The 115,343-nt window shown below is 62.6% G+C and carries 110 protein-coding genes, 2 tRNA genes and 1 pseudogene (2 of these 113 only partly in view); 42 read left to right on the top strand and 71 right to left on the bottom strand.

Annotated features, from left to right (window positions below; genetic code table 11):
* A protein-coding gene (locus tag E3T38_RS06795) for an ATP-binding protein (RefSeq protein ID WP_198417313.1) crosses the window boundary here: on the top strand, positions 1–10 show its end. 563 nt of this gene lie to the left of the window's left edge; only the last 10 of its 573 coding nucleotides appear in the window; the start codon falls outside the window, past its left edge; it ends in the stop codon at positions 8–10.
* Positions 11–84: 74 nt separating this feature from the next.
* Here the strand turns inward: E3T38_RS06795 and E3T38_RS06790 are convergent, their stop codons facing one another.
* From E3T38_RS06790 to E3T38_RS06745, 10 genes are all read right to left on the bottom strand, one after another.
* Entirely contained in the window at positions 85–870 is a 786-nt protein-coding gene (locus E3T38_RS06790; protein WP_255452734.1) for a glycosyltransferase, read from the bottom strand.
* Positions 871–1,079: 209 nt separating this feature from the next.
* A complete protein-coding gene (locus E3T38_RS06785; RefSeq protein WP_166805456.1) occupies positions 1,080–2,315 on the bottom strand; it encodes a hypothetical protein in 1,236 nt (411 codons plus the stop codon).
* A 64-nt stretch (positions 2,316–2,379) separates the two neighbouring features.
* Positions 2,380–4,365 (bottom strand): NAD-dependent epimerase/dehydratase family protein, encoded by a 1,986-nt coding sequence (locus E3T38_RS17435; protein WP_134547312.1) that lies wholly within the window; start codon positions 4,363–4,365, stop codon positions 2,380–2,382.
* On the bottom strand, positions 4,362–6,137 hold the full coding sequence (locus E3T38_RS06775) for a nucleoside-diphosphate sugar epimerase/dehydratase (RefSeq protein ID WP_241984339.1): 1,776 nt from the start codon (positions 6,135–6,137) through the stop codon (positions 4,362–4,364). The genes E3T38_RS17435 and E3T38_RS06775 overlap by 4 nt, the downstream gene beginning before the upstream one ends.
* 190 nt (positions 6,138–6,327) lie before the next feature.
* Positions 6,328–7,311 (bottom strand): hypothetical protein, encoded by a 984-nt coding sequence (locus E3T38_RS06770; RefSeq protein WP_134547310.1) that lies wholly within the window; start codon positions 7,309–7,311, stop codon positions 6,328–6,330.
* A 14-nt stretch (positions 7,312–7,325) separates the two neighbouring features.
* On the bottom strand, positions 7,326–7,928 hold the full coding sequence (locus E3T38_RS06765) for a low molecular weight phosphatase family protein (RefSeq protein ID WP_134547308.1): 603 nt from the start codon (positions 7,926–7,928) through the stop codon (positions 7,326–7,328).
* Positions 7,925–9,361 carry a polysaccharide biosynthesis tyrosine autokinase gene (locus E3T38_RS06760; protein WP_134547306.1) on the bottom strand — a complete coding sequence of 479 codons (1,437 nt, stop codon included), beginning with the start codon at positions 9,359–9,361 and terminating at the stop codon, positions 7,925–7,927. Before E3T38_RS06760 ends, E3T38_RS06765 begins: the two co-directional genes overlap by 4 nt.
* Before the next feature lie 130 nt (positions 9,362–9,491).
* Positions 9,492–11,342, bottom strand: coding sequence for a DUF4012 domain-containing protein (locus tag E3T38_RS06755; protein ID WP_166805454.1), 1,851 nt, complete (start codon positions 11,340–11,342; stop codon positions 9,492–9,494).
* Between the two features lie 50 nt (positions 11,343–11,392).
* Positions 11,393–12,361: a glycosyltransferase family 2 protein gene (locus E3T38_RS06750; RefSeq protein WP_370448999.1), complete on the bottom strand. Its 969-nt coding sequence runs from the start codon at positions 12,359–12,361 to the stop codon at positions 11,393–11,395.
* Positions 12,362–12,366: 5 nt separating this feature from the next.
* Positions 12,367–13,500 carry a glycosyltransferase family 2 protein gene (locus E3T38_RS06745; protein ID WP_255452733.1) on the bottom strand — a complete coding sequence of 378 codons (1,134 nt, stop codon included), beginning with the start codon at positions 13,498–13,500 and terminating at the stop codon, positions 12,367–12,369.
* A gap of 97 nt (positions 13,501–13,597) precedes the next feature.
* Here E3T38_RS06745 and E3T38_RS06740 point away from each other — a divergent pair, with 97 nt between their 5' ends.
* Genes E3T38_RS06740 through E3T38_RS06730 form a run of 3 tightly spaced genes read left to right on the top strand, consistent with a single transcriptional unit; the run spans position 13,598 to position 16,708 of the window.
* Positions 13,598–14,470, top strand: coding sequence for a glycosyltransferase family 2 protein (locus E3T38_RS06740; protein ID WP_134547298.1), 873 nt, complete (start codon positions 13,598–13,600; stop codon positions 14,468–14,470).
* Positions 14,467–15,609: a hypothetical protein gene (locus E3T38_RS06735; RefSeq protein ID WP_134547296.1), complete on the top strand. Its 1,143-nt coding sequence runs from the start codon at positions 14,467–14,469 to the stop codon at positions 15,607–15,609. The genes E3T38_RS06740 and E3T38_RS06735 overlap by 4 nt, the downstream gene beginning before the upstream one ends.
* Before the next feature lie 4 nt (positions 15,610–15,613).
* On the top strand, positions 15,614–16,708 hold the full coding sequence (locus E3T38_RS06730) for a glycosyltransferase family 1 protein (protein WP_134547294.1): 1,095 nt from the start codon (positions 15,614–15,616) through the stop codon (positions 16,706–16,708).
* Here E3T38_RS06730 and E3T38_RS06725 read toward each other — a convergent pair.
* The 11 genes from E3T38_RS06725 to E3T38_RS06675 all read right to left on the bottom strand — a co-directional run bounded on the left by E3T38_RS06725 (position 16,684) and on the right by E3T38_RS06675 (position 28,478).
* Positions 16,684–17,844: a glycosyltransferase family 4 protein gene (locus tag E3T38_RS06725; protein ID WP_134547292.1), complete on the bottom strand. Its 1,161-nt coding sequence runs from the start codon at positions 17,842–17,844 to the stop codon at positions 16,684–16,686. The genes E3T38_RS06730 and E3T38_RS06725 overlap by 25 nt on opposite strands.
* A complete protein-coding gene (locus tag E3T38_RS06720; RefSeq protein WP_134547290.1) occupies positions 17,837–19,468 on the bottom strand; it encodes a DUF2142 domain-containing protein in 1,632 nt (543 codons plus the stop codon). Before E3T38_RS06720 ends, E3T38_RS06725 begins: the two co-directional genes overlap by 8 nt.
* A 118-nt stretch (positions 19,469–19,586) precedes the next feature.
* Positions 19,587–20,558: a UDP-glucose 4-epimerase GalE gene (gene galE, locus E3T38_RS06715; protein ID WP_134547288.1), complete on the bottom strand. Its 972-nt coding sequence runs from the start codon at positions 20,556–20,558 to the stop codon at positions 19,587–19,589.
* Positions 20,555–20,911 carry a DUF2304 domain-containing protein gene (locus tag E3T38_RS17430; protein WP_134547286.1) on the bottom strand — a complete coding sequence of 119 codons (357 nt, stop codon included), beginning with the start codon at positions 20,909–20,911 and terminating at the stop codon, positions 20,555–20,557. Before E3T38_RS17430 ends, galE begins: the two co-directional genes overlap by 4 nt.
* Positions 20,912–20,918: 7 nt before the next feature.
* Positions 20,919–21,614: a glycosyltransferase family 2 protein gene (locus E3T38_RS06705; protein ID WP_134547284.1), complete on the bottom strand. Its 696-nt coding sequence runs from the start codon at positions 21,612–21,614 to the stop codon at positions 20,919–20,921.
* Entirely contained in the window at positions 21,611–22,474 is an 864-nt protein-coding gene (locus tag E3T38_RS06700; RefSeq protein ID WP_134547282.1) for a glycosyltransferase family 2 protein, read from the bottom strand. The genes E3T38_RS06705 and E3T38_RS06700 overlap by 4 nt, the downstream gene beginning before the upstream one ends.
* On the bottom strand, positions 22,410–23,441 hold the full coding sequence (gene gmd / locus E3T38_RS06695; protein ID WP_134547280.1) for a GDP-mannose 4,6-dehydratase: 1,032 nt from the start codon (positions 23,439–23,441) through the stop codon (positions 22,410–22,412). The genes E3T38_RS06700 and gmd overlap by 65 nt, the downstream gene beginning before the upstream one ends.
* An 88-nt stretch (positions 23,442–23,529) precedes the next feature.
* Positions 23,530–24,417: a hypothetical protein gene (locus E3T38_RS06690; RefSeq protein WP_166805453.1), complete on the bottom strand. Its 888-nt coding sequence runs from the start codon at positions 24,415–24,417 to the stop codon at positions 23,530–23,532.
* Positions 24,418–24,805: 388 nt separating this feature from the next.
* The gene (locus tag E3T38_RS06685; protein WP_134547277.1) at positions 24,806–25,981 is read right to left on the bottom strand and encodes a DegT/DnrJ/EryC1/StrS aminotransferase family protein; all 1,176 of its coding nucleotides are present in this window, start codon (positions 25,979–25,981) and stop codon (positions 24,806–24,808) included.
* 48 nt (positions 25,982–26,029) lie between these two features.
* Positions 26,030–26,971 (bottom strand): NAD-dependent epimerase/dehydratase family protein, encoded by a 942-nt coding sequence (locus E3T38_RS06680; RefSeq protein WP_134547275.1) that lies wholly within the window; start codon positions 26,969–26,971, stop codon positions 26,030–26,032.
* Positions 26,972–27,119: 148 nt separating this feature from the next.
* Complete coding sequence (locus E3T38_RS06675; RefSeq protein ID WP_134547273.1) at positions 27,120–28,478, bottom strand: hypothetical protein; 1,359 nt, start codon at positions 28,476–28,478, stop codon at positions 27,120–27,122.
* Between the two features lie 144 nt (positions 28,479–28,622).
* Between E3T38_RS06675 and E3T38_RS06670 the strand changes: the two genes are divergently transcribed.
* The gene (locus E3T38_RS06670) at positions 28,623–28,829 is read left to right on the top strand and encodes a hypothetical protein (RefSeq protein WP_134547271.1); all 207 of its coding nucleotides are present in this window, start codon (positions 28,623–28,625) and stop codon (positions 28,827–28,829) included.
* A gap of 78 nt (positions 28,830–28,907) precedes the next feature.
* On the opposite strand, the gene E3T38_RS06665 is transcribed toward E3T38_RS06670, so the two are convergent.
* On the bottom strand, positions 28,908–31,034 hold the full coding sequence (locus E3T38_RS06665) for an acyltransferase family protein (protein ID WP_134547269.1): 2,127 nt from the start codon (positions 31,032–31,034) through the stop codon (positions 28,908–28,910).
* 134 nt (positions 31,035–31,168) lie between these two features.
* Entirely contained in the window at positions 31,169–33,457 is a 2,289-nt protein-coding gene (locus tag E3T38_RS06660; protein WP_134547267.1) for a hypothetical protein, read from the bottom strand.
* 302 nt (positions 33,458–33,759) lie between these two features.
* Between E3T38_RS06660 and E3T38_RS06655 the strand changes: the two genes are divergently transcribed.
* Positions 33,760–34,701 (top strand): ABC transporter permease, encoded by a 942-nt coding sequence (locus E3T38_RS06655; protein WP_241984337.1) that lies wholly within the window; start codon positions 33,760–33,762, stop codon positions 34,699–34,701.
* Positions 34,702–34,703: 2 nt separating this feature from the next.
* Complete coding sequence (locus tag E3T38_RS06650; RefSeq protein ID WP_134547265.1) at positions 34,704–35,921, top strand: ABC transporter ATP-binding protein; 1,218 nt, start codon at positions 34,704–34,706, stop codon at positions 35,919–35,921.
* Here the strand turns inward: E3T38_RS06650 and E3T38_RS06645 are convergent.
* Entirely contained in the window at positions 35,918–36,898 is a 981-nt protein-coding gene (locus E3T38_RS06645) for an NAD-dependent epimerase/dehydratase family protein (protein WP_255452732.1), read from the bottom strand. The genes E3T38_RS06650 and E3T38_RS06645 overlap by 4 nt on opposite strands.
* Positions 36,852–37,787: a glycosyltransferase domain-containing protein gene (locus E3T38_RS06640; RefSeq protein WP_166805452.1), complete on the bottom strand. Its 936-nt coding sequence runs from the start codon at positions 37,785–37,787 to the stop codon at positions 36,852–36,854. Before E3T38_RS06640 ends, E3T38_RS06645 begins: the two co-directional genes overlap by 47 nt.
* A 328-nt stretch (positions 37,788–38,115) precedes the next feature.
* Between E3T38_RS06640 and E3T38_RS06635 the strand changes: the two genes are divergently transcribed.
* Positions 38,116–38,871 carry a hypothetical protein gene (locus tag E3T38_RS06635; RefSeq protein WP_134547261.1) on the top strand — a complete coding sequence of 252 codons (756 nt, stop codon included), beginning with the start codon at positions 38,116–38,118 and terminating at the stop codon, positions 38,869–38,871.
* A gap of 6 nt (positions 38,872–38,877) precedes the next feature.
* Here the strand turns inward: E3T38_RS06635 and E3T38_RS06630 are convergent, their stop codons facing one another.
* The 3 genes from E3T38_RS06630 to E3T38_RS06620 are packed head-to-tail and all read right to left on the bottom strand — an operon-like array spanning position 38,878 to position 41,894.
* On the bottom strand, positions 38,878–39,879 hold the full coding sequence (locus E3T38_RS06630; RefSeq protein ID WP_241984335.1) for a glycosyltransferase family 2 protein: 1,002 nt from the start codon (positions 39,877–39,879) through the stop codon (positions 38,878–38,880).
* The gene (locus tag E3T38_RS06625; protein WP_134547259.1) at positions 39,848–40,777 is read right to left on the bottom strand and encodes an NAD-dependent epimerase/dehydratase family protein; all 930 of its coding nucleotides are present in this window, start codon (positions 40,775–40,777) and stop codon (positions 39,848–39,850) included. Before E3T38_RS06625 ends, E3T38_RS06630 begins: the two co-directional genes overlap by 32 nt.
* Entirely contained in the window at positions 40,770–41,894 is a 1,125-nt protein-coding gene (locus E3T38_RS06620) for a glycosyltransferase (protein WP_134547257.1), read from the bottom strand. Before E3T38_RS06620 ends, E3T38_RS06625 begins: the two co-directional genes overlap by 8 nt.
* Positions 41,895–42,143: 249 nt before the next feature.
* Between E3T38_RS06620 and E3T38_RS06615 the strand changes: the two genes are divergently transcribed.
* A complete protein-coding gene (locus tag E3T38_RS06615) occupies positions 42,144–43,004 on the top strand; it encodes a glycosyltransferase family 2 protein (protein WP_134547255.1) in 861 nt (286 codons plus the stop codon).
* Here E3T38_RS06615 and E3T38_RS06610 read toward each other — a convergent pair.
* From E3T38_RS06610 to E3T38_RS06600, 3 genes are read right to left on the bottom strand one after another with little or no spacing between them, the layout of a single operon-like run.
* Positions 43,001–44,506: a glycosyltransferase gene (locus E3T38_RS06610; RefSeq protein ID WP_166805451.1), complete on the bottom strand. Its 1,506-nt coding sequence runs from the start codon at positions 44,504–44,506 to the stop codon at positions 43,001–43,003. The two genes, E3T38_RS06615 and E3T38_RS06610, sit on opposite strands and share 4 nt — an antisense overlap.
* 47 nt (positions 44,507–44,553) lie before the next feature.
* Complete coding sequence (locus tag E3T38_RS06605) at positions 44,554–44,808, bottom strand: hypothetical protein (RefSeq protein WP_134547251.1); 255 nt, start codon at positions 44,806–44,808, stop codon at positions 44,554–44,556.
* A 40-nt stretch (positions 44,809–44,848) separates the two neighbouring features.
* Entirely contained in the window at positions 44,849–45,196 is a 348-nt protein-coding gene (locus E3T38_RS06600) for a hypothetical protein (protein WP_134547249.1), read from the bottom strand.
* A gap of 40 nt (positions 45,197–45,236) precedes the next feature.
* On the opposite strand from E3T38_RS06600, the gene E3T38_RS06595 reads away from it, so the two are divergent.
* The 3 genes from E3T38_RS06595 to E3T38_RS06590 all read left to right on the top strand — a co-directional run bounded on the left by E3T38_RS06595 (position 45,237) and on the right by E3T38_RS06590 (position 46,277).
* Positions 45,237–45,698 (top strand): hypothetical protein, encoded by a 462-nt coding sequence (locus E3T38_RS06595; protein WP_134547247.1) that lies wholly within the window; start codon positions 45,237–45,239, stop codon positions 45,696–45,698.
* Between the two features lie 3 nt (positions 45,699–45,701).
* Positions 45,702–45,863 (top strand): hypothetical protein, encoded by a 162-nt coding sequence (locus tag E3T38_RS16665; protein ID WP_166805450.1) that lies wholly within the window; start codon positions 45,702–45,704, stop codon positions 45,861–45,863.
* A 105-nt stretch (positions 45,864–45,968) separates the two neighbouring features.
* Positions 45,969–46,277 (top strand): hypothetical protein, encoded by a 309-nt coding sequence (locus tag E3T38_RS06590; protein WP_134547245.1) that lies wholly within the window; start codon positions 45,969–45,971, stop codon positions 46,275–46,277.
* Positions 46,278–46,304: 27 nt separating this feature from the next.
* Here E3T38_RS06590 and rfbA read toward each other — a convergent pair whose 3' ends face one another.
* Both rfbA and E3T38_RS06580 read right to left on the bottom strand, forming a co-directional pair.
* Positions 46,305–47,174, bottom strand: coding sequence for a glucose-1-phosphate thymidylyltransferase RfbA (gene rfbA / locus E3T38_RS06585; RefSeq protein ID WP_134547243.1), 870 nt, complete (start codon positions 47,172–47,174; stop codon positions 46,305–46,307).
* 4 nt (positions 47,175–47,178) lie between these two features.
* Positions 47,179–47,787, bottom strand: coding sequence for a dTDP-4-dehydrorhamnose 3,5-epimerase family protein (locus E3T38_RS06580; protein WP_134547241.1), 609 nt, complete (start codon positions 47,785–47,787; stop codon positions 47,179–47,181).
* Between the two features lie 72 nt (positions 47,788–47,859).
* Here E3T38_RS06580 and rfbB point away from each other — a divergent pair, with 72 nt between their 5' ends.
* The 4 genes from rfbB to E3T38_RS06560 are packed head-to-tail and all read left to right on the top strand — an operon-like array spanning position 47,860 to position 51,252.
* A complete protein-coding gene (rfbB, locus tag E3T38_RS06575) occupies positions 47,860–48,846 on the top strand; it encodes a dTDP-glucose 4,6-dehydratase (protein ID WP_134547239.1) in 987 nt (328 codons plus the stop codon).
* A 1-nt stretch (position 48,847) separates the two neighbouring features.
* Positions 48,848–49,702, top strand: a complete 855-nt coding sequence (gene rfbD / locus E3T38_RS06570; protein ID WP_134547237.1) for a dTDP-4-dehydrorhamnose reductase — start codon at positions 48,848–48,850, stop codon at positions 49,700–49,702.
* Entirely contained in the window at positions 49,699–50,841 is a 1,143-nt protein-coding gene (locus E3T38_RS06565) for a glycosyltransferase family 1 protein (protein ID WP_134547235.1), read from the top strand. Before rfbD ends, E3T38_RS06565 begins: the two co-directional genes overlap by 4 nt.
* Before the next feature lie 6 nt (positions 50,842–50,847).
* Positions 50,848–51,252 (top strand): GtrA family protein, encoded by a 405-nt coding sequence (locus E3T38_RS06560; RefSeq protein ID WP_241984334.1) that lies wholly within the window; start codon positions 50,848–50,850, stop codon positions 51,250–51,252.
* Positions 51,253–51,296: 44 nt separating this feature from the next.
* On the opposite strand, the gene E3T38_RS06555 is transcribed toward E3T38_RS06560, so the two are convergent.
* The 3 genes from E3T38_RS06555 to E3T38_RS06545 form a co-directional block, all read right to left on the bottom strand.
* Positions 51,297–52,679 carry an LCP family protein gene (locus tag E3T38_RS06555; protein ID WP_241984333.1) on the bottom strand — a complete coding sequence of 461 codons (1,383 nt, stop codon included), beginning with the start codon at positions 52,677–52,679 and terminating at the stop codon, positions 51,297–51,299.
* Entirely contained in the window at positions 52,676–53,143 is a 468-nt protein-coding gene (purE, locus tag E3T38_RS06550; protein WP_104196585.1) for a 5-(carboxyamino)imidazole ribonucleotide mutase, read from the bottom strand. Before purE ends, E3T38_RS06555 begins: the two co-directional genes overlap by 4 nt.
* Before the next feature lie 83 nt (positions 53,144–53,226).
* Positions 53,227–54,363 (bottom strand): 5-(carboxyamino)imidazole ribonucleotide synthase, encoded by a 1,137-nt coding sequence (locus E3T38_RS06545; RefSeq protein WP_104196521.1) that lies wholly within the window; start codon positions 54,361–54,363, stop codon positions 53,227–53,229.
* Between the two features lie 129 nt (positions 54,364–54,492).
* Here E3T38_RS06545 and E3T38_RS06540 point away from each other — a divergent pair, with 129 nt between their 5' ends.
* The gene (locus E3T38_RS06540) at positions 54,493–55,023 is read left to right on the top strand and encodes a GtrA family protein (RefSeq protein WP_134547231.1); all 531 of its coding nucleotides are present in this window, start codon (positions 54,493–54,495) and stop codon (positions 55,021–55,023) included.
* Here the strand turns inward: E3T38_RS06540 and E3T38_RS06535 are convergent.
* Entirely contained in the window at positions 55,000–55,578 is a 579-nt protein-coding gene (locus E3T38_RS06535; protein WP_134547229.1) for a PH domain-containing protein, read from the bottom strand. The two genes, E3T38_RS06540 and E3T38_RS06535, sit on opposite strands and share 24 nt — an antisense overlap.
* Before the next feature lie 8 nt (positions 55,579–55,586).
* A complete protein-coding gene (locus tag E3T38_RS06530) occupies positions 55,587–56,411 on the bottom strand; it encodes a biotin--[acetyl-CoA-carboxylase] ligase (RefSeq protein ID WP_134547227.1) in 825 nt (274 codons plus the stop codon).
* A gap of 222 nt (positions 56,412–56,633) precedes the next feature.
* On the opposite strand from E3T38_RS06530, the gene E3T38_RS06525 reads away from it, so the two are divergent.
* Both E3T38_RS06525 and E3T38_RS06520 read left to right on the top strand, forming a co-directional pair.
* Positions 56,634–58,238, top strand: a complete 1,605-nt coding sequence (locus tag E3T38_RS06525; protein WP_134547225.1) for an acyl-CoA carboxylase subunit beta — start codon at positions 56,634–56,636, stop codon at positions 58,236–58,238.
* The gene (locus tag E3T38_RS06520) at positions 58,235–58,504 is read left to right on the top strand and encodes an acyl-CoA carboxylase epsilon subunit (RefSeq protein ID WP_134547224.1); all 270 of its coding nucleotides are present in this window, start codon (positions 58,235–58,237) and stop codon (positions 58,502–58,504) included. The genes E3T38_RS06525 and E3T38_RS06520 overlap by 4 nt, the downstream gene beginning before the upstream one ends.
* Positions 58,505–58,755: 251 nt before the next feature.
* Here the strand turns inward: E3T38_RS06520 and E3T38_RS06515 are convergent, their stop codons facing one another.
* Genes E3T38_RS06515 through E3T38_RS06500 form a run of 4 tightly spaced genes read right to left on the bottom strand, consistent with a single transcriptional unit; the run spans position 58,756 to position 63,239 of the window.
* Positions 58,756–59,793 carry a hypothetical protein gene (locus tag E3T38_RS06515; RefSeq protein WP_241984332.1) on the bottom strand — a complete coding sequence of 346 codons (1,038 nt, stop codon included), beginning with the start codon at positions 59,791–59,793 and terminating at the stop codon, positions 58,756–58,758.
* Positions 59,794–59,804: 11 nt separating this feature from the next.
* Complete coding sequence (locus tag E3T38_RS06510; protein ID WP_134547220.1) at positions 59,805–61,184, bottom strand: sensor histidine kinase; 1,380 nt, start codon at positions 61,182–61,184, stop codon at positions 59,805–59,807.
* Positions 61,177–61,884, bottom strand: a complete 708-nt coding sequence (locus tag E3T38_RS06505) for a response regulator transcription factor (protein ID WP_134547218.1) — start codon at positions 61,882–61,884, stop codon at positions 61,177–61,179. Before E3T38_RS06505 ends, E3T38_RS06510 begins: the two co-directional genes overlap by 8 nt.
* Before the next feature lie 38 nt (positions 61,885–61,922).
* The gene (locus E3T38_RS06500; protein ID WP_134547216.1) at positions 61,923–63,239 is read right to left on the bottom strand and encodes a class I SAM-dependent RNA methyltransferase; all 1,317 of its coding nucleotides are present in this window, start codon (positions 63,237–63,239) and stop codon (positions 61,923–61,925) included.
* An 82-nt stretch (positions 63,240–63,321) separates the two neighbouring features.
* Between E3T38_RS06500 and E3T38_RS06495 the strand changes: the two genes are divergently transcribed.
* Together E3T38_RS06495 and E3T38_RS06490 are read left to right on the top strand one after the other, a co-directional pair.
* On the top strand, positions 63,322–63,972 hold the full coding sequence (locus E3T38_RS06495; RefSeq protein ID WP_134547214.1) for a nucleoside triphosphate pyrophosphatase: 651 nt from the start codon (positions 63,322–63,324) through the stop codon (positions 63,970–63,972).
* An 85-nt stretch (positions 63,973–64,057) separates the two neighbouring features.
* On the top strand, positions 64,058–65,830 hold the full coding sequence (locus E3T38_RS06490) for a biotin carboxylase N-terminal domain-containing protein (RefSeq protein WP_134547212.1): 1,773 nt from the start codon (positions 64,058–64,060) through the stop codon (positions 65,828–65,830).
* A 134-nt stretch (positions 65,831–65,964) separates the two neighbouring features.
* On the opposite strand, the gene E3T38_RS06485 is transcribed toward E3T38_RS06490, so the two are convergent.
* Complete coding sequence (locus E3T38_RS06485) at positions 65,965–67,401, bottom strand: NAD(P)H-quinone dehydrogenase (RefSeq protein WP_134547210.1); 1,437 nt, start codon at positions 67,399–67,401, stop codon at positions 65,965–65,967.
* A gap of 180 nt (positions 67,402–67,581) precedes the next feature.
* On the opposite strand from E3T38_RS06485, the gene E3T38_RS06480 reads away from it, so the two are divergent.
* Both E3T38_RS06480 and E3T38_RS06475 read left to right on the top strand, forming a co-directional pair.
* Entirely contained in the window at positions 67,582–68,415 is an 834-nt protein-coding gene (locus E3T38_RS06480) for a purine-nucleoside phosphorylase (protein WP_104196511.1), read from the top strand.
* A gap of 356 nt (positions 68,416–68,771) precedes the next feature.
* A complete protein-coding gene (locus tag E3T38_RS06475; protein WP_134547357.1) occupies positions 68,772–70,502 on the top strand; it encodes a phospho-sugar mutase in 1,731 nt (576 codons plus the stop codon).
* Positions 70,503–70,662: 160 nt separating this feature from the next.
* On the opposite strand, the gene E3T38_RS06470 is transcribed toward E3T38_RS06475, so the two are convergent.
* The 3 genes from E3T38_RS06470 to E3T38_RS06460 are packed head-to-tail and all read right to left on the bottom strand — an operon-like array spanning position 70,663 to position 72,561.
* On the bottom strand, positions 70,663–70,938 hold the full coding sequence (locus E3T38_RS06470) for a PTS sugar transporter subunit IIB (protein WP_104196510.1): 276 nt from the start codon (positions 70,936–70,938) through the stop codon (positions 70,663–70,665).
* Complete coding sequence (locus E3T38_RS06465) at positions 70,935–71,384, bottom strand: PTS sugar transporter subunit IIA (protein ID WP_134547208.1); 450 nt, start codon at positions 71,382–71,384, stop codon at positions 70,935–70,937. The genes E3T38_RS06470 and E3T38_RS06465 overlap by 4 nt, the downstream gene beginning before the upstream one ends.
* 58 nt (positions 71,385–71,442) lie before the next feature.
* Entirely contained in the window at positions 71,443–72,561 is a 1,119-nt protein-coding gene (locus tag E3T38_RS06460; protein WP_134547206.1) for an adenosine deaminase, read from the bottom strand.
* 240 nt (positions 72,562–72,801) lie between these two features.
* Here E3T38_RS06460 and E3T38_RS17295 point away from each other — a divergent pair, with 240 nt between their 5' ends.
* Positions 72,802–72,930, top strand: coding sequence for a hypothetical protein (locus E3T38_RS17295; RefSeq protein WP_255452730.1), 129 nt, complete (start codon positions 72,802–72,804; stop codon positions 72,928–72,930).
* 96 nt (positions 72,931–73,026) lie between these two features.
* Positions 73,027–73,980: an SDR family oxidoreductase gene (locus E3T38_RS06455; protein ID WP_134547205.1), complete on the top strand. Its 954-nt coding sequence runs from the start codon at positions 73,027–73,029 to the stop codon at positions 73,978–73,980.
* Here the strand turns inward: E3T38_RS06455 and E3T38_RS06450 are convergent.
* Together E3T38_RS06450 and E3T38_RS06445 are read right to left on the bottom strand one after the other, a co-directional pair.
* Complete coding sequence (locus tag E3T38_RS06450; RefSeq protein ID WP_241984331.1) at positions 73,952–74,800, bottom strand: alpha/beta fold hydrolase; 849 nt, start codon at positions 74,798–74,800, stop codon at positions 73,952–73,954. The genes E3T38_RS06455 and E3T38_RS06450 overlap by 29 nt on opposite strands.
* A 24-nt stretch (positions 74,801–74,824) precedes the next feature.
* Complete coding sequence (locus tag E3T38_RS06445; protein ID WP_241984330.1) at positions 74,825–75,100, bottom strand: hypothetical protein; 276 nt, start codon at positions 75,098–75,100, stop codon at positions 74,825–74,827.
* Positions 75,101–75,190: 90 nt separating this feature from the next.
* On the opposite strand from E3T38_RS06445, the gene E3T38_RS06440 reads away from it, so the two are divergent.
* From E3T38_RS06440 to E3T38_RS06430, 3 genes are read left to right on the top strand one after another with little or no spacing between them, the layout of a single operon-like run.
* Positions 75,191–76,054, top strand: a complete 864-nt coding sequence (locus E3T38_RS06440; RefSeq protein ID WP_134547201.1) for a DUF4349 domain-containing protein — start codon at positions 75,191–75,193, stop codon at positions 76,052–76,054.
* 37 nt (positions 76,055–76,091) lie between these two features.
* A complete protein-coding gene (locus tag E3T38_RS06435; protein WP_174775218.1) occupies positions 76,092–77,306 on the top strand; it encodes an acyl-CoA dehydrogenase family protein in 1,215 nt (404 codons plus the stop codon).
* Entirely contained in the window at positions 77,303–78,649 is a 1,347-nt protein-coding gene (locus tag E3T38_RS06430; RefSeq protein WP_134547199.1) for a threonine/serine exporter ThrE family protein, read from the top strand. Before E3T38_RS06435 ends, E3T38_RS06430 begins: the two co-directional genes overlap by 4 nt.
* 46 nt (positions 78,650–78,695) lie before the next feature.
* Here the strand turns inward: E3T38_RS06430 and E3T38_RS06425 are convergent, their stop codons facing one another.
* Positions 78,696–78,941 carry a hypothetical protein gene (locus E3T38_RS06425; RefSeq protein WP_134547197.1) on the bottom strand — a complete coding sequence of 82 codons (246 nt, stop codon included), beginning with the start codon at positions 78,939–78,941 and terminating at the stop codon, positions 78,696–78,698.
* 190 nt (positions 78,942–79,131) lie between these two features.
* On the opposite strand from E3T38_RS06425, the gene E3T38_RS17290 reads away from it, so the two are divergent.
* From E3T38_RS17290 to E3T38_RS06405, 5 genes are all read left to right on the top strand, one after another.
* Positions 79,132–79,254, top strand: a complete 123-nt coding sequence (locus E3T38_RS17290) for a hypothetical protein (protein WP_255408738.1) — start codon at positions 79,132–79,134, stop codon at positions 79,252–79,254.
* Between the two features lie 85 nt (positions 79,255–79,339).
* On the top strand, positions 79,340–80,209 hold the full coding sequence (locus E3T38_RS06420; RefSeq protein WP_134547196.1) for a metal-dependent hydrolase: 870 nt from the start codon (positions 79,340–79,342) through the stop codon (positions 80,207–80,209).
* 135 nt (positions 80,210–80,344) lie between these two features.
* Complete coding sequence (locus tag E3T38_RS06415; RefSeq protein WP_134547194.1) at positions 80,345–81,568, top strand: acyl-CoA dehydrogenase family protein; 1,224 nt, start codon at positions 80,345–80,347, stop codon at positions 81,566–81,568.
* A gap of 475 nt (positions 81,569–82,043) precedes the next feature.
* The gene (locus E3T38_RS06410) at positions 82,044–83,264 is read left to right on the top strand and encodes an NRAMP family divalent metal transporter (protein WP_241984329.1); all 1,221 of its coding nucleotides are present in this window, start codon (positions 82,044–82,046) and stop codon (positions 83,262–83,264) included.
* On the top strand, positions 83,255–84,052 hold the full coding sequence (locus E3T38_RS06405) for a putative hydro-lyase (protein ID WP_134547192.1): 798 nt from the start codon (positions 83,255–83,257) through the stop codon (positions 84,050–84,052). The genes E3T38_RS06410 and E3T38_RS06405 overlap by 10 nt, the downstream gene beginning before the upstream one ends.
* A 7-nt stretch (positions 84,053–84,059) precedes the next feature.
* On the opposite strand, the gene E3T38_RS06400 is transcribed toward E3T38_RS06405, so the two are convergent.
* From E3T38_RS06400 to E3T38_RS17285, 6 genes and pseudogenes are all read right to left on the bottom strand, one after another.
* Entirely contained in the window at positions 84,060–84,740 is a 681-nt protein-coding gene (locus E3T38_RS06400; RefSeq protein ID WP_134547190.1) for a GntR family transcriptional regulator, read from the bottom strand.
* A gap of 30 nt (positions 84,741–84,770) precedes the next feature.
* Entirely contained in the window at positions 84,771–86,501 is a 1,731-nt protein-coding gene (locus tag E3T38_RS06395; RefSeq protein ID WP_134547188.1) for a biotin carboxylase N-terminal domain-containing protein, read from the bottom strand.
* A gap of 3 nt (positions 86,502–86,504) precedes the next feature.
* Positions 86,505–88,070: a 5-oxoprolinase/urea amidolyase family protein gene (locus E3T38_RS06390; protein WP_134547186.1), complete on the bottom strand. Its 1,566-nt coding sequence runs from the start codon at positions 88,068–88,070 to the stop codon at positions 86,505–86,507.
* 3 nt (positions 88,071–88,073) lie between these two features.
* A complete protein-coding gene (locus E3T38_RS06385; RefSeq protein ID WP_134547184.1) occupies positions 88,074–88,832 on the bottom strand; it encodes a LamB/YcsF family protein in 759 nt (252 codons plus the stop codon).
* 5 nt (positions 88,833–88,837) lie between these two features.
* Complete coding sequence (locus E3T38_RS06380) at positions 88,838–89,908, bottom strand: DUF2891 family protein (protein ID WP_134547182.1); 1,071 nt, start codon at positions 89,906–89,908, stop codon at positions 88,838–88,840.
* A 53-nt stretch (positions 89,909–89,961) separates the two neighbouring features.
* A pseudogene (locus E3T38_RS17285) lies at positions 89,962–90,144 on the bottom strand (5-oxoproline transporter, DUF979 family subunit); the annotation flags it as partial.
* Positions 90,145–90,409: 265 nt separating this feature from the next.
* Here E3T38_RS17285 and E3T38_RS16660 point away from each other — a divergent pair.
* Together E3T38_RS16660 and E3T38_RS06365 are read left to right on the top strand one after the other, a co-directional pair.
* On the top strand, positions 90,410–90,892 hold the full coding sequence (locus tag E3T38_RS16660) for a hypothetical protein (RefSeq protein WP_166805449.1): 483 nt from the start codon (positions 90,410–90,412) through the stop codon (positions 90,890–90,892).
* Between the two features lie 130 nt (positions 90,893–91,022).
* Positions 91,023–91,589 carry a hypothetical protein gene (locus tag E3T38_RS06365; RefSeq protein WP_134547180.1) on the top strand — a complete coding sequence of 189 codons (567 nt, stop codon included), beginning with the start codon at positions 91,023–91,025 and terminating at the stop codon, positions 91,587–91,589.
* 29 nt (positions 91,590–91,618) lie between these two features.
* On the opposite strand, the gene E3T38_RS06360 is transcribed toward E3T38_RS06365, so the two are convergent.
* Both E3T38_RS06360 and E3T38_RS06355 read right to left on the bottom strand, forming a co-directional pair.
* Positions 91,619–92,275 carry a response regulator transcription factor gene (locus tag E3T38_RS06360; protein ID WP_134547179.1) on the bottom strand — a complete coding sequence of 219 codons (657 nt, stop codon included), beginning with the start codon at positions 92,273–92,275 and terminating at the stop codon, positions 91,619–91,621.
* Entirely contained in the window at positions 92,272–93,735 is a 1,464-nt protein-coding gene (locus E3T38_RS06355; protein ID WP_134547178.1) for a cell wall metabolism sensor histidine kinase WalK, read from the bottom strand. Before E3T38_RS06355 ends, E3T38_RS06360 begins: the two co-directional genes overlap by 4 nt.
* Positions 93,736–93,901: 166 nt before the next feature.
* On the opposite strand from E3T38_RS06355, the gene E3T38_RS06350 reads away from it, so the two are divergent.
* Positions 93,902–94,882 carry a serine protease gene (locus tag E3T38_RS06350; RefSeq protein WP_241984328.1) on the top strand — a complete coding sequence of 327 codons (981 nt, stop codon included), beginning with the start codon at positions 93,902–93,904 and terminating at the stop codon, positions 94,880–94,882.
* The gene (locus tag E3T38_RS06345) at positions 94,863–95,078 is read left to right on the top strand and encodes a hypothetical protein (protein WP_134547177.1); all 216 of its coding nucleotides are present in this window, start codon (positions 94,863–94,865) and stop codon (positions 95,076–95,078) included. The genes E3T38_RS06350 and E3T38_RS06345 overlap by 20 nt, the downstream gene beginning before the upstream one ends.
* Before the next feature lie 56 nt (positions 95,079–95,134).
* Here the strand turns inward: E3T38_RS06345 and E3T38_RS06340 are convergent, their stop codons facing one another.
* On the bottom strand, positions 95,135–95,782 hold the full coding sequence (locus E3T38_RS06340; RefSeq protein ID WP_134547176.1) for a CoA transferase subunit B: 648 nt from the start codon (positions 95,780–95,782) through the stop codon (positions 95,135–95,137).
* A 14-nt stretch (positions 95,783–95,796) separates the two neighbouring features.
* Positions 95,797–96,513 carry a CoA transferase subunit A gene (locus tag E3T38_RS06335; RefSeq protein WP_134547175.1) on the bottom strand — a complete coding sequence of 239 codons (717 nt, stop codon included), beginning with the start codon at positions 96,511–96,513 and terminating at the stop codon, positions 95,797–95,799.
* Between the two features lie 150 nt (positions 96,514–96,663).
* Here E3T38_RS06335 and E3T38_RS06330 point away from each other — a divergent pair, with 150 nt between their 5' ends.
* Positions 96,664–97,521, top strand: a complete 858-nt coding sequence (locus E3T38_RS06330; RefSeq protein ID WP_241984327.1) for an IclR family transcriptional regulator — start codon at positions 96,664–96,666, stop codon at positions 97,519–97,521.
* Positions 97,522–97,578: 57 nt separating this feature from the next.
* Here the strand turns inward: E3T38_RS06330 and E3T38_RS06325 are convergent.
* From E3T38_RS06325 to galU, 4 genes are all read right to left on the bottom strand, one after another.
* A tRNA-Ala gene (locus tag E3T38_RS06325) sits at positions 97,579–97,654 on the bottom strand.
* A 65-nt stretch (positions 97,655–97,719) separates the two neighbouring features.
* Positions 97,720–98,661: a hypothetical protein gene (locus E3T38_RS06320; RefSeq protein WP_134547174.1), complete on the bottom strand. Its 942-nt coding sequence runs from the start codon at positions 98,659–98,661 to the stop codon at positions 97,720–97,722.
* Positions 98,662–98,766: 105 nt separating this feature from the next.
* Positions 98,767–99,426 (bottom strand): GNAT family N-acetyltransferase, encoded by a 660-nt coding sequence (locus E3T38_RS06315; protein WP_134547173.1) that lies wholly within the window; start codon positions 99,424–99,426, stop codon positions 98,767–98,769.
* A gap of 50 nt (positions 99,427–99,476) precedes the next feature.
* Positions 99,477–100,370, bottom strand: coding sequence for a UTP--glucose-1-phosphate uridylyltransferase GalU (galU, locus tag E3T38_RS06310; RefSeq protein WP_134547171.1), 894 nt, complete (start codon positions 100,368–100,370; stop codon positions 99,477–99,479).
* Between the two features lie 34 nt (positions 100,371–100,404).
* Between galU and E3T38_RS06305 the strand changes: the two genes are divergently transcribed.
* From E3T38_RS06305 to mscL, 3 genes are all read left to right on the top strand, one after another.
* Positions 100,405–100,983, top strand: coding sequence for a 5-formyltetrahydrofolate cyclo-ligase (locus E3T38_RS06305; RefSeq protein WP_104199891.1), 579 nt, complete (start codon positions 100,405–100,407; stop codon positions 100,981–100,983).
* A gap of 106 nt (positions 100,984–101,089) precedes the next feature.
* Positions 101,090–101,452 (top strand): FmdB family zinc ribbon protein, encoded by a 363-nt coding sequence (locus E3T38_RS06300; protein WP_134547169.1) that lies wholly within the window; start codon positions 101,090–101,092, stop codon positions 101,450–101,452.
* 4 nt (positions 101,453–101,456) lie between these two features.
* Positions 101,457–101,933: a large conductance mechanosensitive channel protein MscL gene (gene mscL / locus E3T38_RS06295; protein WP_370448997.1), complete on the top strand. Its 477-nt coding sequence runs from the start codon at positions 101,457–101,459 to the stop codon at positions 101,931–101,933.
* Between the two features lie 218 nt (positions 101,934–102,151).
* Here the strand turns inward: mscL and E3T38_RS06290 are convergent, their stop codons facing one another.
* Together E3T38_RS06290 and E3T38_RS06285 are read right to left on the bottom strand one after the other, a co-directional pair.
* Complete coding sequence (locus E3T38_RS06290; RefSeq protein ID WP_241984326.1) at positions 102,152–105,928, bottom strand: AAA family ATPase; 3,777 nt, start codon at positions 105,926–105,928, stop codon at positions 102,152–102,154.
* A gap of 79 nt (positions 105,929–106,007) precedes the next feature.
* Positions 106,008–107,024, bottom strand: a complete 1,017-nt coding sequence (locus tag E3T38_RS06285) for a magnesium and cobalt transport protein CorA (RefSeq protein ID WP_134547167.1) — start codon at positions 107,022–107,024, stop codon at positions 106,008–106,010.
* A gap of 62 nt (positions 107,025–107,086) precedes the next feature.
* Here E3T38_RS06285 and E3T38_RS06280 point away from each other — a divergent pair, with 62 nt between their 5' ends.
* Complete coding sequence (locus E3T38_RS06280; protein ID WP_134547165.1) at positions 107,087–107,692, top strand: 4'-phosphopantetheinyl transferase superfamily protein; 606 nt, start codon at positions 107,087–107,089, stop codon at positions 107,690–107,692.
* Here E3T38_RS06280 and E3T38_RS06275 read toward each other — a convergent pair.
* The 6 genes from E3T38_RS06275 to E3T38_RS06250 form a co-directional block, all read right to left on the bottom strand.
* A complete protein-coding gene (locus tag E3T38_RS06275; protein WP_134547163.1) occupies positions 107,689–109,017 on the bottom strand; it encodes a M1 family metallopeptidase in 1,329 nt (442 codons plus the stop codon). The two genes, E3T38_RS06280 and E3T38_RS06275, sit on opposite strands and share 4 nt — an antisense overlap.
* An 18-nt stretch (positions 109,018–109,035) precedes the next feature.
* The gene (locus E3T38_RS06270; RefSeq protein ID WP_134547161.1) at positions 109,036–112,995 is read right to left on the bottom strand and encodes a Pls/PosA family non-ribosomal peptide synthetase; all 3,960 of its coding nucleotides are present in this window, start codon (positions 112,993–112,995) and stop codon (positions 109,036–109,038) included.
* 274 nt (positions 112,996–113,269) lie between these two features.
* Positions 113,270–113,614, bottom strand: coding sequence for a DUF2834 domain-containing protein (locus tag E3T38_RS06265; protein ID WP_134547159.1), 345 nt, complete (start codon positions 113,612–113,614; stop codon positions 113,270–113,272).
* 118 nt (positions 113,615–113,732) lie between these two features.
* Positions 113,733–113,807 (bottom strand) — tRNA-Arg (locus E3T38_RS06260).
* 142 nt (positions 113,808–113,949) lie between these two features.
* On the bottom strand, positions 113,950–114,447 hold the full coding sequence (locus E3T38_RS06255) for an HNH endonuclease (protein ID WP_104127589.1): 498 nt from the start codon (positions 114,445–114,447) through the stop codon (positions 113,950–113,952).
* 346 nt (positions 114,448–114,793) lie between these two features.
* Positions 114,794–115,343, bottom strand: the 3' portion of a protein-coding gene (locus tag E3T38_RS06250) for a C40 family peptidase (RefSeq protein ID WP_104199955.1). 131 nt of this gene lie beyond the right edge of the window; 550 of the gene's 681 nt are visible here — the last part of the coding sequence; its start codon lies off the right edge, out of view — the gene reads right to left on this strand; it ends in the stop codon at positions 114,794–114,796.

Genomic DNA, 115,343 nt, shown 5'->3' with positions numbered 1-115,343 from the left:
TATCAATTAGGTGGACAGCCAGTACCAAATACGACTATCCGCCATTTCAAGAAAAAAGACCCCTCAGGTATTCTTGCAGAGACGTCAGCGTCTAGATATGGATCCGATTTGAGAAAGTATTATTCGTCTACCGTAGCGAATCTTTGCCCAAGAAATGAGCGTAATCATCATCTTTAATCCGAAGTACCCGTCGCGATAGAGGTCACGATAAATTGCAGTCTGACCTGCCTCCATCCGGCTCAAACTCTGGCTTAACCCGGACTCGCCATACAGGGCCTTGAAGGCATAGGCCAGTGTCGCGTCGAAATAGCCAAATTCACCATATTTAAAAGCGATCCTAAGCCAAAGATCATAGTCCTCACAGAACTGTCGCTTCGCGTCGAATCGCAGTGAGATGTCGCGGCGAACAATTACAGATGGTGTTGGGAGCATATTGCGAAAACATAGCTGCTTTGCAGAAATGAGCTGTCTCGCAACCGTCGGAATGACCTCCGAATCACCCACTGGTTGTCTCGTCACTCCAATCCGATGGCCGGACATAACCGGTGCCGTTTCACCTTCCATTAGCGGAAGCTGATATTCTAACTTTCGTGGAACCCAGACGTCGTCCGCATCAAGAAAGGCAACAAATTTCCGGGTTGCCACATCCCAGCCGGCATTTCGCGCAGCAGCAGGGCCTCCGTTCTTCGACAACGTGACCACGTGGAGATCCAATGGATGGCGCTCCATCAGCGATTGTAGTAGTCGCGCTGTATCTAGGTCATCGCTGTGGTCGTCAACAATAATCACTTCAGCGGGTGGTCTCGATTGGTGCAATGCGGATAGCACTGCGCGTTCCACGGTTTTCGCGGAGTTGTAACAGGGAATCACTACAGAGACAGGAGCTTTGGCTATCTTCGTTGTGTCCGGGTCCAATTTTTTCCTCCATCGTAGTTTTTTTTTGCCAGGTTAACTGATTTCCTAGGTACATATACTCGATGCACGAAATTCAGTCTCAGTGGCCCGCACGTTGTGACAGGACGATTTATGATGCGGCACGAGTTCAAAAAATGCCCAAGACAGACCGGCAATTCAGACACTTACCTGAATCCGGCTGCCGATCGTGAAATGCGTGCGTCTCGTCGTGCAGTCAACCTGGCAAAGCCATATAGTCCCAATGTCCTGCTTACGTTTCCGATACACAGCACAACATAACCTGCAGTCACGGCTGGGAAATGACCCCAGATACTAACGGCGCTAGCGACAAGAACGACCACCGTTGCAATAACGGAAGCCCCGGTGACGCCCCTGTAATTATTCATGGCGAGTAGCGCGCTCGAGAATAGATAACTCGGAATAGCTGCAGCGCAAGCAGTTGCAAGCAAGCTTATTTCAAGGGCAGGCAAAATATACTCGGAGCCGTATACGAGCGCTAAAACGGGGGGGCTTAACACGACCACCATCGGTATTAGCAGCACTCCCAGCAATGCCGCCCGCATTGCGATCCTTGAGGTTCGTTGAAAAAGGCCGTCTGCGCCTAGTTTGTTGAACGTCATAGCGAAGGAAGGGAGCACAATCGTCGCCACAGAGGCACCGACGAGATTAGCGAAGATAAAGAGATAGGAGGCGGCAGCGTAAGCTCCAACATCTGCCGATGCACCAATCATTCCCACGAGCACCACAGGTACATAGGTAATCAGCGAAATCAGAAACTGCGCAATGGAAAGCGGTGCTCCCACGCGTGCCAGCTGGCGGTATCCAGGTACTTTTGTCTCAGATTGGACAACACCGCAATCGACACCTACCGGTCGACGAACTACCAAAGATACGCTCGTGATGGCCACGATTGCCGAAACCAACGCTGACGCCCACACACCAGCGACCACGTTACCAGTGCAGAGTACAGCAACCGTAGACAAGACGATTGTCCCGCCGGCGTTGGCAAGGCCAAGCGTCCCAAGCAACGCAAACTTGCGGTCCTTCTGCATGCGCGCGTAGTACAGATCCAAAAGAGAGTCGAAGGACTTCATGGCCACGATCGCGCCCACGAGTGAGGCTGAGGCCCCCTTCGCGTTCGGGACCACGAGCGTGACCACCAGAAGCGCAACTATTCCAACGGCAATACCAGTAATCCGAAGAACAACGTAGGTAGCCCACGGGTATTCTTGGCGGAGGGTTACAAACACGGATCGAAGTCCCAATTGGGTCCCGATGAAAATTGGACCTGCGATTGCCAGTAGCGTCGAGTACATGCCGACCGCTGACAAGCCGCCCTCGCGGGTCAAGAGCCAGACCAGATACCACTGCGCAACGGCAACAGCAACAGTGCCCGTCAAAACGAGGAAGGATCCACGAGAACGTCTCAACAAGCCGGATGACATGTCCCAAAATCTCCAATTCTCACTGGGGTGCGGGCAATCTGAAAGCTGCGTCCATCCGGGGCTCGCCCTCTAAACCTTCTTCCCTCGCCCAGCGCGAGTCCTGCGCTTGGCCAAACCACATTAGGTCAATGCGTCGTACTAGCCCGTTTGCAGGCTTGACGACGCGTCCAACCGCATAGCCGATCCCAACGAGGGCCCGGCACAATAAAATTGGATAGTGTCTGGGAGGATGACCGCCAGCGAGCTGCAGAAGCGAGCCCGTCGTCAGACCTTCCCATGGTTGAAGGACTATCGCGGGGACGGAGCGCTCGAAAGAACCCACATAGGCAACAAACGCTGCTAGGCCGCCAACGGAACTGACCACTGTAGAATTTGTCCCTGCCCCTGCCACGGATGCGAATGGCGATTGTGCCATTCGCTGCAGTCGACGAGTGGTCGGCCGCCCAGGACCCTGAACAGAAGTTGCACGAATGATAACGGCGAGAGATGAGGCAGGGTGCGCGCAGATCATTAGCTCGCCCAGAGCCTTGGCATGCGAATAGGGAGAGAATGGGAAAACGCTCGGGGACTCATCCAGTATCCTCTGTCGCCCCTGAACAGCACACGAACTTAGGTGGACGAATCTTTGCACTTGCGCCTCTTGAGACGCTGTTAACAGAAGACTTGGTAGAAGCGCGTTAGCGCCAAACAATTCATCGCCACCACCAGAATCGGGCTGCGCTAGTCCCGCCGCATTGACAACAACGTCAGCCTCCCGCATCAAGGGGACCAATCCCTTCAAGACGTCCGCATAGTCGCGAAGTTGAGAAAGCGCCTCTTCAGCGGACGCCGACGGGTTTAACTTGAGGCGAGGTCCTGCCGCCACGGCGACCTGAAATCCCCGTGCTTTGAGTTCTGAGACGATAGCCGTTCCCACAAAGCCGGTTGCACCAAAAATTAGCCACTTTGTCGCCGGTCGGCTTAGGGAGCTGGAACCTATGAGGGATCTTTCCAGACGCCCGTTACCATCCGATTGCCGTGGATATATTTTTATCAATTTTGGTATCGCTAAGTAGAGAATTACGACAACGACGCCTAGCCCCAGAGCGACAACGGATAAGTGCGCTGGCCCGAAGGTAGCAACTATTCCCAGGGCAGCAGTTACCGCGCTTGCTGCAGCGACCAAAGTCGATATAGAGACATGCGAGTGCCCTGCGTCTACTAAAACTTGATAGATATGGAGCCGGTGCGGTTGGTTCCAACGTTCGCCTCGAAGCACCCTGCCGACGAGAGTCATGCCCGAGTCGGCTAGATAGATTATTAGCGGTCCGGCCAGTGCAACGGGAGATACACCGCTCAGGACAGCACCGATCACAAATAGAGATATGGCCCCGCCCAATAAATAGCTACCAACGTCACCGAGAAATACTCCTTTATTAAACACATTCCAGGGAACAAATCCTAGAAAGGACGCACTCAGGATGAGACCCGCCGGAACGAGCCAGCCCACCCCGGAAATCATGCCGATTACACCGAAAGCTATCCCTACAATCGTTCCGTGAAATCCAGATATACCGTCGATTCCATCCATGAAGTTCGCTGCATTTGTGTAACTAGCAAAAAAGATCGCCCCTACCGGCATCCACCAAAGCGACGTCTCCGTGGTAGTTAGTAATGCCCCCGTCGCGGTACCGCCGATCGCTAGTTGCGCGGTTGCACGAACCCATACTCGCAGACCTTGTACGTCCTCCAAGAAACCAATCAGGCCGATGAGTAGGCTGGCCACGAGCACGATTCCGAGTACAGGAGCTCCCGTCCAGCTAGCAAGAATACAAATTAGGAATGCGACCCCGAACGCGACTAAGGGGGAAAGCCCAGCACCGCGCAGCGCAACGGCGTCGTGCGATGATCTGTGGCTCGGTAGATCGAAGATTCCATGCTTACGCAGTAGTGGATTCAGAATTGTCGGTAGGCCAAGGCTAATCACCAATGCCGATGACACCGCTACCCATCCAACTGCCGTCATGCGAGCAACTTGTCCGGCGCCAAGATTAAAGCACGGCTGCGTCCTGGGAGCCAAGTGTCCATAGTGAGAAATTCCGGCGAAAGCGCCAGCACCGCAGTATGCGAAATTTTGGGGTGCAGCGGGCGCTCGTCAGTTTCACCCAGGCCAACAAGCTCTTCGTGCAGCTTCTCACCTTCACGCAGTCCGGTGTACACAATCTCGATCGACCTACCCGACTGCGCGATCATTCGCTTGGCGATGTCAAGAATGCGCACCGGCTCCCCCATGTCGAGAATGAGCACCTCGCCGGGGCGACCGATACCGCCGGCCTGCACGACCAGCTGGCAGGCCTCAGGGATGGTCATGAAAAAGCGCGTGACGTCAGGGTGCGTGATGGTGAGTGGACCGCCTGCCTCGATGAGCGCGGTGAAGGTGGGCAACATAGACCCCCGGCTGCCAATCACATTCCCGAAGCGCACCGAGATATAGTCATGCCCGGTCTGTTGGGCGGCGTAGGCGGTGAGCTGCTCACCAGCCCGTTTGGAGTAGCCAAGGACACTAGTCGGGTTCGCAGCCTTGTCGGTAGAGACATTGACGAAGGTCTCCACGCCCACGTCCTGCGCGGCTTCGAGCACGTTCCGGGTGCCGAGAACGTTGGTCTTCCACGCTTCATCGGGGTACTGCTCCAGCATGGGCAGGTGTTTGAGCGCGGCGGCGTGGAAGACTACGTCAGGGCGGCGTTCTCTGAAAATTTTCGAAATAGCCTCAAGGTCGCGGATATCTGCGAGCACGACGTCTTTGGTATCGAGCAGACCGTGTCCTAAAATAGAAATCTGAGTAGTCTGCAACCCCGTCTCATCACGGTCGAGCATGATGAGCTCACTTGGAGCGAAATTGTGGATCTGCCGGCAAAGTTCTGAGCCGATTGATCCGCCAGCTCCGGTGACCAAGACCCGTTTGCCGGCAATGTACCCGGCAATGGACGCCATGTCGGTGTCCACGGGGTGCCGACCAATCAGGTCGTCAATAGAGATATCACGTAGGTCGTTGAGGCGCACCTTGCCCCTGAGCACATCGTCAAGAGTGGGAAACACCTTGACGCGCAGTCCAGCGGCATCCGCTGCATCTGAGATCTCGCGCAGCAGCTCGGCCTCGATGCGGGCAATCGAGACAATCAACACTGTGGCCTTGGTTGCTTCGGCGACGCGAATGAGGTCCACTCCAGTTCCCAGCACGCGAACCCCGTGAAGCCACACATTGCTCTTGCGCGGGTCGTCGTCGATTAGGCCGACCGCCCGAAAAGACGATCGTGCATCGGTCTTCATACGCCGAACAATGGATCCACCGAGGTAGCCCGCCCCATAGATGAGCGTGTTTCGCGCGTTGTCAGCGGGCACGATGACTCGTTCAACGAGTAATCGCTTGTAGTAGCGAACACCACCCATGAAGACGAATGCCATCGGTAAAGCAATAATCACAGTACTGCGAGGTATGTCTAACAGTTCACCGAAGATAATCACGGGAACACCTAAAACCGAGGCTGTGACGAGCACCGACCAGAGCAGCGAGCGTACCTCGGCAAAGCTACCGTAGGGGTGGCGGCCACGATAAAGGTGGAAGATCGAGCCAATGAACAGCTGCAGAACTGCAGCGCCGACACACAGCAATACGAGCGGGGGCCAGCTGATTTCCACAACGTGAAACTCGTATCGGAATGCCTGGGCGAGAACGAGTGCAACGCCCCACGAGGCGGCATCAAAACCGAACTGGGTGCCAAATCGGACAAGAGGCACAGACTTGTGAAGGTCTGCCAACGTACTCGTCGCAATCTTGCTTAATGACACGGCTTATTCCCCCAAAATGAAGTGCGCCGCACTGGTGGTTCGTGAACAAGATTGGCTATCTTCGCAGACATTGAGTCTACCCGCTGAAATTCCGGGCATTTGGGGGACAGCGGTAGCTTCCGAGCGACCACACCGTGACCTAAAACCATGTTGCGCCACCGTCATTTGATCTGCTCAGGGCGTCTCCGGCCCACAACCAAAGGGTTTCCCCGCCACTCGACACGGCTACGTCGCCCGGGTTGAAGGCAGCCGAGCGGCAGCCGGCAATCGATAATGGCGCCTCCGTCGGCTCGCCGGTCGCGAGCACCTGCAGGCCATCACAACTAGCCTGGCTTTGCGCAACCACCAGGTAGCCGTCGGCAGTGGAAGTGAGGTTGACCCCACCGTTTAGCGCGATGCCCGCCCCCCAGCTGGCACCGGCGTCGGTCGTGCGCAGAAACGTGCCATCGCCGCAGAGCAGCGCAGCAGCGGTGCTGCTACGTGTCGCGAGTACTGCCACGCTAGCGCATGGCGCGGCCACGTCACCGTTTGGAGTGTGCACGAGCGCCCGGTTGGACGGGTTGACAAACCAACGGGCGCTCGCACGTTCTGGGTAGTTGGCCCACTCTTCGCCAGCAACATAGGTATCGACGACCTGCGGGGCACAATCACTCGCGTCGAGAGTAACGAGTGATGTCTCGGTCTCATCGACCACCGTCATGGTGAGAATCGACGATGCATCGGTCTCAATTGATGCGTCAAAAGATGCCCAACTCGCACCGGAATCGGTAGTGCGCTCCGGCGCTGCCGGTGTGGCCGGGCAGGGCCCGGTGAGAGTGCGCCAGGCTGTATTGGCATCCAGAGCGGAGAGAATGCGCGTGGGCGGGAAGGTTTCAATGGCGGCTGGAACGATTTGAACGGGCTCCACCGGCACAGTGGTTTCAACGGGGCCTTCGGTGGGGATAGCGCTGATGACGGCGGCCGGAGCATCCGCGACCTTGGTCGACGGCTCGCCGGGAGGGGCGAGGGCAACGGCAACGAGCGCTATGTCACCAATAACAAACACACTGAGCGCTGTCAACGCCCAGCGGCGGCACACGGCCTTGTTATGGCTAGCGCGCTTAAGTGGTTTGAAAGAAGCCATGCGTCATCTTCGAACTAAACGATCGTCGCAGCCCGCTGAAGGAGCGAGACGAGAGCGTTGACGGCGGGCACGAGCTGAGCAGCCGATTCGGCGTAAACGCCATCGTTCTGCCGGTAGGGGTCAACCACATCATCATCATCTGGCTTTTCAGCAGGCGGCACCATGCCGCGCTGGGAGGCGGCAAGTTCAACCACCGAAGCGAAGCGGCCAGCAAGATCGTCGAGTGGCAGACCCGCAACGGCGGTGAGGTCGGCAGCGGTCAGGTCGTGCACCAGGCGTGCAAACTCGCGAATCGTGAAGGTGTAACGAATGGCCCGCGGCGAAAGCTCCGCGATAGCACGTCGGTGCTCGCGCGACATGGCCAATACCAAATTCGATGAGATCAAGTGCTCAACGGTGAGTTCACGTGCAACGTGTGCCGAAGGTTCACCGCCGAACTGGCGAGAAAGAGCCGCGGCCTGCTCGGGCATGCCCCGGCCGGTGAGACCGATGGTTCCCGCGCTCGCGAGCGACACCCCGGGCAACGAGCCGAGGCCCACGCGCAGCAACTGCTCCGCGAGGGGCGAACGGCAGATATTACCCGAGCACACCGTGAGAATCGAAAACGTCGTCATCATGCGGTACGCCGACGCATCCGACGCAGCTGGCGCGTGCTTACGGGAGCCGGCACATCCGCTGACTCGGCGAGAATGGTTCCATAGCTGTACTGGCCATAGCCATAGGAATCCGGCCCCTTCGTGGGGAGCATGGTGATGATGACACCCACCGGGCTGCTTTCGACGCGTTGCAGGGCCTTCACCGCACTGGCAAGTTCATTGCGCTTGGTGCGGCCCGAGGCCACCACAAGCAGCGCACCACCGGTGAGCTTGCTCAACACCGCTGCATCGGTCACGAGAAGCAACGGCGGGGCATCGATCAGCACGACGTCGAACTCTGCGGTGAGACTGGCGAGCAAATTAGACATTGCCGCTGAACCGAGCAGTTCACTAGGGTTCGGGGGAACGCGACCACTGGGCAGCACGACGAGCTTGTCCCGGCCCCAGCTCTGCAAGACGTCGGCGAGTTCGGCGCGACCGATGAGGACATCGGTCAGGCCGACAGCGCCCTCAAGGCCCATGTAGTGCGCGAGGCGGGGCAGCCGCAGGTCGCCATCGATGAGGGCGACTCGCACGCCCGTTTCGGCTAGCGCGATGGCCAAGTTGGCCGTCGTGGTGCTCTTGCCCTCACCGGGGATGGAGCTCGTTACAACGAAGCTGCGGGGGCCGCCCGAGATATTTACGAATTGCAAGTTGGTGCGCAGGCTCCGGAATGATTCGGCGCGCGGGCTCTTCGGGTCGGCATGAACGACGAGCGGGCGTTTTTTTGCGTCGGGGTCGAAGTTGATGCCACCGAGCATCGGGGTGTCGGTCACGAGCTCGATGTCGTGCAGGCTGTGAATGCGCGTGTCAAGAACACTCCGCGACACCGCAACTCCGATGCCGATGGCCAGCCCTACCAACAATCCGAGCGCGATGTTGAACGGTACGTTTGGACTCGCCGGTTGCGCGGGTACCTGAGCGGGCTGGATAGTCTCGATCTTTACCGGGCTGACCGCTTCACCATCGGGCTTCTCCAGCTCATCGACCACGATGCGGCTGAAATTGCTACCCACAGAGTTGGCAATTTTCGCTGCCAACGTCGGGTCGCTGTTAGTCACCGACACGTCAATGAGTACGGTGTTCAACGGAGAGGACGACGCAATGGACGGGGCAAGTTGAGCGGCGGTGCTGTCGAGGCCAAGTTCCGCGATAACTTCATCGAGCACTATGGCACTGTTCACGACATCGACATACGACGTAACGGCCTGACGTGCGAAGCTCGTGCCTTGGACCAGTTCGCCGGAGCCGGCATCTGCTGCCGTCTTCACAGACACGTAGAGTTGCGTGCTGGCGACATATTTTGGCGTGGTGGCAATGGAACTCGCGGCTGATGCTGCAATTCCGAAGAGCACACACGCAACGATCAAGATCCAGCTTTTATGAAAAATCCTGACGTAGTCTTTTAACTCCACGTGCATGCCTCCGATAGATCATGTTGCTGGGAAAACCCCAATGAAGGGAATATCCCCTGTCTATAGTGGCACACGACCACGCGTGAACCGTGCGCCCCATCCATGCGCGGCACGCTTGCTGCAGTTTCGACTAGTCGACGGGCACACTCGCGCAGTCGAGCGGCACGTCGGATATGGCCGTCGGGTTGATCATCGGCGTCACCTCTGCCGCGAGCACCTTCTCGGCCGTGCCGGCTGCGACCACGTCTACGCTCAGCCTCGATGTATCCCCAGGATTCATGGTCAGAACGACCTTGGCCACTGGGTAGTCCGTGTCATGAAACTGTTCCAGCTGCACGTCAACACCGTCGATCGCAGCGCCCACGATTTGCGACCCGGGAGGCGCGTAGACCATGACAATCATGCGCTGAACGCCGGGCTTGAGTTTCTCCCGGACGAACTCGCCCAGAATCGATGGGCTGATCGACGTCGCAGCGTCGAGTGGCAGATCATTTTTAAGCTCCACGTCGATTCGATACGACGCCCCGTGGTCGTCCCGACACATGGCCTGTCCGAGGCTCACCGACTGCTGTAGGTAATAGTTCATCTTGGAACCGACGTTCTCTTGCAGGTAGACCCCGACCCGGTCGGTCGAAGCGTCGCTCTGAGGCAGCGGGCCGTCAACTTCTAGAGAGGTAAAGAGGGCTTGCTCTTTCTCCACGGGGCTCCACAACAGCAGGCGCCGTTCGTCGACAGCTTGGGACACGGCCGACAAGAGCGCTTTCGGATCAGATTTACCTCCGATCAATTGTTCGAAAGTCTTCTGCACGATTTCTGCGTAGACGACATCCTGCGCCTCGTTGTCGGCACCGGTATTGCCCGACCAGAACCTCATATAGACCTCGTTGAGCAACAAGGGCACGAGTGACTCACTCGTGAGAACGTCGCCGGTCGAGAGCGTTACGGGAGCAATTCCTCGAAGCAGGTAACTCAGCGCCAGCGGATCCACAGAGATCACGCCATCGATATCCGTGCCGAACTGACGTTTCCACATCTCCTGGGTCACCATGGCTGCACTTTCGAAGCTCGGGCGCACCGTGACGTTAGACATGGCCCGCCCGAATTCCGAACCGTAAAGCTCGGCAACACCGTCGGGCATCGCAATGACGGACTCCTGGTAGTCAGCGAAATTGCCGAAACCTGCCGGAACAGCCTTGCCCAGACTGATGTTGCCACGGTCAATCGTCAACAGAGCGAAAGAAAGGGACGTGCCGCCGAGCGCACGTGCTTCGGCGCTGTTTTGAAACACGATGACGTAGTCACGCGGCGCACTGGCGCCCAGCGCATCGGGGATAACGGCGAGAGCTTGGCTGGCGGACGCGAGCGGCGGCGCGAGGCTCGCGAGGAGGGTGTCGAATTTGCTCACGGCTGCGGTGAGTGGCGCCATGGTTGCACTCGTGTCTATGGCGTTGATCCGCTGCTCCGCTGCGGTGAGTACCGTACTGGCTTCACTCAGAATTTTGCCCGCTGAGACGAGCGGTTTAAGATCAATACCTCCATCCGCAGACTTGAGCGTTGCCGGATTCAGACTGGCCACAGTCTCTACCAAAGGCACAGCGGCATCCGTGATCACGTCATCTGCGACGACCGCCAGGGTGCGCACGGCAGCGAGATTGACCCCGACGAACGGAACGAATTCAGCGGCGCGCCACACCGGGTCACCGGTCAATTCCCGGGCACGTGCGGTGTGGCTCGCCATTTCGGTGACCGACGCCTTGGCTGCTTCTGTGTCTCCTGCAAGTGCCTGGCTCTTGATCGTGGCGGCCAATGGAATGGCGGCTTCGAGTTCTGTCTTCGCTTGCCATCCGCGAACGCCTATCCATGAGATCGCGAGCGCGACAACGACGACCACGCCGATGATCGTCCAGAACCACCAGCGGCGGTAGAAGCGCGGCCGGGGCCGTTTCGCGGATTTCTGGGCACCAATTGTTGTTTCACTCACCATGCCATTGAATCAGTTCGAGTTGATCTCGCAAACCACGGGCCGGCCAGTCAGACTGGCTGCACCAGGTCGCGCAGCATGTCTTGCAACCCCAGCCCGAAACGGAAGTAGTCCCCCGTGCGCCAGCCACGCAGAATCGGCGCCACCCGCAGTAGCCGTGCCGCTGGCAGCGTGCTTCGACGCGCTTCATGCGCGAGCTTCGCATCGATCAGGGCCAGTACCGAAGTGGATCCCTCCGGCTCAAACTCCGAGGCCCGCCGTTGCAGCACAGCGACTCGCGCGAGAAGTCGGGCGTTGCGGGCGGTGCGCGGCGCACGCAGTCGGCCGAGCTTGCCGGAGGCATCGAGTGTGGTCACCCCGATCTGGTTACCGCCGTGCTGCCGATAGTCGGTGAGGGGTTCTTCAAGCAGATCGACCAGTCCGGTCGCGGCGGCGACCATGGCCATCCACTCGTCGTGCACCCACACGGCCGGGAACGGTCGTGATCGCTCCACCAGCTCTCGCCGCACCATCATCGTCGCGCCGGTCACGATGTTCCGCCGCAGATAGGCGTCGATCGCGCGACCAGCATGCACGGCCGCACGGTCGACATCAGACACACCCAGCGTTTGCAGTAACGTATGGCCCAGAGGCGTTCCGGCAGCATCAACTAGGCGAGCGTCGGCGTGCACCATCTGCAATTCGGGCCGACGGGTGAACTCGGCCACCATGCGTTCCAGCCGCTCGGGCCACCAGACGTCGTCCTGGTCACAGAGCGCAATGAGATCGCCCGTGCAGGCTGCGAGGGCCTGCTCGAAGTTCGCCGTCACCCCCAGTGCCGCACTGTTACGCAGGACCACCACGTTTACAGCGGGCCAGGCCACTACGACTCGCTCCAGTACAGCCAGCGTCTCGTCGGTCGACCCGTCGTCGGACACCACGATCTCGCTTACCGGGATCGATTGCCTCAGGATACTGAGCAGCTGCTCTTCGAGATAAGCGGCACCGTTGTAGGTGCACAGCGCGACGGAGACGCTCACAATCATTAGCTACGCTTCACGCCGACCGACAGAACGCCGAGGAACATTCCGGCCATGATCGTCTGCGAACCCAGCATCATGAGCAGCGCGGCCGGAATCGCTGCGCGCAGAGTAGTGCCCGCCTCGAGCGGGCCAAAGTCGTTTGAGGCCCATCCGATCAACTGCGTAACCGCGACGCCCAGACCGATGAGAAAGAGCAAGAGGCCGACAACGGCCCCGCTCTCTAGGCTGATGCGTTTCTGCAGCCGGTCGAAGTTGCGGCTGCGCGGAATACGAAAACCCTCTTGCTGTGCATAGATCTTGGTGAGAATCGCAAACAGCACTGATTGATAACCGACCACCGTAAGCGCTGCCAAATAGAGCTGGGTGGAATAGGTGAATCCGATACGGCCGAAGACGACCGGCCCAAAGCTCAACAGCATGACGCCAACAAAGCCCAGCACAAACGCCGCCGTACCGGGAATCAGAAACAGCCAGCGTGGGCTGAAGATCAGCAAAAAACGCAGGTGGCGCCAACCGTCGCGCCAACTGCGCAGGTGCGGCGGCCTACTCCGGCCGTCTTTCGCAAGAGTGGTCGGCACCTCACTGACGCGTGACCCACCGAGGGTCGACTTGACGACCATTTCGCTGGCGAATTCCATGCCGGTGGTCTGCAGGTGAAGGTCAAGCATAGACTGGCGGTTGAAACCGCGCAGGCCGCAGTGAAAGTCCTTGATCGGCGAACGAAACAGCATACGACCGATCCACGACAGCACGGGGTTACCGAGGTATTTGTGCAGCGGCGGCATGGCGCCGGGCTCAATGCCCCCGCGAAAGCGGTTACCCATGACGAGTTCGTCGCCAGCGCGCAGGCGTTCGACGAACCCGTCGAGGCGGCTGAAGTCGTAGCTGTCGTCGGCATCGCCCATGATCACATAGGTGCCGCGGGCGTGTTCGATGCCGCCGTTGAGGGCGCTGCCGTAGCCCTTCTCTGCGATTGCGACCACACGGGCGCCGAGCGACTCGGCGATCTGCTGCGAACCGTCGGTGCTGCCGTTGTCAGCGATCAACACTTCGCCTACCACGCCGCTGCGCTCAAGGTAGCCGAGGGCCTTATTTACGCACACCGCCAGAGTCTCAGCTTCGTTCAGACACGGCATAAGGATCGTCAGTTCGATCGTCGAAGTCTGCTGCATGTGCGTGTGGGTCCTGTCTGTGTTCTACGCTGCGCCCTCAATCGTACAGACTTAGTGCACTATGAACATTGGCCTCGTCGTCACCACCCTCGGTCGAGAGCTGGGTTTGCGCCGCCTGCTGCAGTCTTTGGCTGGCCAAGTCACCGCCGCAGACACGATCGTGATCGTCGCCCAGCGTAATCTGCAAGTCGTCAAGGATCTAGCTAAGGAGTTCACCACCATCGGCTGCGAGATTGTCGTGACGACGTCGCCGTTGGGCGCATCGCGCGGACGCAATGCCGGGGTCGCGGCGCTCCCGGCGGGCATGGACTATCTCCTGCACTTTCCAAATGACACCACTTGGTTTCCGCCAGGAACCATCGCGGGTATCCGTTCAATTCCTTTCGCGGCCAGTGCCGCCGCATTGACCGTCACAGATGAAAACGGCCCGAAATTTGACCTCCCGACCGCGGGCACGCCCCTGGACCGTTGGAACGTCTGGACCGTCATCGAGATGGGCCTCGTCATTCGCCGCAGCTTGTTCACCAGGCTTGGCGGCTTTACAGAGTCGATCGGTACCGGCGCTTCGACACCGTGGCAATCAGGCGAGGCGACCGATTTGCTCTTGCGTCTGATGCACGCCCGCGAATCAGATTCGTTTGTTTGGTTGCCGGCTGAGGTGGCCATTGGTGGTGTCTCAGACCCGCACGGGCTCTCCAACGGCGAGCGCCGGCGCAAGTTGCGCAGCTACGCCCGGGGATTCGGTCGTCTGCTCTCGGTGTGGCAATACCCTTTCTATTGGCGAGCTGCAGCCTTGGCCGGCGGGCTGCTCTTCGGTCTGCGCAATCGGTCATCTTTTCAGACAGCGGATGGCTGGTGGGTTTTCGTTGGCCGTTTCGAGGGCCTCACCGGTCGCTGCTTCGGTAAGAAACTGTCGAAAGCCGTCGATCGATGAGCTTTTCCCTGCCCCCGCAGATTCGCCTGCGCGGCGCAGCGATGTCGCTCATCACACTGCTCGGCGGTGTCTCGTTGGCTGTTATTCCGGCCGCAACCGTGGCAATTTCAGCTCGCCAATTCACTCTCGACGAACAGGGCTTCATCGCCGTCGCCGTCATGCTCGCCACTTTCGTGGGCCAGGTGACATTTGCCGTCGTGGTCGAATCACGACTCAGCTCGGCCGCGACCGCCCGTCGCGTAACTTTCCCGCTCTGGCTGGCCGCGCTGTCGGTCCTGACGGCGATCATCGTCGGGTTCAATTCCAGCAATGCGTTGGTGCTGTGCGTCTCCCTCCCGATTCTGCTGGCCTCACTCGAGGTCGGTCGTGGAGTGTCCGTCGCCGAGCGCCTCGACACTCGTGAAATCTGGGCATCCGTTCTCGTCGGCTCCGGGGCCCTTGCTGGCGTGCTCGTAGCCTTCACCGCACAGACCTGGGGAATGCTTCCGTTGGTAGCCGGGATCGCCGCGGCCACCTGCGTGCGCTCTCTTCCTGTTTCCCACCAGCCGAGTCGGCCCGACCCGGTCGTCATGGGCTGGGTGGTCGCAGACACCTCTATCACCGGCGTCATCTATCCGCTTCTAAACGTGATGATTCTCGCGTTCATCGGCCCGGCTCAGGCCATTATCTTCACCGCTATCTCCACGGTGTCAGGGTTGCTGGCGATACCACTCAACTTCTTGCGACTGCGGCTGTTGAAGGAGCCCTCCCGCCTCGATATCGGCGTGTCCGGGCTCGCACTGTTGGGGGCTATCGTGGCGCTCGGCATTCTCGAAGCGACCGGCACGTTTGGTTTCATCTTCGGATCGGCGTGGTCGCTTTCCGACACTGCGCTACCGCTGGCCGTCGCCTGCGCCTGGCGAGCCACCTCCATTCTCACCACAATCCCCTTTGCTGCCCTGCGGCGCATGGGCGCGGTACGGCTGCTGACGGGACTGCGGGCGATCGTGGCCGCCATCACATTTGCTCTTGCCGGACTGGGCCTCGTAACCCAGAACATCGTCTGGGTCTTCGCTGGAATGCTCGTCGCCGAACTGATTTCCGCGGTCATCTACGAAGGAGCCCGCCGCTCCCGAACCACTTCGGTAATCAAGGACTGACTCGATGCCGCTACCACTTATCTTGGTCGACCTGCTCTTCTTCACTGGAAAGAAGGGGGGCATGGAATCGTACGTTCGCGAAATCTACAGTCGGATGCCGCGTGAAACTGCCGGTGTTCGATTCATGGCCCTCGCGTCAAGCGAACTCGCCGCCGGCGATACCTCTTGGTTTCCCGGCGACGTCATCGATTCCGGCATCAGCGGCGAGAACCGCATCGCTTGGGCACGCGGTGAGTTGTTCACTGTCGCCGCTTTTGCGCGTCGCCGTCGCGCAACGCTCATCCACTGCCCAGCGAACCTCGGGCCGCTTTATTCAAGGATTCCCGTCGTTCTGACAATTCACGACCTCTTGCCATTCCGGCACCCCGAATACGTTCCCGGTGCTTACTCCCTCATTCTCCGAACTCTCATTCGGTTGGGCGCGCGCATTGCACGCCGCATTCTCACGGTCAGCATTGCCTCGCGCACCGACATTCGTCGCTACCTACAGATCAAGCGCACCCCCGTCGAAGTCATCCCTCTGGCAGGCGAAACTCGCGTTTTGGTTTCGCCGGAGAATCGTCGTACCGACCAACTGCTCGCAGTCGGCAACCGGATGCCGCACAAAAACTTCTCGTCGCTGCTCACTGCGCTCGCGCTCCTGCCTGAAAATACACGACCACACCTGGTTATTACGGGCAGTCACGGAGACGATCCGCTCACCCCGCTTGTGGCCGAACTCGGGCTGCAAGAATGGGTGTCGTTGCGTGGCTGGCTCACGCCCGAGGAGCTCGACACGCTGTATGCCGAGTCAACCCTGTTCGTCTTTCCAACGTATTTCGAGGGCTTCGGCCTGCCCGTTCTCGAAGCGATGGCGCACGGCTGCCCGGTGCTCTGCTCCGACCTTCCGGTACTGCATGAGGTTGCCGGTGATGCGGCCGCCTATGTTGACTGCCACGATGCCTCCCGGCTGGCTGCGAGCATCAGCGGCCTCCTGTCGTCGCCCGAAGACTTGGTGCGGCTGGCGACGACCGGGCTCCGTCGGGCGGAAGAGTTCACCTGGGACCGCACCGCGCAGACGACGCTCGAGTCGTTTCAGCGGGTCTTGGCAGAACGGTAGGCAACCAAGATCTGGTCGATCGAGCGGTTGAGGCCACCCGCGGCTCGTTCCCGTTCGAACCAAGCCTGCGTAGACCGTCGTAACGGCTCACCGGCGGCTACGACCGTCACGATGGCGGCCGCCAGGTCGTGTGGCAGCACCGACGCGGCGACGAAGCCGTTGACGCCGTTCTGAATCAGTTTGGCTGCCGCGTTGTCGGGGCCGGCCACGACCACGCTCGGGGTAGCCACCGCGGCCGCCTCGGCGACGACGAGTCCAAACCCTTCGCGGCGTGACGGGTTGACCAGAGCGCGTGCACCGACCAGCAGCGTGTGCAGCTGGTCATCGCTGACCCGACCAGCGAGCGTGACGACGTCGTCGAGGCCCAGCTCGCTAATCCGTGCGGCCACCGCGGCCGTTTCGGGCCCGGAACCCACGATCACCAAACGCAGGTTTTTAATCTGGGTGCGCGCCTCGCGAAGGGCAGGGAGCAGGTCGATGAGTCGTTTGTCGGCGATGTGACGGCCGATGAAAATCAGGTACGGCTCGTCGCCCCGTTCAGTCGTCGCATCGGGTGCGGCACCGACGAGGTCAACCAGCCCCAACGTGACCGGAGCCGCTCCGCGCCGATAGCCCCGAATACGCGAGCCGGTGAAGTGACTATTGACGGTGTGGAGGTGGCCGAGGCGGATCGCTATCAGTTGCAGCACCGAGGCGACGGTCCCCATGAGCGCTCCCGAGTACGCACGCCACTGTCGCCAGCCCCAAACCTCGAGCCAGTCGGTCACCACGAAGGCCTTGCTTCCGATTAATGCCAGTTGCACCGCGAAGACATTGAGTACGGGTAGGGCGCTCACGATGACGACGTCATAGTTATCGCGGCGCGCGCGAAAGTGGTGAAAAAGAGCCAATGCAAACTTTACGGCGCTGATCGGCGTGCGCGTTCCCGCGTCGTCGTAGATCGACCCGCGCCACACCGGAACGACCGAGAAGCTCGCTTTCGGTGCTGGGCCATCCCACTGGGTGCGCGTCACATAGTCAACGGCGCTCCCCCTCTCGGTGAATAACTCCGCGATTCGTCGATACACCCGTTCGCCGCCGCCCGAATTGATCGGAAAGAAGCAGTCGTAGGCGATCGCGACGCGCGGTTCAGCCACGAAGAGAGCACTCGGTCGGCGCTGCAGCAGTCAGGCTTTCAGCCAGGTCGGCCGCATCCTCGAGCCGCGCCGCGCGCGCGGCAATCCACCCCGTGTACAGAACGAACGCGATCGATACCAGCGCATAAAGCACGACCAGGGTTGGCCAGCCGAGCGGCGGCTGCCAGGCCGGATTTTTCCACATCTCACTGATCGGCTGTCCACTGCCGACTACGTAACGCCACATCACGACTACGAAAGCCAGCAGCCCGTATGACGCGATCATCGCTGCGCTAATCCAGGTGACTCGTGTCGACAGGAACGCCACGCGATTTCCCTGTTTCGCAGAAAGCAGCCAGGCCGCGAGCATCGTCACGCCAAGATAAAGGAAGAGGCCGTATCGCCCCTGCCAGATAACTCCGGTTTGGCTCACGCTGTAGCCCTGCACCAAGGCCGGTACCAAGACGGCAGCGGCCGTAATCACGGCCATCGTGACCAGGCCGCGTCGCCGGGAGGCGGTGACAGCGAGAACGATCAGAATGCCAATCGGTATGACAAACAGCCAATAAGCGGATGTCGGCAGCGGCGCGTCGAACCAACCAAAGTACCCAATGGCCTGCTGAACGAATTCCGGGGTGGTGCGAAGCACGTGCACAAAGCCCTGAAGGAAAGAGGCACCCACCAGCGGCGCATCGGATTTTTCGGCCTGGCTCGACAGGCTGCCACCGCTCAGCGTCCACACGATCGAGAAGATACCTCCGGCCGCGACGATCCCGAGCGGAATATATGAGCGCGAGGTTGTGAACAGCGACTTGACCGAATTCCAGCCGGTCGCGATGAAACAGATTCCGACAACGACAATCAACCACAGAGGCCCCGTCGCTCGAGCTGTCGCGAGCGTCACGGAGGAAATGGCTACGATCATCCAGAGATACCAGCGTGAGAGTGAGGACACCTCTTGTGCGACTCGTCGGGTATCGAACCGTTCGAGGAGACGAGGAAGGGTAGCCCAGAGGGCGACAGCCGAAGCGATCTCAATGCCGTTGGGGTTCACTGAACCGAAAAAATAGACGACCATCGGGGCTGCGACAAAGGCCAGGCCCAGCGGCATCCACCGCGATCTGCGCACGGACATCGCTGCTTGAAAACCCCAGGCGACGAACACGGCGGCGAGCAATCCACTCACGATGCGCATGCCGTAGATGCCATCTGATCCGTCCAAGATCAAGCTCGGCCATCCGACGGCGTAGTAGTACAGGGGGTTGTAGGCACCGACCCAGGTGTTGAACCAGTCTGCTCCGCCCACGTCGCCAAGTTCAACGCCGCAGTTCGCAGGCTGATTAGGGTGGAAGGCGAAACAGAGAATCTGTGGCGAGTACGAGTACCCCTCGGGCAGGTCGACGACCGTGTGCTTGATGCCCGGCGCCTGATACCCGATGACCTGCCCATGAACCTGGGCGATGGCCTTGGTGGCATGGGCGTTCTCGTCCGGCACCGAAAAGATCGGGCTCGCCAACGACCACAAAGTTGACAGCGCAGCCAAGATCAGAACGGCAGCCCAGAATACTGAACGCGGATTTACAACGCTGCGCCGACCAGCAAACGCGTTCGTGTTTGCCTTCACCAGTGAGGCAGCTTCGTGCACGTGTTCATCTCACTTTCCATCCAATCTGGGCGACCGCGCACTGATAGATAGCCCGCTGGCGGAGCAATTTCGTAATTTGCCTTACTCGGGCTTGACACGGTCGACCGCTCGGTCGTTGCTAGCGTTTCAACAGCAGGTGAGAATCCCACGCTGAATTAACTATGTCCGCGAGCCCGCGTTTGGCGACCCATCCGATCGCCGCCGAGATAGCGCGTGGGTCCGCAACGACCACGGCAGGATCTCCAAGCCGCCGATCCCGCACCTCGGGAATGACCCCTGAACCAGACCGTTCGATAATTTGATTGATCATTTCGCGCACTGAAGATCCAATTCCCGTTCCAACGTTATAGATATCGTTTCTCGCCGGACCGATTTTCAAGCTGTCCAGCGCGACCAAGTGCGCCTCTGCGAGGTCCAAGACATGAATATAGTCCCGCACACACGTTCCATCTTCGGTCTCATAGTCGTCACCGAAGATGAGGGGGGACAAGCCCTGATCTAGACGTTCGAGGACCATCGGTACCAGGTTTAGAGCAGCAGTGTCACCCAACTCCGGCCAGCCAGAACCCGCAACATTGAAGTAACGCAGACTTGAGGCTCGAAGCGACTGGGAAACGACCGCATCCGTAATTAACCATTCGCCAATGAGTTTGGACTCACCATAGGGATTGACCGGGTGCTGCAGCGTGCCCTCGCTCAGCGACGGCCCTTCCGAAGTTCCATAGACTGCGGCAGACGACGAGAAAACGACGCGCGATACATCGGCCTTCTCCATCGCCATCAAAAGGTTTGCTAAGGAGCCCACGTTCTGTTGAAAGTACCAGGCAGGACGCAGGACTGACTCTCCAACTTGTTTTCGTCCGGCAAAGTGCACCACCTGCTTCACGTCGTAGTTCCGCATGACAGATTCGAGCTCGGCGGGCGCGCTTGAGTGCGCGAGATCCATTTCGACGAGCGGGGCACCACCGATTCTGCCCCGAACCCCCGTCAATACGTCGTCAACGACGACAACGTCATCGCCACGATCGACCAGAAGCCGCACGACGTGCGCCCCTATGTACCCGGTACCACCGGTAACGAGGGTGGTCATCCGCGCATCGAGCCGGGCTCGACGGCTCGGGCCAGTGCCTGCGCACGAGCGAGCTCCGTGACCTGTAAGTCGACTCGAGAATGGTGCGCCCGCGTTGCAATCACGTAGCCGACGAAACACACGACCAGCCCGTAAAGGAGAAGATCGGCCCCCCGACCAACCCCAAACAATGTTGCGACGGCGTTGGATAGCTGGGGAAAGACCACTGCGACGGCCGCACAGGCGACTAGAAAGAGAAGAGAAATCCTCCTCAATGCCAGTCGTCGGGCGCCCCGGCCGGGCCACAAGATCAACAAAGCAATAGCCCCTAGCCCAAGGAGCAGTACAAGTTTGATGAGCAGTTGGGGATCCATCAGGCCTCTACTTGAGTATCAATTCGACAAGGATATTTACGGAGTTCCATAGCGATTGCCCCTTCGATCGGGAGTAATCCGTGTAAACGATGTGCACCGGTTCTTCGGCGTATCGGAGGCGAGTCCGGCCGATCTGCGCCACAATCTCAGACGCATGCGCCATCCGGTTCTGTCGAATTCGAATTTTGGCCAGTCCTTCGACCGTAAATGCGCGCAGTCCATTATGAGCATCTGACAGTCGGACACCAGTCGTCAAGTTCGTGAATTTCACCGCCAGTTTCAGTACGACGCGCTTCATTGGACTCGCGCTCGTTCGATTATCCAGGAATCGAGATCCGAGAATAACGTCGAGTTCTTCATGTCTCAATCGCTCAACCATCCGAGCGGCGTCAGCAGCCAGATGCTGGCCATCCGAGTCAAAAGTTACGACAAAGCGAGCAGCCGAATCGCGAAGGACATAGTCAAAACCGGTCTGAAGCGCAGCTCCCTGTCCGAGATTGATCGGATGCCTCACGACGTACGCGCCTGCCTGTTCCGCTCGCTCAGCGGACGAGTCTGTACTCCCATCGTCAACGCAAACGATCTTCGGAAAGGTTAAAAGCGCTTCCGAAATGACGTCAAAAATCACACTCGACTCGTTGTAGAGCGGGACAACAAGCCACGTGTCAATATTGTCCAGAGCAGGCTCACGCGATCCGATCACGTACCAGTACCTGTCGCAGAAGCGGCGGAGATCTTTCGGGCCCGATAGGAGACGACATTTCCGGCGACCCGTGTGGCCCAAGAAATGGGTCCAAGCCAGGCCACGCTCAGGCTCCTGAATGCCGCAGGCAGATACGAGCGTTTCACGTCAAGAGCTTCCGCAGCAGATTTCCTCCGGTCGGCAACAGTAAGGGAATCCGCGTGCCAGCGAAAAGCCGAAACGGCAACCGGCACGAATACAAATTCGCCGACCTTCTTCAGTTGGAGAAATGCATCAAGATCCATTGTGTATGGACGATTCAGAGCAAATCCTCCAATACCCTGAAGCGCGTCGAGGTCGACGAGTGCGCCCGGGTGAGGAATCAAGTTCGGCCCCCACGAGAGGATTAGCGTCGCGAGCTTGCCGCTACGGTTGGTTCCGATGACGTGAGATTTGGCGTCGATATAGTCGCAGGCGCCGTACGCCACCACGACGCCTTGGCGCTCTTCCGCCCGGTTGAGAAGTGCTCGCATACCAGACGGCCTTAACAGATCGTCATCACCAAGCCCAACGTAATACTTCTCGCCTGCTCGCACGGCGATTCCAGCGTTCATCGCTCCCGCCAACCCCTGTCGCGGGTCGTCGATGATTTCGGCGCCGTGTTTCGCAGCGAGCAATCGAGCTTCCGGAGCGATCACCGGCAACACCACGATCAGCCGTAAGCTCACGACTTCGGCGGTCGCGCTTACACTCGCGAGCGCTTCCTCTAACGAATCGATTCGCTCGCCGAGAGTAGGCAGAACGACCAGAAGGCTGCTAGCCATGCTTGACGACCTTGTCGATCCAGGTGCCACCGCCGGCGGCAAGTGCTGCAACATCATTGTCGACCATGATCCGAGCCAGCTCGGGTGTCTTCACTTGTGGCACCCATCCGAGCTCAGATGCGGCCAGGCTCGGGTCGCCCACGAGCGCGTCGACCTCGGTCGGGCGGAGGTAGCGCTCGTCAAACTTGACATACTTTTTCCAGTCGAGCCCGGCATGCTCAAATGATAGTTCCAGGAAGTCTCGTACGGTGTACGCAGCACCCGTCGCGACGGCATAGTCCTGCGGAGTGTCGTGTTGCAGCATTCTCCACATGGCCTCGACATACTCCGGTGCGTAACCCCAGTCACGAACAGAATCCAGGTTTCCCATGTAGAGCTCAGTCTCCAGCCCTGCTGCGATGCGCGCCACGGCACGGGTGATTTTGCGCGTGACAAAAGTCTCGCCTCGTCGCGGCGATTCGTGGTTGAAGAGAATTCCATTGACCGTGAAAAGGCCGTACGCTTCGCGATAGTTTTTCGTGATCCAGTAGGAGTAGACCTTGGCGACACCGTATGGTGACCGTGGATAGAAGGGAGTTTTCTCGTTTTGCGGCGGCGGCGTGGCACCGAACATTTCTGAACTACTCGCCTGATAGAACCGGCATTCCAGACCGGTCACTCGAACAGCCTCGAGCAACCTGACCGTACCGAGTCCGGTCGTGTCGCCGGTGAACTCAGGTTCATCGAAGCTGACCCGAACATGAGACTGCGCGGCCAAGTTATAGACCTCATCCGGACGAATAGCCCCGAGAAGAGTGACAAGGCGTGAACCGTCAGTCAAGTCACCATAGTGAAGAGTCAGGTTACCGCCTTCAACGTGCGGGTCGACGAAAAGATGATCAATTCGGGAGGTATTGAACGTGGATGCACGACGAATGAGGCCGTGAACTTCGTAGCCTTTGGACAGCAAGAGTTCCGCCAGATAGCTGCCGTCTTGTCCCGTAATTCCTGTTATGAACGCGCGCTTTTTTCGAATCTCACTCATTGGATATCTAAATACCGTTTTTCATTGCTCGTCGGTCATGGAGGCCGCTATAAGAACTCTGGTCCTTCCCATGATAGTCAATGGTCTGTCACGACCGCCGTCCGCGCGTCATCGAAGGACCGGCCAGGGCACGAATATGCAGAATCGCGCCGACGACCGGGCCGAGAACCAACGACAGGAGTACCCGTTCGGCAAGGGGAATGGGAAGAAACAGAACAGCGCCGGTCGTTAGGGCCGCAACGAGCCACCCAACCGTATATATGAGGTGTCGCCCTCGTGCCAACAAGGCAGCGCCACTTATGCTGATGACGCCGATGAGGCCGGCTGCGAGCGTCGCCCCGCCGATAAAAGGGCCACCGGCTTCATACGCATCACCAAAGAAAAACACGAGCAAGGGCGGCCCGACGAAGGTCGCTAGTACTCCCAAAACAGCCGCGAAGGCGACAACCGCGCCCATCGCCCGAAACACGACCGACAGGCTGTGCGCGCTCCTGTCGACAAAACTTGCCACGATCATTCCCATGAAAGCATTCAGCGGGAGCATCACTGGTGCCCTGGTCAAAGTGACGATGAGAATAATGACGGCCAGTTCAGTACCGTCCTCGTTTAGTGCGATGCCGGCAAGGACCAGTGGAAAGCCGGTCACAATGATGGCACTCGCGCCGGACGCCAGGACAGCTTGCATGGAGTTTGCAACGGATTTCCAGAGAGGCGCATCCAATCGTGTCGTTGCAGCAGCGCGAAACTTGGCGCGCAGCAAAAACATCACCCAGGTGACCATTCCCAGAGTGCCCGCAGCGGCAAACCCGGCGACAGACAGCGCAAGAAAAGCGACGATGCAAATGAAGAACAACCGCACAGCCGCCTCGGCGATCAGAAGCCCGGAATATGCGTTCCAGGTCCCGAACCCGGCCAGGACGCCTGCGAGTGTCGCGTGACCCGCGTACAGCACCGTTCCGGCAACGATCATTGCCACGAATAGTGCCGACTGTTGGCCGAAAACCGACGGTGCCCAGCTGAGTGATGAGATCGCGACCACTGCGGCGACGAGGACGCCGACAATTATTCCGGGATATATTGCGCGGGCGCCGGTCCCTGGCGAGTGCGACGCTGCAAGCACTACTGTCTTGACGCTTCGCGTTGTTTCCTGCTGTAGTCCAAATATTGCGCCAACAGCAAGGTAAAGTCCCGACCAGAATACTGAGAAGCTCAAGTACTGCTCAGGCCCAAGCGCACGGGCCGCAACCACGAGTATCGCGTAGCCCCCAGCCGCCACGAAAACAGAAGCGACTGCCACTGAGGCTATCGAACGCCGCGCACTCACCCGAGCACCCTCAAAGTCGTCCCGCATATTAGACAGACGGTCAGGAAATCCGCTGAATGGTGTCGAGGAGTAGATCTAGTTCGTTGGGAATAGGAAAGTGGTGGTTGCCGACGAAAAGGCCGTCGACGTGAATCTTGTCGGCCGCTGCGAGCGATGCGGGGACGACGGCATTCAACTGAGACATGACCGGGTTCCTCGTAAAATTACCGGCCACAATGGGACGTGACTCAATTCCAGCCGTCGTCAGCGCCTCAACTACTTCCGCGCGTCGGCCTGCCAATTTGTCTTCAAGAATGAGCGAAAAACCAAACCAGCTACTTTCAGCCGCCACGAATTGCGTACGGACGTCCGAACGCCCAGCAAACCGCTCAGTGAACAAGTTTGCATTCTTTTGACGCCCGGCAATAAGTCCGGGCACCTTCTTGAGCTGCTCCCGGCCCAAGGCTCCGGACATCTCGAGCGGCCGCACGTTGTACCCGGGTAGAACAAATCGAAAGTGGTCCTCGAACGCGACACCCGTTTTCGGAAAAATGAGGTTATCCGCGGGTAGGTCCCGGGTCCAGCCATGCGCTCTCAGCGACAGCATCGCCTGATACATGTAGAGATCGTCTGTCAGGATCAGTCCTCCTTCCATCGTGGAGATGTGATGAGAGAAGAACGAGCTGAATGTTCCGACCAAGCCGAACGTCCCCGTATAACGGTTCTCAATTTTCGACCCCAGCGATTCACAGTTGTCTTCGAGAAGCACGAGTTTGTTTTCGGATGCGATGGACGCCAGACGACTCAGATCCGCGGGGTTGCCGAGCAAACTTACGGCCAGGATTGCTTTTGTCCGTGGTCCGATAGCCTCTTCAACTAACTGCGGATCCATATTCAAGGTGTCGATGTTCACATCGACGAACCGAAGAGTCAAGCCGAGTTGATGAACCGGAAAATAGGTGGTGGCCCAGGAGACAGCGGGCACAATCACCTCGTCGCCGGGATTGAGATCGACATTGGGATTAGCAACCGCTGCAGCAAGCGCAATGAGGTTCGCGCTACTGCCCGAATTCACCATGACGGCGTGATTCGACCCAAAAAAAGCAGCAAACTCTTCTTCGAACGATCTGACTTCTGGCCCCATGGTAAATCGGCCACCAGCTATCACCCGCTGCAGCGCGTCGTATTCGGCCTCGTCCCAGGTCGTGGTTGCGAGCGGAAAGCTAGATGCAGTCATTGCGTTTCATTTTCTTTCTATCGGGAACAAGGTAAGTCAATGCCTGGTTCAGGAAATCGTCTCGACGTACCGTTTATAGGCTCGCCGCATACCGTCAACAACCTCCGTTTGCGGGTTCCACCCGAATTCCGCTGCCACGGCGGAGGACATCAATTTTTGATGCATACCCGCTGGCTTGCTTGGATCCGTGACAAGATTCCCCTGATATCCGACAACGTCCATGGCCGCTTGGTAGTACTCGAGAACGGAATGATCTCGCCCAAACCCGACATTCATCATTTCGGGCCAGGAACCAACTTCATCGAGGTGGGAGACCAGCCAATCAGCCAAGTCGCCAACGTAGGTGAACTCACGCCGCGCTGTTCCGTCGCCCCACACGTCGATTGATTGAGCCCCCGATTGCTTGGCTGCGTGGACTTTCGCCAGCGCAGCCGCGACAAGGTGCCCATGGCCGAGAGAATAATCGTCGTCCGGGCCATACAAGTTAGAAGGAATAATCACTCGATACTCTAGGCCGAACTGCGAGGAAACGTATGCGCAGTACTTGGATGCGGCAATCTTCGAGAGCGCGTACCCTTCATTCGTCGGCTCGAGAGACGCGGCCAGGAGATCGCCCTCCACGAGCGGCTGCCGGTAGTCCCGCGGGTACATGCATGAACTCCCGAAGTACACCAAACGCTTGACACCGAGGTCTACGGCAGACTTGAGCACGCTGGAGTCAATGAGAATATTGTCCATCAGATAACCTGCCGGGTCTGCGATGTTTGCCGCTATACCCCCGACGCGTGCCGCCGTGTGAAGAATGACGTCAGGTCGAAGTCGTTCCATCATCGACTGGGTCGCAACCGAATCCGTGAGATCGGCGTCGAGCCTGGTCACGGATGTCAACTCCCCCTGAACATTCTGAGAATTCCACGCCGCACGGATGCTGCCCGCCAGCATGCCATTGCCCCCAGTAAGTAGAGCCCGCACGGATTTCTCCCATTCCATTTAATCTTCGACCGAAGAGGGGAAGACCATTTGAGTTTAGTCTGCCCGTTTCAGCACCGAGGGCACCGCTTCCGCTTCACGATGATCGTCTAGCCCCTCCTGCGTCCCGCGCGCAGATCAGATCTAAACCATGATATGGCCCAGTGCGTTACCCAGTGATGGACAGGATTGACACGTAGCTGACAACGCCCACAACAGGAATAAAGTATCCCAACCAGGTTTTTCGCGCAAAAAGCAGAGCCAGGCATGCCATGCAGAACGGAAGTAATGAGATCCCGTAACGGGGCGGCAGGGTGAAATAGAATCCGTTGATCGTGACCAGCACGACAGCTAATATCGGCCCTGCTAAGACCGCAACCGTTAACGACGCAATGGCAATTGCCTCGGCATGCGACCCTTTCTCAGCTGCCAGCAGAAGGCCGAATATTCCTCCTACGATTGCCCAGGTCATCAGAGCGGCGGCAAGCCATTCCCCAAAACCAAAAGTATTGGGATTCACAGCCCCGTTGCCCAATTCGGGAATGAACTTGAAGAATTCACTGATAAGCGCTTTCACGGTGATCGGAGTCGAGATCCCTTGGTCAGGAGCTGGCCCGATGGCTATCACGGCGCGGATAATGACCCAAATGCACTGAGCAACGACCGCCCCGACTATTGCCGCTATCGCCATCCTGGTCCAGCCGTCTTTCAGGAAACCGCTGGTCCTTGATCGCGTACCAGAATTCGCCTGGTACGCGTTCACTCCAGCCACGATTAGGAGGAGAAGAGCGGCAACGCCCACCGCAATTAAATTCTGCAGTTTCAGCAGGGGCAGTGCGACGGCAGACATGACAAATAGAAGTGCGCCAAATTTCCTGCGCTCGATAACGAGCGTAGCGGCAAAGAGCATGAGCGCACCGCTGAGGAGCCCCGTAGCATCGGTGCTCACGTAGGTATTGGACCAGTACGCCGGCAGAGATCCAACCATAAGCAGGGACACACCCGACGCCACGGCGACCGGAACCTTCCACCGACGCAAGGACAGGTATAGGAGAATCGCAGCGGCAGCGAGCCAAGTCCATCCCGAAATTCGACCTGCTTCGACCAGATCCGCGACGCCGAGAGAAACGAGAGGCTGAGCCATCGCCCGTGTGGCCGTGAAGTACAGCGGCGTGTAGAGGTCAGCCGATGTCATTCCCGAATTTGGGAGCCGTGGATCGTCATCCAGGGGGGGCGTGATGCACATATCGGCGGGATAACCGCCCAGCAGACGCACCCCGTTGCAGGCCAAGTAGCTCCGCGCATAGGCACCCACTTCTTCACCGCGATGGACAACTATTTGATCAGGCACTTTTGCGAGGTAGTCAATGTAGACATACTCGTCAGCTGGCGAGACCGTCGTATGCTTCGGCACCTGCCACAGGACGAGCCCCAGACTCGCGAGCGCAAGGAGGATGCAGATCAGTTGGTCAATTTTACGCGCACGGCTACGGTTCATTGATTGCAGGGCGTGGTGATTCTCAGTCATTATATTCGCCAATTGTATTTTTCGCTCCGACTAATCAGACGACGACGGTCGAGCACCCGAACGATACATTTTCACCGGGGCCAGTATTAATTGCATGGAGATTCGACGCGACGCCGCCAGCACCGGTAGGAGTTGGCAGCGTCCGTGGTCACCCTCGTGCGCACGGTAGTCGTGTGCGACGCCAACTTCATCTCAAACATCCGACACTCCTCGGCATTCTCAATTCTTTCACTCATCAACAAAGCACATTCAACGCAGGTCTCGGTCATCGGCCACGCGCCGACACCCTTCTTTCGAGTTCTGGAACTGACTTTGATTGCTATTCCTAAAACGCAGGTATTGCGGCGTTGACTACAAAACGCCAGGCCTTATTTGGCCGCGCTAATGCTCCAGAATACCAAAACTGAAAACGGTACCTGCACCCGTTATTTATCTGCTTGAAAAGGCCTGGACAAGGCGGTCACCCAATATCGGGGCCAACGTCGCCGCGAAAGACCGGGTGAAGTGACTCCCGTCGGCATAGACGACGAGACCGCCAATCACCGGAAAACAGTGGTTGTCGTCGCAAAACGTTTCGGAAAGGTCCATGAAATCTACCGAAGGCAGGTCTCGGGCCGCTCGCGTCATGGTGTCGTCTGTCAAAAGGTCATTTCGTTTTACGGCGCACGGCGCCTCGCTTTCAGACGTCGTTGCCAGACATTCAGTCACGTTAAGGGACGCAGTACCCTCATCGCCCCTCACCGATCCAGGAGGATCCCTCAGGACGATGACCTGCATCCCCGCGTCCACGAGCGACGTTAGGTCTTTGGTGACTAGCCCTTCGTCGAGCATTGAACTCATTCCCCCGACATACTTACTCGTCGCGTTCGATGTGATGACGGCATCGACGCTGGAATCGGCCTTGAGCAAATCGATGACGTTAACGCCCCAGCCACTGCAGTCCCTATTCGACGGAACAACACCGATTCCAGGACATCCCCCTTTAACGTACGTCAATATTTTCCAGCCGTGCAGTTCAGCTGCCGGAGCTAGCGCCTCAATGAATTGACCAGCATGCGAATCACCGAACAGAGCGATCGTCATCGTTGGGTTCTTCATCTCCCCGAACGTGCAGGGTTCCAGAGGAACGGTGCCCGCGCCGAGTTCACAGGGGCCGATGGCCACGCCGACTCCGATATCACCGGCCGCCAACGCGACATCGGTTGTCGCTGTAACGTCGAAGGGATCAGGGCACTCGTGATCGGGATTGGTAGCGCCGGCTCCGAGACATGGTGTGCCGCGTAAGGCGTCAACCGCCGCCGATGTCGCGTCCACCTGGTTACGAATGACAACAAAGCCCATCGTGCACGTCATGGCGATGACCAACGTCGATGCCACCGCGAAGAGGAACGGCTTCTTGGAACCCACAACATTCCAAGTGCGGGCGCGCTGAAAAGGAAGCTCTACATATCGCCAAGTTCCAAACGCAAGAAGGCCTGTGAGGCCAAGAACAACTACTTTTTGCTCCAAGTCCAAGGGACCGCCAAATACGTATGGGCATAAGACGATCAGCGGCCAGTGCCACAGATAAATGGAATAGGAGATGTTACCCACCAGTTGCACTGGGCGCGCCGAACTCACTCTACGGAACCAGCTCGGTCGCCCCCAACCCGAAACTATGACGAAGAGAGTGCCAATGACCGGCAGGAGCGCCGCATAGCCGGGGAAGGCCGTTTCACCCGAGTACACCACCGCCGCGGCCAGGACGAGCGCCACTCCGCTGATTCCGGATATTCCGGAGAATCGTGATAGGCACGCTGCCCCCTTCGGCCATGGCGCGCGCCAACTTAGGAAGGCTGCCAGGCAACCGCCGCTTGCGAATTCCCACACCCTAGCCGGTGTTATGAAGTATGCAGCCGCGGAATTGGAGCTCGTGTAGGAAACCGAGAAGGTCAGCGATACAACCGTAACGAGGACCAGTGCAAGCAATACCGCCCCCCGCCGTCGGCGTGCCCCGAAAAATGACAACATGAGAAACAGCGGCCAGATCAGGTAGAACTGCTCCTCAACGGACAGCGTCCAAAAATGCTGGACCGGCGACGCAGCGTTCTCGGCGGCGAGGTAGTCCACTGCGCTCCCAGCGAGCAGCCAGTTTTGCACGTAGAAAGCCGAGGCGAGGAACTCTGCACCAAACTGCTGCCACATAGAGCGCGGGACGACCATCACGGTCAGGCCAATGCTCACCAGCAGGACCAGGCATGACGCAGGGAGCAGTCTTCTGATCCGTCGCGCATAAAAATCCCTAAGAGCGAAGTTGCGATCTTCGATCTGGCGACTGATATGAGTTGTGATGAGGAATCCGGATATTACGAAGAACACATCGACACCGACGTAGCCGCCAGTAAGGCGGTTGGGCCAGAGATGAAAAATGACGACAAGCGTCACAGCCAAGGCACGAAGTGCCTGGATCTCGGCGATGATGGGTGATCGCAGGGCCGATCGACGACGCGACGGTTGAGAAGCGGTTACAGCGCCCTCCCGTGTCCTCTCCACAGAGATCAAGTCACGTGGTTTCATCCAACGCACGCCCCATGATCAGCTCTTTCTGTGTCGACCCGCCGGAAACGCGACGGGAATGTACCCAGTTACTGCCAGCGCACGCCACGGTCGCATCCACCTCGTGGGGTCTTAGTAGTACCTGGCGACTTTTCCTAGGCGACGGCTCCGGTGGGAATCATGTCTGCAAATCGTGGGATCACTTGAAGCCAAGAGCGCCCCCCGCTCAACTGTGCAAACCGCTCCATGGACGTCACTGGACGCTTCTGCCCGGCAACGAGCTGGTAGATCGCACCATTCGGGGTTCGAATAAAATCGGTGGCATCGGAGCCAATGATGAGTCGGTTGCAGGTAAATTCGTCCAGGGCAACAAACGTGAACGGATACAAAGCATGGGCCGCAGGGGCGATTTTGTGCAGGCTGCCGCCGCTCGAAACATAGCGGGTATCCCCACAGGTGATCCCGAACGTAAGGTTGGTACTCGACAGCGGATAAGCGTTGATCCGCTCGGCAGGCTCATAGGTAAATCCGGTTATCCCAGCCTCCGTTGTGAAGTCGAAGCTTGACAACGCGATCCGGTTAGTCACGCCATTGACGAGAAACACCGAAGGGTTATCCGGGGACCGCACGAGCGTTCCCGCGGTCAGCGCCACCGCCCCCTTCGGGATTGCCGCGATAATGCTGGTAGTAACAGGATGGATAGTTGGCGTCGTTGTGTCTGACAGCGCGAGCAGTGCCTCCCAGGATGAAATTGGCCTGATTTCGTCGCCCATGAGCACATGGACCACTTTGGAAGTTGGGTCCTGCAGGAGTGCCCCGGCGGCAATACTCTCACCTGCGACATTCGAGTCGAGAAAGGATTGTGAGACGCTCGCCGCCGGCAAACCGAACTGAGCTGCTGCAGCATCCCACCGGGCACGACCATTGGCCGTCAAAAGCCATGCACCGGCGTCACCGTCAGATTTCACTAAGCCATTAAATTCGGCACCCGACGGGGCGAGTTTACTGTGACTGGTGGCGTGTAGGGACCCAGCGACCCTGGACTGAAGACCGAGAGCCGCGGAATAGGCCGTGCCGATGGGTGATCTGGTTCCATTAGCGAACAGTGCATAGTCCGACGTATATCTTTTTTTGATCAACACAGAATCGCGCACGATTGGGGTGCCAAATGGCAACGCTTCAACGGCAGCTTCAGTCAAGACATTTTGCTGCAGGGGTATACCCGCTTCGACTTGAGATTGAGCGTCAAGGATCTCTCTTTTGGTTCCAAGCGTCATGAAGTATCGGGGCCCTTCCCTCGTGGCAAGGACAGAAACGACCAGCGGGCCAGTCTGGAACGCGGCCAACTGTGTATCGGTCAGCTGAACGTAGCCGTCGGCATTGCACGACCCTCCGTAGTCCACGACTTGGGCACAGGTATCGAATGGCAACTTTATGCCCGCGTCGTGGAAGTAAATTCGCCCATCCGGAGACCGCAGAATTCGACTGGCACTACGCTTCGTGGCAAACCCGTCCAAGTAATTTTGCGACACAAATCCGACTTGCCCCAGGGGTGCGAAAGCTGCCATTAGTCCGAGGCTGGGAATAGGAAACTTAGACGTTCCAGAGACCAGGTACACGGTGGCATTGTCCGCCGTGCGAAACAGACTGGTGGAGGCAAGCGGCGCGCCGAACCAGTCGGTGAAGATTCGCCAGAAGTTACGGTTTCCATAGGAGCTACAGGCGTCGCCCGTTCCGTACAGATTGGCCATAGCGGCCGCATTCGGCTGATACGGAGTGTAGTTATACAGGCCCGCGGTTGCCTGATTCTGGATAAAGACCTCGCCTGTCCCGCATGCTGCATTCGGGTGCCAGCGAACGTTGTTGACGCGGCCCGGAGCGTGATTCCATCGGGACGGGTTGTTGGCGTAGTAATTGAACTGCAGGGCGGCCGCGTAGACCTGATTGAAGAACCCGTAATAGGTGGAATCACAATCGGCTGTGTCTGGACAGCCGTATCCGGTCGCACTTCGATATTGACGCGATGTCGGCCAGGTGTCTGTGACGAGGCCCTGCTCCTTCTGGAGGAGAACGAGCATCGCTTTCTGACTTATCCCGCACGCGGCACCAACGTTGGTGATAATACCCGCCGCGCTTTCAGCCGATCGCCCTGTATATGCGGAGCAGTCCCCCGGTACCGCAGCCCGATTTGGAGTGTCTTGGCGGTAGTCTTTCAAGCAGGCGTACCCGGAGCGGCACGTCGCAACCTGCGAATTCAAGAAACTCTGAACTTCCGGAGCGGTCATGGCCCCGCCGTCGAAGAACTGCGCGTCGCTGATGATGTTGCCCGGGTTGAACAGTTGCGCGTTGGCCGCCTGCGCGGTTGAGAGCGGCCCAGCCACTGTCAGCAGGGAACCCCAGAGGGCAGCGGCAAGGACCAGCCCAATAGATTTTCTGAATCTCACGGCATCTCCATTTTCGTGGCTCGGGACAGTACCGTCGCGAATTCAGGGGCAAAATTTGTGACACGGGCGCTGGGTCCGTGCGGGCAACTGGTGGGCACAGACGAGATCAGCACGACTGTCTCGACGCTGGCCCACGCCGTCGTGGTTCCAAGAATTTCACGCGAAGAACACTTTCTGGTTGGATCACGACGGGAGAAACCGCGTCGAAGTAATAGTAACGGAAACGGTGCACACTGTTGGTGCAGATTCGTGTGCTTAGAATATGTGGTTAGAAAGTTGGTACCCCTGGATGAAGGAATCTCTTGGACTCTGAAACGCGTGAACGTGAGCGGAAGGCTGAACGCCAAATCTTCATCGCCAATCAGGATTTTTTTGACGCAGGACAACCGACTGGTTTTTTCAAAGGTTCCGGACGGTCACTCCTCGACATCTGGCGCCATCGAGAACTGCTGTCTCGGCTGGTCAAGAGGGAAATAAAGGCCCGCTATAAAGACAGTTCTTTGGGCATAGTGTGGAGCCTATTTCGTCCGCTCGTCCAACTTCTCATCTACTATTTTGCGATCGGCCAGATTCTCGGCGCAGCTCGATCAGTACCTGATTTTGCGGTCTTCGTCTTCATCGGCCTAACAATGTGGACGCTTTACAGCGAGATCATCAGTGGAAGCACAACGTCCATCCTTGCCAACGCCGGTCTGGTGAAAAAGGTCTACCTGCCGCGGGAAATCTTCCCCCTCAGTTCCGTGGGCAGCGCTCTGGTGAATTTTGGCATCCAGTCAATTGTGCTCATCGGCGGCATCGCCGTGCTAAGCACTTTCCTGTGGACGGCCGATCTCTTGCTCGCACCAGCGGCAGTCCTCACGCTTCTGATCTTCGGCACGGCTGTCGGATTGCTGCTTTCGGCACTCAACGTTTACCTGCGTGACGTACAACATTTCGTCGAGATCTACCTCATCGTGTTCTTCTGGATGTCACCGATCGTGTATCCGTTTACGTTCATCCAAAACCAGCTGCAGGGCAACTGGATGGAGCAGATTTACCTCGCGAATCCGGTCACGATAGCCATTGTTGCGGCGCAGAAAGCTCTCTGGGCTGGTGGCTCGACCGGCACAGGCGCCATGGCCCAAGCCTGGCCTGACAATTTGGAGATTCGCCTTCTCATCGCGTTCCTGTGCAGCGTTCTTCTCCTCTGGATTTCTCAGCGTGTGTTCTCACGTCTGCAAGGCAACTTCGCCCAGGAGCTCTAACTGTGACAACGCCCACAATCATCAGCGTCAGTGACGTTTCGAAGAAGTTCGTTTTGCACAAACACAAATCGCTCAAAGAACGGATAGTCAACGCAAACACGGCCAAGCAACATCGCCAGGATTTTTGGGCGCTACGCAATATCAGCCTAGATGTCGAAACCGGAAGCACCGTCGGACTTGTCGGCCATAACGGATCAGGCAAGAGCACATTGCTCAAGGTCATCGGTGGGATTATTGAGCCAACGTCCGGCACTGTCAAACGTCGAGGTCGCATGGCGGCGCTGCTGGAGTTAGGAGCGGGTTTCCACCCAGACCTCACGGGGCGAGAGAACGTTTATCTTAATGCCGCGATCCTCGGCTTGAACCAAAAGGAAATCGATCGCCACTTTGATGCCATCGTCGACTTCTCCGGCATCGAGGATTTCATCGACACTCAGGTGAAGTTCTACAGCTCGGGCATGTACGTCCGGCTCGCTTTCGCTGTCGCCGTGCACGTCGATCCAGATCTCCTTCTGGTTGACGAAGTTCTCGCCGTCGGGGATGAGCCTTTCCAGAATAAATGCATGGAGAAGATTCGGGAATTCCAACGAGAAGGCCGCACTATTGTAGTGGTGAGCCACTCTGCATCCCAGATCAGTCGACTCTGCGACCGCGTTGTGGTGATGAATCACGGAGAGATGACCTTCGATGGGCCACCCGCTGACGGTTTGCGCGTTCTCCGATTCGGCTACGAAGAGCAGCGCCGGCACGAGGAACGCCAGCGCGCAGGAGGAACCGTGGTGACAGAAGAAGTCGTCGCCCCCGCACGTATCACTGAAATCGCTGTCGTCTCAGACCAGCCCGCCGACAAAGTCACCGCAGAATCTGGTGACGACATGACGGTGGCTTTCACTTATGAACTCAGGGAACCACAGCCACCGCTAGTCGCAGGAATTGCCATTGAGACGGCCCAAGGGGATCCCATTTACGGGTTAAACACGCGAATGCTCAAGCTCGAACTTCCCGTGGCTACGGGTCAGCACACTGTAGAGTTCAACTTTGCACGGCAGGCCCTCGGCGCCGGCCAGTACACCCTGCGTGGCAGTCTGGAAACCCTGGCTGGGGAATCACTCGATCGTCTAAATCCTGCATCGAGTTTCGGTGTCAAGAGCCCGGAATTCGGAACGGGCTACCTACGCATGGATGTTGCAGCGGCAGTTCGTTCGAAACAGCCCCGCTAACGCTGCTGGGACCACTCGAACTGGAGCCTCAGGCCCTCTGCTATTGGGACCCGAGGCTCCCAGCCCAGGTATAGTGCAGCTTGGGACGCGCTTCCTCCCGTTCGGGTGACGTCGCCATCCATGGTGGGCAGATACTGCAGGTCCAACTTGCGGCCGGTGACCTCACTCACGAGGTCCAAGATTTGCATGACAGACACGCTCGAACCACCCGACAGATTCATCACAGGCGGAAGTTCTCCGTCAATGGAGACCGCCACGATCAGCGCCGAGACGATGTCGTCAACGAAGGTGAAATCGCGAATCTGGCTACCATCTCCGTATACCGTGATGGCCTCACCGTTTTCGGCCGCGCGTAGAAATTTGGAGAATGCCATGTCGGGTCGTTGACGCGGACCGTAAACGGTGAAGAATCTAAAGCTCACAGCGGGGAGTCCGAAGTTGTCGCGGTAGAGCGACGTCAAGTGCTCACCCGCCAATTTGGTGACTCCGTACGGGCTATATGGCCGAGTCATCGTGTCTTCGGTCGTTGGGTACAATTTGGCCTGCCCGTAGACGGACGATGAGGACCCATAGACGAAACGGCGCAGGCCCCGGCTTTCCCGTGCGGCCTCCAGAAGCCGCTGAGTGGCTTCAACGTTGTTCCGGCTATAAGAGTCGAACTGAGCACCCCACGAGCCCCTCACTCCGGGCTGGCCCGCCAAATGGATGACAGCGTCAACTCCGACGAGGAGTTCTGGCAGCGGAAGACTATTCAGGTCGCCTTCCACGAAAGTGAACCCCGTTTGAGGCAGCGTCGAAATGTTCTGTCGCTTGATCTTTGGATCGTAGTAGTCCGTGAGCGCGTCGACGCCTACAACCTCGAAGCCGCACGCGAGAAGTGCGCGGGCCGTTGTTGATCCAATGAATCCGGCCACTCCGGTGACGAGAACTCTAATGATTGTTCCTCCCAAGAATGCGGCTTGAACCCTGGCGTACACGGCGTCCTACTGCGGCCGTGCGAATCAAACGTCGCGCCATGGAAGGACCGAAGACCACAACGGCCGCTTCGCCACGTGTCTGCGGCACGGCCAGTGCGTCGACGAGTTCGGCGATTTTCTGTTCCTTTTCTTCCAGCTCGAGCGCGACTCGCGCTTCCTCTCCAGCTTTCAAATCGACAATCGCTTGATTTGCGTCAATAAGGTCTCGTTCTGTTCGTCGCAGCGCAGCCAGCAATGGCCCTGAGCGTTGGCGAGTAATCTCGGTCAGATGTGTTCGGCGATTCACCCCGGCCGGCCATTGGTGACTGGGAGAATTTAGGTTGTCTTCATCCACGGCATTAATGGTCACGCCGCCGAGTGCGAAAGCCACGTTCGCCGACAGCTGGTCACGACGCGAGAATCGCAGAACATGATCAAACCAGGTCGCCATCATCTCCCGCACCTGACGCGTGTTCCGCCGTGCCGACATGCCGTTCCAGAATGGACGCTGATTCAGAATATCCGGATACAACTCTGCGTACTGCATGAGCTGCTCACTGACTCGCGCAGGGTCGTCGTAATTGAGCGCCAGCACCTCGTCGAATTCATCGATGACCCGCTCGCGGAAGCTGTGTGGGGGCACGGCATAGTCGCAGGTGGCTAGCCAGTCATCGAGAATCTCGTTGGGATCCTGCTTCAAGAGCACGGCGTTGTCAATGTATAACAGCTCGTCATATTTCCTGAGGGATTCGTGCCCGCGAATCTTGAGGCTGCGCTGGCTGCGCACCATGTCAAACGGGAATATGGGCTCAATCACTATCAGGTGCCAGGAGGTACTCGTAGCGTTTGGGTCGTCAGTGAAGCAAATGAAATCCACACTCGAATCACGTGCCACGGGCTGCTCGATCAAGTCTTCGTATCCACCGATGAGTGCCGTGTACACGACGCGTCGTGGGGTCATGCTGCATGTCTCCTTGGTTCGGTGTCGACGACGCGCCGCAGTAAGAGGCCTTCCAGATCGACGACGGTTCAGAAGCTGGCCTCTAGGCGTACAACCGAGAATCAAGTCTACTTGTCCGGCTAGAATTCAAATTCACCCAGAAGACTGGAGCGGGATGTTTCGTCGTGCACGGCCGGTGAAATTCGTGTACGCAGCGCAATATCGCCAATCCGGTTCTACCGTCATGCGAGGCGCCCAGCTGAGCGCGATTGCCGTCCGAGCGATGCCCGGTCGGGACGTGAAGTATGTGGAGCTACGTACTGACATGCGCAACTCCATCGTCTTCCTTACCAAGGGTGCTCTCAAGGCGATGACGATGGAGAGATTGGAATCGCTCAAGAAGAACAGGAACGTGCTTCTCTTCGATGTGGTCGACGAGCTCCCGCCGCCCATCACCCGTGACTATGCCGATGTACTGATCGCAGCCTCTCACACCGCTTTTTCTCAGCACTCTCTGAATTTTCCACATCTGCCCGTGCGGTTAGTCAACCATCACGTGGATCCCCGGGTGACTGCATTGCAGGTTTCGCCCCCCGCTGACCTGCTGCGGACGGCATACTTCGGCGAGACGATCAACGGAATTATCACGCCCGAGATTGCCAAGCAAGTGAGCGTTGTCCCGGTCGACACGTCAAAGGAGAGTTCATCGTGGATCACACATCTCACCGGGTATAACTTTCACTACGCCGTCCGAGCCACTCGCGACCTGGACCACTTCAAGCCATTCTTGAAAGGCTTCACTGCGGCGCACTGCAACTCGAACATCCTCATCCAGGCCTCAGAGGAGGAACCCGCACACTGGCTGGGAACGGACTACCCGTTCTTGCTTCAAGGCCCTCCCACGGAAGCCTCGATCCTTCAGGCCATGGAGTACGCGCGAGACACCTTCGGCCACCCCGAGTGGCGGGAGGGACTTGCGAGGATGGGTGAGGTCCGCGAACGCACGTCACCAGCGAGAATCGGTACGGAGATACGGTCAGCCTGCAGCGACTAATGGCCCCTACTTGCCTTTTCTTTGGCCCTCCAGCGAGCCGGAGAGGATGGCCGCGTCATCGGTCAGGTCGACGTCGACCGCTCGCCGGTAACTTGTCCACTTGCGAATCTGGAAGAACGGGTTGATGGCCAGCCAATACAATCGTCGCTTCGAGGTGTATTGACGATCCTTGAGGATGCGAAGCGTATCTCCAACGATGCCGCGCGCGATCAGCCTGAGCATCCCCTTGTTGTCCAACAATCCAACCGCAGTCCCGATCTGCCTGAGACCAACAGTCTCGTCGAATATTCGCGCCCCGAACTCAGAATAGGTGAGGTCATTGGAGTGCTCAACGGCGGCTCTGGGGGCGTAGGCCTTGTGATACCCGGCCTCTATCAAGTCCTGGCCGAACATCTGGTCTTCGGCGTAACGCACATCGCGATAGGGAATGCGATCGACAAGGACATCGCGTCGCGCAGCCGAATTAACGTCAGAATAGAACGTGATAGCGCCGAGAATGCCAGGATTCGTAACAAATGTGTCTTTGTAGAAGACAGTCGTACCGAAGTCGGGACCAAATTGCGCAAAGACACCGTTAATCTCATATTTCATGAGCGGGAAGCATTTCGGCCGCGGCACTTGCTTGCCCATCACCGCAACGATGCGCTCATCCATACTGAATGGTGCGATCAGTTCGCGAAGCCAGTCCGCGGAAAGAGGCACAGCATCGTGCGTGAGGTAGGCGATATACGTACCCGTTCCAAGCTGCGCCGCCAGGTTGCGGGTCTTTCCATGCCCAAACTCTGAATTGTCGATTTGATGAAGGATGACGTTGGGAAAGTCTCTAACGATCTCAAGGGTCGAATCCGTAGATCCCGAATCGATCACAAGTATCTCGACCGGCCCGTCCACCTCCTGGATTGAGACCATTTCGAGAATCCGACGCAGGTAAGTTTCGCCGTTGTACGTGGGGATAACGACGGTCGCAAGCGGATTTTCAGCTGCCATGTTGCTCTCTGATTTCTTCATAGGTTCGGCGCACGCCTTCGTCAAGCGTAGTCAGCGGAATGTCACCAAACTCAGCTCTGTATCGCGCCGTGTCGAGGACGATACTGTCGACAAAAGTCGCCGGCACTGGTCGCTCATCAATGTCAAAATCGGAGCCCGTGACACGGCGCAAGGAGCTAAGTACGTCCGTGACCGAATGCCCGACGCCGCTGCCCAAATTGTACGTATTGAATTTCGGGGCGGTATCGACCATTCGCGCAATCATCGCCACAAGATCTTCGACGTAGAGGTAGTCGCGAACCATGGAGCCGCTTCCAAACCGTGCGACAGGTCGGCCGAGAACGATTTGACGAAGGGCAATCGGGATAAGGCCTTGGCGTTTATTCGGGCGCTGGCGGGTACCGAACGGATTCGAGATACGCAAGGTCGTCGACTCGAGATGATGCATCACGGAGAAGTAGCGCAGGTAATTCTCGATGGTGAGTTTGCCGATCGCGTACGGAGACACCGGAAGCGTTCGGTCTTGTTCATCGTGAATCGGTTTGCCCTGAGGGCCATAAATCGCGCCGCCCGTCGACGCGAAGTAGAAATGCTTTGTCCCCGCCGACACACACGCCTCCAAGAGTTCCACGCTCTGGGCAATGTTTGTGCGGATGTCGAGCGTGGGATCGCTCTCCGCGGTGGCGGGGCTCGTGGTGGAAAGAAAATGAAAGACCAGGTCTTGGCCGCGAACGGCCTCCTCCAAGTCCGCTCTGCTCAAGAATTCCCCACGAAAGATCGAAACTTCTCGAGCCGTAAACGTCGGTTCAGTAGAGCTAAAGCGATCGAAAGCCGACACGTCGTGGCCCGCGTCGACGAGCGAATCAACCAGGTGCGACCCCACAAACCCGTTTGCTCCTATAACAACTGCCTTAGCCACGCATTGCCCTTTCAAACGCCTCGACGAATTGCGCTCCGGAGCGTTCCCACGTGACGCCCTCAAGCGATTTAGACATCGCAACCGATCGTTGGGCGGCATCAGATCGATCGACGACGGCAATCAATCGTTTCGCAATGGCCCCGGGCGCACTCGGCACGTACTCGATATAGGGGTTATCCGCAACCATTCGGTTGTTCGGCGCGTCATTCACGACGGGAGTGACACCACTCGCCATCAGCTCGAGGGGTAGCAGAGATAGGTTCGAAGCGGACAGCACGAGCCCCGCGGCGCAGCGGTTGTAAATCGCGTTCAGCTGCGAAATGTCGACTCCTGACAAGTTCTTGTGCTGGAACGGAATATCCCAGCTCGAAACGTCCCAGCCCGCAAGATTGATCGTGATGTCAGGTCGCGCAGCCGCAAATTGCTCCAACGCCATCAACCCAAGCTCCCAGCCACGACGGGGGGTGACCGGGCGAGCATAGAAGAAAATTTCCTTCCGAGGCTCTGTGTTCGTAACGTTGTAGAACTGTGTCTCGACGGCGAAGTCAAAGTGGTCGGTTGGCATACCATAGTCAACATTGAGCTTGTGTGACAGCCACCCGCCGGCGGTAATGCCGTGGAACCCAAACCGATAGGTGTTCTCCGCCAGCATTGCCTCCGATCCGGCGGGATAGAAACTCGGCTCGAAGTCCTGCACGAAATAGAAGCGTCGCGCAGTCGATTGGTCGAGGAATACCGGATAGGCAGTTTCCCAACCCGTCGCAAAGATTGCCTGGGCGGAAGGGTCCACTCCCTTGTTACGGTCGTACATGGACATTTCAGCCTTGATGTCAGGATATGCCGCTGATTTGCGAAGCATTGCCCGCATATCGCGGCTGTTTACGACAACGGGGGTGTTCGTGTAGAAGTAGATCAGGCATCTGTGGCCGGCTTTTTCTGCAAAATCAATGAACCGGAAGAGGTTCTGGTGTCCACCACTAGTGGCGCTTGGCGGTGACATGACCCAGGCGATCGTCACCGGTCCCGACGCGACCGAAATGGGCGTGGAGAGCTGAACTGGCGGCTCAGACCAATCGGCGGCGAGCGCGTCCTCGGTCTTTACGGGGAGCGTGATCATGTGCCCCGTTATGCCCGCCTGCAGCCTCTTTTGAGTGCGAAACAAAAATGATCGCGGCCCTTCGATTCGAAGAATCCGAAGCCCGGTAAGTACAAGTCTGACAAACTTCATTTAGTTCCCAACGATCCGTCCGAGGCCCGCTCTGGCGGCGAAAATACAATCGTATCAAGCCGATCCCAACGCGGGGAGCACGGGTGCGCTCTCTAAGTAGCGATGGCTTCACTAGGGCCCGACTATGCTTAATCTATAATGCCCAAAACACGGCTGGACTCGACGGCAATTGTCACCGTCACATACAACTCGGGCGCTCACCTGCGTCACTTTCTGCAGTCGGTTCGTTCCAGCGAACCTGAACCTGTGCGCGTCGTCGTCGCCGACAATGGATCCACAGACGTTGAGGAGGCTCGTCGGTACTGCGATGAATTTGAGGCCACCTTTCTCGAGATCGGCCAGAACCTGGGTTACGGCGGGGCCATCAATGTGGCCGTCGAAACGCTGCCTGCCAGCTTCACATCTGTGCTGATTAGCAACCCCGATATCGAGCTCCGTCCTGGCTCCCTGTCGAGTCTGGTCGAGACCCTTGCGGCCCGGCCCGACGCTGGATCTATCGGTCCCTGCGTATTGAATTCCGACGGTTCCGTATACCCATCCGCTAGGCGTCTGCCCTCATTGCGCACCGGGGTTGGCCACGCAGTCTTTGCACGTGTTTGGAAGTCAAACCCGTGGACGACTCGATACCTCAGTGATGCTCTGCAATCGGAGACGACCCGCTCAGCAGGATGGCTTTCCGGATCGTGCCTCCTCGTGAGACGAAGTGCCTTCGACGCCCTCGGCGGCTTCGACAAGGCTTTTTTCATGTATTTCGAAGACGTGGATCTGGGCTACCGATTAGGAAAATCGGGTTGGCTGAACCTATATTTTCCTGCCGCAATGGTGACCCACACCGGGGCGCATTCAACCAATACGGATTCTAGCAAGATGTTACAGGTGCATCACCAGAGCGCCTACCTCTACCTCGCCCGAAAATACCGCGGCTGGTACTTGGCTCCGATACGTGGAGGCCTGCGGGCAGCCCTGCACGTGCGGTCCTGGTGGCTCACCCGTAGCTAGCGAGGTGCTCGACTCAACGCATAGGGCCAATACCGAGTGTCGTTCATTCGAAAACTCCACCGTCCCCAAGCGACATGAACCTCCATCGCGTGAACCGAAGGATCTCGTGTTTTTGACTCGAAATGATAGAGCTCAGCGTGGGGTGTCCAATAGATGTCATGGCCGGTCCATGTCGTCTTCATACAGAGGTCAACGTCGTTGAAATTTCCCGGCAACAAATTCGACAAGCCGCCGACTTCGAAGTAGACGTCGCGTGGCATCATGGCGCACGCTGCAGTGACACCAACCACCTCACGCTCGACAAGGTACCCGTCAAGAGGTCCCCGATCGCCGCGTGGGACGTCAAGTCCAATGTGCGAGGCGTCGCCCTCATGGTAGGCGTGGCCCGCGTGTTGGATGGTTTCATCGCTGTAGTACAGCATGCCACCAACCATCCCAGCCCCTGGAAGCTGCGCGAGGGCAAGAAGGGATTCAAGCCAATCTGGGGAGATCACATCAATGTCGTCATTCAAGAGAAGTACGAATTCGCCACGAGAGTGGAGCACTCCCAAGTTCACTTTGTCGGAGAAGTTGAACGGCTTACTCCACTCAACGAACCGTATTTTATCCCCCGCTAAACGCACGAGTTCGACCACGACATCCGCGTCCGCAACCGAATCAACTACTAGGACGAGTTCGAAGTTTCGATAGGTGGATTGGTCGACTATGGATTTCACTGCATCTATAACGAAGCAGCGCCGCGCTCCATCGATGAAGGAAAAAATTCCGCGAGTAGGAATGATGATGGAGATCAGTGGTTCACCCTTGACGAGACGCCGGGTGTCGTGGACACCGCGTGGGTCGACCGATTTGACGACCCCCCCACCGGTAGCCTCGAGGTGCTCTGAGAGGGTGGCGCGAGTCGAGTCCAGGGCTTCATCGTCCAGCAGGGAGTCGCCATTATCGGACGATTCGCGAAGAAACAGTTGCTCGCCAATGAACTCGACAGCACGAGATTCACGGGTTGACCGCAGTGCAAGGTCGTAGAGGAGCGCTCCCGCGCGTGCTTTGTTCAACCCGCCCACGCGGAGAAATAGCTCGCGCCGATAGAAGACGAAGTCCCCAAAGTAAAACTGGCACCGCAGCCGCTCTGGCGAGAAGATGGGTTTGTTTAGGGACAACAGGTTGCCCTCTGGACCCAAAGCTGCCTCATTCGAGTAGATGATCTCGGCGCGAGGATGATCTTCGACGAACGCGGAAAAGACATCGAGTGCGTCGGGTGTCGCGACGCCCTCGGGGCGCAAAATACTGATGAAGTCACTGGTGGCGCCATCGACGGCCGCATTTACGGCCTCCGCAACGGACTCGTCCACCGCCAGCTCACGTACAACGACGTTGTCCCCATGGAAACATCGTGTATCTTTCGAGCAAACTATGACAAATTCGACGTGGATCGCATCGCTCCCGTGTGCCGACTGCAGGAATCGCTCCGCATTCTCACCGCCATCGTCAGACAGCAACACGAAAGTAACTGAGGTCGGACTGGAATATCCGGAATCAGTCGCGGACATCACGCCTTACGCCGATTCTTGATCTTGCGCAGAACTTTCCGGGCGAACAGCAGCGGGCTCACTGCTGCCCGCCCGGTCTTCCAGGTTCGTGAAGTGAGGAGCGCACGCAACTCCGCTTCCAGGGCATTTATCCGATTGGGATACGTGACGTTCAAGTTGGCTACCTCGGCCTGCAAACCGATCACTCGATCGACGAGAGCCAACTGCCGAGCGTCGCGGGCGAGGTCCGATTCATCAGGTGTGGGTATAGTCATTTTTCCGTCTCTAGAACCGCCAATGAAATTCGAATTCATTCTAACAATCCGTGCCGGGAAGTTCGTGAATTCGTTCGCTGGGATGCACTCCAATGGGTGTCCGGTAGAGACATCTAGGCCATTGGAGAGAACGGAACGGTTGCTCCTTGGTGAAGTTCCTCGTCACCGGCGGTGCCGGTTTGGCCCAAATTTCGGTGGCGGAATCTTGCGGCTTGAGCCCCGCTTCGACATCAACCCTCCGGTTGCGTTCGACTTGGCCGTTTCCGTAGCCAACCTGCTCTACGACTCCGTGAGCAGGAACACCGGCGACATCGCGATCGGAGTCGCCGCCGAGCACCTGTTTGCCGCGGGCGGATTGACTTCGCGAATTGTCAATCTGTTCGATCAAGCAGTCCCCGCCCTTTGTTCATCGGCGGCGGTAAGGTCGTATGCAGGGGGACCCCTGCCACGATGCGTACCGTCAGCCCGGCGGGCACATCCGCAACGCGGCCGGCGTGTGGTCACTGGCCGACGACCTGGGGCACCTCAACGACTACGCGTGTATTTCGGCACGCTCGGAGCACGAAGTAGACGTACTCCGTTCCTTCGTTCCTCATGCCGAGGTGCTTCCGTGCGCGACGCTGCTCCAGAGCGACCACTTCGACATTAAGGGCATAGAGCCAGGTGAGCCGGTTGTGGAGATCCCTGTGGTGCTGTGCTTCCTTCGACTCATAGAAGATCTCACCCCGATCATCGATGCGATTCTCCATAAAAAGCTTTTCCTCCCGTTCCCCCACTACAACGGCGACCAGTCATTCATGAGAAACCTCCCATTTAATCGGGAAAAAAGTGTTGTATTGGACCGACTCGACCCTTTGCCGCTGCATCCCGTGATCCGCCAGATGGACTAGGTGGTGGTCTCCTCGCTTCAAGCCTCGATCTACGCGTACAGCCAGAACATTCCTTTTGCGTCTATCCACCAGGCGAAGGCCGAGTACTACTTTCTAGACCGGGCACTCGGTTCGCACCTGGTTCGGGATGACCACGGGCTCGTAGCCATGCTGGCTGTGTTGTAGCCAAAGAAATTTGACTTCTCGGAGCAGATCGCACGCGATGGTCGACTCATCAACCAGGCTTTCGACCGCTACACGGAGATTCTGGGCACGGCTGAGCACCACGTTGTGCCGCCTTTTGATCCAGCACCGTCAGCACGCCAGCAAGCCGTGCTGTTCGAACAGGCGCAGACGTTTACCCGTGATCGCGACCTTGCTCTGGCCGCCTCTGAGCCACGTCGGCTTGAGTCGAAGCAGGTCGGTCTTGAGCTCAAGCAGCGCAGCACGGTGCTCATCGAGGCCCTGACCGCTTCCAGCGCCGCGCTGAAAGCGGCGCAAGCGCAATTGGAGGGCCGGGACAGACTTCTTGGAAACCGGCTCTACCGCCGCACCCAGCGCGAGTCAAGCCGACTTCCGTCGGAGTTCAAGCGAGCGTGAACGCACCGCCTCTCGATCCGAGTCGCGTCAATCAGCTGTGGCGATCAGGCCGGCGAGATAGCGGCCGTAGCCGCTCTTTAGCAACGGAGCGGCTAGGACAGCAAGTTGCGCATCGCTGATCCAGCCGGCACGCCAGGCGATCTCTTCAATGCAGCCGACCTTAAACCCCTGCCGATCTTCGATCACGCGCACATACTCTGACGCCTGCATCATGGATTCGAAGGTCCCCGTGTCGAGCCACGCTGTGCCGCGGTCGAGTACCTGCACGTGCAAGGTCCCCTGTTCCAGGTAGCGCTCGTTGACCGTACTGATTTCCAGCTCACCACGCGCGCTTGGCTCGATGGTCTTCGCGATTGCGACTACGGAATTGTCGTAGAAGTACAGCCCGGGAACGGCATAGTTGCTTTTCGGCTTCGGCGGCTTCTCTTCAATCGAAATGGCTGTCATGGCCTCATCGAACTCGACGACTCCGTAGGACGTGGGGTTGCTCACGTGGTACGCGAAGATGCGCGCACCTTCGATCTCCGCATTGCCTCTCAACGCCGAGCCGAGTCCCGCACCGTGGAAGATGTTGTCCCCGAGCACGAGAGCAACGCTCTCGTCGCCGATGAACTCTTCGCCAATGATGAACGCCTGCGCGAGACCATCGGGGGACGACTGAATCGCGTATTCGATGCGAATACCCAAGTCAGAACCGTCGCCGAGCAACGCCCGAAACTGCTCGTTGTATTCGGGGGTCGTGATGATCAAGATCTCTTTGATGTCAGCCATCATGAGCGTAGACAGAGGATAGTAAATCATCGGTTTGTCGTAGATCGGCATGAGCTGCTTGGAGATCCCCTTGGTGATCGGCCACAGGCGCGTGCCCGAGCCACCGGCGAGAATAATTCCGCGCATGAAGTTAGTTCCTGTCGTTCAAAGTGGCGTAGTAAGCGCGGGCTGCGTCCCAGGTGGGGAGCAGGCCGGCGGCAGCTGCGGCTGCGAGAGTGGGGGCATCCGTGTCTTTTGGCGACAAAAGCAGCTCACCGGCCGCGGGAGGGAATACCAAACCGATCTCCTCGTCGAGCGGGCTGATGCCGTGTTCGCGACCCGGGCTGAAGGTGCTGTTGACGAGGTAGCTCACCGTCGCGTTGTCGGTCAGCGCGACGAAGCAATGTCCGAGTCCCTCGGCGATGTAAACCGCGCGTCGGTCGGTGTCATCGAGGAGCACGCTGTCCCACTGACCGAACGTCGGCGATCCGACGCGAATGTCGATGATGTAGTCGAGAACGGCACCGTGCACGGCCGTCACATACTTGGCCTGGCTGGGCGGAACATCCGCAAAATGGATGCCGCGCACCGAGCCGCGCTTCGACACCGAAGTATTGGCTTGGGCGAGGTCGAGCTTGTGCCCCACCTTCTCCTCGAGCTTGTCAAAGCGGTACCACTCGAGGAACACGCCACGGTCATCGCCGAACTGTTTAGGCGTGATCTCGTAGGAATCTGGGATTAAGAGTTCTCGAATCTGCACGTTGGGAGTCTACCAATGGGCGTCCGGTAGAATCGCGGAGGCCATTGAAGCGAACGGAACGGTTACTCCTATATGAAGATCCTCGTCACCGGCGGCGCCGGTTTTATCGGCTCCAACTTTGTGCGACGCACGATTGAAGACAAGTACCCGGGCCTGGAAGGCGCCGAGGTTGTCGTGCTCGACGCACTGACCTACTCGGGAAACCTCGAAAACCTCGCCCCGATCGCCGATTCACCGCGTTACTCCTTTGTGCACGGCGACATTCGCGACGGCAAGCTGCTCGACACGCTTTTCCCTGGCCTCGACGCGGTCGTGCACTTCGCCGCCGAATCGCACGTGGACCGCTCGGTGATGGATTCCACCATCTTCGTCGAGACCAACGTGCTCGGCACCCAGCAGCTGCTCGACGCGGCGCTTCGCCACAAGCTTGCGCGGTTCGTGCACGTTTCCACCGACGAGGTCTACGGCTCGATCGCCGAAGGCTCCTGGAACGAGGAGCGGGCGCTTGAACCCAACTCCCCCTACAGCGCCTCGAAGGCCGGCAGCGACCTGCTCGCCCGCAGCTACCACCGCACCCACGGCCTCAACGTGTCGATCACCCGCTGCTCGAACAACTACGGCCCGTACCACTTTCCCGAAAAGGTCATTCCGCTCTTCGTCAGCAACCTGATCGACGACCTGCACGTTCCGCTTTATGGCGAAGGCAACAACATTCGCGACTGGCTGCACGTGGACGACCACACCCGCGCCATTGCTATGGTGCTCGTCGACGGGCGCGCCGGCGAAATCTACAACATTGGCGGCGGCACCGAGCTGACCAACAAGGAGCTCACCCAGTTGCTGCTCGACTCGACTGGCAAAGACTGGTCGTACGTGGACCGCGTCGCCGACCGGCTCGGCCACGACCTGCGCTACTCGGTGGATATCAGCAAGATTCAGGCCGAACTGGGCTACGCGCCCGAGGTTCCGTTCGAACAGGGACTCGCCGACGTCGTGCAGTGGTACCGCGACAATCGCCAGTGGTGGGAACCCCTCAAGACTCGGGCGGCGCTGAACTAGCATGACCCGTTATCTGATTACCGGGGCCACGGGCATGCTGGGGCGCGACCTGCAGACGGCTTTAGCCGGCCGCGAGGTGACGGCTCTCGGCCGGAGCGAACTCGACGTGACGAACCTCGAAGCAGTCAAGGCCGCCGTTGCCGGGCACGACGTCATCATCAACTGCGCCGCGTACACCAAGGTCGATGATGCCGAAAGTCATGAAGATGAGGCCTATCAGGTGAATGCGGTGGGGCCGTGGAACCTGGCTGTGGCGGCATCCGCTCTGCAGGCGAAGCTCGTGCAGATTTCGACGGACTACGTCTTCGACGGCAGCGCGACCACGCCCTACGCCGAGAACACACCGCACAGCCCGATCTCGGCCTATGGCCGCACCAAGGCAGCCGGCGAAGAATTCGTGCAGGTGGAGAACGGCGCGCGCAGCTACATCGTGCGCACCGCCTGGCTGTACGGCAAGAACGGACCGAACTTCGCCAAGACCATGCTCAAGGCTGCTGGCACGCGCCACATGCTGAACGTCGTCAACGACCAGGTCGGCCAGCCCACCTGGACGGTGGACCTGGCCGCGCAGATCGTGCAGTTGCTCGACTCCGACGCGCCGGCCGGCATCTACCACGGCACGAACTCCGGCCTGGCGTCGAAGTTCGACCAGGCCCGCGACGTCTTCGCCTTGGCGGGTCTCGACCCGGAACGCGTGCTGCCGACCGACAGCTCAGCCTTTGTGCTGCCCGCGCCGCGGCCGGCCTACTCGGTGCTCGGCCACGCCAACTGGGCTGCGGCTGGGCTCGCACCGATGCGCAGCTGGCAAGACGCTCAGGCCGAAGCATTTGCCTCCGGAGTTTTCGAGACAGCATGATCACTCTGCGGGTAGTCGTCGACCAGATGGTCGCCCCGGTACCGGGAGGTACCGGGCGTTACACCGAGGAACTCACCCGTGCGCTGATCGCAACGGCACCGGCCGAGTGTGACGTTGAGGGCATCGTCTCGTCGTCGACCCCCGCACAGTATCAATTCATCGAGGCCGCCCTGCCCGGCCTGGCCAACTTGCACAAGACGAGCCTGGCCCGCCGGGAGCTGGCCACGGCCTGGGCTCTGGGTGTGACCGCGTCGTCGGGCACCGGCCTGATCCACGCGCCGGGACTGCTTGCCCCACTGCGCCGTCACAACCGGGGGGACGACGGCACTCAAATCGCGGTGACGCTGCACGACGTGCTGGCGTGGACGCATCCGTCATCACTGACCCCGACGACAGTGGCCTGGACCAAGGGCATGCTCAAACGCGCCCGCAAGCACGCCGACGCGATCGTCGTGCCGAGCCACGCCGTGGCACGGCAGCTGACCGAGATCATGGACCTGGGCGACCGGGTGCGCGTGATCGGCGGCGCCGTGGGCCGGCGGCTCGTGCTGCCGGCCATTCCCGTGGTGGAAGAGCGCCTGCAGGCGCTGGCGCTGCCGTCGCAGTACATTCTGACCTCCGGGTCGCTCGACCCGCGGAAGGCCGTCACCGCGCTGATCACGGCGCTCGGGCTGCCCGGCGCACCGGACCTGCCGCTGATCGTGCTCGGACCGGACACCTGGGGCGAACTCGACCTGGCCTCGGTCGCCGATGAAGCCGGACTGGCACCGGGGCGCGTGCGCGCCCTGTCGGGGCTGAGCGACTCCGACCTGGCCGTCGTGATTGCCCGGGCGAGCGTGTTCGTCTACCCGAGTCTGGAAGAGGGCTTTGCGCTGCCGATCATCGAGGCCTTCCATCTCGGCACTCCGGTTGTGCACTCCGACGCCCCCGCCCTACTCGAAGCCGCCAGTGATGCTGGCGTCGCGGTCGAGCGCTCGGACCCGAAGGAATACCCCGGCCGGCTTGTTGAAGCAATCAACCGGGTGCTCGGCGACAGCGTGCTGCGAAACCGCATGAGCATCTTCGGCGGCGACCGATCGCGGGCCTTCAGCTGGCGGGACTCGGCCGAACGGGTCTGGCAATTGCACGCGGACCTGTAACCCCTGGTGCGCTTCTTACGAGACCAACGCGTGCGGTTTCTCGCGGTCGGCGCCACGAACACGCTCGTTGGTTATCTCATCTTCTCGGCCTTCACCCTCTGGGTTTTTGCGGATGTCCACCTCGGCTACCTGCTCAGCCTCGCGCTCTCGTACGCGGTCGGCATCTCCCTCGCCTTTGTGCTGTATCGACGATTCGTTTTCGTGGTGCACGGCCACGTGCTGCGGGACTTCGCCCGGTTCGTGAGCGTCTACCTGGTCGCGATCGGTATCAATGCCGTCGCACTGCCGCTGCTGGTGGAAGTCGTGCGGGTGCCGCCGCTGCTGGCCCAGTTGATCATTCTCGTGGTCACGACGCTGCTGAGCTTCTTCGGTCACAAGAAGTTCTCGTTTCGCCGCAGTGGCGCCGAGTAGCAGCACCGAATAGCAGTGGCAACGAGTAGCAGGCGAGTGCCGAGTTACGGCGTCGGAGTGGCAGTGGGCGCGGGCGCCAGGGCTGCAGCGATCATGGCCTGGATAGCGGAGTAGTCGGGGTTTTCGGGGTCGACGCCATTCTCGGGAATCAGCGGCACCGAGATGACCGGCAGTTCCTTGGTCTTCGAGGCGAGGTTCACGAAGTAACCGAGCATGCCCTGCGGAACGTCGGTCTTGACGACGCGGCTACCGGCGGCGGCCACGCCCTGAAACTTTGTGAGCACGTTCGCCGGGCTGGCCTGCGCGAGCAGGGCCTCCTGCATCTGGGTCTGGCGCTGCATGCGGTCGTAGTCGCTCGTACCGTGGCGTGAGCGGGCAAACCAAAGGGCGTGGTAGCCATCCATGTGCTGCAAGCCCGGCTCGAACCAGAACAACACCTTGGTGAAGGTTTCGTCGGTATGCACCGGAACGCGGTTGTGCACGTCGATGTCGACACCACCGAGGGCGTCGATGAGGTCAGAGAAGCCCTGCATGTCAATGAGTACGAAATACTGGATGGTGAGTCCCGTGATGCCCTGCGCCGCCTCGAGCGTGGCCTGGATACCCGGGGAGCTGCCCTCGGCCACCGCGTTCGGATAGTACTCCGGGCGTTTCAACTCGGCCTCGGTGAAAATGGAGTTGAGCATGCAGGCCGACACGTCGCATCCGTCGATGGAGCCGTAGCCCTCTGGGTACAGGGCGCCGAGCGAGGATCCGGCCGAGAACGGCGCGTCCTCGAGGTTGCGCGGCAGGCTGATGGTTGTGGCCTGGCCGGTCGTGGCGTCGATGCTGACCACCGACAGGCTGTCGGGGCGGAGGCCCTCACGGTCGGCGCCGGCGTCACCACCGAGCAGCAGGATGTTGTAGCGGCCATCGACCGGCGGTTCGCTCGGGCCGGCGACGAACACGGAGGAGAGGAATTCGCTCGCCGACGTGGCGACGAAGGCGCCGTAGCCGGCTGTTCCACAGACGACGACCATGAGCGCAGTCGAGAACGCGGCGATGACCGGACGGGCGCCCGGCGCGGCCCGGCCCAACCTGATCAGGCTGAGGGTGTTGAGCGTGAGCACGAGCCAGGTGACCGCGTAGAAAGCGAGCACCGCGGCGGCAGCCCACAGGCCGATCGTGCTCGTGAACACGGTAAGCACGACTGCCGGCCACAGCAGGTAGACAGCGCCGGCGATGATCGCAGCGGTGATCAGTGTGAGGGTCGCGCCAAGGCCGAACCGGCCGAGGCGGCGATTGCCGGCCAGCACCTGCGCCGAGCCGGGCAGAACGAAATTGAGTACGACAAGCCACCACGCACGCGTCGTCATGATGCGTGCGGAGCCGGAATTCGGGTGCCGGATCGGGTCTGTCACACGGCCCTGGTTTGTCACACTGGTCATAATCGCGTTTGGAGGTCCCGGTTCTTCTGCTCGACCAAATCTGCGAGTTGCACGGAATAGTCTTCGAGTTTGATGCGCAGCGTGTCATCGCTCGTGGCGAGAATCTTGATCGCGATCAGCGCGGCGTTCTTCGCCCCGCCGATCGACACCGTCGCGACGGGCACACCGGCTGGCATCTGCACGATCGACAGCAAGGAATCGAGGCCGTCGAGCAGCCCGAGCGGAACGGGTACCCCCACCACGGGCAGCGTCGTCATGGCGGCGAGCATGCCGGGCAGGTGCGCCGCTCCCCCGGCTCCGGCGATGATCACCTTGAGGCCGCGGGCCTGCGCGCTGCGCCCATAGTCGAGCATTTTCTCGGGCGTGCGGTGCGCCGAAACCACCTGAACCTCGTGCGCCACCCCGAAGTCTTTGAGGGTCTGCGCTGCGGCGCTCATGACGGTGAAGTCCGAGTCGCTGCCCATCACCAAGCCGACCAGCGGCGCGCTAAAGCTCGCAGGCTCGCTAAATGACTCGGTATCGTATGGCACGCAGACGATCTTATTGCTCACTGCTGAAAGATTTGTGCAGTGGCACGCGCTTGGTAGGCAACTTCGTCGAGATCGTCGCCGCTTGCCGTGACATGGCCCACCTTGCGGCCGGGCCTCGATGCCTTGCCATAGTTGTGCACTTTCACGAGCGGATGCTGCGCCAGGCCCGCCTCATATCGGTCACCCAGCGAGCCTGACGCGGGCCCGCCGAAAATGTTCACCATGACCGTCCACGGGTCCCGGGCACCGGTCGCACCGAGCGGCAGGTCGAGTACCGCCCGCAGGTGTTGTTCGAACTGGCTGGTCGTGGACCCGTCGATCGACCAGTGACCGCTGTTGTGCGGGCGCATCGCCAATTCGTTGATGAGGAGGCGCTCATCCGTTGTTTGAAACAGCTCAACGGCAAGCACCCCGGTGACGCCGATGCCCTCGGCCACGGCCACGGCAATGTCGGTGGCGACGTCGGCAAGTCGACCCATGGAGTGGGGCGCCGGCGCGATGACCTCGGCGCAGACGCCGTCGCGTTGCACGGTCTCCACAACCGGCCAGACCGCGATCTCACCGCTCGGGCGCCTGGCGACCACTTGGGCGAGCTCACGGCTGAAGTGCACGAGCTCTTCGACCAGCAGGGCGCCGCCGTTGCCATCTTCGGCGAGCGCCTGGAACCAGTCATCGACGTCGTGTTCGTGGCTGACCACGCGCACGCCCTTGCCGTCGTAGCCGCCGCGGGCGGTCTTCACGACGGCGCGGCCGCCGTGGTTGGTGAGAAATTCGGCGAGCCCGGCGACGTCATCGATGCGCGCCCAATCCGGCACCGGCAGACCCAGCTCGGCAAGCTTTTCGCGCATCAGTAGTTTGTCTTGCGCGTACAGCAGGGCGTCGGGCCCGGGGTGCACCGTGATGCCCTCGCGCACGAGTTCGCGCAGAATCTCCTGAGGCACGTGTTCGTGGTCGAAGGTGATCACGTCAACGGTCTTCGCGAAGGCGAGAACCGTGGCCAGATCGCGGTAATCACCGACGCTCACGGCCGCGAGCGCGGCGGACATACCATCGGCTTCGGCGAGAACCTTCAGCTCGATGCCGAGGTTCACGGCCGCGGGAATCATCATGCGGGCGAGCTGGCCCGCTCCAATCACACCGACGGTCAGAGCCATCTGTTCACCATTTTCTCTGCAAGCGTTCAGCTAAACCCATGTCTTAACCCAGCCCGAAAATTTCGTTACGCCATAGACTTCGAGACTTGAGTGCTTTCTACCCCACTTTACCGAACGTCGAACGGATGCATGTCGATCACCGTGAAGCAGCGCCTGCTCAGCTTTCTGAGTCAGGGCCTCAAGTTCGGTGCCGTCGGTGCGCTGGGCTTCGTGGTGGACTTCACGGTGTTCAACCTGTTGCGCACCACCGTGCTGGATTCCGCCGACGTACACGCCGGGCCCATCTACGCCAAGGTCATCTCGACGGTGCTGGCCATTCTGGTGAACTGGCTCGGCAACCGGTACTGGACCTTCAGCAAGAACCGCCAGAACCACACAGCGCGGGAGGGCCTGGAATTTCTCGCGGTGAGCCTCGTGGGCATGGGCATTGGCATCGCCTGCCTGTGGTTCAGCCACTACGTGCTCGGCTACACCAGTGTTCTCGCCGACAACATCTCGGGCAACATCGTCGGCCTGCTGCTCGGGGCAATCTTTCGTTTCACGCTCTACCGCTACTGGGTGTTTGCACCGCACCGGACCGGGGCGCCGGCATCCGCTGGTATCACTGCGGTCAGCACGCGCACCGGGGCGATTCGGCTAACGGCGACCCCAGAACGCTGACTCTGCGGAGGGGGCTGACTGCTCCTGCCGGCGGGAGCTCATGACGGTGCTCGCCTTTTCCATGAGGTCGTGCAGCGTACTCTGCACGAGGTCGACGTTGGGAACGTCCGTCAAGACCAGCGGATGCTCCAGCCCCGAATTGATCAGCACCGTACCCGAGTGAAACCCGGCCTGCACCCAGTTCTGCCGCACGCTCACGTCGTAGCCGCGGCTGTGCAGTAGCTCCTGGCGGGTGCGCACGAAGAATCCGTGGCGAAAGATGATGCGGCGGGTGGTGATCGTGTAGCGCTTGGTGAGCCAGGCGGCGAGCGGCAGCAGCCAGCCGAGTACGGCAAGCGCGATGGCGCCGCCGAGCACAGCGGCGTTCTGCCACGGCTCCGCCATGTTGCCGAAGAAATACCCGGTGCCACCGGCCAGGGCGAACAGGAGCAGCGTCGGCCAGACCAGCACGCGAGCGTGCGGGCGTAGGCGGGCGACGACCTTTTCGGGCCGGCTCTCTCGGGCATAGCCGGAGGATTCGGTCTCGTTGGTCTCGCCCTGCGTTTTCTTCTTCATTACTTCTATTAATACCTCAGGTGGGTGACATCGCCGGCGGCGACAGACCGTTCCTCGCCATCGGCCTGATTGACGACGGTCAGCCGGCCGCCAGCGTCAATGCCGGTGGCGATGCCGATTAGGTCGGTACCGCCGGGCAGTTCCACGCGCACGACACTGCCGAGCGTGCCGCAGAGCTCGGAGACGGCGGCATGCAGGCCGCTCTGGACGGCGTCGCCGTTGGCTGAGGTAAACGCCCGGTACAACGTGACGAGCTCGTGCAGGTAGGCGGCGAGCACCTGATCGGGGTCGGGCGCGGTGCGGGTGACCAGCAGCAGCGAGGTGGACGTGAGGGTGGGCAGGTCGTGTTCGTCGAGGGAGAGGTTCAGACCGGCGCCGATGATGATGCCTGTCCCGTCGGGCAGCAGCTCGCACAGGATGCCGCACACCTTGTAGCCGTCGATGAGCACGTCGTTGGGCCATTTGAGGGTCGTGTCGTGGCGGGGGTCCTCGGCCTCTTTGACCCCTTCGACGGGCTTCATGTTCGCCTCGACGACTTTTTTCACGGCGCGGGTCATGGCGGCTCCCGCCAGCAGGGGGAACCAACCGAGGGCGTGGGGCGGCACCGTCGGTCGCACGAGCACGGAGATGGCCAGGGCTTTGCCGGTCGGGGCCGACCAGACGCGGCCGAGCCGGCCACGCCCCTGGGTCTGGTTGTCGGTGACGATGACCGAGAGGTCGGGCCAGGCGGCGGCATCCGCCGTGGCTTGTTCTTTGAGTACATCGTTGGTGGAGGTGGCCTCGGAGCGGTACTCGAACCGGCTCACCTCGGTACGGCTGAGCGAAAACTCCATGGTGGCGACCCTCTCGTCGGCATAACTCCTGCAATTCTGTCGAATATGGCCCCAAACCCCTATTTCGAGCTGTTTTTGACCAATTTGCCGGAGTTATGAACGTGGCGGAAGAGTTTCGGCTGGCCAATGGACCGTTGGAGGGGGAAACGTGCAGTGTTGGCCGGCAAAGTTGTGGAACATCGTCAACGTGGACCGTGCGGGGGGTGCCGGTAGAGTGAAGTGGTGACTGACAAGACGCCCGCCGCGGCACCCGACCTGTATACGACGGCGGGAAAACTCGCCGACCTCAAGCTGCGTTATCACGAAGCCGTGACGGCCAGCGGGGCGACCGCCATCGAAAAGCAGCATGCCAAGGGCAAAATGACCGCCCGCGAGCGCGTCGACCTGCTGCTCGACCAGGGCTCTTTCGTGGAGCTCGACGAGTTTGTACGACACCGCACCGTGGCTTTTGGCATGGAGAAGAAGCGGCCATACGGCGACGCGGTCGTCACCGGAACCGGCACGATCCACGGCCGCCAGGTGGCCGTTTACTCCCAGGACTTCACCATCTTCGGCGGGTCGCTCGGCGAGGTGGCCGGCGAGAAAATCATCAAGGTGATGGACCTCGCCCTGAAGACCGGGGTCCCCATCATCGGCATCCTCGACTCTGGCGGAGCGCGCATCCAGGAGGGCGTCGTGGCCCTCGGCAAGTACGGCGAGATCTTTCGCCGCAATACGGCCGCCTCCGGTGTCATTCCACAGATCTCGATCATCTGCGGTCCGGCCGCGGGCGGAGCGGTCTATTCCCCCGCTCTGACCGACTTCGTGATCATGGTCGACAAGACCAGCCAGATGTTCGTCACCGGCCCCGACGTCATCAAGACCGTCACCGGCGAAGACGTCGGCATGGAAGAACTCGGCGGAGCCCTCACCCACAACAAGGTCTCCGGCGTCTCGCACTACCTTGCCAGCGATGAACCCGACGCGCTCGACTTCGCCCGTGCCCTCTTGAGCTACCTGCCCGACAACAACCTGGCCGAGTTGCCCGTGTTCGACAGCGACGTGGAACTCGAAACAACGGATGCCGACCGTCGCCTCAATACGATCATCCCCGATTCGCCCAACCAGCCCTACGACGTCAAGACCGTCATCGAACACATCGTTGACAACGGCGACTTTCTCGAGACGCAGCCGTTGTACGCGCCGAACATCGTCGTGGGGTTCGCCCGGGTCGAGGGCCGCTCCATTGGAATCGTCGCCAACCAGCCCAACGCCATGGCCGGTACCCTGAACATCGAGGCCGGCGAGAAGGCCGCACGCTTCGTACGGTTCTGCGATGCGTTCTCCATCCCCATCCTCACCCTCGTCGACGTGCCCGGCTTCCTGCCCGGCACCGACCAGGAGTGGACCGGAATCATCCGCCGCGGCGCGAAACTGCTGTACGCCTACGCCGAGGCCACCGTGCCGCTCGTCACCGTTATTCTGCGCAAGGCCTACGGCGGCGCGTACATCGTGATGGGTTCCAAGCAGCTCGGCGCCGATACCAACCTGGCCTGGCCGACCGCGGAGATCGCTGTCATGGGCGGCCAGGGCGCTGTGAACATTCTTTACCGCGCCGAGATCAAGGCGGCCGAACAGGCCGGTGAAGACGTCGCAGCGGTGCGCACCCGTCTGGCCGACGAGTACACCTACAACGTGGCGAGCCCGTTTCTCGCGGCGGAACGCGGCGAACTCGACGGCATCATCGAGCCAGCGGCTACTCGGGTATCGGTCATCAAGGCGTTGCGGGCTCTTCGCACCAAGCGGGCGAACCTGCCCGCCAAGAAACACGGGAATATTCCGCTGTGAAGACATCCCACACCGCGATGCTGGCTAACACCGAGCGGCCGAAGCCGTCAGAGTTCGATCCGTCGGAGCTGGTTTTTGTGACCCACCGTGTCAGTGCTGTCGAGGTGTCGGCGGTGACCGCCATCATCCGTGGCCTGTTGCGGGAAGAATCCGACGAGCGCCGGGCCGCGCCGGAACTCGGTCAGAGTGCCTGGCAGCAAAACCAGCGCCCTATTCGGGTGCCGGTGCACCCGGGCGCCAACCGCTGGCGCGGCTTCACCGGCTAATGTGTGCATCCACCGGTGCGTTTGTCCTCCAAAATGCCGACTGTGAGCATGAGTTTGATAGTGCAGACTAGTAAGGCTCGGTGACGCTCCTGGAGTGCCACCACCGATCATTCGCTGTCTAGGGTAAGCGAGCGAATGTGTTGGGGGCGGGAACGGATGGCATTCGGGTTGTCGTCCTTTCTCGAATAATCGAAAGGGGATCAGCTTCGGCTGATCCCCTTTCGCGTATGCGTCGCCTGACGCCGTCAGCCTCAGTCGGAAACGACGCGCGCGACCTTCCGGGGAATTTCTATCCACAGGTCTACTTCTTCTTCACCGGACGAGTCCGGTCCGAGGGCGCTCACGGCCGGGTCAGGGCTGCTCAGGCCCACCACGGTGACCGCGATGGTCACGCTGTCGGCAGATGTGCGAGCAATGATCCTGTCGGCCGTGGTGCCGCCGATGGCGGTTGCCAGGGTGTTGAGCACGATCTCCAGGGGGGATCCGCTGAGATCGTCTATCCCGCCTTCATCGAGCAGGGTGACGCTCGCACCGCGTCGACGGGCGGCCATGACCTGTTCGCGCACGGCGTTGTTCAGCAGACGCCGCCCACGGATTTCGTCGCGTATTGCTGCTTCGAGTAGTCGGCACTCCTGCCGGTCGTCCTCACTGAGATCGCCATCGCTTTCGCTGATGCGCCGCAGCATGGGCATGGCCAGTCGCATGGTTTGGGTCAACCGTACCTGGCGCTCATAGAGGTGGGCCTCCTGAGCGGCATGCCATCCGCTCGCCTCCCGCTCGGCCCTTCCATACTGGCGGGCATCCCGGTTGGCCTTCACGAGTGCTCTCGACAGCAGCGCGGCCGCGACAACCCAGACCACGCTGCCGATGACGCCCAGGTGCCCCAGCTCGCCAACACCGGCCCAGACGACACTGTGCAGCACGAGCGTGCCGACACCCAGCAGGGCCAGCTGCGGGCGTTTGCGGGCAGCAGTGATCGTCATGAGGGTGCCGATCGCGGCCACGTACCAGGTGGCATACCCGAGCGTGCCGGAGGATCCGTCGAGCTGGCTGCCCACGATCAGCGGAATGGCCACCGAAACACCCACGTTGAACAGGGCCAGCGGCAGCGACATACGCATGGAGCTGGTGGTGCAGAGACTCGCGACCGTCGCCACGACATACAGGCTCATCGCCGCCAAAATCGGCGTTGCCGACGCCGGCTGGTCGAGCGAATACACGCCGAGCAGCACATGGTAGCCGGAGAAGAAAGCGGCCACGATGAGCGCCAGGGTGCGAGAAACAACCACGGAACCGGCCATCATCGGGTGCCCGCGTCTCGCCCGGACAACGAGCCCTTCGCCTCGGCCGACTGGTCACCGCTCACCTGGTTTGGCGCGTCGGGCCGCGGCCAGGTGAGGGTGATAGTCGTGCCGTGGCCCAGGCTCGTGCGCAGAACGGCTACGCCACCGGCGGTGGCCACTCGGTCATGGATCGACACGCGCAGCCCCAGACGGCCGCTGGCGACGCTGGAAACGTCGAAACCGCAGCCGGTGTCGCTAATGCAGATGATGCATCCGCTCTGGTCGTCACCGCCCACCGTGACGGTGCGCGATTGTGCGGGGCCCGCGTGCTGCACGCTGTTGACCATGGCCTGCACGCTGGCCGAGTAGAGAGCCTCCGCGGCGTGCTCGGGAAGAGTGAGGCCGGCCACGCACAGCTCGGTCACGGTGAACATTCCGGTCGCCATCGCGGCGGAACGAATGCGCGCCGCCAGCTGGCTGACGCTGACCGCGGCATCATCAACGTTTCGTTCTCCGCTGGCCACCTGCAAGCGGATGATGGCGCTGCGCGCCATAGCGGCGGCCAACTCGGCTCCCTTGGCATTGCGCACGCCTGCCGCCGAGAGCAGCGTCGCAAGCACACTGTCGTGCACGATGGAGTCGACCTCAACCCGTTCCACCTCAGTAGCGTGATGTCGCACCGCTACGGCGTATTTGGCGAGTGCGTTGGACTGGGCAGTATCGACCCGTGCTGTGGCCTGGCGCAGTACGTAGATGATGATGAGCACCGTTCCGCCGAGCAGCATGGCGTAGAAAGTGTCGAGCACGGCGACCAAGTTCTCGGCCTCGCCACCGGAGGGCAGTACCCGCAGGAGCCCAAAGGTGGCCGGAGTAATCACGGTGTAGACGACCGCCCACGCCAAGGGCAGTGCAATTGCCGCGCACGAGGTGGCGACACCGCAGAGGTACCAGAGCCACGGTTTACTCTCGAGCACCGCGGTGGGATCGATCATGAGTGGCGGCCATACAAAAAGTGCGGCAAGGTACACGGCCGCTACTGCGCCCGCAGCGGTACGGATGCCCTCCCGGGTCAGCGTCGCAGTGACGAAGATCACAATCACGAGTGCCAGAACGATCGCAATGGGCACGGCCGCCGAAGCTTTGCGGCTGTCCAGTTGCTCGAGCATGACCGGCAGGGTCTGCAGGGCGAAGATCACGGCGACGGCGGCCACCGACCGCGACAGCACAATTTCGATCTGGGCGCGGCTGATCGGGTTGCGCGGCTGCCGCGCGCGGTCGAACAGGCTGCCGTCGGCTTGGAATCCGTCGTCACCGACCTCGGTGAACGGTTTAGTTGCCGTGAAGACCAGGGCACCCTGGCGGTTCTGGTCGCCCTCGCGGGCGGCCCGTTTAGACACCGCGGTCAGCTTCGGTGGCGTCGAGCCCGGGCAGGATTCCGTCTTCGACGGCGCGACGCAGCAGGTCGACCTTGGTCGGCGCGGGACGCCCGACCTCGACATACTTCACCCGAATGCGGTCGAGGTATTCGCGGGCGGTGGAGTGCGCAATACCGAGCTGCATGGCGACCATCTTGAGCGGCAGTCCCGAGGCATAGAGGTGCAGCACGTCGCGTTCGCGGCGGCCGAGCTGCGCCTTGGCGAAGTCGCGGTCGGCGTCGATGGCGCTGGCCCACTCGAGGTTGTTGAGCACATCACCTCGGGCGACGGATGCGACGGCCGCCATGACGGTGGTGGTCGGGGACGACTTGGGAATGACTCCGGCAGCGCCGGCAGCAAGGGCTTCTCGCACCGAAGCGACGCGGTCGGCAATGCTGTGTACGAGCACAGCGGAGCCGGTGGTCGCCACCAGGTGCACGTTGTCGGTGACGAGCGACCCGTCGCCGAGCGAGAGGTCGAGCACGATCACGTCGCAGGTGCGCCCGGCGAGACCGTCGACGAGTCCCTGAGCGGTTGCTGAAGCGAACAAGACTTCGTAGCCGGCGTTCTCGCAGGCGGCTTGCAAGCCCAGTCGCACCGACTCATGGTCGTCGACAATTCCGACCCGAACGGGCGCATCGGGGGGGATGGATGGTGCGGATTCAGTAGCTGCGTGGCTCACGGTAGGGCTGCCTTTGGTTTGTCTGGTGTCAACGATAGCTATTTGCAGAGCAGTGCGACGGCCTCGACGTGGTGGGTATTGGGAAACAGGTCGAAAGCACGCAGGTTCTTCAATTCATACCCCTGCGTCCGAAACAGCGCCACGTCACGGGCGAGAGCCACGGGGTCACAGGCTACATAAACGATTTGTTGTGGTGCGAGGGCGACCAGCTGGTCGACGACGGCTTTGCCGGCGCCGGAGCGCGGCGGGTCGAGCACCACCGTCGCGGCGGCGAGACGGGCCCGTTCGGAGGCATCCGCCTCGCGCAGCAGTCGTTGCAGAAAACGGTCGACCCGTTCGGCTTCGGCGGTCGCGCCGGCCCATTCCTTGAGGTTGCGAGCGGCGAAAGCGACCGCTTCGGGGTCGCTCTCTACCGAGGTGATGCGGGTCGTCGGACCAAATTTATCGCCGACGGCCGCGGCAAGCAGGCCAACACCGCCGTACAGGTCGAGGTTGGAGGCGCGCGGGTCGAACATGGCGGGGTCGATGATGTTCTGCACCGCGTGGTACAGGGTGTCGGCGGCCATCGAGTGCACCTGCCAGAAGCCCGAGCGGTCCAATTCGAACTCGCGGTCGGCGACGATCTCGTGAATCAGACCGTGCGGCACTCGCTTGGGCTTACCGTTCATATCTTTGGCGGAGACGAGCACCTGCACGTCGCCCTTGCTCGGCGCGACCAGGTCGACTGTCGCCGCGTTGTGGAACAGGGTGTCGAGCGGGGCGCGCAGTTCGAGCTCGTGCTCGGCGAGCGGCAGATCATCGACGGGGATGACGCGGTGGCTGCGGGCTGCGTACGGGCCGATGGTTCCGTCTGCGGCCACGTGCAGACTGACTCTGGTGCGCCATCCGGTGCCGTCCATCGCGTCGCCGGGGCTGGCCTTCGCGCTGACCGCGACCGGCTCCACGACGACATCAGTACTGATCCCGGCCATGCGTTGCAAGGCATCGGAGAGCACCAGGCGCTTGAGTTCGCGTTGAAAGCCGAGCTCGATATGGCCGAATTCGGCGCCGCCGGCGCGGTCTTCGGGGGCGCGATCGACGGATGCCGCACTCCAGATGTGCGGCTGACGTTCGGGGGCTTCGTCGAGGACGGTGACCGTTTCGGCGCGCCAGAAGCTCTTGTGATTGGCCTCGGTGAGGCGGGCGCGCACCCGTTCGCCGGGAAGGGTGTCGCTGACGAAAATCACGCGACCCTCGTGGCGGGCGATGAAGATTCCCCCGTGGGCGACGTTGGTGATATTCAGTTCAAGCTCGTCGCCGACACTCGCCGAGGATGTCGGCTCAAAGGCCTGGGGCTGGTGACTCGTGTTGCTCATCTAATGATGATCCCACACCCCCTCGCCGACTGTCCCTCCTGGCCTGCTTGAATAGACGCTCACCCTTCGTTGAAAGGACCGCATGCGCCTCTACCTGGCTTCCACGTCTCCGGCCCGCCTCGCCCTACTGCGCGCGGCCGGCATCGAACCCGTACTGATCAACCCCGACGTCGATGAGGCTCGGGTCGTCGCCGAAACCGAGGCCGCAGTGGGCTCGGCTCTGGAGCCGCGAGTGCTCGTGGAACTGCTGGCGCGCACGAAAGCGGAAGCGGCCGTATCCGCTTCGCTGCAGAAGCCGCTGACCGGGCTGTTGCTGGGCGGCGACTCGGTGTTCGTGCTCGACGGCGTCATCTACGGCAAGCCACACACCGCTGCGGCTGCGCGGGAACGCTGGGAGCGCCAGCGCGGGCGCACGGGAACGCTGTATTCAGGGCACTGGCTGATCGAGGTCGTCGACGGCGTGCCTGGCCGGGCGATCGGCGCGGCCGCGGTGGCCGAGGTGACCTTTGCCGACGACCTCGACGACGCCGAGCTCGACGCCTATATCGCCACCGGGGAGCCTTTATTCGTGGCAGGCGCATTCACCATTGACAGCCTCGGCGCTCCCTTCATCACGAGCATCGTCGGCGATCCATCCACCGTGGTGGGATTGTCGCTTCCGACGCTGCGGCGGCTGGTGCGCACTCTGGGGCACGAGTGGCCGACCCTGTGGAATCGCCCCGGAGCACTGTAATTGTAGGCATCCACAATAATCTGCCGGGTCTTTTTGTGGGACAGAACCAAAAGGGATGCGACGGCGGGCAATAGGCTAAGTGATTGTGTCACTCATAACGAAGGTCCTCATCGCCAACCGAGGCGAGATCGCCGTTCGGGTCATGCGTGCCGCGAAAGACAGTGGAATTCTCTCTGTCGCCGTCTACGCCGACCAGGATCGCGACTCTCTTCATGCCCGCCTGGCGGATGAGGCATACGGTCTCGACGGCACCACCAGCGCCGAAACGTACCTGGTCATCGACAAGATCCTCTCGATCGCCCGGCGTTCCGGCGCCGACGCCGTGCACCCCGGCTACGGCTTTCTGGCCGAGAATGCCGACTTCGCCCGCGCCGTGATCGGCGCCGGCCTGACCTGGATCGGGCCCTCTCCCGAAGCGATCGAGCAGCTCGGCGACAAGGTCTCGGCCCGCAAAATTGCCGAAAAGGTCAACGCCCCCATGGCGCCGGGCACATTGAACCCCTGCAGCGACGCGGCCGAGGTACTCGCCTTCGTTGACGTGCACGGCCTGCCCGTGGCGATCAAAGCTGCCTTCGGTGGTGGCGGGCGCGGCCTCAAGGTGGCCCGCACCCGCGACGAGGTCGCCGAGATGTTTGATTCAGCCACCCGGGAGGCCATCACGGCCTTTGGTCGCGGCGAATGCTTCGTCGAGAAGTACCTTGATTCCCCCCGCCACGTCGAGACCCAATGCCTGGCCGACATGCACGGCAACGTCGTCGTCGTGTCGACCCGCGACTGCTCGCTACAACGCCGGCACCAGAAGCTCGTCGAAGAAGCTCCGGCCCCGTTTCTCACCGATGCGCAGCGCGACGAGATGTACCGCGCTTCCAAGGCCATCCTCAAGGAGGTCGGCTACGTCGGTGCCGGCACCTGCGAGTTTCTCATCGGCCAGGACGGAACGGTGTCGTTCCTCGAAGTCAACACCCGCCTGCAGGTTGAGCACACGGTCTCCGAAGAGGTCACCGGCATCGACCTGGTGCGCGAGCAGTTTCGCCTCGCCGAGGGTGGCGAGCTCACCTACGGTGACCCCGTCGCATCCGCTCACTCGTTTGAATTTCGTATCAACGGAGAGGATGCCGGCCGCGGCTTTCTGCCAGCGCCCGGCCCGGTACACGTGTTCAAGCCCGCGGGCGGTCCCGGCGTGCGCGTCGACACCGGCGTGCAGTCTGGTGACGTGATCAGCGGATCGTTCGACTCACTTTTGGCCAAGCTCATTGTCACCGGCGCGACCCGCGAGGAAGCCCTCGAGCGTTCGCGCCGGGCCCTCGACGAGTTCGAGGTGGCCGGCCTGCCCACCGTGCTGCCCTTTCACCGCAAGGTCGTGCGCGACCCTGCCTTTGCGCCGACCGATGGCAAGCCGTTCACCGTCTTCACCCGCTGGATCGAGACCGAGTTCGAGAACGACATCGAACCGTGGAGCGGCAGCATGGAAGACGCCGTCGGCCAGCAGAAACGCCACAGCATCGTCGTCGAGGTGGAGGGGCGGCGCATTGAGGTCACCCTGCCCACGCGACTGTTACCCGGCGGTGCAAGCGCCCGCTCGGTCGGCCCAGCCCCGAGGCGTCGCGGCGGCCTGCACTCCGTCGACACCGCCACCGGAGACGCCGTCACGGCGCCGATGCAGGCGACCATCATCAAGCTGCTCGTTGCCGAAGGTGACACCGTGGTCAAGGGAGACCTGCTGCTCGTACTCGAGGCCATGAAAATGGAGCAGCCGCTCGTTGCCCACCGTGACGGCACAGTCGGCAACGTCGCCGCTATCGTCGGCGAAACGGTCTCCTCCGGCAGCGTTCTGCTCACGGTCTCCGACGCCGCCTAGTTTTCGCCGACGGCGCCTAGTTTTCGCCGTCGGCTGCGGGTTTTCGACAGCCGGCGCATGCGTCGTCGACGAGGTTGGGGGCAGGGCATCCGCTCCCACGGCCCACCTCGAAAACTAACCGATGAAGTCCAGAGCTAGAGGACGATGTGCATGGCGCGCGCCGCATCCGTTATGGACCCGGTCAGGGAGGGATAGACCGGGAAGGTGCGTGCAACTTCGTCGACGGTGAGCCGGTGCTCGACGGCCAGTGCGAGCGGAAAGATGAGTTCGCTGGCCTTGGGGGCGACGATGACGCCCCCGATGACCGTGCCGCTGCCGGTGCGGGCGAACAGCTTCACGAAGCCGTCCTTGATTCCCATCATTTTGGCCCGCGGGTTTTGCGAGAGCGGCAGCTTGTAGATCTCACCCTGGGCGAGCCCGTCTTCGATCTGCTTCTGGGTGTAGCCGACGGTGGCGATTTCGGGCTGGGTGAAGATGTTCGCGGCAACGTTGCGAATCTCGATCGGATTGACGGTGTCCCCCATGGCGTGGAACACCGCGGTGCGGCCCATCATCGACGCCACAGATGCCAGCGGAATCTCGGTCGTGCAGTCGCCGGCTGCGTAGATGTTCGGAATCGAGGTGCGCGCGACCCGGTTGACCTGAATGTGTCCAGAGTCGGTAATCTGCACGCCGGCCTGCTCAAGGCCGATGTTGGCGGTGTTCGGAATGGAGCCGACGGCGATAAGGCAGTGGCTGCCTTCGACCGTGCGTCCGTCTTCGAGCATGGCGACGACGCCGGTCTCGGTGCGCTCGACCGAGGAGGCCCTCGACTTGGAGAGCACGATCATGCCGTTACGCTTGAAGACGTTTTCGATGACGTTGGCGGCGTCGGCGTCTTCTCCGGGCAGAACCTGATCACGGCTGGAGATGAGAGTGACCTTCGCGCCGAGGGCACGGTAGGCCGAGGCGAACTCGGCGCCGGTGACGCCAGAGCCGACCACGATGAGGTGTTCGGGAATGGCTTTGAGGTTGTAGAGCTGGGTCCAGGTGAGGATGCGCTCACCGTCGGGTAGCGCTGACGCGAGCACGCGGGGGCTGGCGCCCACAGAGACGACGACAGTGTCGGCATCGATGCGGTCGAAGTCGGTGGCCGTTGAGTCGCCGGAGGTGGCGACGACGATGCCGGTGGTGCCATCGAGACGGCCGTGGCCCTGAACATAGCGCACGCCGGCACGAATGAGGGTGGCCTTCATGTCTTCGGACTGCTGGCGGGCGAGGGCGAGCAGTCGTTTATTCACGGCGGCCAGGTTGATGGCCACCTCGGGGCGCAGGGGCTTGCCGGTTTCGCCGCGCACGAAGAACTGCACACCGAGGTCGGTCGCCTCGCCGATCGAATTCGAGGCCTCGGCCGTGGCAATAAGGGACTTGGAAGGGACGACATCCGTTATCACGGCGGAACCGCCGACTCCGACGCTCTCGATGAGAGTGACGTCGGCACCCTGTTGTGCTCCGGCGATGGCCGCTTCGTATCCGCCGGGCCCACCGCCCAATACTGCGATGCGTTGCTTGCGTTCGAACTCGTAGGCCATGTACGTATTCTCTCAAGGCGTGCAGTTCCCTCCAAACCGGTTCATCGACCCCACAGTCCGCGTGACCGCCGAAAAGAGCGAAATTGAGCCGAATATTCGTCTTGGCGCCCGTTCGGCGCGCCGATGAGCAGAATTCGCTCAGAATCTCCGTGCCCGAGGCGGGGGTTCTAGAGTAGTCAAATGTTCACGAACGAGATCAACCCGTTAGACCTGCCCGAAACAGATCCGTTTGAGGCAGCACAGTCGGCCGCCGCGGAGATCGCCGGCATCACGGGGGTTCCCCGACACGACATCGCTCTCACGCTCGGCAGCGGCTGGGCCAGGGCCGCCGACCTGATCGGCGAGACCACCCACACGGTGGCCGCCGCAGACATCACCGGGTTCAGCGCTCCCGCCCTGGCCGGCCATGCCGGCACCCTGCGCTCCATTCTTCTTCCCAGCGGCAAGCGAGCCCTCGTGATCGGTGCCCGCACGCACTATTACGAGGGCCACGGTGTACGCCGAGTCGTGCACAGCGTGCGCACGGCGGCGGCGACCGGAGCGACGACGATGATTTTGACCAACGGGGCCGGCGGCATCCGTGAATCGTGGACGCCGGGTACCCCGGTGCTCATCAGCGACCACATCAACCTGACTTTTGATTCTCCGGTCGAGGGCGCGAACTTTGTCGACTTGACCGACCTGTACTCGAAGCGGCTTCGCGATCTCGCCCGCAGCATCGACCCGACGCTCGACGAGGGCGTGTACTGCCAGTTTCGCGGGCCGCACTACGAGACCCCGGCCGAAGTGCAGATGGCCAAGGCGATCGGCGGTCACATCGTGGGTATGTCGACCGCGCTCGAGGCCATCGCGGCCCGGCAAGCCGGAATGGAGGTGCTCGGCCTCTCGCTCATCACCAACCTCGCCGCCGGCATTCAGAAGACCCCGCTCAGCCACGGCGAAGTCATCGAGGCTGGCGCGCTGGCCGAACCGGTGATCAGCGCACTCCTCGCCCGGATCGTGGCCGCGCTGTGACGGGCTCCGACCGCCCCGACGCTGGCCATCCCGATAACAAGGACAAACGGCCGACCGAGCGCACCGGCGGCCGCCATTCCGGCCCGCCAGCGGATGCCGCGCCGCAGGTCACGCCGCCACCCACCCCGGATGCCGCGCCGGCGGTTCTCGACGCGGACACAGCCGATGAGTTGCGCACTCCGACCCGCGCCCTGCCGATCACGCACAACCCCGACGACACCTCCGAACCCACGGTCGCCATTTCGACGATCACGTCTGACAGCGACGACTCCGGCTTCGAACCGACCGTGGCCATTTCGACGATCACGTCTGACAGCGCCGCCAACGATGACGCTGACGAGCTTGCGACTGCGCCCGTGGCACACGAGACACCCGAGACCTCGACCGATCGCACCGGTGCGCTGCTGCAGGCCGCACGGGCCTGGCTGAACCAGGATCCCGACCCGGAAACGCAGGCGCAACTTCGCGTCCTGATCAATGCCGTCGACGACGGCGATACCACGGCCCTGTCCAATCTGCACTCGCGCTTCGATACCCGGCTCGCATTCGGCACGGCCGGGCTGCGCGGTGAGATTTCCGCCGGACCGAACCGCATGAACCGCGTGCTGGTCTCGCAGGCGGCGGCCGGCCTCGCGACCTACCTGCGTCGGCGTGCTGCTTCTGGCGTCACGCCGTCGGTGGTCATCGGCTACGACGGACGCAAGAACTCACAGGTCTTCGCGACCGACACAGCGGCGATCATGGCTGGAGCGGGGGTGCGCGCCATCCTCTTGCCTCGTCTGCTCCCGACACCCGTACTCGCCTTCGCGGTACGGCACCTCGACGCGAGCTGCGGCGTGATGGTAACCGCCTCGCATAATCCTGCGAACGATAACGGCTACAAGGTCTACCTGGGCGGCGCGAACAATGGCGCGCAGATCGTCTCCCCCGACGACTTGGCCATCTCGACCGAGATTCTGCGCGTTGCCGCCGACGAACACGTTCTGCACCTGCCGCGCGGCAGCTATGAAACCGCCGAGGAAGACGTCGTGCACGCCTACATCGCGGCGACGGCCGGCCTCGCCCACAGGCCCCGCGCGCAGGTCAACGCGGTGTACACCGCGATGCACGGCGTGGGTTGGGACACCACGCGTCGGGTGTTGGAAAAGGCCGGATTCGATCTGCCGACCCTCGTCGATGCCCAGATCGCACCGGACGCCGCTTTTCCAACCGTCGCCTTTCCGAATCCGGAAGAACCCGGAGCGCTGGACCTGGCCTACGAGAGCGCGCGCGAGGTGGGCGCTGAGCTCATCATCGCCAATGATCCGGATGCCGACCGCCTCGCCGTGGCCATCCCCGACCTGTCCAGTGCGAGCGGGTACCGCCGGCTCAGCGGCAATGAGGTCGGCGCGATTCTCGGTTGGCGGGCGGCCGCCATGGCTCCGGCGAACGATCCCGACGCTTTGCCCACCGTCGATGCCGGCACCCTGGCCTGCTCGATCGTGTCGTCACCGGCACTGCATGCGGTCGCGGATGCCTACGGCCTGCGCTTCACAGAAACCCTCACCGGCTTCAAATGGGTGTCGCGGGTGCCCAACCTGGTTTACGGGTACGAAGAAGCGCTCGGCTATCTGGTCAACCCGGGTACCATCCGCGATAAGGATGGTATCTCGGCCGCAGTGGCGCTGCTTTCGCTGGTGAGCGATCTCAAGTCGGAGGGAACGACCCTCGCCGGCTATCTCGACTCGTTCAGCGAGAAGTTCGGGTACTTCGCCTCCGGACAAATCTCCGTGCGGGTCTCTGAACTCTCGACGATCGCCCTGGTCATGACGCGCCTGCGGGAATCCCCCCCCACCCACGTCGGCCGTATTCGGGTCGATGAAATCGACGATTTTCGGTGGGGGCTGGGCGAACTGCCGCCGAGCGACGTGTTGCGCATCCGCTTGACCGACGGGTCACGCGTGATGGTGCGCCCGAGTGGAACCGAGCCAAAACTCAAGGTGTACATCGATACCCGCTGCACGGTCGGCACTCTGGTGGAGCGCCGTTCTGCCGCGCAGGCCGCCCTCGACGAGCTCGATCGGGGCATGCGGGCGCTGATCGCCTAGGGGCGGGCCTCCGGTGCGGCGTGGGAAGATCCGCTCGCCGGGCCCACCTTTTGACCGTGCGCCCAGTTTATAAGCTGGGCCCGCGGACGGGGCCCGGGCCCCGTCCGCGACAGCGGTGGGGCTGGAACCCGGGGCGTGGGCGAGCGCGGAACGCGGGGTTCTAGGAACCCAGAGCGATGTCGAGCTTGACGACCAGTTCGTCGACATCGAAGTAGTTGTTGATGACGATGACGTCGGCGTTGGTCTTGCCGATCGCGTCGACGAGCTCAGACGAGGTCAAAATGACCTGGGCGTCGGCCGCGGCGGCGCGCACGCCGGCGACATCGGTAGCCAGCACACTCGCATCGATGTCGAGGCGTTCGAGCGCGCGCTCCGTATTGACTTTGAGAATGGCGGAGGTTCCCAGGCCGATACCGCACATCACGACGATCTTCATGAGGCAGTCCGCTCGAACACGCTCTGCACGAACTCGGCGTTGGTGGCGCCGGCCAGGGCCGGAATCACCGTCGGGTCATTGAACACGTTGGCGAGTTCGGCGACGAACTGCAGGTGGTCGTCGGCACCGGCAACGGCCAGGCCCACGATCACGCTGACCGGGTCGTTGTGGGGGTGCCCGAAGGCGACCGGCTCGACGAGGGTGACGACGCAGAGTCCGTCCGTGAGAACATCCGCTCCCGGGCGGGCGTGCGCGAGTGCCAGGCCGGGCGCGATCACGATGTAGGCACCGAATTCGCGAATCACCTCGATCATGCGCTCGGTATAAGCGGATGTGGCGGCGCCGGAACGCACGAGGGCGTCACCGGCCGCCGTGATGGCGGCCGGCCAGTCGTCGGCGTGCGCACCGATGGTGATGGCGTCAAGCGGGAGATGCGGCAGTGACATGATTCCTTCGGTTCTGCGGGGTAGTGCTTGGTGCGCTGGCGCTTTGGATCAGCCAGCGTCAGGCGTCGCCGAAGCCAGCTTCGATGGCCTCGACCAACTCTTCACGGTCTTCCAACGGCAGGAATGCCGCGTGGGCTGCGTTGAGCTGGAAGATCTCGAGATCGCCGACGTCGTAGCCGAAGGCATCGGCAAGCAGGGCCAGTTCCTGGGTGAGGGTGGTGTCGCTCATCAGACGGTTGTCGGTGTTGACGGTGACCTTGAAACCAAGCTGGTAGAGCAAGTCGAACGGGTGGTCGAAGAGTTCCTCGCCCCAGGCGGCGACCGCCCCGGTCTGCAGGTTCGACGAAGGGCTCAGTTCGAGCGTGATCTCGCGGTCGCGCACCCACTGGGCCACCGGGCCGAGGGTGACGAAGGTGTTGTCGTCGTCCTGGCGTTCGATGGTGACGTCTTCGGCGAGTCGCACGCCGTGGCCGAGGCGCAACGCACGGCCGTCGAATAGGGCACTGCGAATGCTGTCCAGGCCGTCGGCCTCGCCAGCGTGCACGGTGACCGGCATGAATTCGCGGGCGAGCAGGTCAAACGCTGCGCGGTGGTTGCCGGCCGGAAAGCCGGCTTCTGCGCCGGCGATGTCAAAGCCGACAACGCCGTCGAAACGGTAGCGCACGGCGAGTTCGGCGATCTCGAGGCCGCGGTTCGCGTGGCGCATGGCGGTGATGAGCTGGCCGATGCGAATGCTGCGGCCCGACTCTTCGACGTTCTCGATGCCGGCTTCGATGCCGTCCTGCACGGCTTCGACGACCTCGTTGAGGGTGAGGCCGCGGGCCAGGTGCTGCTCGGGAGCCCAGCGCACCTCACCGTAGATGACGCCATCGTCGGCGAGATCTTCGACGAATTCGCGGGCGACTCGGCTGAGTCCCTCGCGGGTCTGCATGACCGCGGTCGTGACGTCGAAGGTCTTGAGGTATTCCACGAGCGAACCCGCGTTGGACTGGTCGGAGAACCATTCACCGAGCGCGCTGGCATCCGTTGTCGGAAGCACGAATCCGATGGAGTCGGCCAGTTCGATGATGGACTGCGGGCGCAGGCCACCGTCGAGGTGGTCGTGCAGCGAAACCTTGGGCAGGGTGTTTATGCTCGTGCCGCCGCCGGGCATGAGGAATTCCTCGATCACAGTCATACGAACAAGCTCCTCGTTACGGGGGCGGCTGTGAACTACAACCGCGCGCTCAGCTTATCGGAGCGGCTCTGGGCGGACCATGAGAAACGCGGCCAGCGGATGCCGCCCCTCGCGTCAACCCCCTGCGGCCAGGCCGGGCCCACCTTCTGGCCGTGGGCCCAGTTTGTAGGCTGGGCCCAGGGTCACAAGGTGGGCCCGGCCCCGTAAGCGCGAGTAATACGCGTGGATCTAACCTGAACTGTGCCCACCACAATCATTCTCGACTGCGACCACGAAGCCGCGCGCATCGTGGTCAACGAGAAGTTCGGGGCGCCCATCGTCGATGCCCTCGGGCGCGTCGGCGACCCGCCGCAGCACTCGCCCACCTGACCGCGCAGCCGTGAATCCGCCTCAGGCCCTTAGCCGCCGCGTGACTTCCACCCTCCAAACGGGGTTGGATGGAGTTCTACGATAAACGGGAGCCCCATGACCACGCGCGCGAAGCACCTCCCCGACATCCAGATTCCCGACCTGCACGGCAAGCTTGCCGTCGTCACGGGCGCCAACAGCGGCCTCGGATTCGGCCTCACCGGCCGCCTCGCCCGCGCGGGCGCCGAGGTCATCCTCGCCGTGCGCAACGAGGAGAAGGGTACAGCGGCCGTGAAACGCATTCGTGAGCAGACCCCGGAGGCGAGCGTCAGCATCCGTCGTCTCGATCTGGCTTCGCTGTCGAGCATCGCCAAATTCGGTACGGAGCTCACGAAGGAAGGGCGCCCGATCGATATTCTGCTCAACAACGCCGGCATCATGATGCCACCGGTGCGCGACGAGACCGAAGACGGCTTCGAGCTGCAATTCGGCACCAACCACCTCGGCCATTTCGCGCTCACCGCCCACCTGCTGCCGCTGCTGCGCGCCGCCACAACGAGCCGGGTCGTGAGTCTTTCAAGCCTGATCGCCCGTGCCGGACACCTCGATTTCGACGACCTGCACGGCTTGCGCTACCGGCCGCACCGCGCCTACGCGCTCTCCAAGCTCGCCACGCTCGTGTTCGCGCGCGAACTCAACCGGCGCAGCGTCGTCGGCGGCTGGGGTCTACGTAGCATCGCCGCGCACCCGGGTGCAACCGTCACGAACCTGCAGATCACCGGACCCACCCACAAGGGAGCCTCGGCCCGGGTCTTCCTCGCCGTCAACGAGGCCACCCACCACATCGGCTGGATCTGGCAGCAGGTCGACCAGGGCATCCTGCCGGCGCTCTACGCGGCGACGAGCTCGGCAGCGGCCGGCGGCGGCTACTACGGTCCCGGTGGATTCGGCGAACTCACCGGCGCCCCCGCGCCCGCCAGGCTGCCCCCGCGCTCGCTCGACGAAGCGGATGCCCGCCGTCTCTGGTCGCTGTCCGAGGAACTCACCGGCGCCACCTTCCCGGCCGTGTAGTTTCGCTGTCGATGACCTTCACGAGCACCCGCGCCAGGCGCTTCCGAATGATGTGGTCGTTGGCCTCCACGCGGTGCATGGTGACGTGGCGCATCCGCTCGATAATGGTCATGCTGCCCTGCGCGATGAAGGCGTCGAACGCTCCGTAGATCACGTCGACCGGCACCGTCAGGCTCGCGATGTCGCTCACCACGGTCTGCGATTCGATACAGTGCTCCATCGATTTGATGAAGGGGGTCCAGGTCTTCTCGGTGAGTTCGAAAATACCCTTGGGTAGCAGGCGCGACATGATCGCGGCGTTGGCGAGCGTGAATTCCTTGTTGGCGCGCAGAAAATCGTAGGCCCGCAGATACGCGCTGACCCGCGCCCTGACCCGCGAATCGCCGATGTCGCTCGGTGAGACGTAGACCGGCGGCCCGACCAAGACCACGCGTGATACCGTGCCGCGACCGGCCAGACGCCGCCAGAATGTCGCGACACGGCCGTGTCGCTCCATTGCCGCGTAGCGTGTGCTGATCAGGCTGCCCAGCGAGTGGCCGACGAGCACGAACGGCTCGCGCAACTTCAGGGAGCGGATGGTCGCGGCCAAGGCACCGACATGATCCTCCAGTCGATATTGGCAACCGATCGGTGCCGGCGACTGACCGAAGCCCAGAATATCCACGGCAATCACTCGATGGTTCGGCGTCAGCAGCGGAATCACCTCGTAGAAGGTGATCGAAGACGATGCGATGCCGTGCACCAGGAGGACGACCGGGCCGGTGCCGGCATCCGTTGCTACGTGCAAAAGTGGCGGGCAGGACCGACGCGTCGCGCGCATCCGTTCCGCCCACCACGACATGCGCTACGTATCGTCGCGCAGCGTGGCCTTCAGGTCGTTTTTAGCCTCGGTCGCGTCACGCTCGGCTTCAGCATGCTTCACGTCGCCCTCGGCCTGCTTCACCTTGGCATTGGCTTTAGTCTCGTCGACCTTGTCATCGATGCGGTCCTTGGCGTCGTCCACTGCCCGACCGATTTTCTTGCCGGTGGCATCGAGTGCATCCTTGGCATTGTCTACGAATCCCATGTTGTCCTCCTGATCGTGTGAGCGGTCGCGTTGAACCGCGTATTCCAAGACCATACTTCGGGGGCTGGGCGCCGAGTCCCAATTGTGATCCGACTCCCAGACTGCCCCCAGACAGTGCCCCCACAACGCTCGGTACGGTGAGATATGAGACGAACTTGGGGTGTCATCGCGGTTCTTCTGACGGCCGTGTTGCTGGCGGGGTGCACGGCGAACAGCGGCAGTTCCGTGACCACGGACTCGTCGGGAAGTATCTCCAGCGGGGCTGTTCCCGCTGAGGGTGACAAGGCGGGCGACGGAAGCCTGGTCACCGGCACCACCGGCGCTGTGAAGACCACGAACCGCGACGTCATCACCACCGGATCCATGTCGATCACGGCCACCGACCCGGTCGCGGCAAGCGAAACCGCCGTCACCCTTACCGAACAGGCCGGCGGACGGGTCGACAGCCGCAGCGAAAACCCGGCCACCGACATCCAGCCGGCCAGCGCGCACCTCACCCTGCGCATTCCGTCCGACGAACTCGACCGCACCCTGGCCGATCTGAAGAAGCTCGGCACCCTCAACTTCGTGACACTCACCGCCGAGGATGTGACGCAGCAAAGCCAGGACCTCGACGCCCGCATCACCGCGCTGACCACCTCGGTCGACCGACTGCTCGCGCTGATGGCCTCCGCCACTACGACAGCAGACCTGATCAGCATCGAGAGTGCGCTGTCGAACCGGCAGGGTGAACTGGAAAGCCTGCGGTCCCAGCGCGACTTCCTCGCTGACCAAATCGACTACTCGACCCTGCAACTCGACCTGGTCTCGGAGGGTACCGTCGCCGCGGGCGGCCCCGACAACTTCTGGACCGGTATCACCGCCGGCTGGAGCGCCCTCGTCGCAGCCCTCGGCGGCCTGCTGATCGGCCTCGGAGTGGCCCTGCCCTGGCTCGTCGTGCTGGCGATTTTTGGGGCAATTGTGTTGCTTATCGTGCGGTTGTTCGCACGCCGGCGCAAGGCTGCATAGGCTTGACTATGTGACCGAGTTCCTCCCTGCGCCAGCCCTGCTCGAAACGCCTCCGGCAGCGCCCGTTTCCCTACCCACAAGCGACCAAAACGAGCCGTTGCTCTCTGACCAGATCCTGGCGGGCATCCGTTCGCGAGCTGCCGGTTATGACCGGGCCAACACGTTCTTCTCCGACGACCTCGAGGAGCTCGTCGCCGCCGGTTACCTGCGTGCCCTCGTGCCGATTCGGTTCGGCGGACTCGGTCGAACCCTGCAGCAGACTGCTCGCGCGCAGACCCAGCTCGCCGCGCATGCCCCGGCCACCGCTCTCGGGGTGAACATGCACCTGATCTGGACGGGAGTCGCCGCGAGCCTCTACGCGCAGGGCGATCACTCGCTCGATTTTCTGCTCGAGGAGGCCGGCCGCGGCGAGATCTTCGCCTTCGGCGTGAGCGAACCCGGCAACGACCTCGTTCTCTTCGGCTCGACGACGGATGCCATCCCCGAGCCAGACGGCGGCTACCGGTTCACCGGCACCAAGGTTTTCACCTCTCTCTCCCCGGCCTGGACCCGGCTCGGCACCCTGGGCCTCGATTCTTCCAACCCGGGCGACCCTGCAATCGTCTGGGCGTTTCTCGATCGAGCGGATGCCGGCATCCACTCGAAAGACGACTGGGATACCCTCGGCATGCGCGCCAGCCAGAGCCAGAGCACTGTGCTGGAGGGCGCGCGCGCCCGCCCCGACCGGGTCGTGCGCAAGCTGCCGGTCGGCCCGAACGGCGACCCGCTCGTGGCCGGAATTTTCGCCAACTTTGAAATTCTGCTCAGTGCGGTGTACACCGGTATCGGCCAGCGGGCGCTCGAGCTCGCAGCCCTGGGCGCGCACCGACGTACATCGCGCAAGAACGATGGGCGCACGCACGCACAGGATCCGGTGGCACGCTGGCGGGTGGGCGAGCTCGTCATCGCGATGGACGGCATCTACCCGCAGATCGACGCCCTCGCTCGCGCGGTCGACGAGCAGACCTGGCAGGTCGGTCCGGCCTGGTTCGCCCAGCTGTCCGGGCTCAAATATCGGGCCACCCAGAACGCCAAGTTTGTCGTCGATACCGCAGTGCAGGTCGCGGGCGGCTCCGCCTTCAACGCAGGCTCCGAACTCGCGCGGCTCTACCGCGACGTGCTCGCGGGTCTCTTCCACCCCTCCGACGCGGACTCCGCGCACGCGACCGCCGCCGCATCCGTTTTGGGACCCCTCGATGTGCGCACCTCATGAGTTTTAGCAAAACCACCGCCATCTCGCTCGACCACTCCGGCTACACCCGGGCAGTACTCGATCTCACCATGCGTCTCGCCGAGGTCATCTTCACCGCCGGTGCCGGTGCCGAAGATGCGACCGCCGCCATGATCGCGCTGACCCGCGCGTACGGGCTCAAGGGCACCGACGCCAATATCACGCACACAACCATCACGCTCACGCAGGAAGATGCGTTGACGCACGAGTCGATCATTCGCAGCCGCAATGTGAAGTACCGCACGCTCGACTATTCCAAGCTCACCGCGACGTCGGAACTGATCGCGGACATCATCGAGAAGCCAATCGAAGTCGCCGAAGCCCGAAAAATTCTGGCGACGATCGTGAGCTCCAAGCCGCAGGTACCCAAGCAGTGGCGCCGCATCGGCTGGAGCCTCGTCGGAGCGGGCGCCGCCGTGCTCATCGGCGCCGGCCCGACCGTGATCATCGCCGCATTCGTGGCCACCTGGATCATCGACTGGATCACCTCGGTACTCGACCACCGCCAGGTTCCTCTGTTCTATCAGACCGTCGTCGGGGGCGCGATCGGCCCGATCGTCGCCGCGATCGTGCGGCTGATCGATCCCACAGCGAACCCCTCGCTCGTAGTCGTAGCGACCATCATCATGCTCCTGGCCGGAGTGACAACCTTCGGCGCCGTGCATGACACCCTGTCGGGGTTTTATCTCACCGGCACCGCCCGAATGGTGGAGGCCTTGCTCATCACGGCCGGACTGGTCACCGGAGTCTCCGGTTCCGCGCTGTTCCTGGCTCGCTTCGGACTGTTGCTCCAGATCGATTCGAACCCGATCGTGACGCTCGCTGTCTTGCCGGTTCTGCTCGTGGCAGCGATCGTGATCGTGATCGGGTTTGCCCTCGCCGTGCAGGTACCGTGGCGTGCGTTCTGGGTGGTCTGTGTGCTCGGCGCCCTCGCCGAATTCTTGTTCGTCGCGGCCTTAGCCGGTGGATTCGGCCTGGTTGGCTCATCGGCGGCGAGCGCCCTCGGCGTCGGGCTGTTGGCCGCTGTCACCGCCCGCATCGTGCGTACCCCGCCGCTGGTCATCATGGTGACGGCTCTCGTGCCGCTGGTGCCCGGACTCACCCTGTTTCGCGGTCTGCTCATGCTCTCAGAAGGCGACATCAACGGGCTGCTTTCGCTCCTCACGGCGGCGGGTATCGCCATGGCCCTGGCGGCCGGCGCCCTGCTGTCGCAGTACATCGTGCAGATCGTGTGGGGCCCGGCACGCCGGCTGCAGCGCCGCTTCGTCGGGCCGCTCATGGCCCTGCCGGTGCGGCTCGGTCGGGACTCCACCAAGCGCATCTAACGCGTTGCGGCATCCGCTTTCCCAGCGGATACCGCAACGCCGCCGATCAGTTGGGAACGTCGGCTTCGCCGCCTGCTTCAGCGACGTCTTCCTCAACGAAACGGTACGGGATGGGCTCATCAGTTTCGCGCCCGCGCTTGTAGGTGCGGGTGATCGTTTCGGTGTCCTCGATCTCCTCGAGCACGATCACGTCCTGGTGTTGCCCGTCGATATATTCCAGCTCCACCTCTGTTCCGGCGGCGATCGGGTTCGGTCCAAAGAGTACTGCCCGGTAGGTGGCGCTATGGCTCATGACGGTGACCTTTCAACGAGGTGAGGGTTTCGTAGAGCGTCAGCATACGACACACCGGCAGTGGGTGCACAGGGCTCCGGCCGAGTTGACCGGTTCTCACGCGACGCTCGCACGGTGAGATGACGTTTGCAGAAAATCCGCGTATTCTCAAGGTGACGGGGCCCCACGGCTCGGCGCGAAGGAGTACACAATGGCTGATAAATCACCGAAAAAGGATGCGACCAAGAAGGTTGCCGACAAGTCCCTCAAGGAAAAGAGGGCCGACAAGAAGGCGAAGTCTGAAGAGACCGCTTCCCGGGCCCGCAAGAGCTAGGTTTCAACCAGCGCACGGGGTGCCGCCACGATCGTGGCGGCATCCTCTTTCTGTGCTGTCCGCATCCGCTTGAACAGGAGCAGTCATGACCCTGCCCACCGAAGACACCCGCGTGCTCTACCCGAGCGGCGCCATCGACACGCAGGCGACAGTGTTGCACTCCGAGCCGCTCGGCGACGGACGCTTCGCCGTTTTGCTCGACGCGACCTGCGTGCATCCAGTCGATGCGGGCTGGCCCGACCAGGGGCCCGATCTGGCGCTGCTGCACCACGGCGCGGCCTTCTGGCCGGTCGAGGACTGCATCGTGGGAGCCACCGACGGGTCGGCACTCTACATCGGCGACGACATTCCGGTGGCTAAGGGAACACCCGGTTGGGCCTTCGTCGTGGTGCACGTGGTCGACGCGACCGGATTGAACGCCGGCGACTCCGTCACCGTCGAGGTGGACGACGGCCTGCGCGATGCCACGAGCGCCGGGCACACCAGTTGCCACCTGGCTTCGCTCGCCCTCAACGACGCCCTCGCTGGCCGCTGGAAGAAGGAGGTACGCACCGACGCCCTCGGCGCCCCCGACTTCGACGGGCTCGCCATCGACGAGTCGTTGATCGGGCCGAACGCCTCCGTCGACACCTATCGCCTCGGCAAGTCTTTGCGCAAGAAGGGATTCTCGGTCGACGGTCTCGCCGAAGCGCTCGCCTCGGTTGAAGCGACCGTCAACGCGACCCTCGCCGGGTGGGTGGGAACGAAGGCCGAGGTGCGCATCGACCGCGACGGATATCTCTTGACCGACCGCCGCTATTGGGTCTGCGAGCTGCCCGACGCGAGCGTGCGCATCCCGTGCGGCGGCACCCACGTGACCTCGCTCGGCACGCTCGACGCCGTGACCGTGACGCTCTCCCTGCACGACCTGAATGGCACCGACATGCTCACCATGAACACGTCCGCCACGCGCTAGCTTCGCGCATTCGGGGCAATCTGGGGGGTCATCAGCGCCTGAGGGGTAGCACTATGCACGGTGTTCAGGCGAGTGATTGCGCAATTCCTCCCATCGGCGCAGAATTCAGGGGTACCAGGTCAGAGAGGACCCGCCATGAGCACCGTCATTGACAGCCCCGAGGTCGGCAGCGCCGCAGCGGATGCGACCACCCCCGAGTTCTTCACCGGTTCCACGAACGACTTCTTCTCCTACGAAGATCTGCTCACCCCCGAGGAGCGGCAGCTCGTAGCCGAGGCCCGAGAGGTGTTCGAGCGTGACGTGCGCCCGGTCGTAGCAGAACACTGGAACAACGCGACTTTTCCGTTCGAGATCATCCCCGCGCTCACCGCCCTGAACTTGGTTGAACTCTGCGCGCGCGGTAACAACTTTCTGCTGCACGGCTTCATGACCCTCGAGCTCTCGCGAGTGGATGCTTCGATCTCCACCTTCGTCGGTGTGCACAGCGGCTTGTTCGCGGCGGCCATCGCCCAGCTGGGCACCGATGACCAGCGCGAACGATACCTGGACGACGCCATCTCCCTACGCAAGATCGGTGCGTTCGCGCTCACCGAACCGGAGCACGGCTCCGACGTCTCCCGCAATATGGAAACGACTGCGACCCGGTTTGGCGACTTGTGGACCCTGAACGGCGTCAAACGCTGGATCGGCAGCGGAACCTTCGCCGCCAACGTGCTGGTCTGGGCGCGTGACACCGCCGACGACCAGATCAAGGGTTTCATCGTCAGCGCGTCCCTGGACGGGTTCACGGCCGAAAAGATCGAAAACAAGATCGCGCTGCGCATCGTGCAGAACGCCACGATCACCCTGGACCACGTCGTGGTCGCCGAACGTGACCGCCTGCCGGGAGCCACCAGCTTTCGCGACACCAACCGGCTGCTCACCAACTCCCGGGTCTGGGTGGGCTGGCAGACCGTCGGACTGCAGTTCGCGACCTACGACTATGCGCTGCGTTACGCCCTGGAACGCCAGCAGTTCGGCAAGCCGATCGCGTCGTTCCAGCTCGTGCAGGAAAAACTCGTGCGCATTCTGGAGAACGCGACGACCTCGCTCGGCACGATGGTGCGCATCGCCCAGCTACAGCAGGCCGGCACGCTGCGGCCCGAACACGCCGCGATGGCCAAGGCCTCCGCCAGCGCTCGCATGCGGGAGTCCGTGGCGCTTGGCCGCTCGGTGCTCGGCGGCAACGGAATCTCCACCTCCTGGGGCATGGCCCGCGTCTTCGCCGACGCCGAAGCGCTTTACACCTACGAGGGCAGCTACGAAATCAACACCCTCGTCGTCGGCCGCGCCATCACGGGCATCTCCGCGTTCCAATAACGCGTGAGCTCGGCCATCCGTTCGCCGAGCCGTGACTTTCTCGCCAGTCGTGGCGGGCAGGGTCACGCGGGCAGGGTCACGCGGGCAGGGTCACGCGGGCAGGGTCACGNCGCGGGCAGGGTCACGCGGGCAGGGTCACGCGGGCAGGGTCACGCGGGCAGGGTCACGCGGGCAGGGTCACGCGGGCAGGGTCACGCGGGCAGGGTCACGCGGTGAGCATAACTCCTGCAATTTGCACGCTCGACAGAATTGCACTGCCAATTCACGCGGAAGTCTGCACAGGGTCTTTGAAATTGCAGGAGTTATACTCCGGGGATGGCGGGCACACCTGCCCCATGCACTCTTCCGGGGCGATTCGTCCGAGAACAAGCCTATTCGTGCAGAAAAGTTGCGCGGATTGTTGAACAATCATAGGCTTTCTGACAATCAGTGACCGTCGGTGCTGACTCGTATCCCAAAGAAGTGAGCAGCACCCATGGCCACGACCACCACACGCAAACCCAAAAAGCTCAAGAACAAACACCGCGGGGCACTGCTCGGGGCGATGTTTCTCATGGCGACCAGCGCGGTCGGCCCCGGCTTCATTGTGCAGACCACCACCTTCACGGTTCAGCTCGGCGCCGCCTTCGCGTTCGCTATCCTGGTGTCGATCCTGGTGGACATCGCCGTGCAGCTGAACGTGTGGCGGGTGATCGGGGTGAGCGGCAGGCGCGCCCAGGAACTCGCCAACACCGTGCTTCCCGGGGCCGGCTGGTTTCTCGCCGCCCTCATCTGCATCGGCGGTCTCGTCTTCAACGTGGGCAACATCGCCGGAACCGGCCTCGGCCTCAACGTTCTGTTCGGCATCGATCCGAAGATCGGCGGGCTCGTGTCGGCCGCCGTCGCCATCGCCATCTTCCTGAGCAAGCGCGCCGGCGTGGCCCTCGACAAGATCGTGATCGTGCTCGGGGCCGTCATGATCCTGCTCATCGGCTACGTGGCCATCGTGTCGAAGCCACCGCTCGGTGAGGCACTCCGAAACACCGTGATCCCCGACAACATCGACTTTCTCATCATCACGACCCTCATCGGCGGCACTATCGGCGGGTACATCACCTATGCCGGGGCGCACCGCATGATCGACGCGGGTGTTTCCGGCCCTGAGAATGTGGGCGAGATCACCAGGAGTTCGATCCTGGGCATCATCATCACCGGCGTCATTCGGGTGCTGTTGTTCCTGGCAATTCTCGGAGTCGTCGCCGGCGGCGTAGCGCTCACGAGCGATAACCTCGCCGCCGAAGCATTCCAGTCAGCGGCCGGCAACATCGGCCTCAAGCTGTTCGGCGTGATCCTCTGGGCCGCCTCGATCACCTCGGTGATCGGTGCCGCCTATACGTCGATTTCGTTCGTCACGACCGCCAGGACCTCGCCGCGGGTGCGCAGCATCGCCACGTGCGTGTTCATCGCCGTATCGGCCACGGTCTTCACCCTCCTCGGCCAGGCCCCGGCCACCCTGCTCATCATGGCCGGCGCGGTGAACGGACTGATCCTTCCCGTCGGCTTCGCAGTCATCCTCTGGGTGGCGTGGCGCCGCCGCGACCTGCTCGGCGGCTACGTCTATCCCCAGTGGCTGCTCGTCAGCGGAGTCGCCGCCTGGCTGCTGACCCTGTACCTCGGCTACCGGTCGCTCGGCGGCCTCGTGCAGCTGTGGACGTAACGACCTTCGACCGGGCAAACGTCACCCCCGCCGAGGCCCGCGCACTGTTTCGCGAAGGCCTCGCCACGCCGACGGCGGGCTGGTCGAGCGGTTTCACCCAGGCCAACCTCATCATCGTGCCCAAAGAGCAGGCCTTCGACGTTCTGCTGTTCGCCGAACGCAATCCTAAGCCGTGCCCGATTCTCGGCGTGCTCGAAGCCGGGCAGACGACCGGCCCGCTGCTGGTCGGCGGCGACATTCGCACCGACGTCGGCCGCTACACGGTTTACCAAAACGGTGAACTCGTCGACGAGCCGACCGACCTCTCGGCCTGGTGGCGCGACGACCTGGTGACGTTCATCGTCGGCTGCAGCTTCACCTTCGAGGCGGCGCTGCAGCGCGCGCACATTCCGATCGCGCACATCGAGCAGGGCCGAAACGTGCCCATGTACCGCACGAACCGGCGCTGTGCATCCGCGGGCAACATGGCGGGCCCCCTCGTCGTGTCGATGCGGCCGATCCATGCTGACCGGGTAGCGGATGCCGCGCGCATCACCGCGCGCTACCCCGCCGTCCACGGCGCCCCCGTCCACATGGGGGATCCAGCCGAGCTCGGCATCCGTGACCTCACCAGCCCCGATTTTGGAGACGCGGTGACGGTGGCCGACGGCTTCGTGCCCGTGTTCTGGGCCTGCGGAGTCACACCGCAAGCGGCCGTGATGGAGTCCCGACCGCCGCTGGCGATCGGCCACGCCCCCGGCCACATGCTCATCACGGACGCCCGCGACGCCGATTATCTGGTGCCGTAGCGCGCCGCTACGCGCGGGAATGCGCCTCGAGCAGCTGCTCCTCTGCGCGGCGCAGGTAGTCGACCATGAGCGCGGCCGCCGCCGGGCGGTCCCCGGCCTCGAATCTGTCGAGAATGACGGCGTTGTCATCGATGTAGGGCGCGTGAAAGAGCGGATTGGCCACCATCGAGTGGAACACCAGCCGCATCTCGGCGAGCACCTGCATCATCTGCGCATTAAGGCGGTCACTTCGAGTCAGCGCGACGACGCCCGCATGAAAGTCCTGATTGGCGCTCGCCATGCCCGGTACGGAACCGTTATCGCGGGCGGCCCGAGCGCGCGCGATCGCGGCATGGAGGGCATCCGTTGTCGGGTTGGTCGACCAGGTGAGGGCCGCCGATTCCAGAAAGCGTCGCACCCGGTAGATCTCCCGGATGTCGTCGGCGGTCGGACGGGTGACGAAGACACCACGATTGGGGATGCGGGTGACGACGTGCTCGCGGGCGAGGGTGGCGAACGCCTCGCGCAGGGTGTTGCGGGAGACGCCGAGCACCTCGCAGAGCGGCTCCTCCGACAGCTTGGCACCGGGTGCGAGCTGACCGGCCGAGATGCGCTCACGCAGCATCGACGCCGCCCACAGGCCGGTTTCGGTGTGGCGCGCGTCGACGCTCTGGCGACGCAGGTCGGGCAGGATCTCGTCGAGGGTCATAGGCACAGCGTATCCATTCTCCGGTGCCGGTCAGGCTTCGATCCCCGCGACGATGGCGTGCACGGGCACGGCGTCGCCTTCCGCCACGAGGAGTCCGACAAGCGTTCCGGAGCGGTGCGCGACGACGGTCGATTCCATCTTCATGGCCTCCAGCACGAGCAGCGCCTCGCCTTCGACCACTGTTGCGCCGGCCTCGACGAGCCACTTTACGACGGTGCCGCTCATGGTGGAGCGCAGTTCGGCCGGATCGGCTTTCGGGATCGACGCCACCACGGCAGCAGCGCCGCCCTGCGCAAGGCCGCCGAACAGGTTCTCTGGCAGCCCCAGGGCCACCCGTCGCCCGTCGAGTTCGATCGTGATGGTTCGGCGACTTACCGGCGGGTCGGCCGGGATGAGTGAGGAGTCAGCGGCGAGCTGCTCGGCGAACTCTGTTTCAATCCAGCTGGTGTACACGCCAAGCCGGTCGGGCCCGGTGAACGAGGGAAGGTCAACGACCGCCCGGTGAAACCCGAGCACGGTGGGGAGGCCCACGATCTCAAACTCGGCGAGCGCCCGGCGGGCACGTCGCAGGGCCTGCGGTCGGTCAGCGCCGGTGACGATGAGCTTGGCGAGCAGCGAATCGAATTGCGGGGCGACGGCATCCCCGGAACGGATGCCGGTATCCACCCGGATTCCCGGCCCGGTCGGCACGGTGAACGTGGTCACGGTCCCGGGCGACGGCAGAAATCCGCGGCCAGGGTCTTCGGCGTTGATGCGAAATTCAAACGAGTGGCCACGCGACACCGGATCCTCCGACACCGGCAGCCCGTCTCCGGCCGCGATGGCCAGCTGGGCCAGCACGAGGTCGACGCCGGAGGTCTCCTCGGTGATCGGATGCTCCACCTGCAGGCGGGTGTTGACCTCGAGAAAGGAGAGGCTGCCGTCGTCGGCCAACAGGTACTCCACGGTGCCGGCGCCGACATAGCCGGCCTCCCGGCAGATCGCCTTCGCCGAGGTGTAGATGAGATCACGCTGGTCTGCGGTAAGAAAAGGGGCCGGTGCCTCCTCGACGAGTTTCTGGTTGCGGCGTTGCAGGGAGCAGTCGCGGGTGCCGACGACGATCACGTTGCCGTTCCCGTCGGCCAGAATCTGGGCTTCGACGTGCCGGGGCTTGTGCAGAAAGCGCTCGACGTAGCATTCGCCGCGGCCGAAGGCGGCAACGCTCTCGCGCACTGCCGAGTCGAACGATTCCTCGATGGCGTCGAGTTCCCAGACCACCTTCATGCCGCGGCCTCCGCCGCCGAACGCCGCTTTGATGGCTACCGGAAACCCGTGTTCCTCGGCGAAGGCGCGTATCTGGGCTGCGCTGTCGACGGTACCGTTCGAGCCGGGCACGAGCGGAGCGCCAACACGCACGGCGATCTCGCGGGCCGACACCTTGTTGCCGAGCATTCGGATGCTTTCCGGGCTCGGACCGATCCAGGTCAGGCCGGCGTCCTGCACGCCCTGAGCGAAGTCGGCATTCTCGGAGAGAAAGCCATAGCCGGGGTGCACCGCGTCAGCGCCGGCCCGGCGGGCGATGGCCAGCAGTTTCGGCACGTTGAGATAGGTGTCAGCCGGGCTGTTGCCGCCCAACGCGTAGGCCTCCGTGGCCAGGCCAACGTGGAGAGCGTCGGCGTCGACATCGGCGTAGACAGCCACCGAGTCGAGCCCGGCGTCCGAGCAGCCACGAATGATGCGCACGGCGATTTCCCCGCGGTTGGCGATGAGTACTTTGTGCACGGTTCAGCTTTCGTTCAGGGTTTCAGGGGTGATGGCGAGAAAGCGGATGCGTGCGCCGGTGCCGAGTTGAGCCGCCTTGTCCAGGTCGGTATGCAGCACCACGCCGAGTACCGGGTAGCCGCCGGTGACCGGGTGGTCGGCGAGGAACAACACCGGAAGGCCCGAGGCGGGCAGCTGGATGGCGCCGGAGACAGTGCCCTCGCTCGGCAGTTCGCCGCCGCGCGCGCGTTCGAGGGCTCGCCCGTCGAGACGCAGGCCGATGCGGTTGGACTGCGCGGTGACGGCCCAGTCGGTGCGGTCGAAATCAGCCAGCGTGTCGGCGCTGAACCAGTCGGCGCGGGGGCCGGGAATGTAGCGCAGCACGGTCACTGCGGCCGGCGGGTCGACCGCGGGTTCAGCGGCACCGACCACGCTCGTTGGCGGAGCCGGCAGCACGCGCAGTGCGGTGCCGGCCAGAAGCGGCCCCGGCCCGATTCCCGACATCGAGTCACTCGAGCGGCTGCCGAGCACGAGCGGCAGGTTGAAGCCGCCGCGCACGGCGATATAGCTGCGCACGCCCGACACGGGGGCGTCGACGGTCAGCCGTTCGCCGACGTGCAGCGCGAACGGCGCGTCGGTGGGCACGACGCGGGGGGCGGCATCCGTTCTGTCGATCGTGATGAGAACCGATGCCCCCGTTACCGCGAGAACCTGCTCGGTGCGCGCGTCGAGCACGAGGCCGCCGAGGGCGTTTTCGAGTACGGCGGCGGAGGCGAGGTTACCGACCAGCCGGTTGGCGCGGCGCAACGCTCCGCGGTCGAGGGCGCCGGCGCCGGCCACGCCGAGGTGGGCGAGGCCCGGGCGGCCGAGATCCTGCACGGTGGTCTGCGGCCCGGGTTGTACGACGACGAGGTCGGCCGGGAGGTCGACGATGTCGGTCCCGATGGCCGTCGGCGCGGCGCGCGCAAACTCACGCACAGCGCGAAACTGTACCCGACTGCCGGGTTGGATGAGGGCCGGCTGGTCGCGGTCGAGGTTCCACAGGGCAGCATCGGTGCGGCCGATCAGCTGCCAGCCACCGGGAGAGACCCGCGGATAGATAGCCGAGTAGGCGTCGGCGAGCGCCACCGAACCGGCCGGCACGGCCCCCCGCGGAGTGCTGCGTCGGGCGACCCGCAGGCGGTCGTCGCCGACGAGGTACGCGAAGCCGGGGGCGAAACCGCCGAACGCGGCGGTCCACAGCTGCCCGGTGTGCGCCGCGATCACGCCGTCTGGGCCGAGGCCGGTGAGTTCGCCGACCTCGTCGAGATCGTCCCCGTCGTAGATGACCTCGATGGTCACGAGGCCCTCGTGCGCGCTGGCGGCCGTGTACGGTTCGATCGCGCTCAGCAGCTGCGCAAAGCCGCGAGCGGATGCCGCCGAGTCGGCCGTCACCAGCACGGTTTCGGCGGCGGCGACGAGGTCCACCTGACCGGGCAGCGGATACTCGCGCAGTGCTTCGTATAGGCCGAGCACCTCGCTGAGGCTGCCGAGCTGCACGAGCACGGCTCGGTCTCCGACCGGGCGGATGGATCGAATACGGGTGGGCATCCGCTACACGAAACTAGCGATGGAGACGCCGGCACCCAGCAGCGCGGAACGCACCGCCGCGGCGAGGAGCACCGCGTCAGGGGTGTCGCCGTGCAGGCAGATGCTCGTCGCCGGCACGGCGATGACCGAGCCGTCGATGGCGACCACAGTGCCGTCGAGGGCGAGGCGGATGACCTGTGCGGTCACCGCCTCGACCCCGTGCAGCACGGCTCCCGGCAGCGTGCGCGACACGAGACTGCCATCGGGGTTGTAGGCGCGGTCGGCGAAGGCCTCGGACACGGTGCGCAGGCCGGCGGCTTGGGCGAGGCGTTCGATCTCGCTGTTGGGCAGCACCATCAGCGGCAGCGTCGAGTCGACAGCGAGTACGGCGTCGACCACGGCCTGCGCCTGCACCGGGTGGTGAGCGATGGTGTTGTAGAGGGCGCCGTGCGGTTTCACGTAACGCACCGCGGTACCGGCGGCGCGCGCGAGGGCCTGCACAGCGCCGATCTGGTAGATCACATCGTTGCTGAGTTCGGCTGCATCCATCTCGATGAAACGGCGGCCGAAGCCGGCCAGATCGCGGTAACCGGGGTGTGCGCCCACCGTGACGCCGGCAGCGGCGGCCGCGGCGCAGGTCGCGCGAATAGTCGTTGGATCGCCGGCGTGGAACCCGCCGGCCACGTTCACGCTCGTGACCGAGGCGATGATGGCGGCGTCGTCGCCGAAGGTCCAGTTGCCGAAGGACTCTCCGACGTCGCTGTTCAAATCGATGGTTGCCATAGGTTCTATGCTGCCGTATCAGTCGGGTGTGTCAGAGCGGATGCCGATAACAGCGCATCCCAGGCGAAGGTTGCCAGCCAGTGCGAGGACATGAACTCCGGCGCCACGACTGCTGCGAGTCCGGCCCGAAGCAGGGGGTCCCTGGCGGCGTCCAGGGCCGCCACTGCCGGTGCCGACTCCGGCGTCTGGCCCAGCGCCGCGAGGATGCGCGTCACCTGTCCGGCGCGGGAGAGGTTCAGTCCGTGCAGGTGCACGAGATATCCGTCGGTCTCGTCGGTGACCCCAAACGGGCGCACGATGCGCGAATCGGCCGTCAGGCGGGGCAGGAACGATGCGAACCAGACGGCGAATTGCTCGGGCGCAAGTACTCGGCGCAGCAGGTCGGCCTCGCTCAGCCCGGCGGAGAGAAAGTCCTGGCCGCTCATTTCCCAGTCACCGGGCCAGTCGGCATCCGCGTGGAACCAGGTGAGGGCCGCGGTTTCGCAGGCCAGAGCAGCGTCGGCGCGGTCGAGGGTTCGAAAAGCGTCGAGCATCAGGCCGAGCCCGAACGCCGAGTTGGTGTGCAGACCGTGACGCACCGGCCATTCGGCTTTTTCCACCCAAGCCATGAACAGTTCGGCCACGATGTCGACGATCGGATCGAGAGCGGATGCCCACCCACGAATCTCGGCGTTGGTCGACGCCGCGCAGGTGGCCGCGAGCCGGACCAGCCAAGCCCAGCCGTAGGGTCGTTCCCAGCTGGGGTTGGCGAGCAGATACGCGCTCTCGACGCGCAGCTTCTCGACCGTGAGGTTGGCGCCGATCGCCTGACGGAGGGCGGCGTCCCGCTCGCTGTCCAGGCCGTGCTCGAGCAGCATCACGCCCAGGGCGTGCATGTGCACGCAGGAATGCCAGTCGAACGAGGTGTAGAAGGCCGGGTGAATCTGCTCGGGCGTTGGTCGGTCATCCGCTGAATGCGTCGTGTGGTGGGCCGAGTGCGGATACAGCCTGGCCAGATTGTCGAGAACGATGTCGGCGTACGTCGGGGCCAGCCCACCCAGTAGCGCGGGTGCGTCGAGAACGGTTGGTGCGGGCATGGTGCTCCACTTCGTTGTGCGGTTGAGAAAGCGAGAAAGTACATCAGGGCAACGGTGACGCCGGGCAGCATGCCGATGGCGTAGACGGCGGCCGGGTTGCCGTTGAAGATCTGCACGCCTACGGGCCAGCCGATCGCGCCGGTCATGATCGGGAATGCTGCGAAGGCATTGCCCATCAGTACCGAGAACAGCAATACGCCCACGATGATCAGGAACACACCAATCAGTACGAGCATATTTCTCCCAGTAGCGCCCGCGTGCCCGGGTACGCCAAACAAACCCTTGATCACCGGGGGTATTGCTCGCCATGTCGAAGCGGATGCCCGATCAGCGTTTTGCAGAGCCTACCGAATTGTTCAACAATCCTACAAGCTTGGGCCGTAACTTCGTCTGCCCCCGCTGGCTCGATCGCGTCAAATCTAAGAGAATTCTCACGATTGCCTTGGTTTGGGCTTAGCTGTAGCCGCCACACTGAAGGATGGATTGTCGATGGGAGGCCTCATGAACGCGCGTAATACCTGGACTCGACCGCTGCGCTGGATCGCCGGCGCGGGGGTGGGGGCGGTTCTGCTCGTGGCCCTGGCTTCGGTTCTGGCCGATTCGCTCGCCATCGCCGAACAGCCGGGGCGATCCATCGGCATTCCGGCCGTGTCTGTGCAGCCGAGCGGGGCATCCACTGGGGCGGCGACACCGGATTCAACGCCGAGCGCCGAACCGACGAGCACCGAACCGACGAGCGCCGACCCCACCGGCACCGATTCCACCGGCACCGACCCAACGGGTACCGACTCGACCGGTACCGACCCGACCGGTACCGACTCGACGGGCACCGAACCGACCGTCCCCAGCGCCGCCCCTGAAGTCGTTCCCGCTCAGGATCCCGTCGTCGTGGACGATCATGGCGGTGACAACCCCGATCATGATGACGATATCGGCGTTGACGATTCCGGCGGAAGCTCCGGTTCGGGCCGCAAAAGCGGCTGATCCCTGTGCATGAGAGCGCTCTCATGCACTTCTCGTGCCGGTCTTATCGGCGTGCGGTTGATTGATCCTGTGGAGATCGACACCACGAAATCAATCCGCCGCTTACCCGGCGCAGACGAAAGGCCACCCCATGTTTCAGATGAAGAAGAAGCACACCATCGCCTTCGCAACCCTCGGCCTCGCCGGGTTGATGTCGGTCGGCGTGATCGCCGCCCAGGCGAACACCGCCCCGAACGTCGTAGCGCCCACCAGCACGTCGAGCAGCAGCCCCGCCGCTACCGGTACACCCGATGCCCCCGACGACAGTGACGGGCGCGTCGGCGGCGGCAACGGTATCGACGATCAGTTCGATGATGCGATCAGTAACGATGTGAACGACGCCCCCGACGACAGTGACGGCCGCCTTGGCTCCGGCCATGGCGCCGACGACATGAACGACGCCCCGGACGACAGTGACGCACGCCTCGGCTCCGGCCATGGCGCCGACGACGTGAACGACGCCCCGGACGACAGTGACGGCCGAGTCGACAGCAACTCCGGCTCCGGCAACGCGGTCACGGTCGACGACTCCAGCAACTCAGGCGGCGGTAGTGATTCCGGGCACGATGACTACAACGGCAACCGCAATTCCGGAAGTGACGACTCGGGCCATGAGGACAGCGGCGACGACTCGGGCCACGGCAGCGATCACGAGTAACTCGCTCAGCCGCGAAATGGGCTGTCGACTCAGGTGAGTCGGTAGCCCATTCCGCGTACCGTCTCAATGCGTTCCGCACCGAACTTGGCGCGCAGATACCCCACATAAACGTCGACGATGTTCGATCCGGGGTCGAAATCGTAGCCCCAGACCCGGCTGAGCAGCTGTTCCCGGCTCAGCACCTGATCGGCGTGGCGCAGAAATTCTTCGGCGAGCGCGAACTCCCGGGCCGAGAGATCAACCTGCCGGTTTCCCAGGGTCGCCCGTCGGGTACGCAGGTCGAGTTGCAGCCCGGCGACGCTGAGTACGGTGCTCGTCTCGCGCGGGGCTTCCGCCATGCGCAGGCGCACCCGCGCCAGCAGTTCGTCAAACCGAAACGGTTTCGACATGTAGTCGTTGGCGCCGCCCTCGAGGCTCGCAAGGGTGTCTTCGGCCGAGTCGCGAGCGGTCAGCACGACCACCGGCAGCTCCGACCCGTCGGCCCGCAGCTGTCGTAGCACCTCGTAGCCGTCGAGTCCAGGCAGCCCGATGTCCAGAATCAGCAGGTCGAACCCGCCGGTGATGGCGTAGTCGAGGGCGTCCGTTCCGGTGCGCACCACCACGGTGGAGAACCCGGCAGCGACGAGTCCCTTCTCGATAAAACTGGCGATGCGGTCTTCGTCTTCGGCGATCAGAATGCGGCTCACAAGCGGATGTCCTTCAGGTCGGGTGTCGCAGGTGCCGAGTCGGCGGGGAGGTCGATGGTGAAGGTAGCGCCGCCGCCGGGAGTCGGGGAGATGAGAACGGTCCCGCCGTGCGCCTCGGCGATGGCCGCGACGATGGCCAGGCCGAGGCCGGAGCCGGCCGGCCCACGTCCGCGAGTACCGCGCTGAAACCGGTCGAAGATGCGCGGCAGCAGTTCGTCGCTGACGCCCGGGCCGTGATCGCTCACCCAGAGCTGCAGGCGCGGCTGGCCGGCGGCATCCAGTGTGAGGGCGCTGCCGAGCTCGATCGCTCCGGTCGGCGCGCCGTGGGTGACCGCGTTGGCGGCTAGTTGCAGCAGCGCCTGCGTCAACTTGTCGGCGTCGACGGCCACGACCACGTCGGCTGTCTCCGTGGTGACCCAGCTGTGCGCCGAGAGCGCGCCCGCGTTCTGGCGCACCCGTTCGACCAGCGCGGCAATGTCGGCGGGGTAGCGTTGGGCGAGTGCCGACCGTTCGACCTGTGCCAGAGCCGAGATATCGCGTACGAGGCCGCCCATGCGGTCGAGTTCGTCGATCGCGAGGTCGCGGGTGGCCGCGACATCGGCCGCGCTACTGGAATTCATCAGCTCGAGATGCCCGCGCACGATGGTGATCGGCGTCTTCAACTCGTGACCGACATCATCAAGCAGCTGGCGCTGCCCGGTGAGCGCTCCCTGCAGGCGGTCGAGCATCTCATTCACGGTCGAGGTCAACGCCGACACGTCGTCGTGGCCAACGACGGGGATACGTTCGCTCACATCCGACGCGGTGATGCGCGCGGTGGCTTCGCGCAGGCCACGGATCGGGCGCAGCAGGCGCCCGGCAACGACCCAGCCGACCAGCCCGACGACCATCAGGGTCGCGAGGCCCACGAAAAGATAGGTGCGGGACGCATCGGACACCGGCCGCAGTTCGGCGTTGACATCAAAAGCTGCAATGAACGTACCCCGCGCCGGATCGCCATCGACGGAGACCGGCACGAAGACGTAACGCAGCAGCCGGCCAGACGCCGTGACGGTCCCGAGCACGACCTCGCCCGTGGCCGTTTCAGCCACGCTGCGCGCAACGAGCACGTCGTCGGCCAGCCGAAAGTCGACGGCACGCGGTTCCAGCGCCGCCACTCCGTCGATGACGGCGAGGGTGCTTTCGTTGGTAGCCGGACGCACTCCGGCAATGACGGCACGCAGCGCGCCGCGCACATCGACGGCTGCCGAATCTGCGGCGACGATACGCGCGTCGTCAACGGTGTCGGTGAGCACCGCGTCGATCTCGATCAATGTGCGTTCGCGCTGCACCACGTAGGCGGTCGTTCCGGCGATCGCCAGTCCGGCCGCGGTCACGAGCAGAATCGCGGCCAGAATGCGCACGCGCACCGACAACGCGGGGCTTCGTCGCCGCGCGCGCACACCGATCCGGTCCGACATTCACTCAGTATGGCGGGTACCGCCGTCGGTCGACCATTCGAACGAAAAATGCACCCCGGGGAGGCCGCACCCATAAAGGGTAGACAACGCGATCACTGCCAAATATCGTATTGATACTGGTGGTAAATCAGTTCGCTGGATGTGATCGATAACTGGAGTGAAGCCCATGATGCGTAGCAAAGTTAAGACCGGCGCCCTCTCGGCGCTTCTGATCGGCACGTTAGTCGGTGCTGGCGGGTTCTTGTCGACCGGCGCAGCCTCCGCCGCCAGTGTGCCGGGGGCCGTTATTACGTCTTCCTCGGCGGATGTCGACCGCTGGGTCGTCCCACAAACGCAGCAGGGCGGTGACTACTGGACACCGGAACGCATGCAGGGCGCCATACCGGGGGAGGTCCTGGTGCAGGACAACATTGTGGCCGGGGCAATCGGCGCCGTCGCTGCCGGCGCGACCTCTCTGATAGCCCCGCAGAAGGCCGACCCCGAGCAGTCGCCGACGGCCTCTCGAATCTCCCCCATCTCCCACATCGGTAAAGTCTTCTTCACCCTCGGCGGCACCGACTACGTCTGTTCCGGCAACTCCGTCTCGGCTGTAAATGAGAACACGGTCGTCACCGCGGGGCACTGCGTCAACGAAGGCCCCGGCGCTTTCGCGTCACGGCTCACCTTCGTGCCGGCCTATGAAAACGGCACGGCACCGTTCGGCCAGTGGAATGCCACCGAGCTGTACGCTCCCACCCAGTGGAGCAACAGCGGTGACATCAGCTATGACACCGGCTTCGCCATCGTGTCCTCACCCACCGGCATGTCGTTGAGCGACACCGTCGGCGCGTCGGGCGTCACATTCAACCAGAGCCGTGGTCTCACGTACACCGCCTACGGTTACCCAGCAGCCGCGCCGTTCGACGGTGAGACCCTGCAGTCCTGCTATGGCACTGCCACCCCTGACCCCTACGGCCAGAGCCAGTCGCAGGGCATCCCTTGCAACATGACTGGCGGATCGTCGGGCGGCCCGTGGATGATTGGCAGCGGTTCCACTGGCCTGCAGAACTCGGTCAACAGCTTCGGCTACAACAACATCGCGGACACCATGTTCGGGCCCTACTGGGGGTCGGTCATCGAGAACACCTATGTCGCCGCATCCGCGTGACCCGAGCGACGCGAACCCGGTTGCCCGGCGGCGCCTCGATTCCGATGCCGCTGACTGGACTGAGGAACAGATGCGAGCGGCCCGGCCGCGCATAATCCGTCTGAACCCCGACGGGTCGCGCGAGCTCGACGACGCAACCGCCGTACCGGAGGCTGAGCGCGTCGACGACGCGGATACCCCGCCGACAAAATCCTGAATCACTGAAAGCCCCGTCCGAGACTTGGACGGGGCTTTCAGTGATTGATCTGACGACTAGACCCGAGCAGTTTCCCCAACCGTGAACGCGGCTTCGGTGGTGTCTTCGATGTCCTGCAGGCTCACGCCGGGGGCGCGTTGGCGCAAGACCAGGCCGGTCGGCGTCACGTCGAAGACGGCCGTGTCGCTGATGATGCGATCGACAACACGCACGCCAGTCAGTGGCAGGGTGCACTCGGTGACGATTTTCGGCGTCCCATCTTTCGCGACATGTTCGGTCAGCACCACTACGCGGGGACTGCCCGCCACGAGGTCCATCGCGCCGCCCATTCCCTTAACCATTTTACCGGGAATGGTCCAGTTGGCGAGGTCGCCAAGCCCCGACACCTGCATGGCGCCGAGGATGGCGACCTTCACATGACCGCCACGGATCATGCCGAACGAGGTCGCAGAGTCGAAGATCGCCGCCCCCGGCAGCATCGTGACGGTCTGTTTGCCGGCGTTGATGAGGTCGGCGTCTTCCTCGCCCTCCCACGGGAACGGTCCCATGCCGAGCAGCCCGTTCTCGCTCTGCAGCGTCACGTGAATGCCCTCAGGCAGATTGTTGGCCACGAGCGTCGGGATACCGATACCGAGGTTCACGTAGTCGCCGTCACTGAGTTCCTGCGCCGCGATCGCGGCCATTTCATCTCTGGTCCAAGCCATGGTTTTCTCCTCAACTACAAGCTGGCCAGCACGGGGCGGCTGCGCACGGTGCGCTGTTCGATGTCTTTGACCCGGGCTGAGGCCTGGATGAGGCGCTGCACGTAGACACCGGGGGTGATGACGTGGTTCGGATCGATGCCGCCGGGCTCCACGATCACCTCGGCCTCAGCGATGGTCATGATACCGGCGGTGGCGACTACCGGGTTGAAGTTGCGGGCGGTGAACCGGTACTCGAGATTGCCGAGAGTGTCGGCGCGCCAGGCCTTGACCAGCGCCACGTCGGCAACGATGCCGCGTTCCTGAAGGTAGGTTTCACCATCGAAGTCAGCGAGCGGCTTGCCCTCGGCGATCAGCGTGCCGACGCCCGTCTTGGTATAAAACGCGGGGATACCAGCGCCCCCGGCCCGCAACCGCTCGGCGAGGGTGCCCTGGGGGCTGAATTCAACCTCGAGCACGCCGGCCAAAAACTGTTCGGCGAACAGCTTGTTCTCTCCCACATACGAGGCGATGACCTTGCGTACCTGCCCGGCCTCGAGCAACACGCCCAGGCCCTTGCCGTCGACGCCCATATTGTTCGACACGACCGTGAGATCTTTCACACCGGATGCCCGCACCGCGTCGATGAGATCGGCTGGGATTCCGCTGAGCCCGAAACCGCCGACCGCGAGAACCATCCCATCGCGCAGAACGTCGTGCAGCGCCGTGCTCGCGCTGGCCTGAACCTTGGACATACTGTCTCCTCCTTGAGCGCTGTCGAGCGTGCTGTCCACGCCGTGGACGGCACCTCTTTACGTCATGGTATTCAGAGCCGATAGACCCTGTCAATCATTATCATCTTGCGGCTCCACCCCGTGAACAGTAGGCTGCGAATCATCCACATTATGGACAGAGGCATCGATATGGTCGCTCAGCCACCCACACATGAGGCGCAAACGGCACGCGGCGGCCCACCATTACCGCTGGCACAACCCGTGCAGGGCGCTCAGGTCGTCACCCGCATAGCCCTGCTGCTGCGCCTGGTCGGTCAAAATCCCTCCGGCACTCCCCTGGCCGAGATCGTGCGCGACTCCGGCCTGACCCGGCCTACCGTCCACCGGCTGCTCACGTCGCTCGCCGCCGAGGGCCTGCTCGACCACGATGCCGTGCGGCACACCTGGCACTACGGCCCCGAAGTCTTCGTCATGGGAACCGTTGCTGCCGCCCGCTACCCGATCGAAGAGCTTGCCCGGCCGAGCCTCGTGCGCCTGGCCGAAGAGACCGGGGAGAGCGCGTTCCTCTCGATCCGGCGCGGCGCCGAAACCGTGTGTCTGCTCCGTGAAGAGGGCAGCTTTCCCATCCGCTCCTTCGTGCTGCACGAGGGGGTGCGTTTTCCGCTGGGGATCGCATCCGCCGGACTGGCCATTCTGGCCTACCTACCCGCAACTGAAGTGGATGCCCTCCTCGACGACACCGCGGATTTCACGGCTCGCTGGGGCGATCAGCATTCCCCCGCCAGCATCCGCGCCAATCTCGAACGAACCCGGGAAACCGGCTACGCGGTGAATCCCGGACTCATTCTGGAGGGCAGCTGGGGCATGGGCGCCGCGATCTTCGACCGCAGCGGCCGCCCCGGCTGGGCGCTCTCCCTCACCGGCATCGAGCCACGGTTCAAGCCCGAGCGGCAGAGAATCCTCGGCCAGCTGCTCCTCGACGAGGCCAGCCGCATCACCCAGACCCTGCAACGCCCACCCATCGCCTAGCGGCCTGGGCGGGGAATGAGAAAAGTCCCGGCCGAGGCCGGGACTTTTGCAACAGTGTGGTGGAGCTAAGGAGATTCGAACTCCTGACCTTCTCATTGCGAACGAGACGCGCTACCAACTGCGCCATAGCCCCAAACTGCCTTTGAAGAATATCACGGGCTGACTGACAGTTTTGCCGCTTCGAGCGCGAGGCGGCGATTAGACCGCGCGACGGCGACGCAGCACGGCGTCGAGGTCGGTCATGCCTGGGATTGTCTCGCCGACAATACCCATCGACGCGAATCGGTTGGGCACCGCAGCAGCAGTCGCCGAGACGACCGGCCGCGCGATCGGCGTGACCACCCGGTTGGCCTCCTCCGCGAGCGCGGCGGCACGACGGGCAACCTCCGCTTCAGCGGCTGCCCGGCGTAGCTGGTTGGCCGCTTCAACGGATGCCATCGCCGTCTGCGCGATGGAGCCGCGCGAGAGGTGCAGCGCTCGCGGCACGGGTTGCGGCGTCCACGTGGCAGCGGCGACCGGAGACTCTTCCAGTTGCACGGGCTCGAAGGTTTGCCGGATCGGCACGGACAGCTCCACCGGGGCTTCGACGCGAACGATGCGCGCCGAGCGGGCGACCGTGGCCAGTCTTTCGAGAATGCCGAACGCGGCGATCATGACGACTCCGCCGCCAACCAGCGCGGAGAACGAACCGGCCAGAGCGGGAACGATCCCCGACACCGCCAGCACGAAACCGGTCAGCAGAATGAGCGAGACCACGCGACGAAAGCGACGGAGACGCCGAAGTTTCTTCACCGGCGACTCCGGGAGGCGCGGCGCGGCCGCGTCGGCCACAGCCGCGGCGGCGCCGCGAACGTCGCTGGCGGCATCCGCCTTCGCCTGCGCTTCTGCCCGCTCCGATTGCTCGGCCCTCGCCAGAACCCGTTGCTGCTCGGCGACGGTGCGGGCGTTCGCTTCAAGTCGCACTTGCTGCGGAACTTCGGCGGTTTCGGCCAGAATGCGCAGTGTCTGTTGCAATCGCACCGCATTTCGTTCGGTTGCCTGAAACTGCTTGCGGCGCGACCAGGTGGGCATCAAGTAGGCAACCCAGAGCACAGCGGCAACCGCCACCATGACCCCGCCACCCAATGCCTCACTACTCATGTTGACAACGGTAAGAGGCGCGGGCACATCCGACGAGGATTACTCTCGGTGTGTCACCTAAGTTAATATACTGATTCTGCCCCCGAACAGGGTGGTTCGTAACCGTCATCGGGTGATGACACGCACCGGATGCGCGGCCGACTCCAAATCTGCCGCGGTAACGCTCGCGGCAGCCTCTGGTACCAGGCCATCCTGCCAGCGGCGCATGACGCCCTGGCTGAGTTCCTCGGCGATCAGGCCGAAGCAGAAATGGTCGCGCCAATCACCGTTGATGTGGATATACCGTCGGCGCAGGCCCTCATACCGAAAGCCCAGCTTTTCGACGACGCGCAGGCTGGCTTTGTTCTCGGGACGGATACAAATTTCTATTCGGTGTAGGCCGAGCTCGTAGAAGCAGTAGTCGGTCGCGAGCGCCACGGCCGTGGGGGTGACCGACTGGCCGGCAAACTTTTCACTCACCCAGTAGCCGATCGTGGCCGACGACAGCGATCCCCAGGTGATCGACGACACGTTGAGCTGACCGGCCAGTTCACCGTTTTGTTCCACGATGAACGGCAGGCCGTTGCCCGACCGCGAATGCGTCAACAGGCTGCGGATGCTCGCGCGCGTATCGAAAGACATCGGCGCGTAGGGGTTGGTGGCCTCCCACTTGCGCAACCACGAGCGGTTCGCCAGCAGTTCGCCCTCGAGAGCGCGCGAATCGCGCAATCGGATGGGACGCAGAGTGACTGCCCCCTCGCGGAGGGTCGGGATTGCGATCGGCACGGTTTGCCTGTCTGTCGTGGGTTGGAAGCTGGGTGGAGCGGGAAAGATCGTTAGTCGAGTGTGGCGACGAATTCACGCAGCCAGGGCTTGAGGTCGGCACCGAGATCTTCACGATCGACGGCGAGCTGCACGATGGCCTTGATGTAGTCGAGCCGGTCGCCGGTGTCGTAACGACGCCCACGAAAGATGAGGCCGTACACGCCGCCGGTGGACTCCGGGTTGACGGCCATCTCCTGCAGGGCGTCGGTGAGCTGAATCTCGTTGCCCTTGCCGGGCGCCGTGTGTTCTAGAATATCGAAAACTTCGGGGCGCAACACGTAACGGCCGATGATGGCGAGGTTGGAGGGGGCGTCTTCGCGGCTGGGTTTCTCGACGAGGCCGGTGATGCGCACGACGTCGGGATCATCGGTCGCTTCGACCGCAGCTGCTCCGTACATATGAATCTGCGCGGGGTCGACCTCGAGCAGGGCAACGATGCTGGCGCCACGCTTGACCTGTTCTGCGAGCATGCGGGTCAGCAGCGGGTCGCGGGAGTCGATGATGTCGTCACCGAGCAGCACCGCGAACGGCTCGTTTCCCACGTGCATGCGCGAGCGCAACACGGCGTGGCCGAGTCCGCGCGGGTCGCCCTGCCGCACATAGTGGATGTCGGCGAGCTCGTTGGATTCACGCACCTTGGCCAGTCTGGTCTGGTCCCCTTTGCGTTCCAGCAGTGCTTCCAGCTCGGTCATGCGATCGAAATGGTTCTCCAGGGCGTTCTTGTTGCGCCCGGTAACCATCAGCACGTCGCTGAGCCCAGCCGCAACAGCTTCTTCGACGACGTATTGAATAGCCGGTTTGTCCACGACGGGCAGCATCTCTTTCGGCATGGCCTTGGTCGCTGGCAGGAAACGTGTTCCCAGTCCAGCTGCGGGAATGACGGCTTTAGTTATCGGGGTACCCATGGGCACTAGGTTAGTGGCAAGTAGGATGCCTTATATGTACTCCGACATAGCTCATCGAAAGCGTGCGCTCAGAGCGGAATTACGCGAACGCCGTCAGAACCTGACATCCTCGGAGCGCGACTTCGCCACGGCCGGTTTCACGGAAAATCTGCAAAGTCTCGTTCTCGACCTGTCCGCGCGGTCGATCTCCTGCTACCTGTCAGCCCACAACGAACCCGATACCCGACCTTTTCTCAACTGGGCTACGGCAGAGGGCATCCGTATTCTGTTTCCGATTTCGCGTGAAGACGGCCTGCTCGATTGGACCGTCGGCGACGGCGACGAGGAATTCAGCGGAATTTCCGGCGTACCGGAGGCCGTGGGAACCCTGCTCGGGCCAATCGCCATCAATGACGTCGACCTCATCATTGTTCCAGCGGCAGCCGTGGACGAATCGGGATTGCGCATGGGCTGGGGCCGCGGCTACTTCGACAAGACCCTCGGCTCCATGGAGAAATGCCCGCCGGTGTACGCCATGGTCTTCGACAGCGAATACCTCGACGAAGTTCCCCGCGAGGTGCACGACCAGCCTGTGAACGGCCTCATAACGCCGACCCGAATCATCGCTTTCTAATCGTTTTACCGCCCGTGACCCCGGTTCTGAACCTGCGGGAGCCCATGCGCGCATACCCTTAGTCTTGGCAGGCGTTTGCCTGCTGGCCCAACCAGCTGGAGATGCAGTGCCTACCTACTCTTACCGTTGCACCGCGTGCGACACCGCTTTCGATATTCAGCAGGCCTTCACCGACCACTCGCTCACGGTGTGCCCGACCTGCCAGGGAAAGCTGCGCAAGGTGTTCTCTTCGATCGGCGTGACCTTCAGCGGCTCCGGTTTCTACAGCAACGACTCCAAGTCGGATTCGAAGCAGTCCAACCCGAATCTCGACCGCAAGCCGACCGAAAAGTCTGCCGACAAGACCGATTCGACGTCGAGCAAGCCTGCTGAGAGCAAATCCGAAAAGAAGTCCGACAGCACGCCGGCGAAGAAAGACAGCGCGTCGCCGTCGTCGTCATCCTCAGTTCCGACCGCGAAGGCGTCTTAGGTAGATGGCGCTGGCAAAGACGGTCACCCGAGTCATCCGTTTGGAGCACCCCGTGATCAACGGTTTCAAAGAATTCATCATGCGTGGCAACGTCATCGACCTCGCGGTCGCCGTCGTCATCGGCACGGCGTTCACCGCGCTCGTCACCGCCATCGTCGTCAATATCTTCAACCCGCTCATCGCCTCGATCTTCAAGGCCGACTCGCTCGCTCAGGCCCTCCCCGTGACCCTTCCCGGTGGCGACAAGATCCTGTTCGGTGCCGTCATCGGCGCGCTCATCAACTTTCTGCTGATCGCCGCGGTCGTCTACTTCGTGATCGTGCTGCCGCTGAACAAACTCAAGGAGGCTCAAGACCGTCGTCGCGCTGCCGGCGTGCCCTCCGCCGTCGTGGCCGATCCCACGACCGAACTCGATCTGCTCACGGAGATCCGGGACCTGCTGGCCAAGAACGCTGCAGCCGACCACGGTCCCAAGCACTAGCAGCTACCAGTGCGGTGGGCGATCCTGCCGCAACTGCGCCTCGTTCGCGCTGGGCGCGCTTCCGGTGTGCGCCACGCCCCCTTCTTCGCGGAGCACCGGCGGGTGCGGATTTGGGTCGGTATCCGGTGCTGGCAGCAGCTTCGCGCGCCGGGCCGAGCCGCCAGCCTTCACGATTGGCTGGCGGGCCGATCCGAGGGGCGGCTTAGCCTCCGAACCACTCACGCGCCCGGACGTTTCGGGGTGATGGTGGGGGCGTCGCCGGTCGAAAAGGGCCGGGCATCCGCCAGCGGAACACCGGCGATTGCGGCCACGCGTGCCGCAACGGCGTCGGGGTTGCTGAACAGCTCGAAGCTGTGCACGCGCAGGTAGTGCCAGCCGAGCCGGCGCAGCACCTCGGGGCGCAGCCGCAACGACTCGCGCAGGCTTGCACGATTGACGACGGCATCCGTTTCGACCACGATCGCGCGGGTTCCGTAAGAAGCGGCCAGGGCGAGCTTGCCGCGGTGGCCGAGGCGCACACTGAGACCGAGCTTTTCGAGGCGCTTGCCGAGATCGACCAGCATGGCTTCGCTCGCGTCGGGAACCTGCACCTCGTCACGACGGGCTTCGGTCTCGCTGAGAACCTGAGACAGGGCGAGGATACCGTGACGCTGCCGGTCTTCGTCGATGTCGGCGGGGCGAAAGCAGGAGACGATGTCCAGTGCGCGACGTGCACGGGTCATGCCGATCGCGAGCAGGCGTTCTCCACCGGGTTCACCGAGGGAACCGAAGTTCGACAGCAGGCGACCGTGCGGGGTGCGGCCGTAGCCGATCGAGAAGATGACGCGGTCGCGGCTCTGTGCCACGGCCTGCTCGAGGGTGAGTACGGTGAATGGTTCACTGCGGTCTTTGAGAATGAAATCGGAGAGGTCGGTGCGCTTGGCAAACGCCGCGAGCACGGCCTGCTGCACGCGCACGGCATGCCGGGTGCTCGCGGTGATCACCATGAGCGATTCGCGCGGACGCTTTGAGGCGTGGTCGAGCACGAGGTCGACGACCTTCACGACCTCCGCGTCGACGCTCTCGATGGCGCCGCTGTCGGCGTCGGGCATGCCGCGGCCGCCCGCCACATAGTTGATGGTGAGGCTTCCGTGGCCGAGATAACTTCCGGCCCAGGGCAGGGAGTCGATGCGTCCGCCGTAGAAGCGGTGGTTGACGAGCTCGGCGAGGTCCTCACCGCCAGCCCGGTAGCTGCGGGTGAGGGTGAGGGTTGGCAACAGCTCGCCGAGGCGGGCCAGGGCAGAGTCGGCGTGCAGGGCATCCACCGATGCGTCGGGCGCGGCGGTCTCCCCCGAGCCGGCAATGCCGGTTTCGAAGGCTGACGGCGTCTGGGTGACTGGATCGCCGAACGCCACGATCTGTCGGCCGCGGCGAATCGCACCGACGTTCTCGGCCAGGGTCGTGGCTCCGGCGTCGACCAGCAACACGGTATCGAACGTGATCTGGTCGCTGATTCCGGCGATTTCGTAGGGTGAGGCCAGCCAGACCGGGGCGAGCACTCGACCGAGGTGCGGTGCGACCTCATTGAGCCGAGCTGGGGTGGCACGGTCGGCGCGCAGCAGGCGTCGCAGCTGGTCCGCTTCCTCGGGAAAGTCGACGACGCCGATCTTCCAGGTTTCGGCGAGCAGCCAGGCCAGCAGCTTGCCGGTAGCGGATGCGTGCGCTTCGTCGACGAGTTTGAAATCAGCCTCGAGGCGGTCCAGTACCTGGGTGTTGGCGCCCAGCAGTGCCCGGTCGCTCGCGAGCATGATCTCGAGCACGGACTGCCACCAGGCCAGCTCGAGCTCGACGGCGACGTTCTCTTCCGACACGTGGCGCTGGGACAGGTCGGTCATCAGCGGGTCGAGGTTGTGCTCGCGCAACGTCGCCAGCAACGCTGTGCGCTCGTGCAGGTTCGCGAGCACCTCGCTCTCAGCGGCGAGGCCCGAGATCATCGATACGAGCTCATTCAGCTGACGCCCGGCAAGGACTCGGGGCGTGCCGCTGGTGCCGAGCGGAATGTCGAGCAGACCGAGGTCTTCCCACACTCGCTGAAAGGCAACGTGCACGTCGTTGATGCCCACCGGCACCTCCGGAGTAACGCCGGCGGCCGCGTAGCGCTGCCAGAGCGTGCGCTGGCCCTGGATGCGCCGCAGGCTCTCGTTCATGTCGGTCACCCGCACGCCGGGGCGCTGGTATTCCTCGGCGAGTTTTCGCAGCCTACGCCGACTGGCCGAACTCATCTCAGACGATTCGCGCCGCGACGACGTGGCGGCGATCAACTCGGTGAGAGACCGGTCGTAGACGCCAGGCTGAAATTTGTCGAGAGTTTCGCGAATATCCAGCAGCAGACGCAGGTAGATACCGAGTTCATTGATCGTCTCGAACGGGCGCAACCGGGTCTGACCGATCAGGCCGTTGGCGCGTTCAAGCAGCCGCGGCAGTTCGATCTGGTTGATGCGTTTAGCGAGCTGGTGCGAGTTGGAGGCATCTGCCGTGGAGGTGAACGAGGCCCCGTACCAGGGCGAGTCGCCAGGCCCGTACCGAAATTCGCCGAGAACAGCGGCCTTGATCAGGGTGTTCGCGGCGGCCGCCCGCGAGTGTGCAAGAAGCTCGAGGGCGTGCCGGTCGAGACGAGCAGTGGTCGACGGCGGCTCGGGCAGCTGGGCGAGCCGGGCCAGTTCGCCCAGCGCGTCGAGCACAGAGACACCGAGAGCGGAGTCGCGACGAGTGAGCGCCGAACGGTAGTCGAGCAGCACCTTGCGCAAGCGCACAAGGGCGTCATCGACGTCGCCGACCCGCGGCTGGGCCGCTTTCTCGTTTCTTGTGATCGACGCGATCAGGTCGCGGCGCAGGGTGCGCGGGGTCACGGCAATGCCGGGCAGTCCCACTTGCACGAGGCGGCCGTGGATGCCATCGAGGCTGGAGCGGCGGGCGCTCACCACGAGCACCCGCTTGTGCTGGGCCACGAGCGAGCCGATCGCGTTGACGATGGTTTGGGTGCCGCCGGTGCCGGGCAGCGTTTTCACCACGAGGGAGTTGCCTGCCGCGATCTGCGCGACGACGTTCTCCTGCTCAGAGTCGGCGTCACCGAGCAGCGTGTCTGTGGCAGGCGGACGGGCGTCCTGGCCGATCGGTACGACCGGGTTATACGCGGTCTCGATGTTGCGCCGAGCGGTCATGTTACCGGCAACGGCGTCGAGCAGAGGGTGGTCGAGCGATGAGGCATCGGCGGCGAGCGCCCGGCCGACATCGGCGAAGCTCGACACAACGAGGCGCGGTACGACGTTGAACCAGGGCAGGTGCGAGGTGAGTCCGCGTAGCCGATCAATGACCGGCTGCGGCTTGAACGCACCATTGGTGATGGCGAGCGCCACGAAAGCGTCGGCGTCGAGCACGATCTGAAACTGGTCCTTCAAGGCTCGGGCAAGCTCAGGGTTGAGAAAGGGCTGACCCTTGAGCTTGAGCTCGTAGTCGCGTCCATACCGGCGAATGGCGAGGGGACGCAGCAGCACCGGGGCACTGTAGTCGACGTCTTGGTAACGCCACTCGGCGAGACCGATGGCGAGGTTGACCGATTCGAGGCCGCGCATGGAGCGCAGTTCGATGCCCTTCTGCGTGATCTCGTTCGCGGCCAAACGGGCGTTGCGCAGCGCCAACTCGTCGCGAATGAGATTGGACAACAGGGTGGTCTTGCCGATGATGAACTGCGGCAGGCCGCCAGGGTGCGTGGCGCTCAGTTCGATGCGGGTGCGAGCCTCGTCGGTGAAGTGCAGCAGCGGCGAACGACCGCCGAGCGCGGCAAGTTCGTCGCGCCAGCGCTGCCAGACCGGCTCAGCAATATTCCCGGCCGTGAAGGCCGGGTCGCCCAGACTGAGGTTGTGTGGACTGGTCACGTTTTGCGGGTCGACAGGGACGGCGCCCAGGTACTTGGAAAGCACGTCGTCGTCGTCTTGTTTTCTATCGAGGTGCCACACAGGCCTACCCTAATTGCGAAAACACCGGTTTGCCCTGAGGCGGCCGGGGTTTCGCGCGTTTTAGACGCAATCGTGGCACTCACAGCCAGTCCCGACGTTTGAAGACCGTGTACAGGGTGACGCCCATCGCGAGCATCAAGGCGAGGGCGAAAGGGTAGCCCAGTGCCCAGTGCAGCTCGGGCATGTAGTCGAAGTTCATGCCGTAGATCGTTCCCACCAGTGTCGGTGCGAAGAGGATGGCTGCCCAGCTCGAGATTTTCTTGACCTCTTCGCTCTGGGCCAGGCTGGTCTCGGACAGGTGGCGCATTTCGTCGTTCTGACGTTGCCCGACCAGAGTGCTGTGCACGGTGAGCGCGTTCTGCAGCAGCTGCCGAAACGCGTCACCGCGTTCCACGACGCGCAGGGTGTGGTCAAGCACGTCGCGCAGGTGCCGGTGCAGTTCGAGGTCGACGTTGTATTTGTCGAATCCACGCTGCATCGACTCGAACATGCCGACAAGCGGCTGGGTGGCCCGCTGAAACTCGATCACCTCCCGAGACAGGGCGTAGATGCGACGGGACACCTCGGGGTCACCGTCGAACAACTGGTCTTCGATCTCGTCGATATCGTTCTCGAGCCCGGCCACGACCGGCCCGTACTCGTCTACGACCTGGTCGAGGATGGCATAGAGCACGGCCTCCGGGCCGAGGCCGAGCAGGTGCGGGGTGCTTTCCATGCGTTCGCGCACCTGCGCGAGGTCGGGCGATTCGGCGTGGCGAATGGTGACCACGAAATCCGGACCGACGAAAACGTGCAACTCACCGAATTCGACGCGCTCCTCGTCATCCATGTAGCGTGCCGGGCGCAGCACCACGAACAAAATATCGCCGTACCGTTCAATCTTCGATCGCTGATGGCCGGCGAGCGCATCCTCCACGGCCAGATGGTGCAGGCTGAACTCGGTGGCGACGGCACGCACTTCCGACTCGCTCGGCCGATACAGGCCGATCCAGGCGAAACCCTTGTTCTGCTTCATAACTTCAAAGGTCTCGTCGAGCGTGTGCGGGGTGGACACCCGGTGCCCATCCACGTAAACCGCGTTATCAACCAGCGCCATCGGCTCTCCTTGTTCGATCTTCTAGTGTGTCATTCGCCTTCACCGCCCGGTAACGTTTGAGGGTGCCGCAACCGGATGTCTCCCTTTTTCTGGCTCCGCGCGCGCCGCTCCCCCAGACCGACCGCGCACGACTCGCCGCCGCCGTTGCCCGGGTCTGCCCGAATTCGGGCCCCGTCACCGTTCAGCAGCGCTGCGAGCGCTGCGGCGGAGCGCACGGACGCCCACGCGTACTCGCTCCCGACGGGGTGCACGTGAGTCTGAGCCGTGCCGGCGACACAATGGTCGTGGCCGTATCGGTGGTCGGGCCGATCGGTGTCGACCTCGAGAGCATCAGCGCCGTCGGGCGCGCCGGGTTCGACGACGTGGCCTTCAACGCGCTCGAGCGCGCAGCGCTGTTCGAGATACCTTTCTCCGACCGCAATCGGGCGCGCGCGGGCCTCTGGACGACAAAGGAGGCGCTGCTCAAGTTGTCGGGTGAGGGGCTGGCGGTGGACCCGCGGCAGGTGACGGTGGGGTGGACTGGCGCAGGAGCATCCGTTTTGCTGGACTGGCCCACGGCCACCCTCGACCTGGCCCGGGTGCACTTGGCGAACTTCGACGCTGGCCCCGGCCTGATCGGCACGCTCGCCGTGCTCGGCGGGGCGGCCCCACGAGTATCGGTGCGTTAGAGGCTCGGCAGCGCGCTCTGCTGCACCCAGCGGGCGACGAAGCCGCCGATCGCCCGACTGCCGGTGTGTTCGGAGAAGAAATCTACGAAGTCTTCGGTCGAGACCTGCCCAAAACGCCGAGCCGCCGTGTAGGCACGCAGTGCCGCGAAGAAGGCCTCGTCACCGAGAGATTTGCGAATGGCGTGCAGGGCGAGCGCGCCTCGTTTGTAGACACGGTCATCGAACATGGCGTGCGGGCCTGGGTCACCGACGACGATGTCGCGGGGCAGCGCCGCCACCCGGCCGCGGTGCAGCACGGCGAGGGCGTCGGCCGTGCGGCCACCGCGCTGCTCCTCCCAGAGCCATTCCGCGTAGCACGCGAAACCCTCCTGCAACCAGATGTCTTGCCAGCGGGCCACGGTCAGGCTGTTGCCGTACCACTGGTGCGCCAGCTCGTGGGCGATCAGCCGGTCGCTGCCATGGTTGCCGTCAACATGGTTGCTGCCGAATATGGCCAGGCCGTGGGCCTCCAGAGGAATCTCCAACTCGTCCTCGGTCACGACGACAGAGTAAGACGCGAACGGATATGACCCGAACCGGTCGGCGAAGAATGCGATCATCTCGGTGAGGCGGGCAAAGTCGGTTTCGACACGGGTCGCGAGTCGGGCGGGAAAGTACAGACTGTGCGCGACGGGAGCGTCGGCCAGGTCGCGGCGGCGGTAGCGGCCGATCAGCACCGTGGCGAGATAGGTCGCCATCGGCTCGCGCACATCGAAGATCCAGCTGGTACGACCGGAGCGGCTCGACCGGCTCGATAGCACCCCGTTCGACACCACCGTGTAAGCCGATTCGCAGGCGATCTCGATGCGATAGGTGGCCTTGTCGCTCGGATGGTCGTTGCACGGAAACCAGGACGCGGCACCACAGGGCTGTCCGGAGACGAGCACGCCGTCGTCGAGTTCTTCCCAGCCGACGTCGCCCCAGGCGCTGCGTACCGGATGCGGCGCCCCGCGATAGCGCACCACCACCTCGAACACGGCCCCGGCCTCGATCGTCGCGGCGAGACTGATGACGAGTTTGCGTGAAGAGTGCGTCACCTTGGTCGGCCGCGCACCGTTCACCAGAATTTTTTCGATGCTCAGCCCCGCGAAGTCAAGGCTGAACCGGTCGAGGGGCATGAGGGCGCGTGCGGTGATGATCGCGGTCGCGTTCAAGCGGTTGGTGGCTACCCGATAGGAGAGGTTCAGGTCGTAATGTTCCGCCGTGTAGCCGCCATTGCCGCCGGTGGGAATATAGGGGTCGCCAGCGCTAATCGAGCCGTAGGTCGTGCGCACAGTCTGAGCCATCGTCTTACTATTCCTTGCTCAACGATCCCATGGCGGCTGGTGCCACGGCGTGATCGGGTTGCCCGACCAGAGCGAACCGGGCGGCACCCGTTCGCCGCGCATCACGAGAGAGCCGGGCCCAACCGTCGCCCCGGCATCGATGGACGCCGCCGGCAGGATGACTCCGTTCGGGCCGAGCGTGGCGCCCTCGGCGAGCACGACCGCGTCGAGCTGCATGATGCGATCGTGAAACAGGTGGGTCTGCACGACACAGCCGCGGTTCACCGTGCTTCCGGCGCCCAACCGCACCAGGTCAGCTTCGGGCAGCCAGTACGTTTCGCACCAGACGCCCTTTCCCACGGTGGCGCCGAGGGTGCGCAGCCACACGGCGAGCGCCGGCGTGCCTGAGGCTTTCTCCGCGAACCAGGGTCGGGCAACCATCTCGACGAAGCTGTCTGAGACCTCGTTGCGCCAGATGAACGAGGACCAGAGCGGATGCTCCGAGGCGTCGATGCGCCCGACCAGCGTCCACTTGACCACCGTCGTAACGCCGGCGGCCACCGCACCGGCCGTGAGCATGACCACACCCGAGAGGCCGATCGCCGCGCCGAGGCCGAGCTGCAGCCACAGCAGGTCCAGCAGTGCGAGCACCAGAAGCGCGATCCACGCGGTGGTGAAGCCGGCCACGATGCGCAGTAGTTCCCACAGCGACCGGGCTATTTTCAGGCGAACGGGAGGGTGGAAGGTTCGCGAGTCGTCGGCATCCGTTTGTCTGCGGCGCAGGCGGGCTGGCGGGTTGCCGAGCCAGCTCGAGCCGCGTTTGGCCTTGCGAGGCGTCGACGAAAGCACCGCGACGAGCCCGTTGCGCGGCACGGTGCGGCCGGGGCCGGCCATGCCGCTGTTGCCGAGGAAGGCCCGGCGGCCTACCTTGGCGGGCCCGATGCGCATCCAGCCGCCGCCAAGTTCGTAGCAGGCAACCATGGTGTCGTCGGCGAGGAATGCGGCTGGCGCGATGGTCGTCAGTGACGGCAGCAGCAACACGGTTGATGCCTCGACATCGGCACCGACTTTAGCCCCGAGCAGTCGCAGCCAGGTGGGCGTGAGCAGGCTCGCGTAGACCGGAAACAACACGGTGCGGGCGCCGTCGAGGATACGTTCGGTCATCCAGACCTGCCAGCCGATGCGGCTGCGCACCGGATAGTAGCCCTCCCGCAGGCCCACGCCGAGCCCGCGCACGAAGGCAATCACCAAAAGCGCGTAGGCGAGCCCGCCGACAATGACGGCTACCGGCATGATCAGGGCCGCGCGCAGCACGGCAACGCCGAGGTTATCGGCGTTGCCGACAGCGGCGCCGACGATGAGCACGCCGAGCACGATTGCGATCGTGGGGATGGCGGTCATCGCCACCGATCCGGCCGCGAAGGCGCCGAGCCAGCGACTGGCCCGCGGTGGACGTTCGGCCGGCCACGGGCGGCGGCCCGACCCCACGCGGTGAGCAGGGGAACCGGCCCACCGCTCTCCGGCTGGTACACGCGACGAGACCACGGAACCGGGTTCAATCTCGGCGCCGTTGCCAACGTGGGCGCCCCCGAGTAGGGTGCTGCGGGAGCCGATCCGGGCATCGGCACCGACATGCACATGGCCGATGCGCAGCACGTCCCCGTCGATCCAGTGCCCGGCCAGGTCGACCTCCGGTTCGATCGAGGCCTGAGCGCCGATGGTGAGCAGCCCGGTAACCGGGGGCAACGAGTGCAGGTCGACGTCGGAATTGATCTCAGCGCCGAGCGCCCGCGCGTAGTAACTGATCCAGGGCGCCCCGGCGAGGCTCGCCGCGTCGACGAGCAGCGCGATCTGCTCGGCCAGCCATAGCCGCAAGTGCACGGACCCGCCCCGCGGATAGTTGCCAGGCATCACGTCGTGCAGCAACAGTCGGGCCGCCACGACGGCGATGAGCATTTTGCCGGGCGGGGTCACGAACAGCACAAATCCGAGCGCCACCCACCACCACGACAGGGTCGGGCCGAAGGTTGCGCCGGCCAGGCTGAGCAGATTGTTGGCGATGGCGAGGTAAACCAGCCAGCGGGCGCCGCTCAGCACGTGCAGCGGAATGCCGAGCACCGTCTGTGCTAACTGACTGCGAGCCGGAGTGGGCAGCACCTGCCGCACTGCCGGCGGTGTCGCGGGGGTGCGGGCGTCGAGTTCCTCGGCGAGCGACCCGATCCGCGGGTGGTCGTACAAATCGGCGACGGTGGTTTCGGGGTGGCGGGCTCGCACGGCCGACACGAATTGGGCGGCCGAGAGCGAGCCGCCGCCCTGGGCGAAGAAATCATCGTCGGGCCCGGTCACCGGCACCCCTAAAATCGATGCCCATGCCTCCGCCAGCCACGCCGCCGTCGGTGACAGCACCCCCGCATCGTCGTCCGACCCGGGCTGCGAGGCGGGCAATGGCCACGGCAATGCCGCCCGGTCGACCTTGCCCGAGGTGCGGGTGGGTAGCGCATCGACGATGGCGAGCAGCGGCACGAGCGCGGCGGGCAGTTCTTCCCGCAGCCTGGCAATTGCGGCCTGCCGGTCGAATGGTGTTCCGGCAGTCGCAAGGGCGATGTAGCCGACCAGAACGTGGTTACCGGCAGGGGTGGTCTGCACCACGGCGGCACCGCCGGCCACTCCGTCGAGGGCGCCCAGGGCGGCATCCACTTCGCCGAGTTCGATACGTCGCCCGCCGAGTTTCACCTGGTCGTCGGCGCGGCCGGCGAAGACCAGACCGGCCCGGTCGAAACGCACGAGGTCGCCGCTACGGTAGGCGCGGTGCCAGCCGAGCTCGTCGTGCGGAGCATATTTCTCGGCGTCTTTCTCGGCGTCGAGGTAACGGGCCAGACCCACGCCGCCGATGATGAGCTCGCCGGTCTCTCCCTCGGCGACCCGGTTGCCGTGAGCGTCGACGACGGCGAGGTCCCAGCCGTCGAGCGGCAGGCCAATGCGCATCTCACCGACACCGTCGACGAGTGCGCCGCAGGCCACGACGGTCGCTTCGGTGGGGCCGTAGGTGTTCCACACTTCCCGGCCGCGGGCATTGATGCGGGCGACCAGTTCGGGCGGGCAGGCCTCGCCGCCGAAGATCAGCAGCCGCACTGCCTCGAGCGATTCTTCCGGCCAGAGTGCGGCGAGGGTTGGCACGGTCGAGACGACGGTGATGCCGTGGGCGATCAGCCAGGGACCAAGGTCGGCACCGCTGCGCACCAGGGAGCGCGGAGCTGGCACCAGGCAGGCGCCGTTGCGCCAGGCCAGCCACATCTCTTCACAGCTCGCGTCGAAGGCCACGGACAGGCCGGCCAGAACCCGATCGCTGGTGCCAATCGGCTCATCGCGCAGAAACAGTCCGGCCTCGGCGTCTACGAAGGCGGCCGCTGAACGATGCGTGACCGCAACGCCCTTGGGTAAGCCCGTCGAGCCGGAGGTGAAGATGATCCATGCGTCATCGCCGGGCGTGGGAATGCTGCCATTCGGAAAGACCAATGCCGGGTCGTCGTGCGGCGGCACGGGGCGCCCCCGGAGCGACTGCAGGTCGAGGCCCGCACGCGGCGCAAAAAAACTGCTCTCCCCGATGATGCCGACCACGTGGGCCTCGGCAAAGACCAGCCGTGCGCGTTCTTCCGGGTCGTCGGCGTCGACTGGAACGTAGGCGGCCCCCACGAACAACGTGGCCAGAATCGACACATACAGGTCGCGCGTACCAGAGGCAATGCGAATGCCCACGGTGTCCCCTCGGCGCACTCCGGCCAGGCTCAGCGCGTTCGCCTGGGCCTGCACGCGCTGCAGCATGCCGCGATAGCTGATGGTTCCGACCGCGTCTTCCAGGGCCAGGGCATCGGGATGCTTCGCCGCGGTCTGCGAAAGAATGTCGACCAGGGTGCGGGCGGGCTTTGCCCGGTGGCCCGCCACGAGCACAGCCTGGGTGTGCCCACTGTCGCCAGCTGGGCTGTACTGGTGCTCGCTCACACGACTCCTCGTTCAGGTCGTGGCACTTGTACGGCACGCCGCGAAAGTAACAGTCTAGAACTCTCTCGGAACGCGCGGGTGCTGCTTACGATCGAGGCGGTCTTTGGCTTGTCGCCGCTCGGCGTTGCCGCCGCCCCCATCACGAGCATCTGGAAGTAGACGCCAGTGCACGAGTTCCCCTGTGAGGTCTTCTCGCTGAGCAGCCTGGGATCGATGGTCCTGGCCGACTAGAACCAGGACCATCACGAGCCGAAACGAATATCCGGCAGTCCGGTTAATCCAGCGCCTTCGCTCGTGCCGCTTCCAGAGCGCGCTCGCGCATCGCGAGGAACAGCGGGAACGTGAAGGCGAAGGCGGTGACTCCCGAAAGGGCGACGTACAGCCAGCCCCGCTTCATGCCGAGCCGTCGCGCCTCGACGATGATCAGGATGCTCCCGGCCACCGCTGCGATGAGCAAGTCAACGGTGAGCGACGAGACCGCCGGTCCGCTGCCCACCCAGTCGACGATGAAGTCGCGCATCTGCACGATCGCGACAACGTTGTAGGTCCAGGTCCCAGCGAGCCCGGCGAGACTCAGTCCGAGGTAGACGAGAGCGAGCGGCGTCCAGTGTTTGTTCATGCCGACATTATGCGCTCCGCAGGTTTGGGACCGGCCCTTGTCGGATCTTTCTGCCACCGGGGACGCCTATGAAATTGAGATACAAATCCGTTGTCAAACCGCACTTCTGGTTGTTCTCTGGTGCCCCTGGAGGGATTCGAACCCCCGGCCATTTCCTTAGGACGGAATTGCTCTTCCACTGAGCTACAGAGGCAGGCCTGGCAAGTTTAGCCGATCAGTCCGCATAGTCGAGCGCGCCACCCGCGTTGTCGCGGGGCAAGCTCTGCCCCGTCAATACGCTCGTGATCGTGCCGTCGATGTCGACACTTCTGTTGGCCGCACGGCAGAGCGTGGTCCTAGGCGGCCGGGGCCAGATAGGCGTCCCATTCCTGCTCGGGGCGCTCGACTCCCCGGACAATCCAGGTCGTGCCCTGCGGCATCCGTGGGGTGAAGCGCAGCTTCCAGCCCATTTCGGCCGGGGTGTGGTCGCTCTTGAGGTTATTGCACCGCAGGCAACACGCGGCGAGGTTGTCCCAGGTATCACGGCCACCGCGCGAACGCGGTAACACGTGGTCGATCGTGGCAGCCGACTTGCCGCAGTAGCAGCAGCGATGCTCGTCACGGCGTAAGACTCCGCGGCGACTGACCGGAACCAGGCGCGACATGGGGATGCGCACGTACCGCGTGAGCAGAATGACGCTCGGGCGATCCCACGAGCCCGAGGTCGCGAAAACGGGGTGTCCCTGATCGGACTGCACGATCGTCGCTTTCTGGTTCATCACCAGAATGAGCGCTCGTTTGAAAGAGACGACGGCGAGGGGCTCGTAGCCCGCATTGAGTACCAGTGTGCGCATGCGCTTCCTTTCGAAGGAGACTGGACGGCTTCCAGCCATTCGAACTACATCCGATGCGTAAAGAACAGGAGCACGACGGGGCGAAAAAGAGTACAAAAAAAGGCGCCGTCACAATGACAACGCCTTCTGGCTGCTCACACAGCTCTTCTCGCTCTGACAACTATGCCGAAAGCACTCACGACCGCGCACATCCATGGTGTGGATAGTGCGTCGCTCATGCATTGGCTCTCCTTTTGAACCTACAAACTACATCAGGGCACTAGGTTAACCCACAAATGGCGCAACAGGTGAACCTGTATGCGCCATTTGTGTGAGCTGTAACCCAGTGTTCACTGGAAGGGGCGAATTAGATGCCGATTCGCACGATGTAGTAGTCGCTGGTCCAGATGGGCTGAATCCGCACGGACTGGCCGGTATACGGCGCGTGCAGGATGTTTCCGTTGCCCGCATAGAAACCATCGTGACCGTCCATGATCACCAGATCGCCTGGCACGGCGTCCTCGATCGAGATCTTCGTTCCGGCCGCTCCCTGGCCAACAGAGGAGTGCGGCAGGCTGATCCCGAACTGCGCGTAAACGTACATAATGAAGCCGGAGCAGTCGAACCCGGCCGGTGTGGCGCCGCCATAGACGTACGGCGTGCCCTGGTACTGCGAGGCAACATTGAAAACGGATGCGAGGTCGAAATTCGGGTACGTCGGGTTTGCCAGGAAGTCAGCAACACTCGGACCGGAATAGCTCGCTGCATACGTGGTCATCTGCGCGGCGACCTCAACACGACGGGTTTCCGCGGCGGCGGCAGCGACGGTTGCAGCGGCGGCGGCAGCAAGCTCTTCGGGCGTGGTAGCAGTGAACCCTTCGCGAGCGACGCTCACGGTTGCCGCCTGAGCATCGACT

Source organism: Cryobacterium sp. Hb1, assembly GCF_004403585.1.
GTDB lineage: Bacteria > Actinomycetota > Actinomycetes > Actinomycetales > Microbacteriaceae > Cryobacterium > Cryobacterium lyxosi.
The sequence above is the reverse complement of the archived record's forward strand: the minus strand, read 5'-3'. Positions and strand labels throughout refer to the sequence as shown.

Excerpts from the sequence above, each read along its gene's own strand:
- galU (WP_134547171.1), bottom strand. The coding sequence starts at position 100,370 with ATGGGTACCCCGATAACTAAAGCCGTCATTCCCGCAGCTGGACTGGGA.
- E3T38_RS06285 (WP_134547167.1), bottom strand. The coding sequence starts at position 107,024 with ATGGCGCTGGTTGATAACGCGGTTTACGTGGATGGGCACCGGGTGTCC.
- E3T38_RS06555 (WP_241984333.1), bottom strand. The coding sequence starts at position 52,679 with ATGACCAGTGTGACAAACCAGGGCCGTGTGACAGACCCGATCCGGCAC.
- E3T38_RS06385 (WP_134547184.1), bottom strand. The coding sequence starts at position 88,832 with ATGGCAACCATCGATTTGAACAGCGACGTCGGAGAGTCCTTCGGCAAC.
- E3T38_RS06355 (WP_134547178.1), bottom strand. The coding sequence starts at position 93,735 with ATGTCGGACCGGATCGGTGTGCGCGCGCGGCGACGAAGCCCCGCGTTG.
- E3T38_RS06485 (WP_134547210.1), bottom strand. The coding sequence starts at position 67,401 with ATGGCCTACGAGTTCGAACGCAAGCAACGCATCGCAGTATTGGGCGGT.
- E3T38_RS06350 (WP_241984328.1), top strand. The coding sequence starts at position 93,902 with ATGATGCGTAGCAAAGTTAAGACCGGCGCCCTCTCGGCGCTTCTGATC.
- E3T38_RS06380 (WP_134547182.1), bottom strand. The coding sequence starts at position 89,908 with ATGCCCGCACCAACCGTTCTCGACGCACCCGCGCTACTGGGTGGGCTG.
- E3T38_RS06400 (WP_134547190.1), bottom strand. The coding sequence starts at position 84,740 with ATGACCCTCGACGAGATCCTGCCCGACCTGCGTCGCCAGAGCGTCGAC.
- E3T38_RS06425 (WP_134547197.1), bottom strand. The coding sequence starts at position 78,941 with ATGAGCCATAGCGCCACCTACCGGGCAGTACTCTTTGGACCGAACCCG.
- E3T38_RS06340 (WP_134547176.1), bottom strand. The coding sequence starts at position 95,782 with ATGGCTTGGACCAGAGATGAAATGGCCGCGATCGCGGCGCAGGAACTC.
- E3T38_RS06460 (WP_134547206.1), bottom strand. The coding sequence starts at position 72,561 with ATGACTGTGATCGAGGAATTCCTCATGCCCGGCGGCGGCACGAGCATA.
- E3T38_RS06735 (WP_134547296.1), top strand. The coding sequence starts at position 14,467 with ATGAGCTTTTCCCTGCCCCCGCAGATTCGCCTGCGCGGCGCAGCGATG.
- E3T38_RS06620 (WP_134547257.1), bottom strand. The coding sequence starts at position 41,894 with ATGATCACGCTCCCCGTAAAGACCGAGGACGCGCTCGCCGCCGATTGG.
- E3T38_RS17430 (WP_134547286.1), bottom strand. The coding sequence starts at position 20,911 with ATGGATCCCCAACTGCTCATCAAACTTGTACTGCTCCTTGGGCTAGGG.
- E3T38_RS06390 (WP_134547186.1), bottom strand. The coding sequence starts at position 88,070 with ATGCCCACCCGTATTCGATCCATCCGCCCGGTCGGAGACCGAGCCGTG.
- E3T38_RS06740 (WP_134547298.1), top strand. The coding sequence starts at position 13,598 with ATGAACATTGGCCTCGTCGTCACCACCCTCGGTCGAGAGCTGGGTTTG.
- E3T38_RS06450 (WP_241984331.1), bottom strand. The coding sequence starts at position 74,800 with ATGCGCGCGACGCGTCGGTCCTGCCCGCCACTTTTGCACGTAGCAACG.
- E3T38_RS06415 (WP_134547194.1), top strand. The coding sequence starts at position 80,345 with ATGAGCACCGTCATTGACAGCCCCGAGGTCGGCAGCGCCGCAGCGGAT.
- E3T38_RS06630 (WP_241984335.1), bottom strand. The coding sequence starts at position 39,879 with ATGAAGAAATCAGAGAGCAACATGGCAGCTGAAAATCCGCTTGCGACC.
- E3T38_RS06500 (WP_134547216.1), bottom strand. The coding sequence starts at position 63,239 with ATGAGCAACACGAGTCACCAGCCCCAGGCCTTTGAGCCGACATCCTCG.
- E3T38_RS06265 (WP_134547159.1), bottom strand. The coding sequence starts at position 113,614 with ATGAACAAACACTGGACGCCGCTCGCTCTCGTCTACCTCGGACTGAGT.
- E3T38_RS06255 (WP_104127589.1), bottom strand. The coding sequence starts at position 114,447 with ATGCGCACACTGGTACTCAATGCGGGCTACGAGCCCCTCGCCGTCGTC.
- E3T38_RS06675 (WP_134547273.1), bottom strand. The coding sequence starts at position 28,478 with ATGACTGAGAATCACCACGCCCTGCAATCAATGAACCGTAGCCGTGCG.
- E3T38_RS06595 (WP_134547247.1), top strand. The coding sequence starts at position 45,237 with ATGCAGGGGGACCCCTGCCACGATGCGTACCGTCAGCCCGGCGGGCAC.
- E3T38_RS06545 (WP_104196521.1), bottom strand. The coding sequence starts at position 54,363 with ATGGCTCTGACCGTCGGTGTGATTGGAGCGGGCCAGCTCGCCCGCATG.
- E3T38_RS06540 (WP_134547231.1), top strand. The coding sequence starts at position 54,493 with ATGTCGATCACCGTGAAGCAGCGCCTGCTCAGCTTTCTGAGTCAGGGC.
- E3T38_RS06320 (WP_134547174.1), bottom strand. The coding sequence starts at position 98,661 with ATGAGTAGTGAGGCATTGGGTGGCGGGGTCATGGTGGCGGTTGCCGCT.
- E3T38_RS06685 (WP_134547277.1), bottom strand. The coding sequence starts at position 25,981 with ATGACTGCATCTAGCTTTCCGCTCGCAACCACGACCTGGGACGAGGCC.
- E3T38_RS06445 (WP_241984330.1), bottom strand. The coding sequence starts at position 75,100 with ATGGTCTTGGAATACGCGGTTCAACGCGACCGCTCACACGATCAGGAG.
- E3T38_RS06345 (WP_134547177.1), top strand. The coding sequence starts at position 94,863 with ATGTCGCCGCATCCGCGTGACCCGAGCGACGCGAACCCGGTTGCCCGG.
- rfbA (WP_134547243.1), bottom strand. The coding sequence starts at position 47,174 with ATGCGCGGAATTATTCTCGCCGGTGGCTCGGGCACGCGCCTGTGGCCG.
- E3T38_RS06335 (WP_134547175.1), bottom strand. The coding sequence starts at position 96,513 with ATGTCCAAGGTTCAGGCCAGCGCGAGCACGGCGCTGCACGACGTTCTG.
- rfbD (WP_134547237.1), top strand. The coding sequence starts at position 48,848 with ATGACCCGTTATCTGATTACCGGGGCCACGGGCATGCTGGGGCGCGAC.
- E3T38_RS16660 (WP_166805449.1), top strand. The coding sequence starts at position 90,410 with ATGAACGCGCGTAATACCTGGACTCGACCGCTGCGCTGGATCGCCGGC.
- E3T38_RS06730 (WP_134547294.1), top strand. The coding sequence starts at position 15,614 with ATGCCGCTACCACTTATCTTGGTCGACCTGCTCTTCTTCACTGGAAAG.
- E3T38_RS06765 (WP_134547308.1), bottom strand. The coding sequence starts at position 7,928 with ATGATGACGACGTTTTCGATTCTCACGGTGTGCTCGGGTAATATCTGC.
- E3T38_RS06275 (WP_134547163.1), bottom strand. The coding sequence starts at position 109,017 with ATGGCTCAGACTGTGCGCACGACCTACGGCTCGATTAGCGCTGGCGAC.
- E3T38_RS06680 (WP_134547275.1), bottom strand. The coding sequence starts at position 26,971 with ATGGAATGGGAGAAATCCGTGCGGGCTCTACTTACTGGGGGCAATGGC.
- E3T38_RS06470 (WP_104196510.1), bottom strand. The coding sequence starts at position 70,938 with ATGAAGATCGTCGTGATGTGCGGTATCGGCCTGGGAACCTCCGCCATT.
- E3T38_RS06615 (WP_134547255.1), top strand. The coding sequence starts at position 42,144 with ATGCCCAAAACACGGCTGGACTCGACGGCAATTGTCACCGTCACATAC.
- E3T38_RS06745 (WP_255452733.1), bottom strand. The coding sequence starts at position 13,500 with ATGCCGTGTCTGAACGAAGCTGAGACTCTGGCGGTGTGCGTAAATAAG.
- purE (WP_104196585.1), bottom strand. The coding sequence starts at position 53,143 with ATGGGCAGCGACTCGGACTTCACCGTCATGAGCGCCGCAGCGCAGACC.
- E3T38_RS06480 (WP_104196511.1), top strand. The coding sequence starts at position 67,582 with ATGTTCACGAACGAGATCAACCCGTTAGACCTGCCCGAAACAGATCCG.
- E3T38_RS17435 (WP_134547312.1), bottom strand. The coding sequence starts at position 4,365 with ATGACGGCAGTTGGATGGGTAGCGGTGTCATCGGCATTGGTGATTAGC.
- E3T38_RS06770 (WP_134547310.1), bottom strand. The coding sequence starts at position 7,311 with ATGGCTTCTTTCAAACCACTTAAGCGCGCTAGCCATAACAAGGCCGTG.
- E3T38_RS06535 (WP_134547229.1), bottom strand. The coding sequence starts at position 55,578 with ATGAAGAAGAAAACGCAGGGCGAGACCAACGAGACCGAATCCTCCGGC.
- E3T38_RS06465 (WP_134547208.1), bottom strand. The coding sequence starts at position 71,384 with ATGTCACTGCCGCATCTCCCGCTTGACGCCATCACCATCGGTGCGCAC.
- E3T38_RS06530 (WP_134547227.1), bottom strand. The coding sequence starts at position 56,411 with ATGGAGTTTTCGCTCAGCCGTACCGAGGTGAGCCGGTTCGAGTACCGC.
- E3T38_RS06410 (WP_241984329.1), top strand. The coding sequence starts at position 82,044 with ATGGCCACGACCACCACACGCAAACCCAAAAAGCTCAAGAACAAACAC.
- E3T38_RS06565 (WP_134547235.1), top strand. The coding sequence starts at position 49,699 with ATGATCACTCTGCGGGTAGTCGTCGACCAGATGGTCGCCCCGGTACCG.
- E3T38_RS06430 (WP_134547199.1), top strand. The coding sequence starts at position 77,303 with ATGAGTTTTAGCAAAACCACCGCCATCTCGCTCGACCACTCCGGCTAC.
- mscL (WP_370448997.1), top strand. The coding sequence starts at position 101,457 with ATGGCGCTGGCAAAGACGGTCACCCGAGTCATCCGTTTGGAGCACCCC.
- E3T38_RS06455 (WP_134547205.1), top strand. The coding sequence starts at position 73,027 with ATGACCACGCGCGCGAAGCACCTCCCCGACATCCAGATTCCCGACCTG.
- E3T38_RS06330 (WP_241984327.1), top strand. The coding sequence starts at position 96,664 with ATGGACAGAGGCATCGATATGGTCGCTCAGCCACCCACACATGAGGCG.
- E3T38_RS06365 (WP_134547180.1), top strand. The coding sequence starts at position 91,023 with ATGTTTCAGATGAAGAAGAAGCACACCATCGCCTTCGCAACCCTCGGC.
- E3T38_RS06665 (WP_134547269.1), bottom strand. The coding sequence starts at position 31,034 with ATGAAACCACGTGACTTGATCTCTGTGGAGAGGACACGGGAGGGCGCT.
- galE (WP_134547288.1), bottom strand. The coding sequence starts at position 20,558 with ATGACCACCCTCGTTACCGGTGGTACCGGGTACATAGGGGCGCACGTC.
- E3T38_RS06440 (WP_134547201.1), top strand. The coding sequence starts at position 75,191 with ATGAGACGAACTTGGGGTGTCATCGCGGTTCTTCTGACGGCCGTGTTG.
- gmd (WP_134547280.1), bottom strand. The coding sequence starts at position 23,441 with ATGAGTGAGATTCGAAAAAAGCGCGCGTTCATAACAGGAATTACGGGA.
- E3T38_RS17290 (WP_255408738.1), top strand. The coding sequence starts at position 79,132 with ATGGCTGATAAATCACCGAAAAAGGATGCGACCAAGAAGGTTGCCGAC.
- E3T38_RS06605 (WP_134547251.1), bottom strand. The coding sequence starts at position 44,808 with ATGACTATACCCACACCTGATGAATCGGACCTCGCCCGCGACGCTCGG.
- E3T38_RS06305 (WP_104199891.1), top strand. The coding sequence starts at position 100,405 with ATGTACTCCGACATAGCTCATCGAAAGCGTGCGCTCAGAGCGGAATTA.
- E3T38_RS06420 (WP_134547196.1), top strand. The coding sequence starts at position 79,340 with ATGACCCTGCCCACCGAAGACACCCGCGTGCTCTACCCGAGCGGCGCC.
- E3T38_RS06700 (WP_134547282.1), bottom strand. The coding sequence starts at position 22,474 with ATGATGTTGCAGCACTTGCCGCCGGCGGTGGCACCTGGATCGACAAGG.
- rfbB (WP_134547239.1), top strand. The coding sequence starts at position 47,860 with ATGAAGATCCTCGTCACCGGCGGCGCCGGTTTTATCGGCTCCAACTTT.
- E3T38_RS06495 (WP_134547214.1), top strand. The coding sequence starts at position 63,322 with ATGCGCCTCTACCTGGCTTCCACGTCTCCGGCCCGCCTCGCCCTACTG.